This is a genomic window from Streptomyces sp. NPDC043867 (assembly GCF_056435845.1).
Genome location: NZ_JBWKDS010000038.1, coordinates 1 through 84,540, shown reverse-complemented (window position 1 = coordinate 84,540; position 84,540 = coordinate 1). Strand labels below are relative to the sequence as shown.

The window sequence follows — 84,540 nt, the reverse complement described above, 5'->3', positions numbered from 1 at the left end:
TACAACGGCATGCCCGCCCGCGATTTGGGCAGCTAGGGCTGGCACACGCCGTGTAGCTGCGACAACGGCCCCCCCCCCCCCCCCCCGGAAACCACGCGGGGGGGGGGCCAAAGGGCTTGTCCCCCCCCCCTCAGGGCTTTCTGGGGCCCGCCCGCGGCCCGGAGCGGCCCGGGAGATGGCGGGCGCCGTTTCCGGCCCCGTACGGCCGTGGAAGCGCCCCCGGACGGCCGTACCGGCGGGGTTGCGGCAGGGGCGTGCGGGGACGCGGGTACGACAAAGGCGGCCGCCCCCGTCGGGGCAGCCGCCTCGTCATGCCGGGTCAGGGCCTTACTTGCCCTTGGCGGCTTCCTTGAGCTTGCTGCCCGCGGAGACCTTCACGCTGTACCCGGCGGGGATCTGGATCGGGTCGCCGGTCTGCGGGTTGCGGGCGGTGCGAGCGGCACGGTGCGTGCGCTCGAAGGTCAGGAAGCCGGGGATGGTGACCTTCTCGTCGCCCTTGGCGACGATCTCGCCGACGGTCTCGGCGAACGCGGCCAGAACGGCGTCGGCGTCCTTGCGGGTCACCTCGGCACGGTCGGCCAGCGCGGCCACCAGCTCACTGCGGTTCATGTTGTTACTCCCGTGTTCTTCTTGCCGTTGAGGCGTGCCACGCGGCGGTGCCGCACTTGATGCGGCGTAGCCGATGCTGCCAGGGTCCTCGGTCGGTCCCCGGACCCGGGTCCGTCGCCAGACCCTCGCGCCCGAAGACGCATCCTGCCCCCACCTGCGGCGGGAAAGCCAATCCGGCACCCCTGGGAGTCACACGAACACCCTTGGGAGTCACACGAAGAGCGCCACTGCCTCGGAGTGGTGACGCTCCGTCCGCTCCCGGCAGCGGACCGCAGGACCTGGGGAGGCCCGAGCCTGGCCGCCACCCTAAAGGCGGCCAGAGGCCGCGCGTTCCGCGACGCGCCGGGCCTCAGACGGTCGTGGTACCCGTCACAGCCGGTCTCACACAGTTGTGTTGCCCCGAAACGCGCGGTTCAGACGCTCGTGCTGTCCGTCACGGTCACCCCGGCCGCCTTCGCGGCGTTGCGGACCGCTCCGGCGACGGCGCCCGCGACCTTGTCGTTGAAGACGCTCGGGATGATGTAGTTCGGGTTGAGTTCGTCCTCGGTCACGACGTCCGCCAGGGCGGTCGCGGCGGCCAGCATCATCTCCGTGTTGACGGTGCGCGACTGGGCGTCGAGCAGGCCGCGGAAGACACCGGGGAAGACCAGGACGTTGTTGATCTGGTTGGGGAAGTCGGAGCGGCCGGTGGCCACAACTGCCGCGGTCAGCCGGGCGATTGCCGGGTCGACCTCGGGGTCGGGGTTCGCGAGCGCGAACACGATGGCACCCTCGGCCATGGCGGCCACGTCGTCGCCGTCGATCACGTTCGGGGCGGAGACGCCGATGAAGACGTCGGCGCCGCGCACGGCCTCCTTCAGCGTGCCGGTGAGGCCCTCGGGGTTGGTGTTGTCGGCGATCCAGCGCAGCGGCGAGTCGGCGTGGGCGTCCACCAGGTCCGAGCGGTCCGCGTGCACGACGCCGTGGATGTCGGCGACGACGGCGTTCTTGACGCCGGCGGCGAGCAGCAGCTTGAGGATGGCCGTGCCGGCCGCGCCCGCGCCGGACATCACGACGCGGATGTCGCCGATCGCCTTGTGGGCCACCCGCAGGGCGTTCGTCAGGGCGGCGAGGACGACGATCGCCGTGCCGTGCTGGTCGTCGTGGAAGACGGGGATGTCCAGGGCCTCGCGCAGCCGGGCCTCGATCTCGAAGCAGCGGGGCGCGGAGATGTCCTCCAGGTTGATGCCCGCGAAGCCGGGGGCGATGGCCTTGACGATCTCCACGATCGCGTCGGTGTCCTGGGTGTCCAGGCACAGCGGCCAGGCGTCGATGCCGGCGAACCGCTTGAAGAGGGCGGCCTTGCCCTCCATGACCGGCAGGGCGGCCTTGGGGCCGATGTTGCCGAGGCCCAGCACGGCGGAGCCGTCCGTCACGACCGCGACGGAGTTGCGCTTGATGGTGAGGCGGCGGGCGTCCTCGGGGTTCTCGGCGATCGCCATGCACACGCGGGCCACGCCCGGCGTGTAGATCATCGAGAGGTCGTCGCGGTTGCGGATCGGGTGCTTGGACTGCATCTCGATCTTGCCGCCGAGGTGCATCAGGAACGTACGGTCGGAGACCTTGCCCAGGGTGACGCCCTCGATGGCGCGCAGCTGCTCGACGATCTCGTCGGCGTGGGACGTCGAGGTGGCCGCGATGGTGACGTCGATGCGGAGTTTCTCGTGCCCGGACGCCGTGACGTCGAGGCCGGTCACCGAGCCTCCGTGGGACTCGACGGCTCCGGTGAGCTGGGAGACCGCCGTTCCGCTGGCGGGCACCTCCAGCCGGACCGTCATCGAGTAGGAGACGCTGGGCGCCGTTGCCATGGCCGACTTCCTCTGCTTTCACCGTGTTCGCTGCGTACGCCGCGGGAGCGCTGGCGTCCCGGCGGCGTCGTCCGATCGTCGCACCTACCGCGGAGTACGTGGTAGCCACCCCGGGTTGCGAACGTTTTGTTCGCAACGACCGGACACTTTCGGAAAACTACTTCCACCATACGAGAAGTAGGGGACGGGAGGGAAGGGCGGAGCGGAACGCGCGATGGCCGGGACACGCCAGAGGCCCACGTCACCAGGTGACGTGGGCCTCTCGGACGCTTGATGACACCGACCCGCCATGCTCGCCTCGCGGCAAGTGGTCGCTCGTAGCGACGAAGGTTGGGCCCGGGGGCTTGGATCGGGCCGGTGTCACGTCCAAGGTAACAAACGATCCCCGCAAGGCAATTCCCGTCCCGGAAGTTCCTTCCCGGGTCACCGGGTCGGCCTCGCGCGAGAACCCCTCGCTCCTCAGTCCCGCAGCAGGTCGGGCACCCCCTGGGCGTCCGGCTCGTCCCGGTCCGCCGAGACGATGGTGAGCTGCTGGGTCGCGCGGGTCAGGGCCACGTACAGGACCCGCAGACCGGCGGGCGACTCGTCGGCGATCTCCGCGGGCGACACCACGACCGTGGCGTCGTACTCCAGTCCCTTGGCCTCCAGGCTGCCGAGCGCCACGACCCGGCCGCCGAGCCCGGCGAGCCAGCGGGCCGCCTCCTCGCGCCGGTTCATGGCGACCACGACGCCGACCGTGCCGTCGACCCGGTCGAGCAGCCGCGCCGCCTCCGCCCGGACGCTCTGGGCGAGCGAGTCCCCCGCGACGGCGAAGCGCGGCTCGACGCCCGTGGACCGTACGGCCGACGGGGACTGCGAGCCGGGCATGGCGAGGGCGAGGACCCTGGCGGCCAGCTCGGCGATCTCGGCGGGGTTGCGGTAGTTCACCGTCAGGGTGAAACGGCGCCGGGGGCGGGACCCCAGGGCCTCGTCGCGGGCCTGCGCGGCCTCCTCGGGGTCGGACCACGAGGACTGGGCGGGGTCGCCGACGACCGTCCACGTGGCGTGCCTGCCCCGGCGCCCGACCATGCGCCACTGCATGGGTGTGAGGTCCTGCGCCTCGTCGACGATGACGTGCGCGTACTCGGTGCGTTCCTGGGCGAGCCGCTCGGCCCGCTCGCGCTGGGACTCCTCGCGCGTCGGCATCAGCTCCTCCAGGCCGGTGAGCTGGTCCATCGGGTCGAGGTCACGTCTCCTGCGCGGCCGGGCGGGCGTCCCGAGGATCGCCTGGAGCTCGTCCAGCATGGCCACGTCGTGCACCGACAGTCCGTCCCGCCGGAGCGAGCGGGCCACCTTGCGCACCTCGCCCGGGTTGAGGATCCGCCTGGCCCAGCGGTTGAGGCGCTTCTCGTCGGCCATGGCCGCCAGCACGCCCCGCGGGGTCAGCTCGGGCCACCAGGCGTCCAGGAACTCGATGAAGCTGTCCTCGGACGTGATGTCCTCGTCGAACGACGACCGCAGTTCCGCGGCCAGCTCGGGGTCCGTGTGCCGCGTGCCGGCACCGGACCTGGCCCACAGGGCGTCCAGGAGCAGCTTGCGCGCCCGCGGGCGCAGCAGGTTCACGGGCGCCGTCCCGCTGAGCGCGTTCTGCCGGATGCGGTCCAGCTCGGCGGCCTCCAGCTCGACCCGCCGCCCGAAGGCGACGACGCGCAGCCGGGCGGGCGCCCCCTGCGGCCGGCCGGGCTCCTCGCCGAACGCGAGCTGTTCCCCGCCCGTCGACTTCCCGGCGTCGCCCCCGAAGGACGTCTCCAGGGCGCCTCTGGCCGCCTTCCGCAGCACCTTCAGCATGCGGTGGGAGCCCTTCGCGCGGGCGACCGCCGGGGAGTCGTACTGGGTGGCCTCGGCGCCGTCGACCAGGGAGCCGATGGCGCGGATGGCGACCTGGCCCTCCTCGCCGAGCGAGGGCAGTACACCCTCCGTGTAGGCGACGAGCAGCGGGGTCGGGGAGACGATCAGGATGCCGCCGGCGTATCTGCGGCGGTCCTGGTAGAGGAGGTAGGCGGCGCGGTGCAGGGCCACCGCGGTCTTGCCCGTGCCCGGGCCGCCCTCGACGTACGTCACGGACGCGGCGGGCGCCCGGATCACCAGGTCCTGCTCCGCCTGGATCGACGCCACGATGTCGCGCATGGAGTGGCTGCGGGCCTGGCCGAGGGCGGCCATGAGGGCGCCGTCGCCGATCACCGCGAGTTCCCGGCCGTCCAGGGTCGCGGTCAGCTCCGGCCGCATCAGGTCGTCCTCGACGCCGAGGACCCGGCGGCCCTTGGAACGGATGACCCGGCGGCGGACCACCCGGCCCGGCTCGACCGGGGTCGAGCGGTAGAAGGGCGCCGCCGCGGGTGCGCGCCAGTCGATGACCAGCGGCGCGTAGTCGGCGTCCAGGACGCCGATACGGCCGATGTGGAGCGTCTCCGCGATCTCCGCGGTGTTGTCCTCGCGGACGGCGCCCTCGGCCGGGTCCACCGCCGTGTACGCGCCGTCCGGGCCCTTCTGGCCGTCCTTGCCGAGGAGCAGGTCGATCCGGCCGAAGAGGAAGTCCTCGAACTCGTTGTTGAGGCGGTTGAGGTGAATTCCCGCGCGGAACACCTGGGCGTCGCGCTCGGCGAGCGCCCCCGGTGTGCCGACCTGACCGCGCTGGGCGGCGTCGTTCATCAGGAACTCGGCCTCGTGGATCTTCTCCTCGAGCCGTTGGTACACCCGGTCCAGGTGTTCCTGTTCGACGCCGATCTCCCGGTCGCGTACGGAATCCGCGGCCGAGTCGAGCGCGGCGGAACCCCCGACCGGACCGAGCGCGGCCTGCTGTTGAACCTGAGCGGCCACCGGGCCCCCTTCTGACGTGCTGGGCAGCCGTCAACCGTACGCGAAGGGGGGCCCGCCAGGCTACGTCCCGCCGCGGGTTCGCTCACGCGTCCCGCGGCGGGAGGGTCACACGTCCACTTCCACGAGCCGCCTGCCGTCGAAGGTCATGACCTCGAAGTGGTCGATCTCGTCCGGGGCGAAGGCGGCGCCGCCGTGCACGTAGAGCGGCTGCTTGGCCTGCTCCGTCGTGGCGTCGTCGATGCCGTACCCCCACTTCGGGACCGACCAGGAGGTGACGGTCTCGCGCTCGCCGTTCTTGCCGACGGCGATGAGGGAGCACTTGAGCGGGCCCTTGACGTTCTTGAGTTCCAGGACGGCGTGCGTGCCCCAGGGCTTCGACTCCGTCGCGACCACGGCGTTGACCTTGGTGCTCGGGTCGGTGGCCCGGGACTTGTCCTTCATGACCTGGAAGGCCGCCTTGGCGGGGCTGGTCGGGTGCGCCATCCCGGCCTGGTTCTGCGTGGTGTCGTCGCCCCCGCTGACCGCCATCACGGTCAGCGGACCGCCGATGATCAGCGCGGCCGCGGCCGCCACCAGGTACATCCCCCGCCGGCGCTTGCGGGCACGCCGCTCCGCGACCTCGTCGACCAGCCGCTCCGCGAGCCGCGGGCCGGGGCGGGCGGACAGGGACTCGCCGATGGACGGCGTGCCCTGGGAGCCGGGCAGGTCGGCCAGGGCCGCCAGCATCGGTTCCATCCCGGCCAGCTCGTCGAGCTGCTGGGCGCACCATTCGCAGGTGGCGAGGTGCGCCTCGAAGGCGGTCGCCTCGGCGTCGTCGAGTATGCCGAGCGCGTAGGCGCCGACGGTCTCGTGCTCGTTAGGGCCTTGTGATCCCTGCATGGATCCAGGACTACCCGTTCCGAATCCCCCGTAAATGCTCATGCCGTCACCCCCCGCTCCTCCAGTGCCAGCTTCATCGACCGCAGTGCGTAGAAAACTCTGGAGCGCACCGTGCCGCTGGGGATGCCGAGCGTCTCGGCCGCCTCATTGACCGTACGCCCTTTGAAGTACGTCTCGACCAGGACTTCCCTGTGAGCAGGGGTCAGGTCGTCCAGCGCGTCAGACAGTGTCATCAGCCACAACGCCTTGTCGATCTCGTCCTCCGCGGGGATGACCTCCAGCGGCGACGGGTCGACCTCCTGCGGCCGGGCCTGCCGGCTGCGGTGGCCGTCGATGACGATGCGCCGGGCGACCGTCACCAGCCAGGGGCGTACCGAACCGGTCGCTCGATTGAGCTGACCGGCGTTCTTCCAGGCACGGATGAGCGTCTCCTGCACGACGTCCTCGGCCCGTTGCCGGTCACCGGCGACCAGCCTCAGCACGTACGCGAGCAGGGGGCCCGCGTGTTCCCGGTACAGCGCACGCATCAGGTCCTCGTCCGGTTCCGAGGGCTGGGACGCACGATGTCGTGCCCTTGGCGGGCGTTCATCAGCCACTGCGGAATCCTTGCGCACGCCTACCTCCGGTGTCCCCGATTCGACCGGGGTCCCCCAGTCCATCGCTCACCACCGGGTACGGACGCGGATACGCCTGTGTTCAAAGTGGTCGCACAAATTTCTTGGCAGGGATGTGACAGGAGGGTAGTTCACGTCCGGGCGAGCGCCGCCCGGCGCCGGTGGCGGGCCACTCTCTCCCGGTTGCCGCACACCTCGCTGGAGCACCACCGGCGCCGGCGCCCCCGTGAGGTGTCCAGGTACACGATCCGGCAGTTGTCCCCCTCGCAGCGCCGGAGACTCGCCCGGGCGGCGGGGTCGGTGAGCAGCTCCAGCGCGTCGCGGGACAGGGCCGACAGCACACCGGCGCGCAGCAGCGGTCCGCGCAGCCGGCGCAGCAGCGTCCCGTCCTCCGCGCGCACGGCGCGCGGTACGGGCGGCGGGTGCTCGGCGCGCGCGTTGACCCGGGCGAGGGCCGCGTCGGCGGGGCGGCCGTCCAGCTCCGCGCTCACCAACCGTTCGATGTCGGCACGCAGTTCGCGGCAGGCGGCGAGCCAGGCCTCGTCGACCGCGGCCAGCGGTGTGCCGGCCGGCACCAGGCCCGAGCCGGCGATCCAGGCCCGCAACCGCCCGGCCGAGCGGAGCCGTTCCTCGGGATGGCTGGTCGCCACCAGGTCCAGGCAGATCCGCCCGGAGTCGAACCGCATCTCGTACGAGGCCGTGGCCGTGCCCGATGCCATGTGCCTGTCACCGCCTTGGGTTACCGCGAGGGTCGGTGCGGGGTCCGTACCCCTACAGTGCCTTTCCCCGGCCGCCGCGGGAACCCCCGCGCTGGACGTCCGCTTATGCGCCCGCGCGGCTGGGCCATGGGCGCGGGCCGGCCGCGCCGGTTGACTGGCCGGCATGACACGAAACAACGGGGGGCGGCGCACGGCCGCCGCAGGAGTGCTGGGTGCGGCCGCGGTCGCGACGGGCCTGAGCGCCGGAGTCTTCTACATATTCGCCTGCGCCGTGATGCCGGCGCTGGCCCGCAGCGACGACCGCGTCTTCATCGAGGTCATGCAGAACATCAACGAGGTGATCCAGAACCCGTTGTTCTTCCTGAGCTTCCTGGGCGCGCCGCTGCTCACCGCGGTGTCCGCGTGGCAGTCGCGCGGCAGACCGGGGCTCCGCGGCTGGGTGGCGGCGGCGCTGCTCGCCGTCGTTCTCGCCCTCGTCGTGACCGTGGCCGGGAACATCCCGCTCAACGACGGTCTCGCGGACGCCGGCGACCCGGCGCGGATCGCCGATCCGGCCGCCGTGCGCGAGGAGTTCGAGGACCCCTGGGTGGCGTGGAACGTCGTACGGGCGCTGCTGTCCACCCTCGCGCTGGGCTGCCTGGCCCGGGCGCTCGTCGTGTTCGGGCGGACCGGCCGGCCCCAGGAACCTCAGGAGTCGGCGTACTTGGCGTCCGCGGCCGGGTCGAGCGCGAGCCGGTAGCCGCGCTTGACCACCGTCTGGATCAGCTTGGGCGCGCCGAGCGCGGTCCGCAGCCGTGCCATCGCCGTCTCCACGGCGTGTTCGTCACGGCCCGCGCCGGGCAGGGCGCGCAGCAGGTCGGCCCGTGCGACCACCCAGCCGGGCCGCCGGGCGAGCGCCCGCAGCAGGGACATCCCGGCGGGCGGCACGGGCCGCAGCTCCTCGTCGACCAGCACCGCGTGCCCGCGGATCTCCACCCGGTGGCCCGCGACCGGCAACGTACGGGCGCGAGCCGGGAGTTCCTGGCACAGCAGCTGGACGAGGGGCCCGAGCCGGAAGCGCTCGGGCTGGACGGTGTCGATGCCGTGGGCCTGCAACGGCAGGGCGGTGACGGGGCCCACGCAGGCGGGCAGGACGTCGTGGTGGAGGGCGGCGAGGAGTTCGGGCAGCAGGTTGCGGTCCTCGGCGCGGGAGAGCAGGGACGCGGCGGCGGGCGCGCTGGTGAAGGTGAGCGCGTCCACCCCGCGGGTGACGGTCGCGTCGAGCAGCCGGTCGACGGGCCCGATGTCCTCCGGCGGCATCCACCGGTACACCGGGACACCCACCACCTCGGCTCCCGCGGCCCGCAGCGACTCCACGAACCCGGGCAGCGGCTCGCCGTGCAGCTGGATCGCGATACGGCGGCCGTCCACGCCCTCGTCGAGCAGCCGGTCGAGCACCTCCGCCATGGACTCGGAGGACGGCGACCAGGCCTCGGTCAGTCCCTGGGCCCGGATCGCGCCCTTGACCTTGGGACCGCGGGCGAGCAGCTCCACCCCGCGCAGCCGCGCCAGCAGGTCCTCGCCGAGCCCCCACCCGTCGGCGGCCTCGACCCACCCCCGGAATCCGATGGCGGTGGTGGCGACCACGACGTCCGGCGCCTCGTCGAGCAGTTCCTTGGTGGCGGTGAGCAGTTCGCTGTCGTCGGCGAGCGGCACGATGCGCAGGGCGGGCGCGTGCACCACGAAGGCGCCCCGGCGCTGAAGCAGGGCCCCCAGTTCGTCGGCCCGACGTGCGGCCGTCACGCCCACGGTGAACCCGGCGAGGGGGCCGTGGTCTGGTCGCTGCTGTTCGTCGTACATGGCTTTCGTCCCGGCTCTCGTCGTGCGCTCGAGTCGTCGTGCGGTTGCGGCTGGCCCGAGCCTGTCAACGCCCCGTGACAGGCTCGGATCAGCCGCATGTCGCGCGTGTAACGTCACACTTCGGCGTAGCTGAGCTGCGCGTTCGTGTCCGAAGCCGCCGCCGTGGAGGTCCGGGCGGCGGCCGGACGTCGAAGGTATACGGCCCAGGTGACCGCGAAGCAGACCCCGTAGAAGGCCAGGAAGGAGACGAACGCGCCCGTTCCGGAGCCGTAGGAGAGGAAGGACTGCCGGAAGGCGAGGTTGATGGCGACGCCGCCGAGCGCGCCGACCGCGCCGATGAGCCCCATGGAGGCCCCGGACAGCCGCCGGCCGTACGCGGCGGCCGCCTCACCGGTCAGGCCCCTGGCGAGGGCCTTGTTCTGGAAGATGCCGGGGATCATCTTGTACGTCGAGCCGTTGCCGAGGCCGCTGAGCACGAACAGCGCGATGAAGGCGACGGTGAACAGCGGCAGTGACTTCTGCATCGAGGCGACGATGATGACGGAGGTCGCGGCGGCCATCGCGACGAAGTTCCACAGCGTGATCTTCGAGCCGCCGTACCGGTCGGCGAGCCAGCCGCCGACGGGCCGGATCAGCGAGCCGAGCAGCGGGCCGATGAAGGTGACGTAGGCCGCCTCCAGCGGAGTGCGCCCGAACTGGTTCTGCAGCACCTGGCCGAACGCGAAGCTGTAGCCGATGAACGAGCCGAACGTCCCGATGTAGAGGAACGCCATGATCCAGGTGTGGCCGTCCTTCGCGGCGTCCCTGGCGGCGCCGGTGTCGTTCTTCACCGACGAGATGTTGTCCATGTAGACGGCGGCGAGCGCGGCGGCGACGAGGATGAGCGGGATGTAGATGCCGAGCAGGACCCGCGGCCCGCCGCCCGCCCCGATGATCGCGAGGGCCACGAGCTGGATCACCGGCACGCCGATGTTGCCGCCGCCGGCGTTGAGGCCGAGCGCCCAGCCCTTCTTCCGCAACGGGAAGAACGCGTTGATGTTGGTCATGCTGGAGGCGAAGTTGCCGCCGCCGATGCCCGCGAGCAGGCCGATGAGCAGGAAGGTGGAGAAGGAGGTCCCCGGTTCCATGACGACGAACGCGGCGATCGTCGGGATGAGCAGCAGGCTCGCCGACACGATCGTCCAGTTCCGTCCGCCGAAGATCGCCACCGCGAAGGTGTACGGCACCCGGACGACGGCACCGACCAGGGTCACCACCGACGTGAGCAGGAACTTGTCGGCGGGGGTCAGGCCGTACTCCGGGCCCATGAACAGCACCAGCACGGACCACATGGTCCAGATCGAGAACCCGATGTGCTCGGACAGCACGGAGAAGAGCAGGTTCCGCCGGGCGACCTTCTCACCCGTCTCCTTCCAGAAGGTCTCGTCCTCGGGGTCCCACTCGTCGATCCAGCGGCCTCCCCTGCTCAGTGCGGGGGCTGTGCTCGGGGCTGTCATGACGCCTCCACGGTTCTCCGGTGCTCAGGTGTCGTACGGGTGACGACTCCTGAAGGTAGGGAGAGCGCGTTTCCGGACTGTGGCTGTGGGTGACCGGAAGGGAACGTTGCTCTCACGCACGGCCGGACACGGCGGTGAGGCCCGGCGGCCCGGCCGGGCGGGTGGCGCACGGCACGGCCCGGGCCTGCCCGTCACGGCAGGCCCGGGCCGTGCCGTGCGGCCGGCCCCCCGGGCCGTCGGTGCGGCGGGCCCCCGCGCCGTCGGTGCGGCGCGGGAGCGGTGGTCAGCCGCGGTGGCTGCCGGCCCGCCTGCGCGGGGAGCCGTCCGGCCAGAGCCGCGGTGTGCGCACGGCCGCCAGGTCCTCCACCCAGCCGAAGCACACGACGCAGCCGCCGACGAGCAGCCAGGTGAGGGCCAGTACCGGCCAGGGGCTCTCCAGCAGCCAGGCGTAGTGGCGCCACATCACGTCGAAGCCCCACAGCCGGTCCCACAGCGTGGCGGCGATCAGGATGCACATGTTGTGCCAGAGGTAGATCGTCACCGCGCGGGAGTTGAACAGCGTGATCAGCCGGTCCCAGCGGCGCAGCAGCCGGGGCCACTCGGACCACGACGGGCTGAGGTGCAGGAGCAGCAGCACCGTGGCGAACGACCACAGGGCCTGGCCGACCGGGATGTCGTCGAGGTCGTGCCCCTCGGTGAGATTGTGTCTCATCGCGTACCAGAGGCCGAGGCCCGCGACGGCCGGTGCCACCGACGGGACGACATAGCGCGGGATGCGCCTCAGGACGCCCTCCTGGTGGGCCATGCCGAGGATCCAGCAGGCGCCGAAGGTGCTGAAGTCCGTGAGGGTCGAGGGGATCAGCTCGCCGGGCGGCGTGACGTACCCGAGGTCGAGCGCCAGGGCCAGGACGACCGGCGACCGGCGACCGGCGACCGGCGACCGGATCGTCGCCCACGGGAGCGCGCGCAGCGCCCGCAGCAGGAGGGGCGACAGCAGGACGAACCAGAGGTACGCCCGCAGAGACCACAGGGGCCCCGCGAACTCCGTCGCCCAGTCCTCGCCGACGAAGCCGGGCAGCCCGGCGAGCCCCTCCGGGTAGGGCGGGTCGCTGAGCGGGAGGATCCAGAAGCCGAGGTGCAGCCACCACCAGCCGGGGTGCCCCTCGGCGTCCGGTCCCCATCCCTGGAGGACCATGCCGGAGACACCGACCGCGCCGAGCAGCCACATCGGGGGCAGCAGCCGGCGCAGCCGGCCCCTGACGACCTGCGCGGCGGGGCGTTTGAGCGAGCGGGCCCCGTTGCGCTAAGTCATCAATGACACTTCATGATGAGCGCATCGGTGGCCGGAATCCATCCACCGGCCGGGCGGTGCAACCACCCTTTCTCGCCAGCCAGTTCGAGGGCCGCGCGACGCAGCGCGTCGAGCCCCGAATGCACCAGCCCCTTTCGCCACACGAGCGACACGGGTGACAGCGGCACGGGATCGACGAGCGGCCGCAGCACCGACTCCGGCATGGCCGGAAAGTCCACCACGGCGAGAACGGGGGTCCGGGTCCTGGCCATCACCCGCCGGAACTCCTCGGCGCCGATGGCCACCGGCGCGGGCGACGCCACCTCGATCCCGCGTCCGTCGAACAGCCGGACGGCGAGGTCGGTCCACTCCAGCGTCCTGGGGTTGCCCGCGCCCGCGTACACCGTCTCGCCCGCGAGGGCGTCCAGCGGCACCGCGTCCAGAGCGGCGAGGCGGTGGTCCGCGGGCAGGACGACGGCCATCGGCTCGTACCGGACGGGCTGCTGTTCCAGGCGCGCCCGTACCGCCGGGTCGAGGCCGGCGAAGCGCCCGAACGACGCGTCGAGCCGCCCGGCGAGCATCTCCAGTGCCGCTCCCGTCAGACCGCTCTCGAAACGGGCCATCAGCTCGCAGTCCGGGGCGAGTTCGCGGGCGCGGTCGAGGACGAGGCCGGAGATGAGACCCGCCGAGTTGATGTCGACGAGCAGGGGTGCTTCCGGTGCGGACCGCTGCCGCGCGGGGCCGCCCCGGCCGAAGACGGACAGCAGCGCGTCCTGCGCCTCGACGACCCGGCGCGCGTACGGCAGCAGCCGGACCCCGTCGGACGTCAGGGCCACCTGCCGGGTCGTCCGGGCGAACAGCTCCGTCCCCAGCTCGCGCTCCAGGCGGCGGATGTCCCGGCTCAGCGCCTGCTGGGCGACGTGGAGGCGGGACGCGGCGCGGGTGAAGTGGAGCTCTTCGGCGACGGCCAGGAAGGCGCGCAGCAGGCGGGGGTCGGCGGGCACCCGGCGAACTTACAACCGGGGTGCGTCAATCACCACCGACTTCGGTGTTGGACCGCCGCGGGCCCCGCGGGCGACCGTTGATCCATGCCGCAACCGCCCTCCGAGGGGCCTCCCCCGCTCCTGTTCACCGTCGCCGTCACCGTCACCGGGGACACCCTGGTCGTCGCCGACTTCGGCCCGCGCCGCCGGGGGTCCGCGCAGCCGGAGGGCGGCCCGCCGGGGCGGAAGGTCCCTCCGCGCAACCCCTACCGCCGGCTCCTCGCCGTGCCCGGCGCCCGCGCCTTCACCGCGGGGAACCTGCTCGCCCGCCTGCCCATGGGCATGTTCAGCATCAGCGCGGTCGTCATGATCGCCGGATCGCGCGGATCGTACGCGCTGGCCGGTGCCGTCACGGCCACCGGTCTGGCCGCGACCGCGGTGGTCGCCCCGTGGACGGCCCGGCTCGTGGACCGGTACGGGCAGGCCCGGGTCGCCGTCCCCGCGACGGTGTTCGCCGCGCTCGGCTCGCTCGTGCTGCTGCTCTGCGTCCGCCTGGACGCACCGGCCTGGACCCTCTTCGCCGCCTACGCCGCCACCGCCACGACACCCAACACCGGCGGCATGTCGCGCGCCCGCTGGGCCCACCTCCTCGACGGCGACGCCGCGGCGCTGCACACCGCGAACTCCTTCGAACAGGCCGCGGACGAGCTGTGCTTCATGCTCGGCCCGGTGCTCGCGGCCTTGCTGTGCGGGACGTTCTTCCCGGAGGCCGGCACGCTGACCGGCGCCGTCCTGCTGGTGACCGGCGTCCTGCTCTTCGCCGCCCAGCGTTCCACCGAGCCGCCGCCGCGGCGGGGCGCGGTCACGGGTGGCGTGTCTCCGCTGCGTGCGCCCGGCATGGTTCCGCTGCTCTTCGCCTTCCTGGCCGTCGGCGCCGTCTTCGGCTCGATGGAGATCGTCACGATCGCGTTCGCGGAGGCGCACGGTCACCGGTCCGCCGCCGGGGTGATCCTCGCCCTGCAGGCGGCCGGTTCCTGCACGGCCGGCCTGCTGTACGGGGCGCTGAAGCCGGGCGGTCCTGCCGGGCGCCGGTACCCGTGGTGCCTGGCCGCGATGACCGCGCTGCTCACCCTGCCGCCGGCCGCCGCGTCCCTGACCGGCTCCCTCCCGGTCCTCGCCGCCGCCCTGTTCGTCGCAGGCCTGGCCACCGCTCCGACGATGATCACCGGCATGACCCTCGTCCAGGGCCGCACGCCCGGGGGACGGCTGAACGAGGGCATGACGCTGGCGGTGACGGGCCTTCTCGGAGGCATCGCGTGCGGCTCGGGCCCTGGGCGGCTGGGCGGTGGAGCACGCCTCGGCCACGGCGGCCTTCGGAGTGCCCGTCACCGCGGCCGGCCTCGCGCTGCTGATCGCGACGGCGGGGACGGTACGAGAAGGAGGCGGCTCCTGACAGCACGGCCGGCCCGAGCCCAGCGTCCCGGTCGCCGTCCGGCCCGTCGAACCGCCGGGCGAATCCCGCCCATCCCATTGACGTGCCCACGCCCCCCACATACCTTCCCCCGTCGAAGCGCTTCGACAGGGTCCCGTCCCCCGGACCGGCGGGGACGGACGCGCGATGCGGGCGAGGACGAGGGCGAGACCCCCGTTCCCGCGGCTGGATCCGGAGCAGGAGCGGAAACGGGGACCCACCGATGGTCAGGATCACCGATGTGGCGCGGCACGCCGGCGTGTCCGCCAGCACCGTCTCGTACGCCCTGAGCGGCAAGCGCCCGATCTCCGCGGCGACCCGGCAGCGCGTCGAGGCGTCCGTCCGAGAGCTGGGCTACCGCCCGCACGCGGGCGCCCGCCCGCTCGGCAGCCCGTGCAAGGTGCTGGCGCTGGTGGTGCCCCTGCGGCCGGGCGTCCAGGTGCCCGCGGTGATGCGGTTCGCGGGGTCGGTGGTGACGGCCGCGCGCCGGCACGACCACGACGTGCTCCTGGTGACGCGGGAGGAGGGTGAGGAGGGGCTGCGGCGGGTCGCGGACACCGCACTGGTGGACGCGCTGATCGTGATGGACGTCCAGCTGCGCGACGGACGGCTGCCGCTGCTGCGGACCCTGGACCGGCCTTCGGTACTGATCGGATTCCCGGCCGCGGCCGACGGTTTCACCTGCATCGACCTCGACTTCCGGGCGGCCGGCGAGGTCTGCGTCGAGCAGCTGGCACGGCTCGGGCACCGGGTGGTGGCCCTGGTCGGCCCACCGCCCGAGGTGTACGCGCGGGAGACGGGGTTCGCACGGCGCGTCGTAGCGGGTTTCACCGCCGCGGCCGACCGGCACGGGCTGTCGTCCTCGGTGCACCCGTGCGAGGCCGCGCCCGCCGCCGCCCGCGCCATGGCGGAGCGGCTGCTGCGGGAGCGGCCCTCCCTCACCGGCGTCGTGGTGCACAACGAGGCGGTCCTGGAGCCCATGATCGACGCCTTCGAGGCGCTCGGGCTGCGGGTGCCAGGCGACCTCTCGGTGACCGCGATCTGCCCGGACGAGGCGGCCGAGCGGACCCGGGTGCCCGTCACCTGCGTGCCCGTCCCGACGGCCGAGGTGGCCGCGGGCGCCGTGGACCTGCTGATGAGGAAGCTGCGCGGCGCGGCCGTCCCCGCGGCGACCCTGCTGGCCCCCCGGCTGACGGAACGCTCCAGTACGGCCCGCCGGGCGGCCCAGTGACGCAGGGCCGCCCGGCCGCAGACGCCAGGCGGCCCCGTGACACGGCCACCGCCCGGCAGGCCGCGCTCGTTCCGGCGCGGGGAGGATCAGCAGGGGGCCGGCTCGCGCCACGGGCACCGCGGCGGTTCCCCGACAAGGTGCCCGCGTCTCAGCCGAGCCCCCACGCGTGCCCGAGCGCATGGGCGGCACACAGGTTCACATCGAGGAGGTACGCCCCCGCCGTCCCGCACTGCGCGCTCCCGGTGCCCGGGTCGACGGGCTGCCCGTGTCCCATCCCGGTGATGCCGTACGTCTCCACGACCGTCCGGCCCGCGCCGTCGCGGAAGACCTGGTGCGGGTAGCCGGCGACGGTGTCGGCGGCGTCCGCTGTCTGGTCGGCGCCGTGGACGTCGGTCCACTGCTTCATCAGGTCGGTCATGTTGACGGGCTTCACCGTGTGGTCGGCGGTGCCCTGGAGCACGGTCAGCGTCGGCCAGGGCCCGGTGTGGCCGGGCCGCGCGGCCCGCACCCGGTCGCCCCACTGCCGCGGGGTCTGGGTGGCACCGACGTACATGCACACGTACGGCGACCCGGCGGCCTGCGCGCAGCCGTAGGGCAGGCCCGCGACGACGCCGCCCGCGGCGAACTTCTCGGGATACGCCGCCATCATCACGGCGGTCATCCCGCCGCCCGCGGACAGTCCGGTGACGTACACGCGCGCGGCGTCGCCCGACACGTCGGCGAGCTGCCGGTCCACCATCTGCGCGACGGACGCGGCCTCGCCCTGACCGCGCCCGATGTCCCCGCTCTGGAACCAGTCGAAGCAGGACGAGGGGTTGTTGGCGCTCTGCTGCTGCGGCAGCACGACGGAGAAGCCCCAGCGGTCGGCGAGCTGGAGCCAGCCGCTGCCGGTGCCGTACCCGGCGGCGTTCTGCGTGCAGCCGTGCATGGCGACGACGACGGGCCGCCCGGCGGGCAGCGCTTCGGGAACGTAGCGGTACATCTTCAGCGCTCCGGGATTCGACCCGAAGCCCGTCACTTCCTGGAGGGAGGCCGCCGAGGCTTTCGCGGGCACCAGCAGGACGGAGAGAAGGGCGGCCAGCACGGCCACCAGGACGACAGGGGGTGATGCGGCTCTGGTCTGCGTCATGGAGAGGGACGGTAGAAGCGTGAACGACCCTCGGATATGGGGTGGGACACCACAACAGAGGCCCCGCGGCTGGTGGCCGCCCCGGGAAAGCGGCATGACGAAGGCCCGCTGCCGGGGCAACGGGCCTTCGTCACTGTGTCACAAACATGGGGTGGTGGAGATGGCGGGAATCGAACCCGCGTCCAACGGTGCAGAATCAGGGCTTCTCCGAGCGCAGTTCGCTGCGATTTTCTCAGCCCCGGAGATCACGCGAACAAGTCTCCGACGGGCTCAGTCACTGTTTGATTTCCCATCGGACCCCGTGACCGGGCCCGATGGTTTAGTTCCCTAGATTATGCCAGGATCCGGGTCGGGAACACTCCCGGGCTGACACCCATTAAGGGTCCTTCACTCACTGCTTATTAGGCAGCGAGGGCGAAGGACTGGGAATCGCTCTTGGAATTGGCGATTATTTGTTGCGACATATGGTTAACGAGATCATTGCCGCTTCCTCGGCTCGCTTCCCCTGCTTCGACAGCCGCTGTCGAAACCGATCATCCCCATGTTGATTTTTCAAAGCCGGACCTCGCGGTCCACGCACCCGCTGTGAGGTGCAGTGCCATCGTACGTGACCGACGCACCGCGATGCCAGCGCATTCCCCGCGGCGGGCCGGTTACTGGGCGCGCTGCTTGCGCTTGGCCGCCGCGATCGCCCGGTCCGACTCGCGCCGGTCCTGCTTCTCCCGCAGGGTCTGGCGCTTGTCGTACTCCTTCTTGCCCCGGGCCAGCGCGATCTCGGCCTTCGCGCGCCCGTCCTTGAAGTACAGCGCCAGGGGCACGATCGTGTGACCCGTCTCCTGCGACTTCGACTCCAGCTTGTCGATCTCCTCGCGGTGCAGCAGCAGCTTGCGCTTGCGGCGCACCGTGTGGTTGGTCCAGGTGCCCTGGCTGTACTCCGGGATGTGGGCGTTGTGCAGCCACGCCTCGTTGCCGTCGATCTGGACGAAGCCGTCGGTGAGCGACGCCCGCCCCTGCCGCAGCGACTTCACCTCGGTGCCGGTGAGCACGAGGCCGGCCTCGTAGGTGTCGACGATCGCGTAGTCGTGCCGCGCCTTCTTGTTCTGCGCGACGATCTTCTTCTTGCCGTCCTTGGGCCTGCCGGCCGCTCCCTGGCTGCCCTGCTTCTGCTGGGACTCTTTCGGTACGTACATTCCCTTGGCCATAGTGCTGGCCATTTTCGCACTACAGGGGAGCTGCGGGGGAACCGGATTTCGGCGGCCGTCCCCCGCCCCGCTACGAAGGGTCGCCGAGCCCGCTCAGTACGGTCACCGCGCGGCGGACGGCCTCGTCGTCCGCCTCCAGGTCAGGGGTGATGCCGCGGCCGTCGACGGTGCGTCCCGCGGGGGTCCGGTAGTGCCCGACGGTCAGCTCGGCGACCGAGCCGTCGGGGAGGCGGCTCGGCAACTGGACCGAACCCTTGCCGAAGGTCCTGGAGCCCACGACGACCGCCCGGCCGCGGTCCTGGAGGGCGCCCGTGAGGAGTTCCGCGGCGCTCATCGTGCCGCCGTCGACGAGTGTCACCAGCGGCCGGTCCGTGTCGCCGCCCGGGTCGGCGTGCAGGGCGCGCTGCGCACCGCGCACGTCGTACGTCGCGACCAGGCCGCCGTCGAGGAAGGCGGAGGCGGCGGTGACGGCCTCGGTGACCAGGCCTCCGGAGTTGCCCCGCAGGTCGAGGACGACGCCTGCCCGCCGCGGCGCCGCGGCGACCGCGGAGCGCACCCGCTCTCCTGAGCCCTTGGTGAAGGCGGCGACCTTGATCACGGTGACGCCGCCGGAGAGCCGGTGCACCGTCACGGAGTCCGTGGACAGGCGGGCCCGGCGCAGCGTCTCGCTCCACGCGCGCGTGCCGCGTTCCAGGCCCACGGAGACCTCGGTGCCCGCCGAGGCGTCCTCGGTGTCCCCGCGCAGCAGCGAGACGACCTCCGTCACCGGGCGGCCCTCCACCGCCCGGCCGTCCACGCTGCGCAGCCGGTCGCCCTTGCGGATCCCGGCGGTCGCGGCGGGCGAGCCGCTCCGCACGCGGGACACCTGGATACGGCCGTCCCGCTCGCGCCTGGCCCACAGCCCGACGCCGGTGTACTCGCCGTCGAGGGCCTCTTCGAACTCCTCGTACTCGCCCCGGGAGTAGACGGCGCTCCAGCGGTCCCCGCTGCGGCTGACCGCGCGTTCGGCGGCCTCCTTGGGTGACTTGCCGTCGGCCATGGCCTCGGCGGCGGCCCGGGTGACGTCCTCGCGGTGGCCGGCCGGGTGGGGCCGCGCCGCGGCGGACGGAGTTTTCCGGCCGTGCTCGGGGAGGGATCCGGTCGCGGCCCCGGCGGCGAGCACTCCGGCGAAGACCAACGTCAGGGCGGCCCCGCGGCCGATGCGGCGGGGCTGACAGAACAGGTCACGACCTGACATGCCGGTGAGTCTAGGACAACGCGAGAGGGCCGTACCGCCCGTTGGCAGTACGGCCCTCTTGGCATGTGTCACACCTTCAGGTACTTGCGCAACGCGAAGAACGCGGCCAGCGCGGGCATCACCAGACTCGTCGCGAGGATGAGCGGCAGCTTGGTGAACACCGCGTCCCAGCCGATGAAGTCGATCAGATTCAGCTTCTCCGACAGGGCCACGCCGTGGTCGATGATGAAGTACCGGGCGACCACGAGGAAGCCGCACGCCACACCGCCGCCGATGAGCCCGGCGACCGCGGCCTCCATGATGAACGGCGCCTGGATGTAGAAGCCGGACGCGCCCACCAGCCGCATGATGCCGGTCTCACGGCGGCGGCTGAACGCCGAGACGCGCACCGTGTTGACGATCAGCATCAGGGCGACGACGAGCATCATCGCCATGACCGCGCGGGCGGCCCAGTTCATGCCGTTCAGCAGCTCGAAGAGGTTGTCGAGGGTGCTCTTCTGGTCCTGGACGGACTGCACCCCGGCACGGCCGTCGAAGGCGGTCGCGATGACCTGGTACTTCTCCGGGTCCTTCAGCTTGATGCGGTACGACTCCTGCATCTGGTCCGGCGTGAGGGAGGCGGCCAGCGGGGAGTCGCTGAACTGCTCCTTGTAGTGCTTGTAGGCCTCGTCCTTGGACTCGTAGGTGACCTTCTCCACGAGGGTCGTCATCTTGTCCAGGTCGGTCTTGACCTGTTCCTTCTGCTCGGTGGTGACCGCACCCTTGGCACAGCTGGGGTCGGACTCCGCGTCGCTCTTGTTGCAGAAGTAGATGGAGACGTTGACCTTGTCGTACCAGTAGCCCTTCATCGTGTTCACCTGATCGCTCATCAGGAGCGAACCGCCGAACAGGGCGAGAGAGAGGGCGACCGAGACGATGACCGCGAAGGTCATCGTCAGATTGCGACGGAGACCGACACCGATCTCCGACAGAACGAACTGGGCGCGCATGGCGTTCGTTTGAGCCTTTCCGTGGATCGTCAGTGCTGGTAGCCGTAGACGCCGCGCGCCTGGTCGCGGACGAGACGGCCCTGCTCCAGCTCGATGACGCGCTTGCGCATCTGGTCCACGATGTTCTGGTCGTGGGTCGCCATCACCACGGTCGTGCCCGTGCGGTTGATGCGGTCGAGCAGTTTCATGATGCCGACGGAGGTCTGCGGGTCGAGGTTTCCGGTCGGCTCGTCGGCGATGAGGAGCTTCGGCCGGTTGACGAAGGCACGCGCGATGGCCACACGCTGCTGCTCACCGCCCGAGAGCTCGCCGGGCCTGCGGTCCTCCTTGCCGCCCAGTCCGACGAGGTCGAGCACCTGGGGCACGGACTTGCGGATCTCGCCGCGCGACTTGCCGATGACCTCCTGCGCGAAGGCGACGTTCTCGGCGACCGTCTTGTTCGGCAGGAGACGGAAGTCCTGGAAGACGGTCCCCAGCTGGCGGCGCATATGCGGCACTTTCCAGTTGGAGAGGCGCGCGAGGTCCTTGCCCAGGACGTGCACCTGACCGTGGCTGGCCCGCTCCTCGCGGAGCACCAGCCTGAGGAAGGTGGACTTCCCGGAGCCGGAGGACCCCACGAGGAACACGAACTCGCCGCGCTCGACCTCCAGGGAGACATCCCTGAGAGCGGGCCGGGTCTGCTTGGGGTAGACCTTGGAGACGTTGTCGAATCGGATCACGGATGCACCACGGGTCGCCGGGGGTAGGTGTGCGTGACCATACGCGAACCGGGTGCGCGAGCGCAGTCGGCGAACACGGTTGCGCGAAGCTTGCACGTTTTGTCCCGGATCTGAGGGTCCGGAGGGGCAGCTTCAGGCCGGGAACGGGCTTCGATCCCGCCAGGACCGGGCAGGACAGGGCGAGCCGCGCCGAAATCCGCGGAACCTGGCACAGTGGAGGGGGAACGGTCGCGTTCCCCGCAGCGTTATACACGCGGAGAGACAGCGCAAGGAGGGCCGGCGCATGACGTACGACCGACTGGTGTGCGCGAACTGCGCGTCGCCCGTGAGCGAGGGCCGCTGCCACGTCTGCCGCGCGAACCGGGAGCGTCTCCAGCAGGAGAGCCCCTTCGCCGGAATGAACCCGATGGCACTGATCGCACTGCTCGCCGTGCTGATCGCCGCGGTGGCGCTGCTGACCCACTAGTGCTGTGGCCGCAAAGGTTTGCCGGGTCGCGGCGTCCGGGGCGGTGCATCGCAAGGCGGAGGGCCGCAGCTCGTACTGGACGTACTCGCGCGGTCCGACAACGCGGCGAGGTGCCGTGCCGGGGGGCGTGACAGGGTGAACCTTTACGGTCACAGCACTAGGCACTGCAGGACCGGGGACGACGCCCCCGGCACCGTGACACGGGAAGGGCCCGGAGCCAGCTGCTCCGGGCCCTTCTCACGCGTGTCCCACGCGGTCGTGCGTCAGGCTGCGGCACCGCCGCGGCCGCCCGCGAGGCGCGGGAGCATCCGGAAGCCGATACCGCCGGCGATCATCGTGGCCGCGCCGACCAGCAGAAACGCGGTCTGTCCCGCGCCCGTCTCGGCCAGCTCGCCGTCACTCTTGCCCTGCGCCGAGGTGTCGGAGGAGGTGTCCGAGCCGGTGTCGGTCAGGGCCGAGCGGCCCTCACCCTGCTCGACGGGCTCGGAGCCGCCGTCCGGGTCGGTGTCGTTGCCGCCGGTGCTGTCGCCGCCACCGTTGCCGTTACCCCCACCGTTGCCGTTACCCCCACCGTTGCCGTTGCCCCCGCCGTTGCCGTTGCCCGGCTCGGTGGGGTCGGTCGGCTCGGTGGGCTCGGTGGAGGGCTCCGGCGGTTCCTCGGTGGGCGGCACGACCGTCGGAGTCGGGTCGACGGTCGGAAGCCCCGTGTCGGACGGGGTCGGGACCGGCACCGACGGCGTCGGGTCGTCGCCGTCGACGGTCACGCCGACACCGTCGCCGTCGGCGGAGGCGCCCACGTTCAGGCCGGCGACGTTCACGCCGACGTCGAGGGCCGAAGCGGCACCCGCGGCGGTCAGTGAAGCACCGGCTGCGATCACCGCACCGGCGGCTATCCGCGCCACGCGGATCCGCGTCTTCTTGGTCATCTGCCTGCTACCCCCAGTAGCTCATCGTCAGTGGAGCAGCGCACGGGGCCACGGCGTCACAGGCGGCCTTGTCGAAGCCCCCCGGTTCACATGCACCCCGAACATACGCATGCCACGCGTCACCATTCCCACTTTTCATAGCAACGTCAAGGTCGTTGCGTACGCGATGTCCGGATGAACGGCATTTGCCTGCCGTGCGGACATGTGACTGTGACGTAAAACCCAGACAACCCACACACACAAGGCAACTGCCGTCCGGAGAACGGCAGTTGCCTTGTCGACAAAGCGGTGTCAATTCGCCCGGTTACTTCTCCTGCTGCTTGCGCCAGCGAATTCCGGCCTCGAGGAATCCGTCGATCTCGCCGTTGAACACGGCCTCGGGGTTTCCCACTTCGTGCTCGGTCCGCAGGTCCTTGACCATCTGGTACGGGTGCAGGACGTACGAACGCATCTGGTTGCCCCAGGAGTTGCCGCCGTCGCCCTTGAGGGCGTCCATCTTGGCCTGCTCCTCCTGCCGGCGCCGCTCGAGCAGCTTGGCCTGAAGGACGTTCATCGCGGACGCCTTGTTCTGGATCTGCGAGCGCTCGTTCTGGCAGGAGACCACGATGCCGGTGGGGAGGTGGGTCAGGCGGACCGCGGAGTCGGTCGTGTTGACGCCCTGGCCGCCCGGACCCGACGACCGGTACACGTCCACCCGGAGCTCGGACTCGTCGATCTCGATGTGGTCGGTCTGCTCGACCACCGGCAGGATCTCGACACCGGCGAACGAGGTCTGCCGGCGTCCCTGGTTGTCGAAGGGCGAGATCCGCACCAGGCGGTGCGTGCCCTGCTCCACGGACAGCGTGCCGTAGGCGTACGGCACGTGGACGACGAAGGTGGTCGACTTGATGCCGGCCTCTTCCGCGTACGAGGTCTCGTAGAGCTCCGTCTTGTAGCCGTGCCGCTCCGCCCAGCGCAGGTACATGCGCTGGAGCTTCTCGGTGAAGTCGGAGGCGTCGACGCCGCCGGCCTCGGCGCGGATGGTGACGACGGCCTCACGGGAGTCGTACTCGCCGGAGAGCAGCGTACGGACCTCCATCTCGTCCAGCGCCTTCTTGACGGCGGTGAGCTCGGTCTCCGCCTCGGCGCGGGTGTCCGAGTCGTCCTCCTCCTCGGCCATCTGGAAGAGGATGCTCAGGTCGTCGATCCTGCTGCGCAGGGCCTCCGCCTTGCGGACCTCCGCCTGGAGGTGGCTCAGCTTGCTGGTGATCTTCTGCGCCGCGTCCGGGTCGTCCCACAGGGACGGCGCGGCCGCCTGCTCCTCGAGCACGGCGACATCTGCCCTCATCTTGTCGAGGTCCAGGACGGCCTCGATCGACTCCATGGTCGAGGAGAGGGACTTGAGCTCTTCGGATACATCGACGACTGCCACGCCTCCAGCGTAACGGCTACGCCAACCGACCCCATCGCCCGGAGCGGCACGCCGGCCCGCACCCCAGCCGGAACGACCCGCACCCGCCCTCCCGCGGAAGGGGCCGTGCCGGTACATCAGATGCCCGTTGCAGGTCGGGCGGACAACCCCGTCCACCCCGTGACCGACGAGCACGCCCGACCTGCAACGGGCGGATGTACCGGCGCGGCCCCGACCACCCACCGGGCCGAGACACCCCACCGGGCCGAGACACCCCACCGGAGCGAGCGCGACCCACCGGGCCGAGGCACCCCACCGGAGCGAGCACGACCTCACCGGTCCAAGGCACCCCACCGGGGCGAGCGCGACCCACCCGAGCCAAGACGCCCCACCGGAGCCAAGGCACCCCCGGCGCCCAGGACAGTCACGGCGAAGCCGGAGCCGACGTCTCCTTGTCGTCGCGGGGCGTGACTCCCGCGTCGTCACCCGACGTGGCGACCCACGTCCCCACCCCCACCGCGGCGATCAACGCCACCGCCGCCGCCCCCAACGTGATCCTCCGCCGCCGGGCGGACGCCCGATGCCGGGCCGACCCCGGCCGCGGCGCCCCCGCGGCCCGCGGCGCCCGCGCCGTCCCCCGCGCGCCCCCGGCCAGCTCGTCCGGCCCCGGCACCCGCATCGACGTGTGCGTATCCCGGTTCGAGTCCGGCGCGGCCCCCGGCACCAACGGCACCGCCCCCCGCCGTACCCGGCCCCGCCCCCGCTCACCCTCGCGCCCGGCGACGGCCTCGGCCGTCTCCCCGTATCCGGGCCGCCGGGAGCCCTCGCCGCCTTCCGCCTCGGACTCCGCCTCCGCCTCCGACTCCGCGTCGGGCTCGTCGACGTCCAGCGGCGGCATCCCGGCCAGCAGCGGCAACTGCTCCCGCAGCCGCGCCCCCAGCTCGGACGCCCGCAACCGGGACGCCGGGGCCTTGGCCAGGCACTGCACGATCAGCTGCCACAGCTCGTCGGGGATACCGGGCAGCGGCACCACACGCTCCGTGACGTGCCGCCGCAGCACCGCGCCCGGATGCCCGCCCCCGAAGGGGGTGAAGCCGGCCAGCAGCTCGTACAGCACCGTCGCGAGCGCGTAGATGTCGACGGCGGCACGCGGCGGCAGCCCCTCGATGATCTCCGGGGCGAGATAGTCCGGAGTGCCGATGATCTTCGTCGCCCGGGTCCGCCGCGGCGAGTCGATGAGTTTGGCCACCCCGAAGTCCGTCAGCAGCGCGGGATGCGCACCGCCGGGTCCGAGGGGCCCCTGCATGTCGAGCAGGACGTTCTCCGGCTTGACGTCCCGGTGGACGACACCGGCCGCGTGCGCGGCGGCGAGCCCGTCCGCGACGTCCGCGACGATGGCGACCGCGGCCTCCGGGGCCAGCCGCCGCTCGCGGTCGAGCCGGGTCCGCAGATCGGTGCCGCGGACGAGGTCCATGACGAGCGCGAGGTCGTTGCCGTCCACGACGAGGTCGCGCACCGCGACCACGTGGGGATGGTCGAGGCCCAGGAGCGCCGTGCGCTCCTGGACGAAGCGCCCCACCAGCTCCTGGTCGGACGCGAGGTCCTCGCGCAGCAGCTTGATGGCGACGGGCCCTTCGGGACCCTCACCCAGCCACACCGTGCCGGCGCTACCCCGCCCCAGAATCTGGTTCGCGGTGTACCGGCTCCCGATCTTCCGTGCCAAGGCTGCTCCTACAGACGCGTGTTGTCGTTAAAACTACGCGCCGGAAGAGCCAACCTTCACCGCGGAGACGGAAATCACCCCTCAGGTGTCGACAAATCCCCAGAGCTGTCGCACGGGCTACTGCCTGGTCTTGGCTCCCAGGTCCCCGATCCACCCGCTCACGGTGTCGAACCAGTCGCTCAGCTGCTCCCAGTAGCCCTTAGTCGTCCCGATCCACTCCTGAAGGGGACTCAGCTCCCAGACCAGCCACCCGGCGACGAACAGGATGACGACCGTGAACAGGCACCCCTTGAGGCAACCGAGCCCGGGGATCTTCATCGGGTTGGCGCTGCGCGGCCGCGGCTCGCGCGGCTGCCGGGGCGCGGGCTGCTGCGGCTGCTGAGGCGCGGGCGCGTACCGCTGCGGCTGCTGCTGTTGCGGCTGCTGTCGCCGCGGCGCGTACTGCTGGGGCTGCTGCTGCGGATACCCGTATCCGGGCTGCTGCTGCCCCTGCCGACCCTGATGCCCCTGCTGCCCCTGGGGTGGCTGCTGGGGTTGCTGCTGCGGCCGGGCGACCTGCCGCTGGGGGCGTCGGCGCAGCGGGTCCTCGTTCGGGTCGAGATACGACTGGACCTGCGTCTGCTCGTTGCGGTCGCGGGCGGCGCGCAGCTGGCTCTGCCAGGGGTGCGCGTCCTGGGGCCCGCCCGGCCCTCCCTGCTGGTGCGGCGGCACGGCGGTCGGATCGGCGGCGCCACGGTGGGGCAGCACGGACGTCGGGTCGGCGTCGCCCGAGGTGTGCGGCAGGACGCTGGTCGCGCCGTTCGGGTCGTAGGCGCCGGCGCCGTGCGGCAGCACCTGTGTCGCGTCGGCGGCTCCGGGGGTGTCCGGCACCGGCGCGGGGGCCGGGTCCGGCGCGAGCAGCGCGCCGACGCCCTCGGCGGCGGCGATCTGCGCGGCGCTCGCGTGCACGCCGACGCCGTGGGCGACCGTACGCAGCCCGCGGGCCAGGTTCTCGGCGCTCGGCCGCTCGTCCGGGTTCTTGCGCAGGCAGCGCTCGATGACGGTCCACAGCGGGTCCGGGACGGTCGACGGCCGGCGGGGCTCGGCGCTGAGGTGCTGGTGCAGCACTTCGAGGGCGGACCCCCCGGAGAAGGGCGGGCGCCCGGTCACCAGCTCGTAGAGCAGGATCCCGGCGCCGTAGATGTCGACGGCGGACGTCTGGGGGCGGCCCTCCGCGGACTCGGGCGCGACGTACGCGGGCGTGCCGACGAATTCGTGCGTGCGGGTGAGGCCGGGCGAATCGGCCAGCCGGGCGATGCCGAAGTCGGTGAGCATCGGGTGCATCCCGCCCCCGTCCTGCTTGAGCAGGACGTTCGCGGGCTTGAGGTCGCGGTGCACCACGCCGTCGGCGTGGCTGGCGGCGAGCGCGTCGGCCACCTGGGCGGTGAGGAGGGCGGCGGCGACCGGCGAGAAGGGTCCGTTCTCGCGGAGGTAGCGGTGCAGGTCGGGGCCGTCGACGAGGTCCATGACCAGCGCCAGCAGTTCGCCCTCGACGACCAGGTCGCGGACCCGGACGATGTTCGGGTGGGTGAGGCGGAGCAGGACGGAGCGCTCCCGCAGGAACCGCATCACGATGTCCGGGTCGCCGGCGAGCTCCTCCTTGAGGACCTTGATCGCGACGGTCTCGCCGGGCTGCCCGGCGACCGCCGCCTCCGCACCCGCGGTCTCCCTCTGGCGGGCGCGCCAGACGGTGCCTGTGGCGCCGCGTCCCAGCGGCTCCTCAAGGAGGTACTTGCTCCCTACCGGCCGCACGTCATGCGCTCCCTGCTGCTTGCTTGACTGGTCCGTCCACCGTCGACCACCGTGCTCGGGGTGTTCCGACCCACTGTAGTGCCGTGGAACGTGGGTCCGGGCTGTCGTCCTGCTGTGCTTTCCGTCCCGCGCGGACGCCGTCCCGGGCGTCCGGCAGCACTCCTGTACGTGTCCGGAGGGAAGACGCTCACTTCGGACCGTTGGTTGCCGCCCCCTGGACGTGACCGATCTCAAGCGGGTTCCTGTCGGGCACTGGTCAGGCACTTTTGCGGGCAGAGCCGACCAATCAAGATCACTTGTTCGCGGGTGCCGGGCGTGTTGTCGGCGGCAGGTGCGAGGATGCCTCCAGTACTGGCCGACGTGCCCGTGCGCGGTGGGGGAGTCTGCGGTGGGGGACCGCAGCGCAGTCTCGTCCTCCTCGTCGCGGGTGCCCGCGCGGAAGGGACCCCGGACGGCGATGCAGATCCGGCTGACCGTCGTAGACCCGCTGGGCCCGCCCTCGGAGCCGCGGGGGCGAGCCGTCGCCTGCGATGTGCTGGTCACCGCGCCCGCCGGGACGGCGCTGGCCGCGGTGCAGTCCGGACTGGCCTCGGCGGTCGCGGGAGGGGACGGTCCGCTCGTCCTGTACGCCGGTTCCGAGCGGCTCGACGCGCAGCGCTGCACGCTGGGCGAGCCGCCGCTGACCGACGGTGCCGTGCTGTCGCTGGGCTCTCCCGCCGAGCCCGGGCCCGACGAGACCGACGTCACGGCCCAGCTGCACGTGATCGCGGGTCCCGACGCAGGCGGTGTCCACCTGCTGCACGGCGGCCGGATCCACATCGGCCGTTCGGCCGACGCGGACGTCCCGCTGGACGACCCGGACGTCTCCCGCCTCCACTGCGCGGTGACGGTCTCGTCGGACGGCCGCGTCGCGGTCGCCGACCTCGGCTCCACGAACGGCACGACGCTGGACGGCACCCGGGTGGGCGAGCGTCCGGTGCGGTTCGGGCCCGGGGCGCTGCTGCGGGTCGGCGAGTCGGCGCTGCGGCTGGCCCCGTCCGCCGGGGTGGGTGCCGTCCCGACGGCCCCCGACGGCGAGGGGCACGTGCGGGTGAGCGCCGCCGGGGCGAGCGGCCTGCCCGGTGCCGCGGGCCGGACGGAGGAGCCGGGACGGACGGCCGCCGTGCCCCACGCGCGCGTGGGCGGCGGCGCCGAGACCCCCGCCACGGGCACCCGCACGGACGCGGGTACCGGCCGGTTCGCCCCCGCGGGAGACACCCACCACGGCTACGGCTCCGCGGGATGGGGATCGGCCGGCGGCCTCCCGGGCGCCCAGGGGCACGCGTCCGCCGCACCGCCCGTCGTCCCCGGTCAGGGGCGGGCACCCCGGACGGAGAGCAGGCGTCCGGACTCCCCCGGCGGGCCGGTGCCCGACCGGGACGGCGACACCCGCGGACGCGGCGAGGCGGCCCCGGGGCAGGCGGCGGCCGCCGGTGCGGGCGGTCATGAGGACGGCGCGCCGGACTCCGGCACGCGCAAGGGCACGCCCACCCGTGGCACCGACGTACCGCCGGGCATCCGCAGGCGCGGTCTCTCCGCCTGGGCACGCCGGCTGACCGGCGGCCGTGACGAGCCGCCGGAGGCCGGCCAGGAGGCGTACGGCGCTCAGGACGCCGAGCCGGCCGGCCCCCTCCCGGCCTCCGCGCAGCTGCCGGACACGTGGCCGGATCCCGCGACGCTGCTGCTCACGGCGCTCGGCCCCGGGCCGCGGCTGTGGGAGCGCGAGCCGGGGCACCCGGAGATGCTCACGGTCCGGCTGGGGACGGCCGACCGCGCCGCACCGGGCGGCTCGGGCCTGCTGCCTGCGGTGCCCGTGACGGCCGGGCTGCGCGAGGTCGGCTCGCTGGGCCTGGCCGGTCCCCGGGCGCGGCTGGCGGGGCTGGCCCGCGCGGTCGTCGCCCAGCTCGCCGCGCTGCACTCCCCCGACACTCTGGAGATCGTCCTGCTCAGCACGGACCGTGCGCGGACCGTGGAGGAACGTACCTCCGAGTGGTCCTGGCTCGGCTGGCTGCCGCATGTCCGCCCCACCCATGGCCAGGACTGCCGTCTCCTGCTCGCCTACGACCGCGACCAGGCGATCGCGCGCGCGGACGAACTGCTGCGCCGCCTGGAGGACCACCTGACGGAGGCCGGGAGCGCGGCCCCGGGCGGCGGCCGCGTCCGGGGCGCGGCGGCACCCGGTCCCGCCCGCGGAGGGGCCCGGCGTCCCTCGTGGGCCCAGGAGGACCCTGAGGAGGGCTTCCCGGGGCCGTACACGGTCCTCGTGGTGGACGGCGACCCGGGAGCCGCGGGGGTGCGGGACGCCGTCGTGCGGCTGGCGCGGGAGGGCGCGCAGGCCGGGATCCACGTGGTGTGCCTCGCCGAGACCGCGGCGGCGTCGCCGGCCTCACCGGTGACGGAGACGTACGAGGCGGCCTGCGGGGCGGCGCCCGGTTTCCGGGAGTGCGGTGCCGTCGCCCTGCTCAGCGGTGACGTGGCCACGGCCCTGCGGCTGATGCGGGTGGCCCCGGCCGGCCCGCCCGCGGAGCCCCGCGCGGGCGCGCCCGACGGGACCCGGACGGCACCCGTTCGAGACGGCCGCCCCGCCGACGGCGGGCACGAGCGGCCGCCCGCATCCGGCGGCGGCCGGTCCCGCCCGCAGGGCGCTCCGGGCCCGGACTTCGTCGGACACGGGACGGTGGCCGCGGTGGACGCGGTGTCGGCGGCGTGGGCCGAGCGGTTCGCACGGGCGCTGGCGCCGTTGCGCACGGACGGCACCGGGGACCGGCACGCGCGCGTGTCCGCGCCGCTGCCCCAGGCGGCCCGTCTGCTGGACGAGTTGGGGCTCGCGCGGGCCACGCCCGCCTCCCTGCTGGCGCGTTGGGCGGACGCGGCGGACGACACACAGGCGCTCGGCGGCCGCGCGCGTGCGGTGCTCGGAGCGGGCCCGCGCGGACCGGTCTGCGTCGACCTCGCCGCCGAGGGCCCGCACCTGCTGATCGAGGGCCCCCCGGGCAGCGGCCGTACGGAACTGCTGCGGTCGATCGCCGCGTCGCTCGCCGCGGCGGAGCGGCCCGACCGGCTCGGCATCGTGCTGATGGACGGGCGGGACCACACGGGCGGCAAGGGCGGCGGGGGGCCCGCCGAAGGACTCGCCGCCTGTACGGACCTTCCGCACGTCTCCACCCACCTGACCGCCAACGACCCGGTGCGGATGCGGGAGTTCGCCCAGTCACTGAGCGCCGAGCTGAAGCGGCGGGCCGAGCTGCTCGGCCGGCAGGACTTCGCCGAGTGGCACACGAACCGCGAGGTGTCCGGCCGCCTGGTCGCCCAGCGCTCGGCGGACGGCTCGTCCGGCACCGGGGATCTCGACAGTCCCACCACGTCGACGATCCGGCTGCGCCCGGCGGCGGCGCGCCGGCGTACGGAGCCGGGGCCGCCGCTGGCCCGGCTCGTGGTGGTGGTCGACGACCTGGACTCCCTGCTGTCGCCGGCGCTGGGTTCGCCGGGCAGGCCCTCGGCGGGGTCCGTCGTACGGGCGTTGGAGGCCGTGGCCCGGGAGGGCGAGCGGCTCGGGGTGCACCTCGTGGCGGCGACCGGGATGTGCGGGCGGGTGACGGACACGGAGCTGGCGCGTACGGCGGCGCTGCGCGTCACGCTGGACGTGCCCACGCCGGGGGCGGACGAACCGGCGCCGGGGCGGGGGCGGGTGTCCGGCGCGGACGGGAGGGTCACACCCTTCCAGGGCGGGCGGGTGACGGGGCGGATTCCCCGTACGGCGACGCTTCGGCCGACGGTGGTGCCGCTGGAGTGGCAGCGGATGGGGGATCCGCCGGCGCGGCGGCCCGTGCGGGAGCTGGGCAACGGTCCCACCGACCTCGCGCTGCTCGCCAGTGCGCTGGAGCGGGCGGCGCGCTCGGTCTCCGCGACGGAGGTCCCCTCGCTCCTGTGACGGGGTCCCCGGGCCACGCGCCCGGGGACAGGCGTTTCCCCCTGCCCGCCCCCTGGGCTCCGTCCCCAGGCCCCCGTATCGGCCTGCGGCCTCGTCGCCCTGGGCCGCACGGGCTGAAATCACCCCCGGCCAGACTGAAGTGCCGTGCTCGCCATCCGGCCGAATAGGACGTGTCGGTACGTCACATGCCCTTCGCGGTCCGGGCGTTGCGCCATCCGCCCATGTGACGGAATTTCACGCCCGGTCGGCGAAGGGCGAATGCACCGGCGCGACTCCGGCCCACCCCCGGCACAGGGCGCCCCGGCAAGGCGCCCCGTCGGCCCCCGCACGTCACGACGCGGTCACGATCACTCCTCGGACACCGCAGGCGCTCTTGCCGCCCTCAAGCACCCGGGCGTACACCAGACCGCACGGGACAGGATCCAGACGACAGCGCTCAGACGTTCGACGAGGAACGAAGAACGGGGCACAGATGCACAGCACTGCTCAGTCACGCCAGGCACGCCGACCGGGCACGGCCGCCGCACGCGCCGCGGCCGCGGCGCTCACGGCCGGCGCCCTCGCCCTCACGCTCACCGCGTGCGGTGGCGACGACGACGGCGACAGCGACGGCGGCAAGAAGAAGGAAAGCAGCGGAGCGACCGTCACGCTCCCCAAGCTGGACGGCGAGAGTCTGGAGGTCGCCGCCGTCTGGACCGGCCCCGAGCAGGCCAACTTCAAGAAGGTGCTCGCCGAGTTCGAGAAGCGGACCGGCGCCAAGGTCACCTTCGTACCCGCGCAGGACCCGATCATCAACTTCCTGGGATCGAAGATCGCTGGCGGTGAGCCGCCGGACATCGCGATGCTCCCCCAGGTCGGCGCCATCAAGCAGGCCGTCGAGAAGAACTGGGCCAAGCCCGTCGGCAAGGAGGCCGAGGAGCAGCTGCGAAAGAACTACTCGCAGGGCTGGCAGGACCTCGGCAAGGTCGACGGCAAGCAGTACGGCGTCTACTACAAGGCGGCCAACAAGTCCCTGATCTGGTACAACGCGAAGGTCTTCGAGAACGCGGGCGCGAAGGAGCCCAAGACCTGGGACGAGCTCCTCAGCACCGCCCAGACCGTCTACGACTCGGGCGTCACGCCCGTCTCCGTCGGCGGCGCGGACGGCTGGACCCTCACGGACTGGTTCGAGAACATCTACCTCTCCCAGGCAGGACCGGAGAAGTACGACCAGCTGGCCCAGCACAAGATCAAGTGGACGGACCCGTCCGTGAAGGACGCGCTCACCACGCTCGCCCAGCTGTGGGGCAAGAAGGACTACCTCGCGGGCGGTGCGAGCGGCGCGCTGCAGACGGAGTTCCCGGCGTCCGTGACACAGACGTTCACCGGCGGGGACCAGCCGAAGGCGGGCATGGTCTTCGAGGGCGACTTCGTCCAGGTCAACATCACGGAGACCAAGGCGAAGGTGGGCACGGACGCGAAGGTGTTCCCGTTCCCGGCGGTCGGTGACGACGCGCCGGTCGTCAGCGGCGGCGACGCGGCCGTCATCCTGAAGGACTCCAAGGCGGCCCAGGCACTCGCCACGTTCCTGGCCTCGCCCGACGCGGCGAGCATCCAGGCGAAGCTCGGCGGCTACCTGTCGCCGAACAAGAACGTCGACGCGTCCGAGTATCCGAACGCGGTGCAGCGCAAGATGGCGCAGGCCCTGGTCTCGGCCGGCGACGACTTCCGGTTCGACATGTCGGACCAGGCCCCGCAGGCCTTCGGCGGCACGCCCGGCAAGGGCGAGTGGAAGGAGCTCCAGGACTTCCTGAAGAATCCCAAGGACATCGCGGGGACGCAGCAAAAGCTGGAGTCGGACGCCGCCAAGGCGTACAAGGACTGATCCGGGGATGACGTCGGTATCGGCGGGAGGGGCCGCTCCGGCCCCTCCCGCGGCTCACACCCGCAAGAGCGTGACCGGCACCCGCAAGGCCGTGGCAGCGCTGTTCCTGCTGCCCGCCCTGGTGCTGCTCGGCGCGCTCGTGGTCTACCCGATCGGGTACTCGCTGGTCCGGAGTTTCTTCGACCAGTCTGGCGACGGCTTCGCCGGCGTCGACAACTACCGGGCGCTGTTCACCGACGACGGCATCCGCACGGCCCTGAAGAACAACGTGCTGTGGGTGGTGTTCGCGCCGACGATCTCGACCGCCCTCGGTCTGGTCTTCGCGGTGCTCACCGAACGGGTGCGCTTCGGGACCGCGTTCAAGCTGGTCGTCTTCATGCCGATGGCGATCTCAATGCTCGCGGCAGGCATCATCTTCCGGCTGGTGTACGACCAGGACCCGGAGAAGGGTGTCGCCAACGCGGTCTGGGTGGGGGTGCACGACACCTTCGCGGAGTCGTCCGCGTTCCCGAAGGCCCACCCGGGCCGGGAGTCGCCGCTCGAGCCGGACGGCGGCGGCTTCGTCACCCGCACGACGGTCAGCGCGGGGCAGCCCGTCACGCTGCCCCTGGTGGGGGTCGCCCCCGACCAGATGCCCGGCAGCGCGGAGAAGGCCGCACCGGCGAAGGCCGAGCCCGGCAAGGTCACCGGCACGGCCTGGCAGGACTTCACCCGCGGCAAGGGCGTCGGCGAGCTGGGCGGCGTCGACAGCTCGGAGCTCGGCTACGCGGGCATGCGGATCGAGGCCGTGAAGGACGGCGAGGTCGTCGACTCCACGAAGGTCGCGGGCGACGGCACGTTCACCCTGTCCGGCAAGGCGGACGGGGCGGTGCTGCGGCTCCCGGCGAGCAACTTCCGCGAGGCGTACAACGGCGTGGACTGGCTCGGTCCCTCGCTGGTCACCCCGGCCGTCATCGGCTCGTACGTGTGGATGTGGGCGGGCTTCGCGATGGTGCTCATCGCGGCGGGGCTCGCGAGCGTGCCACGCGAGCTGCTGGAGGCGGCGCGGGTGGACGGCGCGAGTGAGTGGCAGGTGTTCCGCAGGGTCACGGTGCCGCTGCTCGCCCCGGTCCTCGCGGTCGTCACGGTCACGCTGATGATCAACGTGCTGAAGGTGTTCGACCTGGTCTTCATCATTCCGCCGGGCTCGTCCCAGGACGACGCGAACGTGCTGGCCCTGGAGCTGTACCGCAAGGGCTTCTCGGAGGACCAGCCGGGCATCGCGAGCGCGATCGCCGTGTTCCTGCTGCTGCTGGTCATCCCGGTGATGCTGTTCAACGTCCGCAGGCTGCGGCGGGAGGTACGACGATGACCACGCAGGCCGACAGTCCTGTGAAGACGGTGCCCGTCGAGGTCGTCAGGCCGAAGCGGTCGCTGGGCTCGCGCCTCGCGAGCGGTGTCAGCGGGGGCGTGCTGCGGCTCTTCCTCATCCTGGTCGGCCTGTTCTGGCTGGTGCCGACCATCGGACTGCTGCTGTCGTCGCTGCGCAGGCCCGAGGACATGAGCGCGAGCGGCTGGTGGAAGGTCTTCAGCGAACCCTCGCAGCTGACCGTGGACAGCTATCAGAAGCTGCTGGAGAACAGCGACATCACCAGTTCCCTGGTGAACACGGTGCTCATCACCGTCCCGGCGACGGTGCTGGTGGTGGTGATCGGCTCGCTCGCCGGATACGCCTTCGCGTGGATGGAGTTCCCGGGCCGCGACTGGTGGTTCCTGGGCGTGGTCAGCCTGCTGGTCGTGCCCGTGCAGGTGGCGCTCATCCCGATCGCCGAACTCTTCGGCAAGCTCGGTCTCTTCGGGACGATCCTCGGGGTGATCCTGTTCCATGTCGGCTTCGGACTGCCCTTCGCGGTGTTCCTGCTGCGGAACTTCTTCGCGGAGATCCCGAGGGAACTCCTGGAGGCGGCCCGTCTCGACGGCGCGGGCGAACTGCGCCTGTTCCTGCGGGTCGTGATGCCGCTGGGCGGGCCCGCGATCGCCTCGCTGGGCATCTTCCAGTTCCTGTGGGTGTGGAACGACATGCTGGTCGCGCTGGTGTTCACCAAGTCCGGCACCCAGCCGATCACGGTGGCGCTGCAGACGCAGGTACGCCAGTTCGGCAACAACATCGACGTGCTGGCGCCGGGTGCCTTCATCTCGATGGTGGTCCCGATGGCGGTGTTCTTCGCGTTCCAGCGGCAGTTCGTGTCCGGTGTGATGGCGGGCGCCGTGAAGTAGGCGCACACGGTACGGCGGGCGCGTACAGCGGGCGCCGAGGTACGGCAGTCGAGGGGCGGGCCCGGCCGGCCCGCCCCTCGGCGTGTGCGCACCCCTCCCGCGGGACCGCGCACTCGGCGTCCCGGGGCGTGGACGCCCGCACGTCCCCGCGCCCGCGTCCCCCGGATGCCGCATGTGGCGTAACCAGGTCACCCCTTCGGCCGTTCCCGGGCAGTGTGCCCGCGCCGACCCATGGATGTCCCTTGCCCAGGTTCAGTGTCATCGTCCCCGCGTACAAGGTTCAGGCATACCTGCACGAGTGCCTCGAATCGGTGCTTGAGCAGTCCTACCCGGATCTCGAACTCATCGCGGTCGACGACTGCTCACCCGACGCCTGCGGCGCGATCATCGACGAGTTCGCGGCCCGCGACGCCCGCGTACGCCCGCTGCACCTGCCGGAGAACGTGGGCCTGGGCCGTGCCCGCAACGCGGGCCTCCAGTGCGCCACCGGGGACTACCTGATCTTCCTGGACAGCGACGACACCCTCACCCCCGACGCCCTGCGGTCGATCGCGGACCGGCTGAAGGAGACCTCCGAGCCGGACGTCCTGGTCTACGACTACGCGCGCACGTACTGGTCGGGCGAGACCGTCCGCAACCAGCTGGCGGGCCAGCTCACCGAGGAGGGGCCCGCGCCCTTCCGGCTGGTTGACCGGCCGGGGCTGCTGAAGGTCCTGATGGTGGTCTGGAACAAGGCGTACCGGCGGGAGTTCGCCGAGCGCGAGGGCCTCACGTTCCCGCCGGGGCTCTACGAGGACACCCCCTGGACCTACCCGGCGCTGATGTCCGCGGGGACGATCGCCACCCTGGACCGGGTCTGCGTGCACTACCGGCAGCGGCGCCGGGGCAGCATCCTCGGCACGACCTGCCGGGGGCACTTCGACATCTTCGACCAGTACGACCGGGTCTTCGCGTATCTCGACGCGCGCCCGGAGCTGGCGCACTGGCGTCCGGTCCTGTTCCACCGGATGGTCGACCACATCGCGACGGTGTTCACCCGGCGCGGGCGGCTGCCGCGCGGCTCCCGCGCCGAGTTCCTGCGCCGGGCCCGCGCCCACTACGCGCGGTACCGCACGCCGGGCGCCCCGGTGCGCCCGCGCGTCCGGCTGCGGCACACGATGATCCGCCTCGGCAGCCACCGCACCTACCGGCTGCTGTCGCTGGCGTCCCGCCTCAGGCGGCGGGCACGGCGGCTGGCCGCGCGCGTGGGACACCGGACGCGCGAGGCGGCGCTCCAGGTCCACTACCGCGTCCAGCTCCGGCTGCCGCTGCGCGCCGACCGCGCCGTGTTCGCCAGTCACGGAGGCCTCGGCTACGGCTGCAACCCGGGCGCCCTGGAGTCCGCGTTCCGCACGCTCGCCCCGCAGATCCGCACCACGTGGATCGCGCACGCCGAGCACCACCACACCGTGCCGCCCGCGACCCGCCGGGTGCGGCCCGGCTCGGCCGCGTACTGGACGGCACTCGCCCGCTCCGCCTACCTGGTCGACAACGCCGGCTTCGACCGCCGTCTGGTCAAACGCCGCGGCCAGGTCGTCATCCAGACGCAGCACGGCACCCCGCTCAAACGGATGGGACTCGACCTCCAGGACCGGCCGGCGGCCGCCCGCGGCACGGACTTCGCCGCGCTGCTGCGCACGGCCGACACCTGGGACTACTGCCTCTCCGCCAACCGTCACTCCACCCTGGTCTGGGAGCGTGTCTTCCCCTGCGCCTACACGACGCTGGAGTACGGCCAGCCCCGCAACGACGTGTTCCAGCGGGCGACCTCCGCGGACGTGGCCCGGGTGCGGGAGTCCCTCGGCATTCCGGAGACGTCCGTCGCCGTCCTGTACGCGCCGACCTACCGCGACTACCGCCGCGGCCGGCTCCACACCCTCGACCCGGAGCGCGTGCTGCGCCGGCTCGGCCCGCGCTTCGTGCTGCTGACCCGCGCGCACCCCTCCCACGGCGGCCCGCTCGCCCACGGCTCGGAGGGCCGCCTCATCGACGTCAGCGACCACCCGAGCGTCGAGACCCTGTGCCTGGCCGCGGACGCGCTGGTCACCGACTACTCGTCCCTGATGTTCGACTACGCCAACCTGGACCGGCCGATCGTCGTGTACGCCGACGACTGGGAGGCGTACGAGGGGGCCCGCGGCACCTACTTCGACGTGCGGTCGCATCCGCCGGGCGCGGTCGCGCGCAGCGAGGACGAGCTGGTCGACATCTTCGCGAGCGGCCACTGGCGCGGTGCGCGCTCGGCCCGGCTGCGGGCGGCGTTCCGCGAGCGGTTCTGCCCGCACGACGACGGACGTGCCGCCGAGCGGGTGGTGCGCCGGATCGTGCTTGGTGAGCGGGCCGGCCTGCCCGCGGTGGTGCCGCTCGCCGAGCGCCGCCCGGTGCCGTCGGCCGCGGCGAGCCGTCCCGCCGCCGCGCTCACGACGTCACCGTCCGGGCCGGCCGGTGCCGCGCAGGTCCCGCCCCTGCCGTCCGTGCCGACGCCCGGGGCGGGGGTCGCCGCTCCCGTCGCCCCCGACGGCCTCTGAACCGGAGTACGCATGCCCCGCAGTTCGTCGCGGCCCACGCCGACCCGGCCCGCCACCTGGCGACCGCCGGCCGGCCGGGGCGATGACCCACCGGCTCCGCGTCCCTCGAGAGAAAGAGCAGCATGCCCCGCTTCAGCATCGTCGTCCCCACGCACGAAGTCGCCGGGCGCCTGTCCCAGGCGCTGGATTCGGTCCTCGCCCAGTCCTTCGGCGACTTCGAGCTGATCCCCGTCTGCGACGCGCCCCACTCCCCCGCGGGCGCCGTCGCCGCCGCGTACGCCGGGCGGGACCCCCGGGTCACCCCGGTCCACTCCCCGCCGTCCGCGGGGCTGGGTGCGGCCCGCAACACCGGCGCGGCGGCGGCCACCGGCACGTATCTGCTCTTCCTCGACGGCGACGACGAGCTGGCACCGGGCGCGCTGGCCGCCCTGGACGCGGGGCTGCGGGACGAGGAGGTGGACGTCCTCCACTTCGAGCACGAGCGGGTCCACTGGTGGGACGTGGAGACGGCGACGCCCCCGCTGCCCCGGACGCCCGCGGGTGCCTTCGACCCCGACCGGGCGCCGGGACTCACCGGCGTCACGCTGCCCGCCTGGAGCGCGGCCTACCGCCGCGCCTTCCTCACCGAGCACGGCCTCGCCTTCCCGGGCGGGCACTTCACGGACCTCGGCTGGGGCGGCCTGGTGACCCTCGCCGCCCGCCGGGTCGCGGTGCTGCGCACGGTCGTCGTACGGCATCTGCTGCGCCGGCAGGGCAGCCGGCTGAACGCGCCGGGCGAGCATCAGCTGGACCTTCTCGACCAGGTGGAGCTGGTACTCACCCGGGCCGCCGGGCAGGCGCTTCCGGCCGACCGGGCGAAGCCGCTGTTCGAGCAGCTCTTCACCGTGGTGCTGAAGACGGCCGCCCACCCCGAGCGGCTGCCCGCGCACCGGCGCCGGGCCTTCTTCCGCCGGGCGGCCCGGCTCCACCGGCGCCACCGCCCGGCCGGTTTCCGGCCGCCGCCGGGCAGTCTCGGCGTGCAGCACCGGCTGCTGGCGGCCGGCGCGTACAGCGCGTTCCGGGCGCTGCGCGGCGCCAACCGGCTGGCGGCCGCGGCGAGCCGGCGGCTGCCCCGGCCGCGGATGCTGCGCACCCGTGCGCTGTACGCGCTGAACCTGCGGCGCTCCCTCGACGAGAACCTGGCCGTGTACTGCGCGTACTGGGGCCGCGGTTACGCCTGCAACCCGGCGGCGATCCACGCCAAGGCCCGGGAACTCGCCCCGCACATCCGCTCGGTGTTCCTGGTCGAGGCGGACGCGGTGGACGCGGTGCCGGAGGGGCTGGACCACGCGGTGATCGGCAGCCACCGCGCCTGGGAGGTGCTGGCCCGCGCCAAGTACCTGATCAACAACGCCAACTTCGCGGACGGCGTCGTCAAGCGTCCCGGCAGCGTGCATCTGCAGACCCAGCACGGCACCCCGCTGAAGAAGATGGGCGTCGACCAGTCGACGTATCCGGTGGTGGCCGCGGCGACCGGCAGCTTCGCCAAGCTGCTGGCCCGGGTGGACCGCTGGGACTACAACCTGTCCGCCAACCCGCACTCCACCCAGATGTGGGAGCGGGCCTTCCCCGGCTCGTACGAGACCCTCGAGTACGGCTATCCGCGCAACGACGTCTACTACACGGCGACCGCCGAGCACGTCGCCCGGGTCCGGCGCACGCTCGGCGTCCCGGAGGGGAAGACGGCCCTGCTGTACGCGCCCACGCACCGCGACCACAGCACCGGCTTCGACGCCCGGCTGGACCTGGAGGCGTTCTGCGAGGCGGCCGGGGACGACTTCGTCGTGCTGCTGCGCGCCCACTACTTCTACGACGAGGGCCGCCCGAGGAGCGGCGGGCGGATCATCGACGTGACCCGGCACCGCTCCTCCGAGGACGTCTGCCTGGCCGCGGACGCGCTGATCACGGACTACTCGTCGATCATGTTCGACTACGCCAACCTCGACCGCCCGATCGTCGTGTACGCCGACGACTGGGAGGTCTACCAGGAGACGCGGGGCAGCTACTTCGACCTGATGAAGAGGCCGCCGGGCCAGGTGGCCCGTACCCCGGGCGAGCTGACGCGCCTGTTCCAGGACGGCTCCTACGCGGACGCCGAGTCGGCCGCGCGGCGGGCCGCGTTCCGGGAGCGCTTCTGCCGGTTCGACGACGGGCGGGCCGCCGAGCGTGTCGTGCGGCGGGTGCTCCTCGGCGAACCGCCGGAGGCGATCCCGCCCGTGGTCCCGCTCACCCGGCGCACCCCGGCCCCCACCCTCGTAAGGAGCTGACGTGCCCCGCTTCAGCGTCATCGTCCCGGTCTTCAAGGTGCAGGGCTTTCTGCGCGAGTGCCTCGACTCGGTTCTGGAGCAGTCGTACCCGGACCTGGAGGTGATCGCCGTCGACGACTGCTCCCCGGACGGCTGCGGCGCGATCCTCGACGAGTACGCCGACCGTGATCCGCGGGTGACGGTGCTGCACCTGCCGCAGAACGTGGGGCTCGGGCGGGCCCGGAACGCCGGGATGCCGCACGCCACCGGGGACTTCCTGTTCTTCCTCGACAGCGACGACACGCTCACACCGGGCGCGCTGCGCGCCATGGCCGACCGGCTCGACGAGACCGCCGACCCGGACGTGCTGGTCTTCGACTACGCGCGCACCTACTGGTGGGGAGGCACCCGCCGCAACGTGCTGGCGCGGGTGCTCGCCGAGGGCGGCGACGGCACCTTCACCGCCGCCGAACACCCGCAGATCCTCGAACTGCTGATGGTGGTGTGGAACAAGGTCTACCGCCGCGACTTCGTCGAGAAGCACGGCTTCCGGTTCCCGCCCGGCTACTACGAGGACACGCCGTGGACGTTCCCGGCGCTGCTCAGCGCGGAGCGCATCGCCACGCTGGACCGGATCTGCCTCGCCTACCGGCAGCGCCGCCAGGGCAACATCCTGTCCACGACCAGCCGCAAGCACTTCGACATCCACGAGCAGTACGAGCGGGTGTTCGCGTATGTCGACTCCCGTCCCGAACTGTCCGGCTGGCGGCCGTATCTGCACCGCAAGATGGGTGAGCACTGCCTGGACATCCTGGCCAAACCGGACCGGCTGCCCGAGGCGGACAAGGGCGAGTTCTTCCGGCGTACGGCCGCCCTGTTCCGCACGTACGGCGGCGGCCCGGTGCCCCCCGAACTGCGCGTCCTGGAGGGCGGTTACAGCCGCTACCGGGTCCGCCGGCAGGCCGCGCGGGCCGCGAAGGCGCTCGACGAGCGGGGGCAGCGGGTGCGGGCGGCGGCCGCCGGACGGATCCGGCACGGCTGGTCCGCCGTGCAGGAACTCCGGCCACTGGACCCGGATTTGGCCGTCTACTCGGCGTTCTCGCACCGCGGGGTGCTCGGCGATCCGGCCGCCGTGCACCGCGCCGCCCGTGAACTCGCCCCGCACATCAGGGCGGTGTGGGTGGTGCGCGAGGACCAGGTGCCGCTGCTGCCGCCCGGCATCGACCACGTCACGCCCGACTCCCTGCGCTACCACCAGATCACCGCACGGGCCACGTACTTCGTCAACAACGTCAACTGGCCCGGCACGCTGGCCAAGCGGCCCGGAAGCGTCCACATCCACACCCATCAGGGCACTCCGCTGAAGTACATGGCGGCCGACCTGCTCGGCAAGCCCGGCGCCCGGCACGGCTTCGACGTGCCGCAGATGCTGCGCCGCGCCGACCGCTGGGACTACAGCCTGGTCGCCAACCGGCACTCGGAGCTGGTCTGGGACCGCGCCTACCCGTGCCACTTCACCTCGCTGCGCACCGGCAGTCCCCGCAACGACGTCCTCGTCCGGGCACGGCCCGAGGAGGGCGCCGCCGTCCGCGCCCGGCTCGGCATCCCGGCCGGCCACACGGTGGTGCTGTACGCGCCGACGCGCCGCGACTACGTCCGGGGCGGGCACGTCGACCGCGTCGACCTGGCCCGGTTCGCGGACGACCTCGGCGCGGACCACACCCTGGTCGTACGGCTGCACCCGTCGCTCGCGGACGGGCCCGCGCGCGGTTTCGGCCTCGCCGAGCTGCACCGGCGCGGGGTGCTGGTCGACGGGACGGACGAGCCGCACGTCGAGGAGCTGATGCTCGCCTCCGACGTGCTGGTCACGGACTACTCGGCCCTGCTCTTCGACTACGCCAACCTGGACCGGCCGATCGTGGTCCACGCGGACGACTGGGGGGCCTACCGGGCGAGTCGGGGCACCTACTTCGACATCACGGCCGACCCGCCCGGCCATGTGTCGTCCTCCTACCGGGAGCTGGCGTGGCTGTTCGCGTCCGGGGCGTGGCGGGACGAGGAGTCGGCGCGGCTGCGGGCCGGGTTCCGGTCGCGGTTCTGCGAGTTCGACGACGGCCGGGCGGCCGAGCGGGTGGTCCGGACGCTGATGCTGGGCGAGCGGGACGCCCCGGCGCCGGTCCGGGTGCCCGCGCCCGCGGGGCACGACGTCCGGGTGTCCTCGTGACGTCCGACGCCCCGGCGGGCCCCGGCGGGCCGCCGCGCCGGCGGCTCCGCGACGGGCGGGCCCTTCGCGCCCGGCTCCGGGACCGGGCGGGGCCGCGGCACTGGGTGGTCCTGGTCGCGGTGGTCTTCGCGGTGCTCCAGCTCGCCAACACCACCGGCCGGGACACCCCCGACACCAAGAACTACCTCTCGTACGCCCTGGGCCTGCGCGGCGAGGACAAGCGCGAGGCGGCGGCGACGACCATCGACTACGTGTGCGCGGGCAAGGCGTCCATCGCGCGCCGCAACCAGAGCGTCGACGTGATCCGCTTCCACCTGCCGAGTCCCGCCCGGCGGGTCACCGAGGAGTGCCGACGCGAGCAGTGGCGGCAGGTCGACGGGCGGCTGCGGGCCGGGCAGACGGCCGGCCACACGGTGCCGTTCATGCCCTCCCGGTTCATGCGGATCTTCGAGGCGCGCCCCGGATATCCGGTGCTGCTGGTGCCCTTCGTCGCGGTGCTCGGCGTGACGTGGGGGCTGTGGGCGGCGGGCGTCCTCGTCACCGTCGTGGGTGGCGTCCTCGCGTTCCTGGTCCTGCGCACCGTGCGCGCCCCCGCCCCAGTGGCCCTGACCGGGCAGGTGCTCTTCCTCGTCCTGCCGTGCGGCACGACCGCCATGCGGCCCATGACCGAGGGCCTGCTCCTCGCGCTGACCCTGGCGGCGCTCTGGGGCTGTGCGCTGGCGCTGGAAGGCCGGGTGCGGGCCGGCGCCGCCCTGGTGGGCGGCTCCCTGCTGCTGCTGTTCACGGTGAAGCACTCGCAGGCGCTGTTCCTCGGGGTCTGCCTGACGGGCGCGTGCGCGGTGATCGGCGGACGGCGGGCCCGGCGGCGGGGGGCGCGGCCGGTGCTCAGGGGGGTGTGGGAGGAGCTCGGGCGGCCGTTGCGGACGGTCGCGGCGGTGGCGGGCTGTGCGGCCGTGGCGACCGTGCTGGCGGCGCGGGTGCTGCGCTACCCCTCGGAGTCGGAGAGCCTCCAGGACCTGCTCACCGGCCACTTCGGGCGCCCCGACCGGAGCCGGCCGTGGCGGGAGTTCCTCCACCTGGAGGCGAACTTCTGGGTGGAGTGGCTGCGCCGCCGGCTGTGGGACCCGCTGTTCCTTGCGTCGCTGGCCGCCGGTGCGTGGGGGGCGCTCAGGCAGCGCCCCGCCTTCGGTGTCCTCGTCCTCGCGGCCGCCTTCACCGGCGTCCTCAACCAGGCCGGGCACCCGGACATCAACATCTACGGGGACCGGCTGATCGTGCTGGCGTGGCTGCTGCCGGTGCTCGGGCTTCCGCTGCTGATCGAGCGGGCCGCGCGGCCCCGGGCGGAGCTCTCCGGCACGGTGCCCGGACCGCTGCGCAGGGACGCGTCCGTGTCCCATTAGGGCGGGGCGGGCGGCGGGAAAGGGAAAGAGCGCATCCCCCGATGAGGTGACTCCCCGCTAGGGCGTTGACGCCAGCGGGAACGTACGTCAAATGCCCCGAATCGCTCCGCCCCGCTCGCTGCCCGCTCCGCCCCGCCCGACCCCTTCCGCCCGGTGAGCGCCGGCCTTCTCGTCCGGCGCGCCGCGCACGGCGCCACGGCGCTGCGCGGCGGCCCGTCCTGGCGCCCGACCCCGTACCAGGTCGTCGGCGGCCTGTTCTGGCTGGTGATGTCGCTCGCGTACTGGCGGGTCCCGATGTGCTGCGACTTCGGCCAGCACGCGGCGGTCGTGGAGCGGCTCAGGGCGCAGCTGCTGCACCCGCGGCACCCGATGGCCGACCTGCCGGGCGCGGGCAGCCCGTACTACTCGCCGTACGCCGTCGCGCAGGGGGCCTTCGCCCGGGTGACGGGGTTCCCGGGCTGGGAGGTCGTGCGGCTGTCCGCGCCGGTCAACCTGCTGGTGCTGCTGACCGGCATCGGGCGCTTCGTGCGGGTACTGGCGCCGCGCCGTCCCTGGGCGCCCGTGTCGGCCCTGCTCGCGATGGTGCTGCTGTGGGGCACCGAGCGGGCCTGGTGGAGCGGCTACCTAGGGCTGATGTCGATGACGGGCAACCTCGGCTACCCGTCGACGTTCGCCATCGGTCTCGCCTTCTGGGCGTGGGCGCTCACGGGGTCGCGTGCGGCCGGCCTCGGCGGACCGGTCCGGTACGTCGGGCCGAGCGGCCTCAGGAGCTTCTCCGGGTACGCCGGGGTCGGTGTCCTGTACGGCCTGATCCTGCTCGTCCACCCGATCACGTCGGTGGCGGCGGTGCTCGGCGCGGTGGCGTTCGTGGCGGCGTGGCAGCGCGGATGGCGCGGGGCGGTCGTCGGCCGGTGGGGCGTGGCGGGCGGCGCGGCTGTGCTGGTCGCCGCGTGCTGGCCGTACTTCGACGTCTTCGCGCTGGCCGGCGACACCAGCGTGGACGCGATGCACCGGCGGCTGTACCGGGGGGTGCCCGACCAGTTCTGGCTGGCGCTGATCGGGGTGCCCGCGCTGTGGGTGCGGAGCCGGCGGGCGCGGGGCGGTGGGCGCTGGTGGCGGTCCGGCCGGGATCCGCTGGTGCTGATGTTCGTCCTGGAGTGCCTGGTCGTGGCGTACGGCTGGGTCAGCGGGCACTACACGTACGGCAGGATCCTCGGGCTGACGCTGGTGCCGCCGCAGTTCGCCCTGGCGGTGGAGCTCGCGGCGCCGCGGCCCTGGCCGTTCTGGCGGCGCGCGCTCGGCGGGACGGCGGCCGTCGGGGCCTGCCTGGGGTTCCTCACCGTGCAGGCCGGGGCGGTCGTGCCGCGCTCGGTCGACCCGGTCGGCTTCGCGCAGCCGCCGCACTGGCCGACGTACGAGTGGGCAGCGCGGCACATCGGGCCCGGCGAGGTCGTGATCACCGACGGGTACTACGCCGTCCACTCCATCGCCGGGTACGGGCCGAACCTCGCGGCGCCCGCCTGGCCCGACGCCTCGCTCGACGAGGGGGCCCGGCTGCGGCGGCTGGCGGCGGTCCGCGCCTACCTCGATCCGGCGTCGACGCGCGCCGAACGCACCGCCGTCGTGCGGCGCTACCACGTGCGCTGGCTGCTGCTGACCCGCTGGAAGCGGGTGCCGCGGGAGGCGGTGGTGGTGGCGTGGAGCCGGACGACGGGCGAGGTGCTGGCGCGGGTCGCGTGAGCGCCCGGGGCCGAGGGCCCCGGGCGCTCACGGTGTCGCGGATCGGTTACTCGACGACGATCTCGACCGGGATGTTGCCGCGGGTGGCGTTGGAGTAGGGGCAGACCTGGTGGGCCTGGTCGACGAGCTTGCGGCCCGTCGCGGCGTCCACGGAATCGGGCAGCTCCACGCGCAGCGTGACGGCCAGGCCGAAGCCCTCGCCCTGCTTGCCGATGCCGACCTCGCCGGTCACCGCGGCGTCCGTGACGTCGACCTTCGCCTGCCGGCCGACGAGGCCGAGGGCGCTGGCGAAGCAGGCCGCGTAACCGGCCGCGAAGAGCTGCTCCGGGTTGGTGCCCTCGCCGTTGCCGCCCATCTGCGCCGGTATGGCCAGCTGGAGGTCCAGGCGGCCGTCGGAACTGACGGCGCGGCCCTCACGGCCGTGGGTGGCGGTGGCGACAGCGGTGTAGAGCGTGTCCATGGAAGACCGTCCCTCTCACATCGTGGTGGTGACGGGCGGCCGGTCCGGCCGCCGCACAGCCACTAGTAGAGCACGCAATTCAGTTGTGCACAACTGAATGATGGACAAGAGCTATCCTGGAGGTATGACCGCCACGCCCGCCCCGGGTCCCCAGACATCGCCCGACGGGGACTTCCTCCGCCTCGAGCAGCAGATCTGCTTCTCCCTGAACGCCGCCTCGCGCGCGTTCGGCGGGGTCTACCGCGTGCTCCTGAAGGACCTCGGGCTCACCTACCCCCAGTACCTGGTGATGCTGGTGCTGTGGGAGCACGGCGAGCTGCCCGTGAAGAAGGTGGGCGAGCATCTGCGCCTCGACTCCGGGACGCTGTCCCCGCTGCTCAAGCGGCTGGAGGCGGCCGGTCTCGTACGGCGTGAGCGCAGCGCCCGCGACGAGCGGTCGGTGCACGTCCACCTCACCGCCGAGGGCACGGCCCTGCGCGAGCGCGCCCTGCTCGTGCCGCGCCGGATCGCCGCCGCGACCGGCTTCGAGCTCGGCGAGATCAACGAGCTGCGCTCCCGCCTGGACCGGCTGACCTCGGCGCTGGACGAGGCGGCGCTGACGGTACCGGCCCCCGGGGAGACACCGGGCTGCTTCTAGGAACCTCCGCTCCGGCAGGCCGAGCGCGAGCGGCAGCAGGGCCGAGTTCGTGGTGTTCTTCAGCATCCGTGCGTATTGACCGCGCATCAGACGGTATTCCCCATCCGTGCGGCTTACGATCCCGTCCTGATGAGCGCCTCGACGAAACTCCGCCGCCTGGTCCCGCTCGCCGTCGCCTGGTCGGCCGCCCGCGCCCTGATGCTGTGGATGCTGGCCCACGACCACCTCGCCCCGCTCGGCAGGGGCGGCGTCTCACGCGAGGTGGAGCACCTGTACTTCCGGTGGTACGGCGTCCTGTCGCACGGCTCGTATCCCTCGGGCGACCACCTGTGGCAGTACCCGCCCGGCGCGGGCCCGGTACTGCTGTCGCCCGCGCTGCTGCCGGCGCTGACATACCTCCAGGCGTTCGTGACCCTCACGCTCCTCACGGACGCGGTGATCACGGCCGCTCTCGCGCGCGCGGGCACCCGGCCGGGCCGCAGCACGGCCGGCGCGTGGCTGTGGACGGCGAGCCTGCCGCTGCTGCTGCACATCCCGCTGGCCCGCTACGACGTGCAGGTCACAGCGTTCGCCGTCATCTCCCTGTTGACGGTGTCGCGGTCCACGCGGGTGTGCGGCGCGTTCGCCGCTCTGGGCGCCCTGGTGAAGGTCTGGCCGGCCCTGGCACTCATCGGTCTCCCGCGGGGCCGCACGACCCGGGAGGCGTGGACGTCGGCCGTCGTCACGGCGGTCGCCCTGCTCGCCGTGCTGACCGCCCTGTTCGACCACCCCTTCGACTTCCTGCGCCAGCAGGGGGGCCGCGGGGTGCAGATCGAGTCGCTCGGCGGCACGGCCCTGGGCCTCGCGCGCCACGCCGGCTGGCCGGGGCGGGTGCGGTACCGGTACGGCGCCATGGAGTTCGTCGGCCCGTACGTGCCGCAGGTCGCCGCCGCCTCGCTCGCGCTCACGGTGGCCGCCTTCGGCCTGCTGCTGCTGTGGCGGGTGCGGGCCCGGCGCTGGACGCCGTCGACGCCGTACGACGCCGCGCTCAGTGCCGTCCTGCTGTTCACGGTCACCAGCCGGGTGATCAGCCCCCAGTACATGGTGTGGCTGCTCGGCCTGTCCGCCGTGTGCCTGACGGCCCGGCACACCACCCAGCGGCCCGTCGCCGCGCTGATCGTGGCGGCGACCGCCGTCAGCTCGGTCGCGTACCCCGGCCTGTACGGGGAGGTCGTCGACAGCACCTGGACGGGCTGCCTGCTGATGGTCGTACGCAACGGACTGCTGGCCGGCGCCGCGGGGCTGTCCTTCCGGCGTCTGTGGCGGTCCGGGCTCCCGGTACCGGACCACGCGACGTCCGACACGCCCCTGCGAAGCCTGCGGCAGGTTCCGCTCGTCTTTCGCACAAGGCACTGAACAGTTGTAACCGGTAGATTGCCCCCAACTCCTACCGTTCCGGTCGTGGACTGCCATGCATCCTCATCCCGCACAGGTCTGTGTCGTCGTCATCGGCTACGACGACGCCCCGCACGTGACGGACGCCGTGCGCTCGGCCCTCGCCCAGGGTCCGGCCGTCCGCGAGGTGATCGCCGTCGACGACTGCTCCACGGACGGCAGCGCGGAGCTCCTCGACGCCCTGGCCGCCGGTGAGCCGCGGCTGACGGTGCTGCGCCGCGCCGTCAACAGCGGCGGCTGCGGCACCCCCCGCAACGACGGGATCGACGCGGCGACGGCGCCGTACGTGATGTTCCTGGACAGCGACGACGTACTGCCGCCCGGCGCGGCCGACGCGCTGCTGACGGCGGCCGCCGAGCACGGCGCCGAGGTCGCGGCGGGCCTGTGCGTGCGGCGCGAGCTGCCGTCGGGCCGCGAGACCCGCTGGCAGCCCGAGCTGTACGCGAAGCCGGCCGTGGTCGCCCGCCCCGCGCGGCGGCCCCGCCTCGTCCACGACACGCTCTGCGTCAACAAGCTCTATCGCACCGGGTTCCTGCGCGAGCACGGCATCCGCTTCCCCGACGGCCGCTGCACCTACGAGGACTTCGTGTTCACCGCGCGCGTCCTGGCCGCCGCACCGCGCGTCGCGCTCGTCCCCGACCGGGTGTACGTGTGGCACGTCCGCAGGTCGGCCGCGCACCTGTCCATCTCTCTCGACCGCGCCGGCATCGGCAACTGGCACGCGCGCACGGAGGCGAACCGCGCCGCGTACGAGATCCTCCTCGGCGCCGGCGAGAAGCGGCTCGCGCGGGCGGTGCGCGTCAAGTTCCTCGACCACGAACTGCGGATGTACGCGCGCGAACTGGAGCTGCGCGCCCCCGAGTACCGGCGCGCGTGGTGGGAGTGCACGCGCGCGTACCTCGCGGCCTTCGACGCGGCCGACTTCGCGCAGGCGCAGGCACCGGGCCGGGTGATCGCCCGGGTCGTCCGGGCCGCCGCCGAACCGCGCGACCTGGCCCGCGTGAAGGAGCTGGCGGCCCGCCCGGCGCGGCTGTGCCCGCCGTACGCGCGCGCCGCCGACGGCACACCCGTCTGGTCTGCGGACCTTCCCCAGGTGGAGCTGGACCACCTGCTGGAGCGGCCGGTGCGGCTGCTTCCCGCCGCCGTGGACGCGGAGCTGCGTCCCCGCGCGCGCGGCACGCGCCTGCGGCTGCGCCTGCACGAGCTGTACGGGCGGATGGCGGAGGCGGGCCCCTGCTCGGTGGACGTCGAGTTCGTGCGCCGGGAGGACGGGCGGGCGGGGCTGCGCCGCACGGCCGTCCTCACGGCGGACCCCGGCGCCGGCACCTGGTCCGCCGAGACGGCGGTGGACCTGCCGGCGCTGGGCTCGGGCACCTGGGACCTGCGGCTGCGGCTGCGGTTCGCCGACGGCACGAGCCGCGACACCACCGCCCACGCGGTCGCGGGGCCGGGGCTGCTGCGCCGCTCGGCCGTCCCGAGCGCCCGGCACGGCGTCCTGCTCGTCCAGCCGTACGCCACGCACTCGGGCGCGCTCGCGGTGCGGCTCGCGCCCGGTCCGCGAGGCGCGGCGGCAGTCGTCCGCCGCAGGCTGGCGCGCCTGCTTCACTGATACGCGACCGACCACCGGCCGACCACCGGCCGGGGACTCACTCACCCGGAGCTCACTGACGAGGGGACGACCGACATGACCTGGCTGATCACCGGCGGCGCCGGTTACATCGGGGCGCACGTGGTGCGTGCGATGACCGAGGCGGGCGAACGGGCCGTGGTCTACGACGACCTGTCGACCGGCATCGCCGACCGGGTCCCCGCGGACGTCCCGCTGGTCGTGGGGTCGACCCTGGACGGGGAGCTGCTGGCCCGGACCTGCACGGAGCACCGGGTCACCGGCGTCGTCCATCTGGCGGCGAAGAAGCAGGTCGGCGAGTCGGTTGAGCTTCCGCTGCACTACTACCGGGAGAACGTCGAAGGGCTGCGGGTGCTGCTGGAGACGGTCACGGCCGCCGCGGTCCCCTCCTTCGTGTTCTCCTCCTCCGCCGCGGTGTACGGCATGCCGGGCGTCGACCTGGTCACGGAGGAGACCCCGTGCGTGCCGATGAGCCCGTACGGCGAGACGAAGCTGGCGGGCGAGTGGCTGGTCCGCGCTACCGGCCGGGCCACGGGGCTGTCCACGGCGTCGCTGCGCTACTTCAACGTGGCGGGAGCGGCGGCTCCCGAGCTGGCCGACGTCGGCGTCTTCAACCTCGTCCCCATGGTGTTCGAACGGCTGACGGACGACGCGCCGCCGCGGATCTTCGGCGACGACTACCCGACCCCGGACGGGACGTGCGTGCGCGACTACATCCACGTGGTGGACCTCGCGGAGGCCCATGTGGCCGCGGCCCGGGCGCTGGAGGTGTCACCCGGCAGGGACCTGACCCTCAACATCGGCCGGGGCGAAGGCGTCTCGGTGCGCGAGATGGTCGACCGCATCAACGCGATCACCGGCTACGACACTCCCCCGACGGTCACCCCGCGCCGCCCCGGCGACCCGGCCCGGGTCGTCGCCTCCGCGGACCGCATCGCCACGGAGCTGGGCTGGAAGGCGAAGTACGACGTCCAGGACATGATCACCTCGGCCTGGGACGGCTGGGTCCACCTGCACCCCGCCGCCGCCCGCAGCTGAGCCCCCGGCTCCTCCCGCGGTCGGGTCCTGCGGGCAGTGGACCCGGCCGCACCGGTCCGCCGGCCGGCGGGCCCGGACGTCACAGGGCCCGGAGCGCCGCCGCCGTGGCCCTCGCCAGGCCGGCCAGGTGGTTCTTGGGCGGTTTCGGGTCGCGGACCACGACCGTGCGCCAGTAGAGCGGGCCGGACATGAGGTCGAGCGCGAGGTCCTCGTCGGCGTCCTCGCGGATCTCGCCGCGGGCGACGGCCGCCGCCACGATCCCGCTCGCGACGCCCTGCTGCCCCTCGCGCAGCGCCTTCTGCATGGCCTCGGCGATGTCGGGGTTGCGGGCCGCCTCGGCCTGGAGGTCGGGGATGATCTGGCCGGCGACGGGGTGGCGCAGCGCGCGGGAGGTGACCTCGTACAGCAGGCGCAGGTCGCCTTCGAGGGTGCCCGTGTCGGGGGCGGGCAGGCCCTGGACCGCGACCGCCGAGACCAGGTCGAGCACGAGGTGGAGCTTGGAGCGCCAGCGCCGGTACACGGCCGTCTTGCCGACGCCCGCGCGCCGGGCGATGCCCTCGATGGACATCCGGGCGTAGCCGACGGCGGCGAGTTCCTCGAAGACGGCGGAGCGGATGGCCTCGGTGACGTCCTCGCGGAGCACGGCGGCCCCGGCGGGGGGCCTGCGGCGCGGCGCCGTGTCCGTGCCCGGTCCGGTCGAGTCGGCGTTCGTCGTCATGCCGACCAGCATAGGCCGCGACGACGAAACGGTTGCGTTCCGACGTCGAATCACTCTACGCTCGCGTTGCGACGATACGGTCCCGTCCCGACGTGAACAGACGGCAAAGCGCCGGTGACGGGGGCCTTTGCGTACCCCTCCCCGAGCGAAAGCAGCGGATGTGAGCCAGGTCCTCCACACACCGCCCCCCGCGACCGTGACCACCCCGGCGGCCGAGACCCCGGCGCAACTCGCCGCGCGTCACGGCCTCACCGTCAGCGGCGCCCGCCCCACGCTGCCCGCGTACGTGCGCCGGCTGTGGGAGCGGCGGCACTTCATCACCGCCTTCGCCACCGCCAAGCTCACCGCCCAGTACAGCCAGGCGAAGCTCGGCCAGGTCTGGCAGGTGGCGACCCCGCTGCTGAACGCGGCGGTGTACTACTTCATCTTCGGCATCCTGATGGGCACCAAGCACGGCGTGCCGGACTTCGTCCCGTTCCTGGTGACCGGCGTCTTCGTGTGGACGTTCACGCAGAGCTCGATCATGGCGGGCACCCGCGCGATCTCCGGCAGCCTCGGGCTCGTGCGGGCCCTGCACTTCCCGCGGGCCGCCCTGCCGGTGTCGTACTGCCTGCAACAGCTCCAGCAGCTGCTGTTCTCGATGGCCGCCCTGCTGGTGATCCTGCTCGGCTTCGGGGTGCCGGTCCGGGCCTCCTGGCTGCTCGTCGTGCCGGCGCTCGCGCTGCAGTTCGTCTTCAACGCGGGCGTGGCGATGACCGTCGCCCGGATGGGCGCGAAGACGCCCGACATCGCGCAGCTGATGCCGTTCCTGCTGCGCACCTGGATGTACGTCTCCGGTGTCATGTGGAGCATCGACCGGATGCTGCACGACCGGGACGTCCCGCACGCGGTGCTGGTCGCCCTGCAGTGCAACCCGGCCGCCGTGTACATCGACCTCATGCGGTTCGCGCTGATCGACAGCTTCCACGGGAGCCAGCTACCGGCCCACGTGTGGGCGCTGGCGGCGGGCTGGGCGCTGGTCGCCGGTGTCGGCGGCTTCATCTACTTCTGGAAGGCTGAGGAGACCTACGGCCGTGGCTGACATTGCGACGAAGGAAGCCGGACTCCCGCACGGGGCCGGAGCCACCACGAGCGACGCCGCCCCCGTCCCCACCGTCATCGCCGACGGCGTCGACATCGTCTACCGGGTCAACGGCACGGGCGCCGGCCGCGGCACCGCCACCGCCGCGCTCAACCGGATGCTGCGACGCGGGAAGAGCGAGCAGGCGGCGGGCGTCCGCAGGGTGCACGCCGTCAGGAACGTCTCCTTCACCGCGTACCGCGGCGAGGCCATCGGTCTGATCGGCACCAACGGCTCCGGCAAGTCCACGCTGCTCAAGGCCGTCGCGGGCCTGCTCCCGGTGGAGAACGGCAGGATCTACACCGACGGCCAGCCGTCCCTCCTCGGCGTCAACGCGGCCCTGATGAACGACCTCACCGGCGAGCGGAACGTGTTCCTCGGCGGCCTCGCGATGGGCATGTCCAGGGAGCAGGTGCGGGAGCGGTACCAGCAGATCGTCGACTTCTCCGGCATCAACGAGAAGGGCGACTTCATCACCCTCCCGATGCGCACCTACTCCTCCGGCATGGCGGCACGGCTGCGCTTCTCCATCGCGGCCGCCAAGGACCACGACGTCCTGATGATCGACGAGGCGCTGGCGACGGGTGACCGCTCCTTCCAGAAGCGCTCCGAGGCGCGCATCCGCGAGCTGCGCAAGCACGCGGGCACGGTGTTCCTGGTCAGCCACAACAACAAGTCGATCCGCGACACCTGCGACCGCGTGCTCTGGCTGGAACGCGGCGAGCTGCGGATGGACGGGCCCACGGCGGAGGTGCTCGGGGAGTACGAGAAGTTCACCGCGAAGTAGCGGCCCGCGGGGCAGCAGCGCGGATGCGCACGGTCAGGCGCGCCGCCACCCGGAGAAGAACTGGTCGACGACGCTGCGCGCGGCGGTCCCCCGGTCGTACTCGCCGAAGGCGGCGACGAACCGCTCCCGCGCGGCCGCGTACTTCACGACCTGCTCGTCCAGCGAACCGAGGGCGGCGTGCAGTTCGTCCTCGGTGCGCACGACGGGACCCGGCGCCCGCTCCAGCAGGTCGAAGTAGGTGCCGCGGCCCTCGTGCACGTACTCCTCGTAGTCGTGGACGAGGAAGAACATGGGCCGGTCGAGGAGGGCGTAGTCGAACATCACGGACGAGTAGTCGGTGATCAGGGCGTCGGCGAGCGCCAGCAGCGGCGTCATGTCGTGGTGCGCCGTGACGTCGACGACCCGGCCCCGCACGGACGGCGGGAGCACCACGTGGTTGAGGTAGTGCGAGCGGACGAGGAGGACGTAACGGTCGCCGAACGTGTCGGCGAAGCGCTCCACGTCGAAGGGCAGCTCGAACCGCTGCCGCCCGCCACCGCGCCTGCGGAACGTCGGGGCGTAGAGCAGCACCGTCCGGTCGTCCGGGATGCCCAGCTCGGCGGCGAGCGGGCCGCGTTCACGCACCCCGCCGGACGCCTCCTCACGCTGTCTGGCGTGCACGAGCGCGTCGTTGCGCGGGTAGCCGACCCGCAGCAGCGTCTTCTCCTGGAGCCGGAAGGCGCGCGCGAGGGTGCGCACGTCGTGCTCGGAGCGGATCAGGAACCGGTCGAAGCGGTCCAGGGTGCGCTGCTGCGCCTCCTGCTCGGCACGGGACCTGAGCTTCCACTCGGCGTCGTCGAACCCCATCCGCTTGAGCGCCGAGCCGTGCCAGGTCTGGAGGTACGTGGTGCCCGGCCGCTTGGTGAGCTTCAGCGGGTAGCTCTGGTTGTCGATCCAGAACTCGGCCTGTGCGAGGGCCCGGAGGTAGGGCAGCGACCAGCGGCGCAGCAGGGTGGCGTCGGCGGGGAAACCGTCCGGGCGGCCCGCGTACGACCACACCGCCTCGAACCGCAGGCCCTGGCGGCGCATCTCCTCGTAGACGGCCCGGGGGCTGTCGCTGTACTGGCGGCCCAGGTGGCTCTCGAAGACGACGAGGCCCTTCCTGACGGGCAGGCGGCTGAACACCTCGTGGTAGATCCGGAGCTTGGTGTCGCCCGAGGCGAGCTTCTTCCGGAGTGACCTGGCTCTGCGGTACCCGGACTTGGCGAGCCGGCCGGCCGGTCCGTGCACGCCCCGCAGGACGAGTGCGGCGGCCTTCTTGTCCGGCACGAGCCGGAAGGCGAGGTGACCGCGGGCGGAGACCACCGGTTCGATGCGGTCGGCGACCAGCCGGGTGAGGCGGGGCCGCACGGGCAGCGCCCCGGAGCCCAGGTCCACGTCGGCCGCCGTGAGCCGGGTCGAGGTGCGCGCCCCGTCCACGTCGAGGTGGAGCCGGACGTCCCAGACGGCGTCCACGATGCCGAGGGGCCGGACGGCACCGAGGTCGGCCGTGGTCTCCCAGGCGAGGGAGCCGCCCTCGTGCCGCAGGGTCGTCACCGGGAAGCGGTGGGTGCGCAGGCGGACGCCCTTGCGGCGGGCGTAGAACTCCAGCTCCCCGGCGAGCCGGGCGCCGGGCGGGACGACGCCGAGGGGGTTGACGATCCGCCCGGCGAGCCGGAGGGTGCGGCCGGACCGCGCGTACCCGGTCAGCGCGTTGCGCAGGAACATCCGCTCGACGGGCCGGGCGTGGCAGCCGAGTTCGGTGACGTCCAGGACGTGCCGGCCGAAGTCGTCGTCGAGGTGCTCGGCGCACCAGTACACGCGCCCGTCGCGCTCCACGAGCGAGGAGGAGATCTTGTCGCGGTTGGTGAGCGTGTCCACGGCGGGCAGCAGGTTGTCCCAGTCGCTCATCCGGAGGAGGTAGGCGCAGATGGCGTGGACGGGCTCGGTCCGGTCGAAGGCGGCGCGGTCGATGGACTCCAGGTACTGCCGGGCGATCGCGGCGAACTCCTGCCGGTAGGCGGCGTCCCGCAAGGGCAGGTCACGCAGGTGCAGCACGAGGTCGTGCTTGAGGAACTTGACGTCCTTGTGGAACTTCAGCTCCAGCAGGCCGCTGTCCGCGAGGAGCCGGTCGACGCGGCGGTGGATCTCCATGCGGTGGGCGAAGTTGGCGATCTCGTGGCGCCGGTTGCTGATCGACTTCACGCCGGTCGGGGCCGGCTTCTCCGTGACGTTCCAGTCGTAGACCCGGTCGGGGATGAGGGTGATGCGGCGGGCGGCGACGTACGCCTGGGCGGAGAAGAGCAGGTCCTCGTAGTGGATCCCGACCGGGAAGCGGAGCCCCTCGTCGAGCAGGAACCGCCGCCGGTAGCACTTGTTCGTCGAGAGGGTGTCGTAGACCAGCAGGTCGGGCAGCTCGGAGATCGACTCCAGGGTGCGGGTGCGCTCGTACAGCCAGGGGTACCACTTGGCCTCCTTGCCCGTGCGCGAGTCGACGTGCACGCGCACGCAGAGGCCGCAGACGAGGTCGGCGCCGGTGGTCTCGGCCGCCTCCAGCAGGTTGCGGCAGGCGTTGCGCTCCAGCACGTCGTCGCTGTCGAGGAAGACGACGTGCTCGCCACGCGCCTCCTCGATGCCGCGGTTGCGCGGGGCGCCGCAGCCGCCGCTGTTCTCCGGCAGCCGGAGGACGCGGATGCGCTCGGGGTCCCCGGCGGCCATCTCCCGCGCCACCTCGTACGAACCGTCCGTGCTCCGGTCGTCGACGATGACGATCTCGATGTCGCGCAGGGTCTGGTCCAGGACGGAACGTACGGCCGTGGGCAGTCTGGCCGCGTCGTTGTAGACGATCACGATCACGGACATGGCGGGCGCACGGAGCTGATCCCTGTTCATCCCATTGATCCTAAATAGTCCCGCCGACAATGGCCCGGCGAACTGGGCCGGTGGCGCGCCGCCCGGGCCGGGCACCGGGACCGGGGCAGCCGAAAGGGGGCGCCCCGGACCGGCCGGCCCGGGGCGCCCCCTTCGACGTACGCAGGGATCACGTGCGCATGAACCAGGTGCGCAGGGACTACAGGTGCGTGCGCAGCAGCGTCCTCATCGTCCGCATCGCCACCGACAGGTTCGCCAGGTCGAAGGAGTCCGAGCCCCGGATCTCCTCCAGGGTCGTGCGGGCCCGGCCGAGGATCGCGGCGTTCTTCTCCTCCCACGCCTTGAAGCGCTGCTCAGGAGTCGACGTGCCGTTGCCGACGGCGAGGACGTCCGCGGTGAGCGCCGCGTGGGCCGCGTACAGGTCCTCGCGGATGGAGGCGCGGGCCATGGACTGCCAGCGGTCCGCGCGCGGGAGCTCGATGATGCGGTCCATGAGCTGGGTGATGCTCAGCCGGTCGGCGAGGTCGTAGTACACCTCGGCGACGGCCATCGGGTCCTTGCCCGTGCGGTCGGCCACCGCGACGATGTCCAGCGTCGGGAAGGCCGAGGAGAACCCGGCCACCCGCGAGGCGAGCCCGTCCGGGACACCGGCGCCCGACAGCTCGTCGTAGATCTGCTGGTACCACTCGAGGTCGGCGCCGCGCACCAGCTTCGGCAGCTCGCCCCAGACCTGCTGGACGCCCTCGCTGAAGAAGGAGATCGTCTCGGCGAGCTGCAACGGCTGCGGACGGTTGTTGAGCAGCCAGCGGGTGCCTCGCTCGACGAGCCGGCGGGAGTGCAGGCGGATACGGGTCTGCACGTCCGCGTCCACCACGTTGTCGAGCGCCTCGACCGCGTCCCACACCGCGCTCGAGTCGAAGATGGCACGCGCCGCGGTCTGCGCCCGGACGATCTCCTCCAGGGAGGCGCCCGTCTCCTCGCGCAACCGGTGCAGGAAGCTGGTGCCGCCGGTGTTGACGGTGTCGTTGACCAGCACCGTCGTGACGATCTCGCGGCGCAGCGCGTGCGCGTCGATCTGCTCGCGGAACCGCTCGCGCAGCGCCGTCGGGAAGTACGCGTGCGCCAGCTTCTGCAGATACGGGTCGTCGGGCAGCGAGGTGGCGAGCAGCTCGTCGGACACGGTGATCTTCGTGTACGCGAGGAGGACGGCCGTCTCGGGACCGGTGAGCCCCTGCGCGCTGTTGAGGCGCTCGCGGATCTGCCGGTCGGTGGGCAGGAACTCCAGGGCCCGGTTCAGATGGCCCTCGCGCACCAGGTGGCGGATGAACCGCTGCTGGGCGTGGAGCATGCTGCCGGACTGGGCGAGCGCGTTGGAGATGGCCGTGTTCTGCGCGTAGTTGTTGCGCAGGACCAGGTGGCCGACCTCGTCGGTCATCTCGGCGAGCAGCTTGTTGCGCTGCTTGACGGTCAGGTCGCCGTTCGCCACCACCGCGTTGAGCAGGATCTTGATGTTCACCTCGTGGTCGGAGGTGTCCACGCCCGCGCTGTTGTCGATGGCGTCGGTGTTGATCCTGCCGCCGGACTGCGCGAACTCGATCCGGCCGAGCTGGGTCAGGCCGAGGTTGCCGCCCTCACCGACGACCTTGACCCGCAGGTCGGCGCCGTCGACGCGGATGGCGTCGTTGGCCTTGTCGCCGACGTCGGCGTGCGACTCGGCGGAGGACTTCACGTACGTGCCGATGCCGCCGTTCCACAGCAGGTCGACCGGCGCCGTGAGGATCGCCTTCATCAGGTCGGCCGGGGTCATCTTGGTGACGCCGGCCTCGATGCCGAGGGCCTCGCGGATGTGCGCGTTGACCGGGATGGCCTTGGCGGTGCGCGGGAAGACGCCGCCGCCGGCCGAGATCAGCTCGCTGTCGTAGTCGGCCCAGCTGGAGCGCGGCAGCTCGAAGAGGCGGCGGCGCTCCGCGTAGGACGTGGCGGCGTCCGGCTTGGGGTCGATGAAGATGTGCCGGTGGTCGAAGGCCGCGACGAGGCAGATGTGCTCGGACAGCAGCATGCCGTTGCCGAACACGTCGCCCGACATGTCGCCGACACCGACCGCCGTGAAGTCCTCGGTCTGCGTGTCGTGCCGCAGCTCCCGGAAGTGCCGTTTCACGGACTCCCAGGCGCCGCGGGCGGTGATGCCCATCTTCTTGTGGTCGTACCCGGCGGAGCCGCCGGAGGCGAAGGCGTCGCCCAGCCAGAAGTCGTACGCCTCGGCGACCTCGTTGGCGATGTCCGAGAAGGTGGCGGTGCCCTTGTCGGCGGCGACGACGAGGTAGGTGTCCTCACCGTCGTGCCGGACCACGTCGGCCGGGGGCACGACCTCGCCGCCGACCATGTTGTCGGTGATGTCGAGCAGCGCCGAGATGAAGGTCCGGTAGCTGCGGACGCCCTCGGCCATCCAGGCGTCGCGGTCCACGGCCGGGTCCGGCAGCTGCTTGGCGACGAAGCCGCCCTTGGCGCCGACGGGCACGATGACGGTGTTCTTCACCATCTGCGCCTTGACCAGGCCGAGGATCTCGGTACGGAAGTCCTCACGCCGGTCGGACCAGCGCAGACCGCCGCGCGCGACCTTGCCGAACCTGAGGTGCACACCCTCGACGCGCGGCGAGTACACCCAGATCTCGTACGCCGGGCGCGGCGCCGGGAGGTCCGGGATGGCCTGCGGGTCGAACTTCATGGAGACGTACCCGTGCGGCTCGCCCTCCTCCGTCCGCTGGAAGAAGTTGGTGCGCAGGGTCGCCTTGATGAGGTTCAGGAAGGACCGCAGGATCCGGTCCTCGTCGAGCGAGGCGACCTGGTCGAGGGCGGCGTCCAGCTCCTCCATCAGCGCGTCGGTCAGCTCGACACCGGCCCGCTGCCGCTCCGGCGACATGCGCGCCTCGAAGAGGGAGACGAGCAGCCGGGTGGTGTGGACGTTGTTGCGGAGGGTGTCCTCCATGTAGTCCTGGCTGAACGTGGAGCCGGCCTGGCGCAGGTACTTGGCGTAGGCGCGCAGCACCATCGCCTGACGCCAGTTGAGCCCGGCGCTCAGCACGAGGGCGTTGAACCCGTCGTTCTCGGCCTGGCCGGTCCAGGTGGCGGCGAAGGCCTCCTGGAACCGCTCGCGGCCGTCGTCACCGAGATAGTCCCCGCTGCCGCTCTGCGACTTGGGCAGGCGCAGTCCGAAGTCGTAGATCCACGCGGTCGTGCGGTCCGAGCAGCGCAGCTCGTAGGGGCGCTCGTCGGTGACCTCGACGCCCATGCGGTTCAGCGCCGGGAGCACGGCGGAGAGCGAGACCTGCTCGCCGGTGCGGTAGATCTTGAAGCGGCGCTCGCCGGGGGCGGCGCCCACCGGCTCGTACAGGCTGAGCGCGAAGTCCTTGGGCTGGTCGCGCTGCTCACGGGTGAGCTGCTGGAGGTGGACCAGGTCGGCGACGGCGGCGCGCGGGGTGTGGTCGGCCTTGTAGCCCTCGGGGAAGGCGTTGCCGTACCGGCGCAGCAGTTCGGCGGCGCGCTCCTCGCCGCACTCGGCGGTCAGCGCCTCCGCGAAGCCGTCGGCCCAGGAGCGGGCGGCGTCGACGAGCCGCGCCTCGATGCGCTCCTTGTCGCTGTCGGACAGCTGCGGCAGCTCGGTGCCCTGCGGGACCCGGACCACGAAGTGCAGCCGGGAGAGGATCGACTCGGTGTTCCAGGCGGTGAAGTCGACGCTGATGCCGCCGAGTTCCTCCTTGAGGATGTCGATGATCCGCAGCCGGACGCCGGTGGTGTAGCGGTCGCGCGGCAGGTAGACGAGCGCGGAGTAGTAGCGGCCGTACTCGTCCTGGCGCAGGTAGAGCCGCAGCCGGCGCCGCTCCTGGAGGTAGAGGACGCTGGTGGCGATGGCCCGCAGCTCGTCGACCGGGGTCTGGAACAGCTCGTCGCGCGGGTACGTCTCCAGGATCTGGAGCAGGTCGCGTCCGTCGTGGCTGTTGGGCGAGAAGCCGGCGCCCCTGAGGACCTCTTCGACCTTGCGGCGGATGACGGGCACCCGGCGCACGGACTCGGTGTACGCGGCGGAGGAGAAGAGGCCGAGGAAGCGGCGCTCACCGACGACGTTCCCGTTCGCGTCGAACTTCTTGACGCCGACGTAGTCGAGGTACGAGGGCCGGTGCACGGTGGCCCGGCTGTTGGCCTTGGTCAGCACGAGGAGCTTGTGCTCGCGTGCCTTGGCGCGGGCGTCGGCGGGCAGCCGCTCGAAGGACGGGCTGACGGGGTGGCTCTCGTCGTCGCCGTGCTGCGGGTCGGAGCGCAGGATGCCGAGGCCGGTGCCGGGCACGGCGGCCAGGGAGTCGTCGTCCCGCAGCTGGTACTCGCGGTAGCCGAGGAAGGTGAAGTGGTCGTCGGCGAGCCAGCGCAGCAGCTCCCGGGCCTCCTCCACCTCCTGGTCGCGCAGGTCGTCGGCGGTCGGCTCCCTGGGCAGCTCGTCGGCGATGCGCAGCGCCGAGTCGCGCATCTTCTCCCAGTCCTCGACCGACTCGCGCACGTCGGACAGGACGCGCAGCAGGTCGGCGGTGATCTGCTTCAGGTCGGCACGGTCGGTCTCGCGGTCGATCTCGACGTGGATCCAGGACTCGACGAACGCGTCGTGGGGGAGCTCGGCGCCCGGCCGGTCCGGCAGCACCTCGATCAGCCTGCCGGTCAGATCACGCCGTACGACGAACTGCGGGTGGATGACGACGTGGATACCGCGTCCCTGCCGCGACAGCTCGTTGGTCACGGAGTCGACGAGGAAGGGCATGTCGTCGGTGACGACCTCGACGACCGAATGGGTGCAGGTCCAGCCGTTCTCCTCCACGGTCGGCGTGTGGACCCGTACGTTGGCCGTGCCCTGCGGGCGGTTCTCCGCCAGCCGGTAGTGCGAGAAGGCGGCTCCGAAGATGTCGACCGGGTCGCGGTCGGTGAGGTCCTCCGGGGCGGTGTGCAGGTAGTAGCGCTGGAGGAACGCGAGCACGGTGTCCCGGTCGGGGGTGCCCTCGCCCGTCGTCCCGGTCGGTAGGTGCCCCCCGACCGGGCTGTTCTCAGCTACCCGGGCGGCCCGTTCGAGCAGCTCGGCCTTTGCTTCGTCCAGCTTGGTCTGCATTGTCCTCTGGCTCCTGTCGCGCGCCGTTGCGTGACGTTGAAGGAAGTTCGGTTTCTTCTATGACGTGACGCCGAGACGCGGGGTGTCCGGTCTGTTCCGACGCTATGCCGCATGAAGACACGGGCGAGGGGTTATCGTCCAATTTCGGCGCCCCCGCCGACTGTGACGCTGCTCTCGGCAGCGCCGGTACACCACGGGTACCGAGGGCACGGGAGGCGCTGGGCGCCATCGGCGTTCCGGCTGTCGGTGCCGCCGGGGCCCGCCCGACCCGCCCGCGAGGACCAGCGAGCGCCGCCCGGACACGGATGTCGTCCGTGCTCTCCGGGCGCAGGGCAGGGGCGACGACGCCCCCGCGAGATATCGCGCTGATCACGCCACCAGGCTATCGCCCCGCCCCGGGGCTTAGTCATGAGCCGTATGTGTACAAAAGCAGGGGTCGAACTTTGACACTCTGCACAGGGACGAAAGTCGTGGATGTGCGCATGCGGACCGCGGGGCGGGCGGGTCCAGGCCTCCGGGGGGGGCGGATGCGGACCCCGGGAGGGACGGATGCGGTCCGCGGAGGGGGCGGGTACGGACCCCGGGAGGGACGGATGCGGTCCGCGGAGGGGGCGGGTACGGACCCCGGGAGGGAGAGCATGTCCGCGGGAGGGCGGCGGGCGCCCGCGTCGGTGCGGGGCCGGCCACGGGCGCGGGCACCCGTCGCGGCCCTCGCACTGCGGGGTCGCCACGATGTCAGCGCACATCAGGCCGCCAGCCGCTGGGCCTCCTCGACCGCCTCCGCCAGCGTGTCCACCACCGGCACGCCCACCACTTCGAGGCTGGCCCGGCTGTGGGAACCGCCGGTGTAGAGGACCGCCTTCGCTCCGACGTGCAGGGCGGCGACCGCGTCGTCGGCGGCGTCCCCGATCACCACCGTGCGCGCGGGGTCCACCCCCGCGAGCGCCCCGATGTGCCGCACCATGTGTTCGGCCTTGCTGCCGCCGGACGGCCCGGTCCGCCCGTCGACCCGGAGGAAGTGCGGCTCGATGCCGAAGCCGCGCACCAGCGGGACCAGCTCCTCGTGCCCGTACATGCTGAGGATGGACTGGCTGCGGCCCGTGGACCGCCAGCCCGCGAGCAGGTCCGGCACCCCTTCGGTGAGCGCGCACGCCGTCCGGTGCTCCGCGTAGTACCGGTGGAAGACCTCGTCCATGACGAGCCACTCGGCGTCGGTCGGCAGCCGGCCCATCAGCCGCTCGTAGAACTTCGGCACCGGTACGCAGTACAGCGACCGGTAGTCCTCGATGGTGATCGGCGGAATCCCCAGCTCGGCGAACGCGGCGTTCGTCGCTGCGATGATCGCGGCGTTGTCGTGGAACAGCGTCCCGTTCCAGTCCCACACGATGTGCGCTGTTTCGTGCTTCCCCATGGACAGAAAATACCCGGCCCCAGCGACAGCCGACCGCGCGCGGTCCGACTCCGCCCGCGGACTCGTCAGTCGCCGAGTCCGACCAGGCCGGGGATCTCCTGTGTCGCGTACCAGAGCAGCTCGTGGTCCTCGGCGCCGTCGACGGTGAACCGGGCGTCGTCGTCCCCGAGATCCGCCGCGCCCAGCGCCTCGGCGGCGGCGACGACGTCCGCCTGCGCCTCGTCCGAGTCGACGTGCACGGCGGCCGCGTCGGCGAGCCGGACGGGTCCCGCGACCCGGACCTCGCCGAGCGCCGACGCGTCGAGCCCCCGGTCGGGGTCGGCCTGCGCGGCACCGTCGGCCACGTCGACCGCGACGACGACCCGCCGGCGGGGAGCGGCCGGGTCGACCGCGATCAGGCGCAGGGAGGCGAGCGCGGCCCGGTTCAGCGCCGCGTACTCCAGCTCCTCCATGTCGTCCGAGACGTACCACTCGCGCAACGCGGGCGTGACGGCGTACGCGACCAGCGGTCCCGCCCCCAGCTCTCCCGTCTTGTACGCCTCGGCGAGACCGGAGAGGGTCAGGGGGACGTAGACGCGCATGGCTGGCCGCTTTCGTAGTCGGAGGGCCCCCGGCGAGAGCGGTTTCCCGCACCTTCGGGAGGGCCTTCAGGATACGTGCGGGCGTCCCCTTTCGGGTCCCGGCCCGTACGCCGCCCGACGTCCACCCCGGTCCCGGATTTCACCCGGTCCACCCCTGCCGCGCCTTGCCCCGGCGCCCGGCCGCTCACACTGATAGGTGAACCCGCCTGCCCGCTCCGACGCGCGCCATCGTCCTTGCCGCCGTCCCGTACCGCCCCGTACAAGATCCCCACCAGCAAGTTACTGCCCGGTATTCATCCGGGCTCCGGCACACGGGGACGGCACATGAACAGGAACGGGGACGGCGCATGAACAAGGTGATGACCAGGGCAGGGCGCAGTCCGGGCGGCCGCCCGCCGGTCCGCCACGACACGCGCCGGCCGGGCGGCACCCCGCCCCGTGCCCCGGGCGGCGGCGCACCGCGCTCCCAGCCCAGGGGCAACCGCCCGCAGTCCCCGGCCCCCGTCCGCACGGTCGCGACGCCGACGGACCCGACGCCGGCGGCCCCCACGACAGCGGTCCCGCCCACGACGGCGCCGGTCTTCCCGGGGCGCACCGGCTCCCCGGGAATGACGCCTGCCTCCGCTCCCCGGTCCCGCCCGACGGACGTCTTCGCCGAGCGCCTCCTCGCCGTGCTGAGCGGCTGCCGCCCCGTCCACTCCATGCTGCGCCACACCGCGGGCCGCGCCTACGACGAGCTGGCATGGCTGGCCGAGCACAACCCGCTGCGCACCCGCGGGGCGCGTCCCGTCGTCCGCGACATCGGGTACTACGTCCCGCGTGCCGGTGCCGTCGAGGTCTTCGCACGGATCGGCGCGGGCGAGCGGCTGCGCGCCATGGCCTTCCGCCTGGAACGGGGCCCCGACCTGCGCTGGCGCTGCACGGCCGTGGAACTGGGCGGCCCCCGCATGCCCCGCCCGGACGACGACTGAGGCCGCACGACGACTGAGGGCCGGGCACAACGGCCGGGGACCGCCGCACAACGGCCGAGGGCCGGACACCCCGAAAGGTGCCCGGCCCTCGATGACCACTCCCGCCCGCCCGCAGCGACTCGACCGCCGCCTCGCGCGGCGCCCACCGCGCACGGTGGTGCGTGCCTGCCTCGCGCGGCGCCCACCGCGCACAGTCGTGCGTGCCGGCGCCTGCTGCCGACGGGGGACTGCCGACGGCGCCTACTTCTTGCGGCGCCGCCCGCCCTTCTGCTGCTGCTTGCGGCGCTCGGCGCGCGTGAGGCCGTCCGCCTCGGAGCGAACCGGCTCGTCGTCGACGAAGTCGCCCTCGACGATGCCGCCCTCGCCGTCCACCGTGGGCGCGGAGAAGTGCAGCCGGTCCGGCCGCTGCGGCGCTTCGAGCCCCTTGGCGCGGATCTCGGGACGCGCGCCCGCGGGGACGGCGTCCTCCTTCCGCAGCGACGGCGCGGCATCCTGGACCGGGACCTCCTCGACCTGCTGCTCGACCTGGACCTCCAGGTTGAACAGGTAGCCGACGGACTCCTCCTTGATGCCGTCCATCATGGCGTTGAACATGTCGAAGCCCTCGCGCTGGTACTCGACCAGCGGGTCCTTCTGCGCCATGGCCCGCAGGCCGATGCCCTCCTGGAGGTAGTCCATCTCGTAGAGGTGCTCGCGCCACTTGCGGTCGAGGACCGACAGCACGACCCGGCGCTCCAGCTCACGCATGATCTCGGAGCCGAGCTGCTCCTCGCGGGCCGCGTACTGCTCGTGGATGTCGTCCTTGATGGACTCGGAGATGAACTCGGCGGTGAGGCCGGCCCGGTCGCCGGCCGCGTCCTCCAGCTCATCGACGGTGACCTTCACCGGGTAGAGCTGCCTGAAGGCGCCCCACAGCCGGTCCAGGTCCCACTCCTCGGCGAAGCCCTCGGCGGTCTCGGCCGCGATGTACGCGTCGATCGTGTCGTCCATGAAGTGCTGGATCTGCTCCTGCAGGTCCTCGCCCTCCAGGACGCGGCGGCGCTCGCCGTAGATGACCTCGCGCTGGCGGTTGAGGACCTCGTCGTACTTCAGGACGTTCTTGCGGGTCTCGAAGTTCTGCTGCTCCACCTGCGACTGGGCGGAGGCGATGGCGCGGGTGACCATCTTGTTCTCGATCGGCACGTCGTCGGGGACGTTCGCCATCGACATGACGCGCTCGACCATCTGGGCCTTGAACAGACGCATCAGGTCGTCGCCGAGGGAGAGGTAGAAGCGGGACTCGCCGGGGTCGCCCTGACGGCCGGAACGACCGCGCAGCTGGTTGTCGATACGACGCGACTCGTGCCGCTCGGTGCCCAGCACGTACAGCCCGCCGAGGTCCTTGACCTCCTCGAACTCCGCCTTCACGGCCTTCTCGGCCCGCTCCAGGGCGGCGGGCAGCGCGGCGGCCCACTCCTCGATGTGCTCCTCGGGGTCGAGGCCGCGCTGGCGCAGCTCGGCCTCGGCGAGGTCGTCGGGGTTGCCGCCGAGCTTGATGTCCGTGCCGCGTCCGGCCATGTTCGTGGCGACGGTCACGGCGCCCTTGCGGCCGGCCTGGGCGATGATCGGCGCCTCACGGTCGTGCTGCTTGGCGTTCAGCACCTCGTGCTGGATGCCCCGCTTGCTGAGCTGCTGCGAGAGGTACTCGGACTTCTCGACCGACGTCGTACCGACGAGGATCGGCTGGCCCTTCTCGTGCTTCTCGGCGATGTCGTCGACCACCGCGTCGAACTTGGCCACCTCGGTGCGGTAGATCAGGTCGGACTGGTCCTTGCGGACCATCGGCCTGTTCGTCGGGATCGGGACGACGCCGAGCTTGTAGATCTGGTGGAACTCGGCGGCCTCGGTCATCGCCGTACCGGTCATGCCGGAGAGCTTGTCGTAGAGGCGGAAGAAGTTCTGCAGGGTGATCGTGGCGAGGGTCTGGTTCTCGTCCTTGATGTCCACCCCTTCCTTCGCCTCGATCGCCTGGTGCATGCCCTCGTTGTAGCGGCGGCCGGCGAGGATACGGCCGGTGTGCTCGTCGACGATCATGACTTCGCCGTCGATGACGACGTAGTCCTTGTCCTTCTTGAAGAGCTCCTTGGCCTTGATGGCGTTGTTCAGGTAGCCCACCAGCGGGGTGTTCACCGACTCGTACAGGTTGTCGATGCCCAGCCAGTCCTCGACCTTGGAGACACCGGGCTCGTGGATGGCGACGGTGCGCTTCTTCTCGTCGACCTCGTAGTCGCCGGTCTCCTCGATGCCCTTGAGCGGGTTGCCCGGCTCGCCCCTCTTGAGACGCGTGACCAACTTGGCGAAGTCGCCGTACCACTTGGTGGCCTGGTCGGCGGGGCCCGAGATGATCAGCGGCGTGCGCGCCTCGTCGACGAGGATGGAGTCGACCTCGTCGACGATGGCGAAGTTGTGGCCGCGCTGGACGAGCTCGTCCTGGGACCAGGCCATGTTGTCGCGCAGGTAGTCGAAGCCGAACTCGTTGTTCGTGCCGTACGTGATGTCGCACGCGTACTGCTCGCGGCGCTGGGCCGGCGTCATGTTGGCGAGGATGCAGCCGACGTCCAGGCCCAGGAACTTGTGGACGCGGCCCATCATCTCGGAGTCGCGCTCGGCCAGGTAGTCGTTGACCGTGATGAGGTGGACGCCCTTCCCGGAAAGAGCGTTCAGATACGCGGGCAGCGTGCCGACCAGGGTCTTGCCCTCACCGGTCTTCATCTCGGCGACATAGCCGAGGTGGAGCGCGGCGCCACCCATCATCTGCACGTCGTAGTGACGCTGGCCGAGGACGCGCTTGGCGGCCTCGCGGACGGTGGCGAACGCCTCGGGAAGCAGGTCGTCGAGGCTCTCGCCGTCGGCGTACCGCTGCTTGTACTCATCGGTGAGGGCCCGCAGCTCGGCGTCGGAGAGGTCGACGAAGTCCTCTTCGATGGAGTTGACCTGGTCCGCGATGCGGTGCAGCTTGCGCAGGATCTTGCCTTCGCCTGCACGCATGATCTTCGAGAGGACGGACACGGGGGTTGGTCTCCTTGCCGGTCGGGCCTGGGACGGTCGGTTTTCCCTTGATGCATCTGAGCAACGGCCATCGTATGCGAGGACCCCGCCACGCCGGGAGGTCTGCTCTCGTGACAGCTATACGGACAACGGGCGGGGGCCGCGGATGGTGCCGCGTCCGTTCGCGAAATGAACCAGACGTGGCCGCACGCTCACGCACCGTGCGCGCCTTCCGGTCCCGTGCCCCCGTCCGCCCCGGCCGCCCCGGCCGCCCCGGCCGCCCCCGGAGCCCCCACCCACGGCACACATTCGGCTGGGCGCCGCCGAAAGGAATGGCGCCCCCGCACGCGCCCGAGCAGAATCGGCCGATGGAACCCGTCACGCTGACCACCCACCGTCTTCTGCTGCGCGCAGTGGGCCCGCACGACGCCGACCCCGTGTACGCGGCCGTGCAGGACGCCGACATCCAGCGCTGGACGACGATCCCCTCGCCGTATCTCCGTGAGCACGCCGAGGCGTTCGTCGCGCAGATCTCCCCGGACGGGTGGACGCACGGTTCGATGTTCACCTTCGGCGTCTTCCTCCCCGACGGCGACCTCGCCGGCATGCTCAGCCTCACGATGCGCTCACCGGGAGTGGCCGAGGTCGGCTTCTGGACCGCCAAGGAGCACCGGGGCAACGGGTACATCACCGAGGCCGTCCTCGCGGCCTCCCGCTGGGCCTTCACCAAGGGAGCCGTCGACCGCGTGGAGTGGCGCGCCGAGGTCGGCAACGCGGGCTCCCGCGCGGTGGCCGAACGCGCCGGCTTCACCATGGAGGGCACCCTCCGGTCGGCCATCAACAACAAGGGCGTACGCCGCGACTGCTGGGTGGCGTCCCTGCTCCCCTCCGACCTAGGCCTGCCCTCCACGGCGCCGTACCTGCCCGGCCCGTCGTAACCACCCCGACCGGAGCGGCAGGTCCTCCCGGCGCCCGGCCGAATGTCAGTGGCACCGCCTACCGTGTGGGGCATGACGAGTCTTCCGCGTCCCGCCGCCGCACTCTCCGCCGACGAGGCCCGCCGGATCGCCCTGCGCGCCCAGGGGTTCCTCGGCGCCCCCGACCGCAGGGGCGGAGTGCGGGGCGTCCTGCGGCACCTGGGCGCGGTCCAGCTCGACACGATCTCGGTCCTGGCCCGCTCCCACGAACTCGTTCCGTACGCCCGCCTCGGAGCCGTCGGCCGCAGGACCGTGGACGCGGCCTACTGGACCGACACGCACGCCTTCGAGTACTGGTCCCACGCGGCCTGCATCCTGCCCATCGAGGAGTGGCCGCACTTCGCCTTCCGCCGCCGCGCCTACCGCGCCCGCCCGCACTGGAACCACGCGCTGCCGGACGGCACCTACGACCAGGTCATCAAGCAGCTGCGCACCGAAGGACCGCTCACGGCCACCGAGTTGGGCGGCGCGAAGAAGACCAGCGAGTGGTGGGACTGGTCGGGCACGAAGGTCGCCGTGGAGCGCGCGCTGATGCACGGCGAGGTGGTGTGCACCGAGCGCCGCGGCTGGAAGCGGGTGTACGACCTCGCCGAGCGCGCCGTCCCCGAGGCCCTGCTCCACGACGAGTTGGACGACGCCGAATGCCTGCGCCGCCTCGTCCGCCTGGCCGGGCGCTCCCTGGGCGTCGGCACGCGCGCGGACATCGCCGACTACCACCGCCTGAAGGGCGAGCAGGTCGACGCGGTGATCGCGGATTCGGGCCTGGTGCCGGTGACGGTGGAGGGCTGGGGCAAACCGGCCTGGGCCGATCCGGCGGCCCTGGAGACGACCCCGCGGGGCCGGCACCGTACGACACTGCTGTCCCCGTTCGACTCCCTCATCTGGGAGCGGGCCCGCACGGAGCGGATCTTCGGCTTCACCCACCGCCTGGAGGCGTACGTCCCCAAGCCCAAGCGGGTGTACGGCTATTTCGCGATGCCGGTGCTGGCAGGTGGCCGTCTCGTCGGCCGCGTGGACCCCGCCCGCGAGGGCGGCACCCTCGTCGCCAAGCACGTCACACTGGACGGTCCGAAGGCCGTGCCGGCCGTCGCGCAGGCTCTGGTGGAGGCCGCGAGCTGGGTGGACTGCACGGACGTGCGCGTGGAGCGGGTCGACGCGCCGGAGCTGCGCGCGCCGCTCGCGGCGGAGCTGGCACGGGCAGTCGCCTGAGCACCCCGCTGGGCTCGGCACCTCCGGGCCCGAGGACCCTCGGCTCAGCGGATTTCGAGGATCTTCTCGCGCATCGCGTACACGACCGCCTCCATCCTGGAGTGCAGCTGCAGCTTCTCCAGGATGTTGCGCACGTGGTTCTTCACGGTGTTCTCGGAGATGAACAACTGCTTGGCGATGTCCCGGTTGTTCATGCCCGTGGCGACCAGCTTGAGGACCTCGAGCTCGCGGTCCGTGAGCCGGGGGGCGGGCACCAGGCGCCGCTCGTCCGTCCGCTGGATCATCGACTTGAACTCGGTGAGCAGCTTCGACGCCATGGACGGGCTGATCTGCGACTGTCCGTCGGCGACCGCCCGAATGGCGGTGGCCACCTCGTCCGTGGAGATCTCCTTGAGGAGATAGCCGGTGGCCCCGGCCTTGATCGCGTCGTAGAGGTCGGCCTCCTCGTCGCTGATCGTCAGCATGATGATCTTCGCGCTGGGGGCCACCTCCTTGATGGAGGTGCACGCCTCAATGCCGCCGCGCTTGGGCATCCGGACGTCCATCAGCACGATGTCGGGCAGCAGGTCGGCGGCCTTGTCGACCGCCTCGGCACCGTCACCGGCCTCACCGACGACCTGGATGTCCTCCTCGGCCGCGAGCACGATCTCCAGACCGCGGCGGAAAAGGGCGTGGTCGTCCACGACGAGAACCCGGATGGGCTCCTTGCGCGGAGGACCCGCGTCCGGGCCCATGCCGACGACGCCGTCGTCGGCGCCCTCGTCACGCATCGGTCCGAAGCTGTCCGGCATCGTTCCTCCCCCTGAAGGCCGTGGCCTGCGTTCCTGTGCCATCGCCAACCCAAGGCTACGGCCCACGGGTTGAGCCGGTGCGGCCATGATTCCATGCCCGGACGGCACTGCGGTGACACAGCGGGGAGTGAAGTGGTCGCACACCGGTGCCCCTGGGGGCGCACGCGCTCACCAGGGGCACCGGTCGGCCTGTCACCGGAAGGGGTCAGCCGCCGAGCGCACCACCCGGCGCGGCCGACTCGGCCTGGGCGACCATCGGGTCCGTGTTCAGGTGGATGACGCCGTAGTCGTACGCGTGCCGCCGGTAGACGACACTCGGCTCCTTCGTCTCGGAGTCGACGAACAGGTAGAAGTCGTGCCCGACCAGCTCCATCTCGTAGAGCGCCTGGTCGAGCGTCATCGGGGCGGCCACGTGGGTCTTCTCGCGGACGACGAGGGGGCCTTCGCCCACGACCTCGAGCGAGCCGATCTTCTTGGTGGGCACGGCGTCCGACGGCTCGTCATGGACGATGCTGCCGTCGACGTTCAGCGTCGCCGCGTCCGGCACCGCATCGGCGACCTCGGCCGCCGAGATCCGGCCGGCGCCACGGCGCGTGTGGCGCTTGTCGTGCTGCTTCCGCAGCCGGGCCTCCAGCTTGTCCGCCGCCAGGTCGAGAGCCGCATACGGATCGCTTGCCGCTGCCTCCGCCCGAATGACCGGACCACGCGAGCGGAGTGTGATCTCCACTCGGTCACATCGGTCTGCCTGTCGAGGATTGGGCTCCTTGGACACCTCCACGTCGAGGCTGATCACCTTGCCGTCGAGCTTCTGGATCTTCTCCAGCTTCAGCTTCTCGGCCACGTGCTTGCGGAACCGCTCGGGCACCTCGGTCTTGCGGCCCTTGACGACGATGTCCACGCAGAACTCCGTTCCCGGATCGCTCCGCGCGTCGGCGGAGCATCTCCCTCTTGCACCAGACTCCGGTAAGTCCCGGAACCTCGGACTCGGTGACTGTCACCTCCTCCTCCCCCGCGGACAAGATCTCCACCCCACCGGTGCGGGTGATTGAGGAGAAACCCGCGACACGGCATTCGGATCCGCGAGGTACGGCCTGCGCCATTGCCTCACAACCGAACATATCTCGCCCGGACGGATGTCGTCACCCTCTACTGCGGTACACCTCCGTTCAGGTGAAGTACCCGTCTTATTACCTGCAACGATGCAAGTTCTTGCTCAGTTCCGGTTTATTTCGAAAGCGTCCGGTGAGGCCGCGACCACCGCTGCACCGATCACGTTTCCGCCGGGATCCGTGCCCGCCGTGCCCGGCCGGGTCCTGGTTCGATTTTCCCTCTCATCGGCCGTCACCGCCCTTTCGTCGATCGTCCGCACTTCCGCTCGTGCCCATGTTCGCGAGACGTACGCGCGTGCGTCCGCAGGCTGTGCCGCGCAGGCCTCCCGGATTGCCCGCGCCGCCTCCGCCAGCGAGGCACCGGTGGTCATCAGGTCGTCGACCAGGACCACCCGCCCGGCACCGGCCAGCAGTCGGCGGCCCGCGGCGGCCACCTCCAGGGCACCCGCGAGATTGTCCAGCCGCTGCCGGGAGTTGAGTCCCGACTGGTCGGCCACCGGACGGCGCTGGCGCAGGACGCCGAGCACCCGGGCCGCCGTCCCGCCGCGGCGCAGCTCCCCCGCCGCCGCGAGCGCGATCCGCCGCGCGGGATCGTGCCCCCGGGCCCGCACCGCCCTGCGCGCGGACGGCACGGGAACGAGCAGCACGGGCTCTGGGACAGCCCCGGCGCACCCGGCGGGCACCGGTGCCCGCCGGCCCGGCGGAAGGCCGCCCGGCCCGGTCACGGGCCCGGCAGCACCCACCTCAGGCGTCCGCTCCCCGAGCCCCGCCCGCACGGCTCCTGCCAGAGCCGCCCCCAGCGGGCCCGCGAGAGCCAGCGCGCCCCGTTCCTTGTGGGCGAGGAGCACCGCCCGCACCTCGTCCTCGTAGGGAGCCGCCGCGTGCACCACGGGAAGCCCCGCCGGCTCCGGCACCGGTCGCACCCGGCACGGCACGGTGTCGCAGAGAACCGCACGGCACTCGGGACAGAGCACCGTACGAAGTCGTCCGCAGCCTCCGCACTCGGCCGGCAGCACCAGGTCGGTGAGGTCCTGCCACCACCCCCGCATGGCCACCACTGTGCCAACGCCCGGGCCGGGCTGCCACCCCTGTGGACAACTCCCTGTGGACAACGTCCTCCGTCCGTCCACAAGCGTCACCCGTCCGGTGCCCGCCCATGGAACAAGGCGCTTCCAGCCGGGCCTCGACCGCCCGCACCGCGCCCCGGAGAGGGCCTCCGGCTACCCGGGATAGATGGGCGCCGTCCCCTCCTTGACCACCTTCTGCCACTGCGAGGCCGCCGACAGGCGCACGATCCCGTCCACCGAGTACGCCACCAGCGGCAGCCGCTCGTCCTCGGACGCGGCGATCTCCTTCACCCCGGTGAGCGCCGACGGGGGCGTACGCAGCGGAGTGGAACCGTCGACCTGGACGTACTGCATCTGCTGCACACCGCCCGACTCGCGGCCGACCACGACCAGTTGGCTGTCCGCGGCCCACGACATGGCCGTGACCTCCTCCAGCTGCGGGCTCGCGGAGCGCAGTTCGAGAATGGAGACGCCGGGCCGCCCACCGCTCCCGCTCTCGCGCTCGATCCGCCCGATCTGCAGGGAGGTCCTGCCGTCCTTCTCCACGATCAGGGCGATCCGCACCCCGTCGGCGGCCACCCGCACCGCCTTGATACGGCCGTCGAGCTGCGGCGTCCTGACCGTGACCGGGTCGCCCGCGCCCTTCTCCAGCACCAGCAGCCGGGAGTCCTCCGGGTCGCGGTCGGCCACCCACAGGTCACCCGAACCGTCCCAGCTGGGCCTCGTCAGCCGCTCGTCCTCGGTCTTGCCCCGGCTGCGCAGCACCGCCTGGCCGAGCGAACTGCCCGACACCAGCGACCCCACGTAGAGCGAACGCCCGTCGAGGGAGACCCCGGCCGCGCTGTCCTCGCCGCGTGAGACCGCGGCGGTACGCAGCGCCTTGCCGCCCTCGCCCAGCGCCCCGGGCACCGGCTCGGGATCCTTGCCGCTGCCGGTGGCCAGCAGCCGCACCAGCCGCTGCTTCTCGTCGATGAAGTACTGGTACTCGGGCGGCTTTCCCGCGCCGTGCGAGGCGACGGTCCCCGACCTGTCCTCGCCGAGCACGCACAGCTGCGAGCCGTCGGAGCGCTCGAGCTTCACCTCCTCCACCCCGGTGGGTGTCAGATCCTTGAGCGTGAAGAGGAGTTGGGCCGCCATCCTGGTGCACTGGGACTGCCCGACGTGGTCCGCCTTCGCGTTCAGCGGCACCGTGAGCCTGTTCTGGTCGTCGGGTGCCAGCGAACCGACGCCGCTCCTGAGAGCCGTGCGCGAGGGGAAGCTCGACCTCACCACCGGATCCAGCCAGCGGGTGGGCCCCCTCAGGAGTGCCCGGACCGTCTCGGTCATCGGGTCGACCTCCTTGCGCACGTAGATCGGGTCGGCGACGGCTCCCGGCCGCCCGCCCGAGCCGGTGGGCACGGTCGAGGCGAAGTAGTACTTGTTCACGGACAGGTAGTTGCGCTGGAAGTCGGACTTGCCCATCAGCACGCCCTGCGGCAGCCCGTCGATGCGCCACTGCCTGTCCTTCTGCTGCGTGAGGTACACCGACTTCTTGTACGCGCCGTCGTCGGGCGCGTACGCGTGCTGCGCGTCCACGGTGGCGACCTTGAGACCGGACAGCGTGTAGACGTAGTCGTCGCCGCTCTCCCGGTCCCCGTGCTGCGGCACGGTGTTCGGCCCGTCCGCGAGCACGGTCGTGGACTCGTACGGCTTCCACTTCCGCCGGGCGCCCTCGGTCAGGTACTTCCGCGCCGTCTCGTACTGCGGGTCGTCACTGGTCAGCGCCTCCAGGAAGCCCTGCACGATCTCCTCGGGCCGGGCGTCCTCCCGCGGCGGCATCGCGAACACCCGCACCTGCGCGTCCTGGCGCGGCGTGGACTCCACGTCGCGCAGATCCCCGCCGTCCGGCATCGAGGCGCACCCCGCGAGCAGTACGGCACCACAGCCGACGTACACGCCGAGGCGCACCGGGCGCCGGCGGCCTCCCCCCTCAGCGCCCACGAAATGCCTTCCCTTCCTTGACCTCGTCCGTCCTGCCGCCCCCGTCGGACGGCCGCTGCGCGCCGTCCCCGGGCGCCGCCGCGGGCGGCGGATCGTCCTGCCGCCGGGCGGGCTGGGCGGCCCGCGGCACCACGCGTGCCCCGTTGCCGGGCAGCGCCGTCGGGTCGGCCGTGGGGGGCGCGCCGGCCGGCCGGGCCGCCATGGACGCCCGCGCCGCCGCGTGCTCGCCGGACGGCTGGACGGGGACCGTGGCGAGCTTGCCACCGCCGGCGTGCGGCAGACCGGCGTCGTGGAGTCCTCGGTTGCGCCGGGAGTCCTTGGGTTCCAGGGGTATCGGCGATCCCCTCAGCGGTTCGTCCGCCGTCCGCGGCAGCGTCAGCCGGAACTGCGAACCGCCGCCCGGCTCGCCCCACGCCTGGAGCCAGCCGCCGTGCAGCCGCGCGTCCTCCAGGGCGATGGACAGGCCGAGCCCGGTACCGCCGGTGGTCCGCGCGCGTGCCGGGTCGGCCCGCCAGAAACGGCTGAAGACGCGGGTCGCCTCACCGGGCTTGATACCCACGCCGTAGTCACGGACCGCGATGGCGACCGCCCCGCCCGCCGCGGCGAGCCTGACCACCACGTCCTTGCCGTCGCCGTGCTCCACGGCGTTGACGACGAGATTGCGCAGCACCCGCTCCACGCGCCGGGCGTCCGCCTCGGCGACCACGGGCTGCTGGTCGCCGACGACGCGTATGCGCGTGCCCTTCCGCTCGGCGAGCGGCTCGGCCCCGCTGATGACTCTGCGGACGACTTCCCGCAGGTCTATCGGCTCGGCCTCCAGGGCCGCCGCTCCCGCGTCGAAGCGGCTGATCTCCAGCAGATCCGCCAGGAGCGTCTCGAACCGGTCCAGCTGGTCGGCGAGCAGCTCGGCCGACCTGGCGGTCATCGGATCGAAGTCCACGCGCGCGTCGTGGATGACGTCGGCGGCCATCCGCACGGTCGTCAGCGGCGTACGCAGCTCGTGCGACACGTCGGACACGAAGCGCCGCTGCATCCGGGACAGGTCCTCCAGCTGCTGGATCTTCAGCTGCAGGCTCTGCGCCATCTTGTTGAACGCCTCGCCGAGCCGGGCGATGTCGTCCTCGCCGGTGACCTTCATCCGCTCCTGCAGGCGGCCGGCGGAGAGCCGCTCGGCGATGCCCGCCGCCATCCGTACCGGCGTGACCACCTGGCGCACCACGAGCCAGGCGATGGCCCCGAGCAGCACCACGACGAACAGCCCGGCCGTCGCGAGCGTCCCCTTGACCAGGCTCAGCGACTTCTCCTCCTGCGTCAGCGGGAAGAGGTAGTACAGCTGGTACGGGTTGCCCTTGGGGTCGTTGACCTGCTTGCCGATGACCAGCGCCGGCTGGGACTCCTTCTCGTCCGTGTAGACGACACGGGTGTAGCTCTGGGCGGCGGCCATGCTGGTGTCGACGCGGCGCCGCAGGTCCTCGGGCACACTGGCCGCCGGGTCGACGTTGCCGGAGGAACGGGGGCCGCGCCCGCCGCTCTCGTCGCCGACCGGCGCGGACGTGCTGAGCGTCACCACGTCGAAGGCACCCTGGCCGCCGCTGGACAGCGACTCGACCAGGTCGCTCATCCACTGGGGGCTGACGCTCTGCGGCGATCGGCCCTCCGTGTCCGAACCGCCGTCGCCGCTCGAAGCCGCGGCCGTGTCCGCCTTCTGCTTGGCCACCGCGAACCCGCCGGTGGCCTGACTCTGCGAGGCCCGCACCTTGGCGTCCAGCAGGCCGTTGCGCACCTGCCCGATGACGACGAAGCCGAGCAGCAGCACCACGCCGAGCGACATCAGCAGGGTCGTCACGACGATCTTGAGCTGGATGTTGCGCCGCCACAGCCGCATGACGGGCAGCAGCGGGCGGCGCACCCAGCGCGTGAACAGCCGCAGGACCGGGCTGCCCTGGACTCCGCCCTGGAGCAGCCCGCCCGGGACGAGGCGTCCCCAGCGGGAGCCCGTCATCGTCCGACCGACAGGCCGCTCCGCGCGAGCCCCCGGCTGCCCGGGCGCCGAAGCGGCACTGTCCCTGGACACGTCAGCTCGGTCCGGCCTTGTAACCGACACCACGTACGGTCACCACGATCTCCGGCCGCTCCGGGTCCTTCTCGACCTTGGAGCGAAGCCGCTGGACATGGACATTGACCAGGCGGGTGTCCGCCGCGTGCCGGTAGCCCCACACCTGCTCCAGGAGCACCTCACGCGTGAACACCTGCCACGGCTTGCGGGCAAGCGCCACCAGCAGATCGAACTCCAGCGGCGTCAGCGCGATGGACTGCCCCTCCCGCTTCACAGAGTGACCGGCCACGTCGATGACCAGATCACCGATGGTGAGCTGCTCGGGCGCCGGCTCCTCGGACCGCCGCAGCCGCGCCCTGATCCGCGCCACCAGCTCCTTCGGCTTGAACGGCTTCACGATGTAGTCGTCGGCGCCCGACTCGAGGCCGACCACGACGTCGACGGTGTCGCTCTTCGCCGTGAGCATCACGATCGGCACCCCGGACTCCGCCCTGATCAGGCGGCACACCTCGATACCGTCCCGTCCGGGCAGCATCAGGTCCAGGAGCACCAGATCGGGCTTGGTCTCACGGAAAGCGGCCAGCGCCTTGTCGCCGTCGGCTACGAAAGACGGCTCAAAACCTTCACCACGCAACACAATGCCGAGCATCTCGGCCAGTGCGGTGTCGTCATCGACGACAAGGACTCGTCCCTTCATAAACGACATCATCCCATTAGCTAATCGTTACTTGGCGTGACCTGGCACACAGCTCGGCTAGCGCCTCCGCCGTGACGGGCGACACGGCGCCCTCTTCGGTGACGATCGCCGTCACCAACTCGGGCGGCGTCACATCGAATGCCGGGTTGTACGCCTGGGTGCCCAGTGGTGCCACCGGTATCCCGCCTCCCGCTCCCACTCCTGCCACCGGCACCTGAGGTGCTGTGATCTCCGTCACTTCATGACCGCCCCGCTGCTCGACCTCGATGGAAGCGCCGTTCGGGGTGCCCGGATCCACCGTCGTCACCGGCGCCACCACGATGAACGGCACGTGGTGGTAGCGGGCCAGCACGGCGAGCGGATAGCTCCCCACCTTGTTCGCCACCGAACCGTCGGCGGCGATCCGGTCGGCACCGACGAGCACCGCGTCCACCTCTCCCGCGGCGAACAGGGAGCCCGCCGCACTGTCCGTGAGCAAGGTGTACGCCATTCCGTTGCGCGCCGCCTCGTACGCGGTCAGCCTCGCACCCTGCAGCAACGGGCGCGTCTCGTCCACCCACAGCCGCCGCAGCCGCCCCACCCGGTGTGCCGCGAGGGCCACCGCGAACGCCGTGCCCTCCCCGCCGGACACCAGCGCTCCGGTGTTGCAGTGGGTCAGGATCCGGTGGCCGCCGCCCGGCAGCAGCTCATCCAGCAGTGCCAGGCCGTGCTCCGCCATACGCGCGCTGGCCTGGGCGTCCTCCCGGTGGAGGGCCCGCGCCGCGGTGAGCGCCGCCGCGGCGGCCTGCTCCTGGCCGCCACCGCCGGCGAGCGCGGCGCGGTACGCGGCCAGGGCCCTGTTCACCCCGACGGCGAGGTTCACGGCGGTCGGCCGGGCGCCGGCCAGTTCCACGGCGGCGTCCTCCACCTCGAAGCCGCGCACGGCGGCGAGCGCGACCCCGTACGCCCCGGCGATGCCGAGCAGCGGCGCCCCGCGCACCGCGAGCGTGCGGATCGCCTCCACCAGCGCGGGGGCGTCCGTGCACACCAGCTCGACCTCCTCGGCCGGCAGCCGCGTCTGGTCGAGGAGCACCAGTACGGGACCTTCAGGTGGTTCCTCCCAGCGGATCGCCGGTATCTCCGTGGGCCGGTTGTCTTCGCGGACCTGCGCGTACTGATCAGCCATCCGCTCAGTCTGCCCCGTACCGGGCGGACAATTGAAGGTGTGCAGCCCGGACGACCCCCGGTCCCGGGACACGCACGCCGTGGCACGATGGCTGCCAACCTGCCGCCGCGCCCGCGGACGGGCACCGTGAAGGAGCGACGATGAACGACACTCCGGGCTGGGCCTCGCCCGGATCCGCCCCCTCCGACGGGCAGGAGCCGGACCGCACCGGCCCTGCACAGCCCACGGACCCGCACGGCACGGACCCGACCGACCCCCCGTCGAAGTGGTCCAAGGAGCAGCCCCCGCCCGGCCGGTGGACCGCACCGGCCCCCCAGGCACCGCCGCAGGCCCCGCCGCCTCCGCCGCAGCCCGGCCAGGGCTGGGGCGCCCCGCCCCCCGCGGGCCCCGGCGGCCCCGGCTACGGGGCACCCGGTTATGGCGCCCATGGTTACGGCGCTCCCGGTTATGGCGCCCCTGGCGGATACGCCGGACCCGGCGGCTGGGGAGGCAACTGGGGCGGCCCGCCGCCCGCGGCCAAGCCCGGCGTGATCCCGCTGCGCCCGCTCGGCGTCGGCGAGATCCTCGACGGCGCGGTCTCCACCATGCGCACGTACTGGCGCACGGTCCTCGGGATCTCCCTGACCGTCGCCGTCGTCACGGAGGTGATGGTCGTCCTGCTCCGGGGCCTGGTCCTGGACGACAGGGCCGGCTCCGACGTCCTCGACGACCCCAGCGCCACGGCGGGAGAGCTCGGCCGTGCCTTCGGCGACCTGATGCTGAGCTCCGGAGCCGTCGCTCTGGTCAGCATGATCGGCACCGTCTTCGCCACGGCCCTCCTCACGAGCGTGACCAGCCGCGCCGTACTCGGCAAGCCGGTGACCACGGCGGAGGCCTGGCGCGACGCCCGTCCCCGGCTGCCCAAACTCTTCGGACTGGTCTTCCTGCTGATGCTGACCGGGGCCGCGATCCTCGCCGTGGGCGTGCTGCCCGGCGTCCTGGTCGCCGTCGCCGGATCGGCCGCGGGCGGTGCGGCGCTGGCCCTCATCGGCGGCTTCGGCGCGAGCGTCGTCGCGATCTGGGTACTGGTCCGCTTCTCGCTCGCCTCGCCCGCCCTGATGCTGGAGAAGCAGGGCGTAAGGAAGTCGCTGAAGCGCTCCGTGAAGCTGGTGCAGGGCTCCTGGTGGCGCATCTTCGGCATCCAGCTGCTCGCCACCGTCATCGCCAACGTCGTGGCGTCGATCATCGTGATCCCGTTCGCCCTCGTCGCCGCCGCGCTGAGCGGCGACGGCATCGGCGGCTTCGTCAACGGCACCGGGGGCCTCGGCTGGACGTTCCTCGTCGTCAGCGGCGTCGGCGCGGTGATCGGATCCATGCTCACCTTCCCGATCAACGCCGGTGTGACGGTGCTGCTCTACATCGACCAGCGCATCCGCCGCGAGGCCCTCGACCTCGACCTGGCCCGCGCGGCCGGTGTCCAGGGCTACGGCGCAGGCACCACCGGCGCCATGCCGGGGAGCTGATGCGGTGAGCCTGGCGGGGGGATTCCTCACGGCGGGACCGGCGCTGCCCCGCGCCGCCGGAACGGCCCTGCGGTGGCTTGTCGCACACCGGCGACACAGCCGTGCTCACGCTGCCGCACGCCGGGGTCGGGGGCCTGCTGTCCCTGGCCCACTCCGGCGGCGAACCGCCGGTGACCACCGAGCGCGACCCCGCGCGGGAGGCCGCCCGGCGCGAGCTGTCCAAACGGATGTACCACGAGAACGACCCCAGCCTCCTCCAGCGCGCACTGGACGCCTTCTGGGAGTGGCTGGGCAAGCTGCTCGGCGCCACCTCCGACGCCACCCCCGGGGGCGCGCTCGGCCTTGTCGTCATCGTGCTCGCGGTGCTGGCCGTGCTCGGCGCGCTGTGGTGGCGCCTCGGCACCCCGCGTCGCGCCCCCGCCTCGTCCGCCGCGCTGTTCGACGACCGCCCCCGCAGCGCCGCCGAACACCGCGCGGCCGCCGAGGCACACGCCGCCCAGGGCCACTGGAACCAGGCCGTCCAGGAACGCATGCGCGCCGTCGTCCGCTCCCTGGAGGAACGCGCCCTGCTCGACCCCCGCCCCGGCCGCACCGCCGACGAGGCCGCCGCGGAGGCGGGCCGCACCCTGCCCTCGCACACGGACCGGCTGCGCACCGCCGCCCGGGACTTCGACGACGTCACATACGGCGGACGCGCAGCCGCCGAAGCGACGTACCGCCGGCTCGCGGACCTCGACAGCGACCTGGAACGCACCAGGCCCGTACTCGCGGACACCGCCCGATGACCACCGAGGCCACGCTCCCGTCCACCTCGGGCTCGCCCACCGCCCGCCAGGTGTGGACCCGCTCGCGCGGTGTCCTGCTCGCCCTCGTGGCGCTCCTGGTGGCTGCCGTCGTGATCGCCGCGGTCCGCTCCGACGCCCGGCACGGCCGTCTCGACCCGCGCTCCGCCGACCCGAGCGGCAGCCGTGCCGTCGCCGAACTCCTCGCCGACCGCGGGGTGTCCACCCGTGTGGTCACGACCACCGACGCGGCCCGCGACGCCGCCGGCCCCGACACCACCCTGCTGGTGGCCGCCCCCGACCTGCTGACCTCCCGTCAGCAGGCCCTGCTGCACACGGCGTCCGAGCACGCCGGCGGCCGCACGATCCTGCTCGCCCCCGGGTCGCCCTCCCTCGGCACCCTCGTCCCCGGAGTCACCGCCGACCCCGCGACCAGCTTCGACTCGACGCTCTCCCCCCACTGCGACCTGCCCGCCGCCCGCCGCGCGGGCACCGCGGACACCGGCGGCATCCGCTACCGCACCGACCTCGAAGCCGACTCCTGCTACCCCAGCGACGGCCTGCCCACCCTGCTGCGCGTCCCGGCGGCCTCCGGAGACGGCGACACCGTCCTGCTCGGCGCCCCCGACATCCTCTACAACGACCGCCTCGACGAGCAGGGCAACGCCTCCCTCGCCCTGCAACTGCTGGGTTCCCGCCCCCATGTGGTCTGGTACCTCCCCTCCCTCTCGGACACCTCCGCCGACGACGAGGGCGAGCAGAGTTTCCTCGACCTGCTCCCCTCGGGCTGGCTCTGGGGCACACTGCAGCTCTTCGTCGCGGCATGCCTGGCCGCCCTGTGGCGAGCCCGCCGCCTCGGCCCCCTCGTCCCCGAGCGCCTTCCCGTCGCGGTCCGCGCCTCCGAGGCCGTCGAAGGCCGCGCCCGCCTCTACCGCAAGGCCAACGCCCGTGACCGCGCGGCAGGCGCTCTGCGCTCCACCACCCGCACCCGCCTCGCCCCCCTCATCGGCGTCTCCCCGGCCCAGGCACACGCGCCCGAGGCCCTGCTCCCCGCCCTGTCCGCCCACCTCCTGCACGACGGACAGGCCCTGCACTCCCTGCTCTTCGGCCCGCCGCCCGGCGACGACGCGGCCCTCATCGCACTCGCCGACCAACTCGACGCCCTCGAAAGAGAGGTACGCCGTTCATGATGGACCCGACCACTGACAACGCCGGGTACACCGGGGACGCCGGTGCCGCCCGCGCCTCCCTGGAAGCCCTGCGCGCCGAGATCGCCAAAGCCGTGGTCGGCCAGGACCCCGCCGTGACCGGTCTCGTCGTTGCCCTCCTCTGCCGCGGACACGTACTCCTCGAAGGAGTTCCCGGAGTCGCCAAGACGCTGCTCGTCCGCGCCCTCGCATCGGCGCTCGAACTCGACACCAAGCGCGTCCAGTTCACTCCCGACCTGATGCCGAGCGACATCACCGGCTCCCTCGTCTTCGACGCCCGCACCGCCGAGTTCTCCTTCCAGCCCGGCCCGGTCTTCACGAACCTCCTCCTCGCGGACGAGATCAACCGCACCCCGCCCAAGACCCAGTCGTCCCTCCTCGAAGCGATGGAGGAACGCCAGGTCACGGTGGACGGCACCCCGCGCCCGCTCCCGGAGCCGTTCCTGGTCGCCGCGACCCAGAACCCGGTCGAGTACGAGGGCACGTACCCTCTCCCCGAAGCCCAGCTGGACCGCTTCCTCCTCAAGCTGACCATCCCGCTGCCCTCCCGCGAGGACGAGATCAACGTCCTCACCCGGCACTCCGAGGGCTTCAACCCGCGCGACCTGCGCGCCGCCGGCATACGGCCCGTGGCGGGACCGGCCGACCTGCAGGCCGCCCGCGACGCCGTCGCGAAGACAGCCGTCTCCCCCGAGATCACCGGCTACGTGGTGGACATCTGCCGCGCCACCCGTGAATCGCCGTCCCTCACCCTCGGCGTGTCCCCGCGAGGCGCGACGGCCCTCCTCGCCACGGCCCGCGCCTGGGCCTGGCTGACGGGCCGCGACTACGTCATCCCCGACGACGTGAAGGCACTCGCCCTGCCCACCCTGCGCCACCGGATCCAGCTCCGGCCCGAGGCCGAGATGGAAGGCGTGACGGCCGACTCCGTCATCAACGCGATCCTGGCCCACGTCCCCGTCCCCCGCTGATGGCTCTCACCGGACGTGCCGCGCTGCTCGCGGCCCTCGGCTCGCTGCCCGTCGGCATCTGGGAACCCGGCTGGACGGGCATCCTCGCCGTGAACGCCCCCCTGGCCCTGGCGTGCGCCTGCGACTTCGGCCTGGCCGCGCCGGTACGCCGGCTGGGCCTGGAGCGCTCCGGTGACACCTCGGTACGCCTCGGTGAGAGCGCCGACGTCACCCTGACGGTCACCAACCCGTCCGGCCGTCCCCTGCGCGCCCACCTGCGGGACGCCTGGCCGCCCAGCAGCTGGAAGCCCGGCACGGAAGTCGCCGCGTCCCGTCACCGCCTGACCGTCCCCGCGGGGGAACGCCGCCGCGTCACCACCCGGCTGCGCCCCACCCGCCGCGGCGACCGCCAGGCCGACCGCGTCACAGTCCGCTCGTTCGGTCCCCTGGGTCTCTTCTCCCGCCAGGGCAGCCACCGGGTTCCCTGGACGGTACGCGTCCTGCCCCCGTTCACCAGCAGGAAGCACCTGCCCTCCAAGCTGGCCCGCCTCCGCGAACTCGACGGTCGCACCAGCGTGCTGACACGTGGTGAGGGTACGGAGTTCGACAGCCTCCGCGAGTACGTCCCCGGGGACGACACCCGTTCCATCGACTGGCGCGCCACGGCCCGGCAGACGACGGTCGCCGTCCGCACCTGGCGTCCCGAGCGCGACCGGCACATCCTGCTCGTCCTCGACACGGGCCGCACCTCGGCGGGCCGCGTCGGCGACGCCCCCCGGCTCGATGCCTCCATGGACGCGGCCCTCCTGCTGGCCGCCCTCGCCTCCCGGGCCGGCGACCGCGTGGACCTCCTGGCGTACGACCGCCGGGTACGTGCCCTGGTCCAGGGCCGCTCGGCAGGCGACGTCCTGCCTTCCCTGGTCCACGCGATGGCGACCGTGGAACCGGAACTCGTCGAGACCGATGCCCGCGGCCTGACCGCCATGGCACTCCGTACGGCTCCCCGCCGCTCCCTGATCGTCCTGCTGACGAGCCTCGACGCGGCCCCAATCGAGGAGGGCCTGCTCCCTGTACTGTCCCGCCTCACCCGGCGTCATACGCTGCTGGTGGCCTCGGTGTCCGATCCGCACGTCGCCGGCATGGCGACCGCCAGGGGTACCGCGGAAGCCGTGTACGAGGCTGCAGCCGCGGCGCAGGCCCAAACGGAACGCCATCGCACGGCCGAACAGCTGCGTCGCCACGGCGTCACGGTCGTCGACGCCACTCCGGACGAACTGGCACCTGCTCTCGCCGACGCATACCTCGCCCTGAAAGCTGCCGGCCGCTTGTAGCCGGAGAACACAGAAAAGGGGGCCTCTCGGAAAGAGGCCCCCGGTGATGCAGAGGATCGATAAACGCAGAAAACCCCCGTACCGGTATCCCGGTACGGGGGTTTTCTCCAAAATTTGTTCGGCGGCGTCCTACTCTCCCACAGGGTCCCCCCTGCAG

General features: G+C 72.4%; 58 protein-coding genes, 1 other RNA gene and 2 pseudogenes. 27 read left to right on the top strand and 34 right to left on the bottom strand.

Annotated features, from left to right (window positions below; translation table 11 throughout):
- Positions 1–327 precede the first annotated feature (327 nt).
- From AC069T_RS30075 to AC069T_RS30050, 6 genes are all read right to left on the bottom strand, one after another.
- Positions 328–609 carry an HU family DNA-binding protein gene (locus AC069T_RS30075; protein WP_007382399.1) on the bottom strand — a complete coding sequence of 94 codons (282 nt, stop codon included), beginning with the start codon at positions 607–609 and terminating at the stop codon, positions 328–330.
- A 413-nt stretch (positions 610–1,022) separates the two neighbouring features.
- Positions 1,023–2,456 (bottom strand): NAD-dependent malic enzyme, encoded by a 1,434-nt coding sequence (locus AC069T_RS30070; protein ID WP_478785739.1) that lies wholly within the window; start codon positions 2,454–2,456, stop codon positions 1,023–1,025.
- 459 nt (positions 2,457–2,915) lie between these two features.
- Positions 2,916–5,312, bottom strand: coding sequence for a HelD family protein (locus tag AC069T_RS30065; protein WP_478785738.1), 2,397 nt, complete (start codon positions 5,310–5,312; stop codon positions 2,916–2,918).
- 105 nt (positions 5,313–5,417) lie between these two features.
- Positions 5,418–6,191 carry an anti-sigma factor family protein gene (locus AC069T_RS30060; RefSeq protein ID WP_478785737.1) on the bottom strand — a complete coding sequence of 258 codons (774 nt, stop codon included), beginning with the start codon at positions 6,189–6,191 and terminating at the stop codon, positions 5,418–5,420.
- A 38-nt stretch (positions 6,192–6,229) separates the two neighbouring features.
- Positions 6,230–6,850, bottom strand: a complete 621-nt coding sequence (locus AC069T_RS30055) for a sigma-70 family RNA polymerase sigma factor (RefSeq protein WP_358853138.1) — start codon at positions 6,848–6,850, stop codon at positions 6,230–6,232.
- Between the two features lie 86 nt (positions 6,851–6,936).
- The gene (locus tag AC069T_RS30050; RefSeq protein WP_478785736.1) at positions 6,937–7,524 is read right to left on the bottom strand and encodes a CGNR zinc finger domain-containing protein; all 588 of its coding nucleotides are present in this window, start codon (positions 7,522–7,524) and stop codon (positions 6,937–6,939) included.
- Between the two features lie 163 nt (positions 7,525–7,687).
- Here AC069T_RS30050 and AC069T_RS30045 point away from each other — a divergent pair, with 163 nt between their 5' ends.
- Positions 7,688–8,263, top strand: a complete 576-nt coding sequence (locus tag AC069T_RS30045; RefSeq protein WP_478785735.1) for an anthrone oxygenase family protein — start codon at positions 7,688–7,690, stop codon at positions 8,261–8,263.
- On the opposite strand, the gene AC069T_RS30040 is transcribed toward AC069T_RS30045, so the two are convergent.
- The 4 genes and pseudogenes from AC069T_RS30040 to AC069T_RS30025 all read right to left on the bottom strand — a co-directional run bounded on the left by AC069T_RS30040 (position 8,212) and on the right by AC069T_RS30025 (position 13,154).
- A complete protein-coding gene (locus tag AC069T_RS30040) occupies positions 8,212–9,363 on the bottom strand; it encodes a uroporphyrinogen-III synthase (RefSeq protein WP_478785734.1) in 1,152 nt (383 codons plus the stop codon). The genes AC069T_RS30045 and AC069T_RS30040 overlap by 52 nt on opposite strands.
- 113 nt (positions 9,364–9,476) lie before the next feature.
- Entirely contained in the window at positions 9,477–10,859 is a 1,383-nt protein-coding gene (locus tag AC069T_RS30035; protein ID WP_478785733.1) for a nitrate/nitrite transporter, read from the bottom strand.
- A gap of 283 nt (positions 10,860–11,142) precedes the next feature.
- Positions 11,143–12,153, bottom strand: a pseudogene (locus AC069T_RS30030) (acyltransferase family protein); the annotation flags it as partial.
- A 17-nt stretch (positions 12,154–12,170) separates the two neighbouring features.
- Positions 12,171–13,154: a LysR family transcriptional regulator gene (locus AC069T_RS30025; RefSeq protein WP_478785732.1), complete on the bottom strand. Its 984-nt coding sequence runs from the start codon at positions 13,152–13,154 to the stop codon at positions 12,171–12,173.
- An 84-nt stretch (positions 13,155–13,238) separates the two neighbouring features.
- Between AC069T_RS30025 and AC069T_RS30020 the strand changes: the two are divergent.
- Together AC069T_RS30020 and AC069T_RS30015 are read left to right on the top strand one after the other, a co-directional pair.
- Positions 13,239–14,586 (top strand): annotated as a pseudogene (locus tag AC069T_RS30020) (MFS transporter).
- Positions 14,587–14,827: 241 nt separating this feature from the next.
- Positions 14,828–15,835 carry a LacI family DNA-binding transcriptional regulator gene (locus AC069T_RS30015; RefSeq protein WP_478785731.1) on the top strand — a complete coding sequence of 336 codons (1,008 nt, stop codon included), beginning with the start codon at positions 14,828–14,830 and terminating at the stop codon, positions 15,833–15,835.
- 148 nt (positions 15,836–15,983) lie between these two features.
- On the opposite strand, the gene AC069T_RS30010 is transcribed toward AC069T_RS30015, so the two are convergent.
- The 6 genes from AC069T_RS30010 to ftsE form a co-directional block, all read right to left on the bottom strand.
- Positions 15,984–16,964, bottom strand: a complete 981-nt coding sequence (locus tag AC069T_RS30010) for an extracellular catalytic domain type 1 short-chain-length polyhydroxyalkanoate depolymerase (protein ID WP_478785730.1) — start codon at positions 16,962–16,964, stop codon at positions 15,984–15,986.
- A gap of 152 nt (positions 16,965–17,116) precedes the next feature.
- Positions 17,117–17,505, bottom strand: a transfer-messenger RNA (tmRNA) gene (ssrA, locus tag AC069T_RS30005).
- A gap of 112 nt (positions 17,506–17,617) precedes the next feature.
- On the bottom strand, positions 17,618–18,154 hold the full coding sequence (gene smpB, locus AC069T_RS30000) for an SsrA-binding protein SmpB (protein WP_358853129.1): 537 nt from the start codon (positions 18,152–18,154) through the stop codon (positions 17,618–17,620).
- Positions 18,155–18,236: 82 nt separating this feature from the next.
- On the bottom strand, positions 18,237–19,403 hold the full coding sequence (locus tag AC069T_RS29995; protein WP_478785729.1) for a S41 family peptidase: 1,167 nt from the start codon (positions 19,401–19,403) through the stop codon (positions 18,237–18,239).
- Between the two features lie 68 nt (positions 19,404–19,471).
- The gene (ftsX, locus tag AC069T_RS29990; RefSeq protein ID WP_478785728.1) at positions 19,472–20,392 is read right to left on the bottom strand and encodes a permease-like cell division protein FtsX; all 921 of its coding nucleotides are present in this window, start codon (positions 20,390–20,392) and stop codon (positions 19,472–19,474) included.
- A gap of 29 nt (positions 20,393–20,421) precedes the next feature.
- Complete coding sequence (ftsE, locus tag AC069T_RS29985; protein WP_358853126.1) at positions 20,422–21,111, bottom strand: cell division ATP-binding protein FtsE; 690 nt, start codon at positions 21,109–21,111, stop codon at positions 20,422–20,424.
- A 283-nt stretch (positions 21,112–21,394) separates the two neighbouring features.
- Between ftsE and AC069T_RS29980 the strand changes: the two genes are divergently transcribed.
- Complete coding sequence (locus AC069T_RS29980) at positions 21,395–21,577, top strand: hypothetical protein (RefSeq protein WP_358853125.1); 183 nt, start codon at positions 21,395–21,397, stop codon at positions 21,575–21,577.
- Between the two features lie 263 nt (positions 21,578–21,840).
- On the opposite strand, the gene AC069T_RS29975 is transcribed toward AC069T_RS29980, so the two are convergent.
- The 4 genes from AC069T_RS29975 to AC069T_RS29960 form a co-directional block, all read right to left on the bottom strand.
- Complete coding sequence (locus AC069T_RS29975) at positions 21,841–22,503, bottom strand: hypothetical protein (RefSeq protein ID WP_478785727.1); 663 nt, start codon at positions 22,501–22,503, stop codon at positions 21,841–21,843.
- 304 nt (positions 22,504–22,807) lie between these two features.
- A complete protein-coding gene (prfB, locus tag AC069T_RS29970) occupies positions 22,808–23,914 on the bottom strand; it encodes a peptide chain release factor 2 (RefSeq protein WP_478785726.1) in 1,107 nt (368 codons plus the stop codon).
- 403 nt (positions 23,915–24,317) lie between these two features.
- Positions 24,318–25,616, bottom strand: coding sequence for a serine/threonine-protein kinase (locus AC069T_RS29965; protein WP_478785725.1), 1,299 nt, complete (start codon positions 25,614–25,616; stop codon positions 24,318–24,320).
- Positions 25,617–25,733: 117 nt separating this feature from the next.
- Positions 25,734–27,407 (bottom strand): serine/threonine-protein kinase, encoded by a 1,674-nt coding sequence (locus AC069T_RS29960; RefSeq protein ID WP_478785724.1) that lies wholly within the window; start codon positions 27,405–27,407, stop codon positions 25,734–25,736.
- 457 nt (positions 27,408–27,864) lie between these two features.
- On the opposite strand from AC069T_RS29960, the gene AC069T_RS29955 reads away from it, so the two are divergent.
- The 9 genes from AC069T_RS29955 to AC069T_RS29915 all read left to right on the top strand — a co-directional run bounded on the left by AC069T_RS29955 (position 27,865) and on the right by AC069T_RS29915 (position 45,713).
- The gene (locus AC069T_RS29955) at positions 27,865–31,377 is read left to right on the top strand and encodes an FHA domain-containing protein (protein WP_478785723.1); all 3,513 of its coding nucleotides are present in this window, start codon (positions 27,865–27,867) and stop codon (positions 31,375–31,377) included.
- 472 nt (positions 31,378–31,849) lie between these two features.
- Entirely contained in the window at positions 31,850–33,241 is a 1,392-nt protein-coding gene (locus tag AC069T_RS29950) for an ABC transporter substrate-binding protein (protein ID WP_478785722.1), read from the top strand.
- A 70-nt stretch (positions 33,242–33,311) separates the two neighbouring features.
- Entirely contained in the window at positions 33,312–34,592 is a 1,281-nt protein-coding gene (locus tag AC069T_RS29945; protein ID WP_478785721.1) for a carbohydrate ABC transporter permease, read from the top strand.
- Positions 34,589–35,497, top strand: coding sequence for a carbohydrate ABC transporter permease (locus tag AC069T_RS29940; RefSeq protein ID WP_478785720.1), 909 nt, complete (start codon positions 34,589–34,591; stop codon positions 35,495–35,497). The genes AC069T_RS29945 and AC069T_RS29940 overlap by 4 nt, the downstream gene beginning before the upstream one ends.
- A gap of 242 nt (positions 35,498–35,739) precedes the next feature.
- Positions 35,740–38,064 (top strand): bifunctional glycosyltransferase/CDP-glycerol:glycerophosphate glycerophosphotransferase, encoded by a 2,325-nt coding sequence (locus AC069T_RS29935; RefSeq protein ID WP_478785719.1) that lies wholly within the window; start codon positions 35,740–35,742, stop codon positions 38,062–38,064.
- Between the two features lie 122 nt (positions 38,065–38,186).
- The gene (locus tag AC069T_RS29930; protein WP_478785718.1) at positions 38,187–40,370 is read left to right on the top strand and encodes a bifunctional glycosyltransferase/CDP-glycerol:glycerophosphate glycerophosphotransferase; all 2,184 of its coding nucleotides are present in this window, start codon (positions 38,187–38,189) and stop codon (positions 40,368–40,370) included.
- A gap of 1 nt (position 40,371) precedes the next feature.
- A complete protein-coding gene (locus AC069T_RS29925) occupies positions 40,372–42,573 on the top strand; it encodes a bifunctional glycosyltransferase/CDP-glycerol:glycerophosphate glycerophosphotransferase (protein WP_478785717.1) in 2,202 nt (733 codons plus the stop codon).
- A gap of 104 nt (positions 42,574–42,677) precedes the next feature.
- A complete protein-coding gene (locus AC069T_RS29920; RefSeq protein ID WP_478785742.1) occupies positions 42,678–43,973 on the top strand; it encodes a hypothetical protein in 1,296 nt (431 codons plus the stop codon).
- A gap of 153 nt (positions 43,974–44,126) precedes the next feature.
- Complete coding sequence (locus AC069T_RS29915; RefSeq protein WP_478785716.1) at positions 44,127–45,713, top strand: hypothetical protein; 1,587 nt, start codon at positions 44,127–44,129, stop codon at positions 45,711–45,713.
- 46 nt (positions 45,714–45,759) lie between these two features.
- On the opposite strand, the gene AC069T_RS29910 is transcribed toward AC069T_RS29915, so the two are convergent.
- Positions 45,760–46,173 carry an organic hydroperoxide resistance protein gene (locus tag AC069T_RS29910; RefSeq protein WP_478785715.1) on the bottom strand — a complete coding sequence of 138 codons (414 nt, stop codon included), beginning with the start codon at positions 46,171–46,173 and terminating at the stop codon, positions 45,760–45,762.
- A gap of 124 nt (positions 46,174–46,297) precedes the next feature.
- Here AC069T_RS29910 and AC069T_RS29905 point away from each other — a divergent pair, with 124 nt between their 5' ends.
- From AC069T_RS29905 to galE, 4 genes are all read left to right on the top strand, one after another.
- Positions 46,298–46,810 carry a MarR family winged helix-turn-helix transcriptional regulator gene (locus AC069T_RS29905; protein ID WP_478785714.1) on the top strand — a complete coding sequence of 171 codons (513 nt, stop codon included), beginning with the start codon at positions 46,298–46,300 and terminating at the stop codon, positions 46,808–46,810.
- A gap of 129 nt (positions 46,811–46,939) precedes the next feature.
- Positions 46,940–48,205, top strand: a complete 1,266-nt coding sequence (locus tag AC069T_RS29900; protein WP_478785713.1) for a glycosyltransferase 87 family protein — start codon at positions 46,940–46,942, stop codon at positions 48,203–48,205.
- A gap of 55 nt (positions 48,206–48,260) precedes the next feature.
- Positions 48,261–49,853, top strand: coding sequence for a glycosyltransferase family 2 protein (locus AC069T_RS29895; RefSeq protein ID WP_478785712.1), 1,593 nt, complete (start codon positions 48,261–48,263; stop codon positions 49,851–49,853).
- Between the two features lie 75 nt (positions 49,854–49,928).
- On the top strand, positions 49,929–50,909 hold the full coding sequence (gene galE, locus AC069T_RS29890) for a UDP-glucose 4-epimerase GalE (protein WP_478785711.1): 981 nt from the start codon (positions 49,929–49,931) through the stop codon (positions 50,907–50,909).
- Positions 50,910–50,988: 79 nt separating this feature from the next.
- Here galE and AC069T_RS29885 read toward each other — a convergent pair whose 3' ends face one another.
- Positions 50,989–51,627, bottom strand: a complete 639-nt coding sequence (locus AC069T_RS29885) for a TetR/AcrR family transcriptional regulator (protein WP_478785710.1) — start codon at positions 51,625–51,627, stop codon at positions 50,989–50,991.
- A 160-nt stretch (positions 51,628–51,787) separates the two neighbouring features.
- On the opposite strand from AC069T_RS29885, the gene AC069T_RS29880 reads away from it, so the two are divergent.
- Together AC069T_RS29880 and AC069T_RS29875 are read left to right on the top strand one after the other, a co-directional pair.
- The gene (locus AC069T_RS29880) at positions 51,788–52,708 is read left to right on the top strand and encodes an ABC transporter permease (RefSeq protein WP_476751234.1); all 921 of its coding nucleotides are present in this window, start codon (positions 51,788–51,790) and stop codon (positions 52,706–52,708) included.
- 76 nt (positions 52,709–52,784) lie between these two features.
- Positions 52,785–53,534, top strand: coding sequence for an ABC transporter ATP-binding protein (locus AC069T_RS29875; protein WP_478785741.1), 750 nt, complete (start codon positions 52,785–52,787; stop codon positions 53,532–53,534).
- 33 nt (positions 53,535–53,567) lie between these two features.
- Here AC069T_RS29875 and AC069T_RS29870 read toward each other — a convergent pair whose 3' ends face one another.
- The 4 genes from AC069T_RS29870 to AC069T_RS29855 form a co-directional block, all read right to left on the bottom strand.
- Entirely contained in the window at positions 53,568–56,444 is a 2,877-nt protein-coding gene (locus AC069T_RS29870) for a bifunctional glycosyltransferase/CDP-glycerol:glycerophosphate glycerophosphotransferase (protein WP_478785709.1), read from the bottom strand.
- A gap of 178 nt (positions 56,445–56,622) precedes the next feature.
- Positions 56,623–61,569, bottom strand: coding sequence for an NAD-glutamate dehydrogenase (locus tag AC069T_RS29865; protein WP_478785708.1), 4,947 nt, complete (start codon positions 61,567–61,569; stop codon positions 56,623–56,625).
- A 745-nt stretch (positions 61,570–62,314) separates the two neighbouring features.
- On the bottom strand, positions 62,315–62,980 hold the full coding sequence (locus AC069T_RS29860; RefSeq protein ID WP_478785707.1) for an HAD family hydrolase: 666 nt from the start codon (positions 62,978–62,980) through the stop codon (positions 62,315–62,317).
- Positions 62,981–63,045: 65 nt separating this feature from the next.
- Positions 63,046–63,561, bottom strand: a complete 516-nt coding sequence (locus tag AC069T_RS29855) for a DUF6912 family protein (protein ID WP_478785706.1) — start codon at positions 63,559–63,561, stop codon at positions 63,046–63,048.
- A 347-nt stretch (positions 63,562–63,908) separates the two neighbouring features.
- On the opposite strand from AC069T_RS29855, the gene AC069T_RS29850 reads away from it, so the two are divergent.
- The gene (locus AC069T_RS29850; protein WP_478785705.1) at positions 63,909–64,532 is read left to right on the top strand and encodes an Rv3235 family protein; all 624 of its coding nucleotides are present in this window, start codon (positions 63,909–63,911) and stop codon (positions 64,530–64,532) included.
- A 240-nt stretch (positions 64,533–64,772) separates the two neighbouring features.
- Here AC069T_RS29850 and secA read toward each other — a convergent pair whose 3' ends face one another.
- Positions 64,773–67,580, bottom strand: coding sequence for a preprotein translocase subunit SecA (secA, locus tag AC069T_RS29845; RefSeq protein ID WP_478785704.1), 2,808 nt, complete (start codon positions 67,578–67,580; stop codon positions 64,773–64,775).
- A 347-nt stretch (positions 67,581–67,927) separates the two neighbouring features.
- Here secA and AC069T_RS29840 point away from each other — a divergent pair, with 347 nt between their 5' ends.
- Together AC069T_RS29840 and AC069T_RS29835 are read left to right on the top strand one after the other, a co-directional pair.
- A complete protein-coding gene (locus AC069T_RS29840) occupies positions 67,928–68,497 on the top strand; it encodes a GNAT family N-acetyltransferase (protein WP_478785703.1) in 570 nt (189 codons plus the stop codon).
- 72 nt (positions 68,498–68,569) lie between these two features.
- Positions 68,570–69,745 carry a winged helix-turn-helix domain-containing protein gene (locus AC069T_RS29835; protein WP_478785702.1) on the top strand — a complete coding sequence of 392 codons (1,176 nt, stop codon included), beginning with the start codon at positions 68,570–68,572 and terminating at the stop codon, positions 69,743–69,745.
- Positions 69,746–69,789: 44 nt separating this feature from the next.
- On the opposite strand, the gene AC069T_RS29830 is transcribed toward AC069T_RS29835, so the two are convergent.
- The 7 genes from AC069T_RS29830 to mtnA all read right to left on the bottom strand — a co-directional run bounded on the left by AC069T_RS29830 (position 69,790) and on the right by mtnA (position 78,610).
- On the bottom strand, positions 69,790–70,536 hold the full coding sequence (locus tag AC069T_RS29830; RefSeq protein ID WP_358853684.1) for a response regulator transcription factor: 747 nt from the start codon (positions 70,534–70,536) through the stop codon (positions 69,790–69,792).
- Between the two features lie 205 nt (positions 70,537–70,741).
- Positions 70,742–71,434, bottom strand: a complete 693-nt coding sequence (gene hpf, locus AC069T_RS29825; protein WP_478785701.1) for a ribosome hibernation-promoting factor, HPF/YfiA family — start codon at positions 71,432–71,434, stop codon at positions 70,742–70,744.
- Between the two features lie 315 nt (positions 71,435–71,749).
- Entirely contained in the window at positions 71,750–72,694 is a 945-nt protein-coding gene (locus AC069T_RS29820; RefSeq protein ID WP_478785700.1) for a ComF family protein, read from the bottom strand.
- A 171-nt stretch (positions 72,695–72,865) separates the two neighbouring features.
- Positions 72,866–74,692, bottom strand: coding sequence for an LpqB family beta-propeller domain-containing protein (locus AC069T_RS29815; protein WP_478785699.1), 1,827 nt, complete (start codon positions 74,690–74,692; stop codon positions 72,866–72,868).
- The gene (gene mtrB / locus AC069T_RS29810; RefSeq protein WP_478785698.1) at positions 74,682–76,766 is read right to left on the bottom strand and encodes an MtrAB system histidine kinase MtrB; all 2,085 of its coding nucleotides are present in this window, start codon (positions 76,764–76,766) and stop codon (positions 74,682–74,684) included. Before mtrB ends, AC069T_RS29815 begins: the two co-directional genes overlap by 11 nt.
- A 1-nt stretch (position 76,767) precedes the next feature.
- Positions 76,768–77,457 carry a two-component system response regulator MtrA gene (mtrA, locus tag AC069T_RS29805; RefSeq protein ID WP_220784158.1) on the bottom strand — a complete coding sequence of 230 codons (690 nt, stop codon included), beginning with the start codon at positions 77,455–77,457 and terminating at the stop codon, positions 76,768–76,770.
- 4 nt (positions 77,458–77,461) lie between these two features.
- Positions 77,462–78,610: an S-methyl-5-thioribose-1-phosphate isomerase gene (mtnA, locus tag AC069T_RS29800; RefSeq protein WP_478785697.1), complete on the bottom strand. Its 1,149-nt coding sequence runs from the start codon at positions 78,608–78,610 to the stop codon at positions 77,462–77,464.
- A gap of 140 nt (positions 78,611–78,750) precedes the next feature.
- On the opposite strand from mtnA, the gene AC069T_RS29795 reads away from it, so the two are divergent.
- The 5 genes from AC069T_RS29795 (at position 78,751) to AC069T_RS29775 (ending at position 84,383) form a co-directional block, all read left to right on the top strand.
- Positions 78,751–80,112 carry a DUF7847 domain-containing protein gene (locus tag AC069T_RS29795; protein ID WP_478785696.1) on the top strand — a complete coding sequence of 454 codons (1,362 nt, stop codon included), beginning with the start codon at positions 78,751–78,753 and terminating at the stop codon, positions 80,110–80,112.
- Between the two features lie 77 nt (positions 80,113–80,189).
- On the top strand, positions 80,190–80,897 hold the full coding sequence (locus AC069T_RS29790; RefSeq protein WP_478785695.1) for a DUF4129 domain-containing protein: 708 nt from the start codon (positions 80,190–80,192) through the stop codon (positions 80,895–80,897).
- The gene (locus tag AC069T_RS29785) at positions 80,894–82,084 is read left to right on the top strand and encodes a DUF4350 domain-containing protein (RefSeq protein ID WP_478785694.1); all 1,191 of its coding nucleotides are present in this window, start codon (positions 80,894–80,896) and stop codon (positions 82,082–82,084) included. The genes AC069T_RS29790 and AC069T_RS29785 overlap by 4 nt, the downstream gene beginning before the upstream one ends.
- Positions 82,084–83,073 carry an AAA family ATPase gene (locus AC069T_RS29780; RefSeq protein WP_478785740.1) on the top strand — a complete coding sequence of 330 codons (990 nt, stop codon included), beginning with the start codon at positions 82,084–82,086 and terminating at the stop codon, positions 83,071–83,073. Before AC069T_RS29785 ends, AC069T_RS29780 begins: the two co-directional genes overlap by 1 nt.
- Entirely contained in the window at positions 83,073–84,383 is a 1,311-nt protein-coding gene (locus AC069T_RS29775) for a DUF58 domain-containing protein (protein WP_478785693.1), read from the top strand. Before AC069T_RS29780 ends, AC069T_RS29775 begins: the two co-directional genes overlap by 1 nt.
- Positions 84,384–84,540 lie beyond the last annotated feature (157 nt).

Excerpts from the sequence above, each read along its gene's own strand:
- AC069T_RS30075 (WP_007382399.1), bottom strand. The coding sequence starts at position 609 with ATGAACCGCAGTGAGCTGGTGGCCGCGCTGGCCGACCGTGCCGAGGTG.
- AC069T_RS30070 (WP_478785739.1), bottom strand. The coding sequence starts at position 2,456 with ATGGCAACGGCGCCCAGCGTCTCCTACTCGATGACGGTCCGGCTGGAG.
- AC069T_RS30060 (WP_478785737.1), bottom strand. The coding sequence starts at position 6,191 with ATGCAGGGATCACAAGGCCCTAACGAGCACGAGACCGTCGGCGCCTAC.
- AC069T_RS30055 (WP_358853138.1), bottom strand. The coding sequence starts at position 6,850 with ATGGACTGGGGGACCCCGGTCGAATCGGGGACACCGGAGGTAGGCGTG.
- AC069T_RS30050 (WP_478785736.1), bottom strand. The coding sequence starts at position 7,524 with ATGGCATCGGGCACGGCCACGGCCTCGTACGAGATGCGGTTCGACTCC.
- AC069T_RS30045 (WP_478785735.1), top strand. The coding sequence starts at position 7,688 with ATGACACGAAACAACGGGGGGCGGCGCACGGCCGCCGCAGGAGTGCTG.
- AC069T_RS30040 (WP_478785734.1), bottom strand. The coding sequence starts at position 9,363 with ATGTACGACGAACAGCAGCGACCAGACCACGGCCCCCTCGCCGGGTTC.
- AC069T_RS30035 (WP_478785733.1), bottom strand. The coding sequence starts at position 10,859 with ATGACAGCCCCGAGCACAGCCCCCGCACTGAGCAGGGGAGGCCGCTGG.
- AC069T_RS30015 (WP_478785731.1), top strand. The coding sequence starts at position 14,828 with ATGGTCAGGATCACCGATGTGGCGCGGCACGCCGGCGTGTCCGCCAGC.
- AC069T_RS30010 (WP_478785730.1), bottom strand. The coding sequence starts at position 16,964 with ATGACGCAGACCAGAGCCGCATCACCCCCTGTCGTCCTGGTGGCCGTG.
- smpB (WP_358853129.1), bottom strand. The coding sequence starts at position 18,154 with ATGTACGTACCGAAAGAGTCCCAGCAGAAGCAGGGCAGCCAGGGAGCG.
- AC069T_RS29995 (WP_478785729.1), bottom strand. The coding sequence starts at position 19,403 with ATGTCAGGTCGTGACCTGTTCTGTCAGCCCCGCCGCATCGGCCGCGGG.
- ftsX (WP_478785728.1), bottom strand. The coding sequence starts at position 20,392 with ATGCGCGCCCAGTTCGTTCTGTCGGAGATCGGTGTCGGTCTCCGTCGC.
- AC069T_RS29980 (WP_358853125.1), top strand. The coding sequence starts at position 21,395 with ATGACGTACGACCGACTGGTGTGCGCGAACTGCGCGTCGCCCGTGAGC.
- AC069T_RS29975 (WP_478785727.1), bottom strand. The coding sequence starts at position 22,503 with ATGACCAAGAAGACGCGGATCCGCGTGGCGCGGATAGCCGCCGGTGCG.
- AC069T_RS29955 (WP_478785723.1), top strand. The coding sequence starts at position 27,865 with ATGCAGATCCGGCTGACCGTCGTAGACCCGCTGGGCCCGCCCTCGGAG.
- AC069T_RS29950 (WP_478785722.1), top strand. The coding sequence starts at position 31,850 with ATGCACAGCACTGCTCAGTCACGCCAGGCACGCCGACCGGGCACGGCC.
- AC069T_RS29940 (WP_478785720.1), top strand. The coding sequence starts at position 34,589 with ATGACCACGCAGGCCGACAGTCCTGTGAAGACGGTGCCCGTCGAGGTC.
- AC069T_RS29930 (WP_478785718.1), top strand. The coding sequence starts at position 38,187 with ATGCCCCGCTTCAGCATCGTCGTCCCCACGCACGAAGTCGCCGGGCGC.
- AC069T_RS29910 (WP_478785715.1), bottom strand. The coding sequence starts at position 46,173 with ATGGACACGCTCTACACCGCTGTCGCCACCGCCACCCACGGCCGTGAG.
- AC069T_RS29905 (WP_478785714.1), top strand. The coding sequence starts at position 46,298 with ATGACCGCCACGCCCGCCCCGGGTCCCCAGACATCGCCCGACGGGGAC.
- AC069T_RS29900 (WP_478785713.1), top strand. The coding sequence starts at position 46,940 with ATGAGCGCCTCGACGAAACTCCGCCGCCTGGTCCCGCTCGCCGTCGCC.
- AC069T_RS29895 (WP_478785712.1), top strand. The coding sequence starts at position 48,261 with ATGCATCCTCATCCCGCACAGGTCTGTGTCGTCGTCATCGGCTACGAC.
- galE (WP_478785711.1), top strand. The coding sequence starts at position 49,929 with ATGACCTGGCTGATCACCGGCGGCGCCGGTTACATCGGGGCGCACGTG.
- AC069T_RS29885 (WP_478785710.1), bottom strand. The coding sequence starts at position 51,627 with ATGACGACGAACGCCGACTCGACCGGACCGGGCACGGACACGGCGCCG.
- AC069T_RS29870 (WP_478785709.1), bottom strand. The coding sequence starts at position 56,444 with ATGAACAGGGATCAGCTCCGTGCGCCCGCCATGTCCGTGATCGTGATC.
- AC069T_RS29865 (WP_478785708.1), bottom strand. The coding sequence starts at position 61,569 with ATGCAGACCAAGCTGGACGAAGCAAAGGCCGAGCTGCTCGAACGGGCC.
- AC069T_RS29860 (WP_478785707.1), bottom strand. The coding sequence starts at position 62,980 with ATGGGGAAGCACGAAACAGCGCACATCGTGTGGGACTGGAACGGGACG.
- AC069T_RS29855 (WP_478785706.1), bottom strand. The coding sequence starts at position 63,561 with ATGCGCGTCTACGTCCCCCTGACCCTCTCCGGTCTCGCCGAGGCGTAC.
- AC069T_RS29850 (WP_478785705.1), top strand. The coding sequence starts at position 63,909 with ATGAACAAGGTGATGACCAGGGCAGGGCGCAGTCCGGGCGGCCGCCCG.
- AC069T_RS29840 (WP_478785703.1), top strand. The coding sequence starts at position 67,928 with ATGGAACCCGTCACGCTGACCACCCACCGTCTTCTGCTGCGCGCAGTG.
- AC069T_RS29835 (WP_478785702.1), top strand. The coding sequence starts at position 68,570 with ATGACGAGTCTTCCGCGTCCCGCCGCCGCACTCTCCGCCGACGAGGCC.
- AC069T_RS29830 (WP_358853684.1), bottom strand. The coding sequence starts at position 70,536 with ATGCCGGACAGCTTCGGACCGATGCGTGACGAGGGCGCCGACGACGGC.
- AC069T_RS29820 (WP_478785700.1), bottom strand. The coding sequence starts at position 72,694 with ATGCGGGGGTGGTGGCAGGACCTCACCGACCTGGTGCTGCCGGCCGAG.
- mtrA (WP_220784158.1), bottom strand. The coding sequence starts at position 77,457 with ATGATGTCGTTTATGAAGGGACGAGTCCTTGTCGTCGATGACGACACC.
- mtnA (WP_478785697.1), bottom strand. The coding sequence starts at position 78,610 with ATGGCTGATCAGTACGCGCAGGTCCGCGAAGACAACCGGCCCACGGAG.
- AC069T_RS29795 (WP_478785696.1), top strand. The coding sequence starts at position 78,751 with ATGAACGACACTCCGGGCTGGGCCTCGCCCGGATCCGCCCCCTCCGAC.
- AC069T_RS29785 (WP_478785694.1), top strand. The coding sequence starts at position 80,894 with ATGACCACCGAGGCCACGCTCCCGTCCACCTCGGGCTCGCCCACCGCC.
- AC069T_RS29780 (WP_478785740.1), top strand. The coding sequence starts at position 82,084 with ATGGACCCGACCACTGACAACGCCGGGTACACCGGGGACGCCGGTGCC.
- AC069T_RS29775 (WP_478785693.1), top strand. The coding sequence starts at position 83,073 with ATGGCTCTCACCGGACGTGCCGCGCTGCTCGCGGCCCTCGGCTCGCTG.